This window comes from Bacillus luti (genome assembly GCF_001884105.1).
Taxonomy (GTDB): domain Bacteria; phylum Bacillota; class Bacilli; order Bacillales; family Bacillaceae_G; genus Bacillus_A; species Bacillus_A luti.
Genome location: NZ_MACI01000034.1, coordinates 1 through 115343, shown reverse-complemented (window position 1 = coordinate 115343; position 115343 = coordinate 1). Strand labels below are relative to the sequence as shown.

Here is a 115343-nt window from a genome sequence, read left to right as displayed (position 1 = left end):
ATGAATGAGAATAACAGTGCCACACCAAGCGTAACAAGAATTGCACCGTATCCTACTTTCGTTCCGACCATAATGCTTGCATACATCGCGAGTACAGTTGGAATCCAGTAATAGAATTTCGAGAAAGATGTTGTTTTATGAACTGAGTATAAGACAACGATTGGGAACATAATTGCAAAAATAGAACTTAAATCATTCCCAGCAAAGAACCAACCTCTTGAACCGATCTTTGAGTGAGGGTAGCTTTGGAAATCTGTACCCGTTACCATTGCTGTAATAAGTGAAATACTCAAAATTAATGTTGCATATAAGAAATAGGTAATGATTTTATGAAATACATATTCATTATTTTTTAATTCTTTTAGTGCGATAATATATCCAAACAGTAGTACAATTGGATATACACTTTTCAAAATAAATTTCACTTCTTCTCCAAATGAAACTGGAGATTTGACCATTAAATTATTCACAAGGCCGATTGCGAGTACGATGCCAAGGAGACATAAGTAGAGAATATACTTTTTTGCACCTGGTTGTTTATGATGAAGAAGTAGATAACCTAATGCAAGAAGCATAAAGGCGAAACGGACTACGATTCCGACTGTTGCACTCATGTGTAATACATAGATTGAGAAAGATGTTAGTAAATCTAAAATTGGTTGAAATACAATGAATAGCAGTAGGAAATGCGGGAAGTAGTTATCCGTCTGTTTCAACTTAGTAACCATATGTTCCTCCATTTCTTCATTCTTTTATTTTCAGCACCTCTATATTAATAGGAAGGAGAATGAATTTCTATATTTAATTTTTTATATCAAACTTAAGAATACACCATTTCATTGTAATGGTAAATAGATGAAATAGATGGGTAAACCGACTTTAATTGCTATATTTTTCAACGGAATTGTATGTTTTATACGAGGCTATATACAAATTACACGATTATTAGACAGAAAATTAAGAAAAAAGAAGGGTTTTTCACCTGCTTTCTATAATTATATAAGTATAATCTTTATGTAGAAAAGAGGGGTATATATAATGGAAGTAACAAGTAAAACAGAATCTGTTGTTGTGAAGTATGAAGGGCGCGTTGCAACGGTTATGGTCAATCGCCCAGAGGTGTTAAATGCATTAGATGAGCCAACATTAAAAGAGCTATTACAAAAGCTGAAAGAAGTAGCGGAGAGTTCTGCACACATTGTTGTGCTATGCGGGAATGGCCGTGGTTTTTCTGCGGGTGGGGATATTAAATCGATGCTTTCGAGTAATGATGAAAGCAAGTTTGATGGCATTATGAACACTATTTCTGAAGTCGTTGTGACTTTATATACGATGCCGAAGCTTGTTATTAGTGCCATTCATGGACCAACTGCAGGTCTTGGGTTAAGTATTGCATTAACAGCTGATTATGTGATGGCAGATATATCATCTATTATTGCGATGAACTTTATTGGAATCGCTTTAATTCCAGATGGTGGCGGTCATTTCTTCCTTCAAAAGCGCGTCGGTGAAAATGTGACGAAGCAAATTATTTGGGAAGGAAAGAAATTATCGGCGAGCGAAGCGCTTGATATCGGCTTAATTGATGAAGTAATCGGCGAGGATTTCCAAACGGCTGTGAAGCAAAAAATTAGTGAATGGTCACAAAAACCGATTAAAGCGATGATTCAAACGAAGCAAATTTTATGTGAAGTAAATCGCTCTAATTTAGAACAAACATTGCAGCTTGAAAAACGCGGCCAATATGCGATGAGACAAACAGCGGATCATAAAGAAGGCATTGCTGCATTTTTAGAAAAGCGTTTACCTACATTTAAAGGTGAATAAAGTGGAGAAAGTGCTAACACATTTTAGTATAATTGTGTTAGCACTTTTTTTAAGGAGTAATATATGAAGAAAATTATCGGTGTGATCGGCATGATTGTAATAGCATATTATGCTCTGCATAGTACACCATCTATGGCAGTGCGAACTGCGTTGTTTTTTGAAGGACATCCAAGTGTTGCTTTCTCAGGTGAGGTGACGAAAGAACGGGATGTGAAAAAAGAGGCGATTCCTGATGCGTACCAGACTTTATACGGCGATAAGAAAGAAGAATCAGAGCATTATTTCTTTCCAGCAGTAAGGGCGCACGGATCAGGAATTGATATGTTAAGTGCTTGTGTGAAAAAAGAGTGGTTATTTTATAAAGCAGAGCTTGGGTGTTTCTAAGTATAGGAGGTTGAATGATGTCAGCGTATAACAAGTTAGTAAGAGATCGTGTTCCAGAGAAGATTTTAATGTCTGGAAAAACGTATACAGCACAAAAGTTAACAGGGCAAGCATACATACAAGCGTTAGCGAAAATTGGAACGGAAGAAATTCGTGAATTTGCTTCTATGAAAGAGCGTGAACATGCGCTAGATTCTCTTGCAGATGCACTGGAAGTTATTATTTCATTGGCGCGTGCAGAAGGTGCATCGATTGAAGATGTAGAACGTCTTCGTAAGCAAAAGGAAATAGAGCGCGGTGGATTTGAAAGAGGCATTTATTTATTAGATGTTTCAGAAGAATAGTTTTATAGGAAAAGCATAGCGTTAGTGAGTAATGCTATGCTTTTTTGTTGCGATTAAACTAATGATGAAGAAAATAGCTGTTACTATCCAGCCGATTGTAATAGAAGTAGTAGTATGAACTGCGTAAGAAATTTGTAAGCAAAATAATGATGCTAAAAACCAAATGAGTGCAATGTGTACATGTTTTTTTGATATATTCATATTTCATAACTCCTTTTGTATACTAAAGTGAATTTTACTACAATTTAGAAAATTAAGCTATATGAGTAGAGGTTTTCAAGTAAATTTTGTATACTGAATAGTAGAGAAAATGAGGAGGAAACGACGATGGCACATCATACGAAAGAAACGATGGAACTTATTAAGGAGCTTGTCTCTATTCCGAGTCCATCTGGAAATACAGAGAAAATTATTCGTTTTATTGAAAACTATGTAAGTGATTGGAATGTGGAAACGAAGCGTAACAATAAAGGGGCTCTTATTATTACGGTAAAAGGAAAAAATGATGCACAGCACCGTTTATTAACAGCGCACGTTGATACGTTAGGGGCGATGGTGAAAGAAATTAAGCCTGACGGTCGTCTTCGCCTTTCTATGATTGGTGGATTTCGCTGGAACTCTGTAGAAGGGGAATATTGCGAAATTGAAACATCAAGCGGTAAGACGTATACAGGAACGATTTTAATGCATCAAACATCTGTACACGTATACAAAAATGCAGGTGAAGCGAAACGAGATGAGCAAAATATCGAAGTTCGTATTGATGAGCGTGTTTCTTCGGTAAATGAAGTACGTGAGTTAGGGATTGAAGTAGGAGACTTCGTTTCATTCGATCCGCGCGTTCAAATTACAGAGAGTGGATACATAAAATCACGTCATTTAGATGACAAAGTAAGTGTTGCGATTCTATTAAAATTAATTAAGAGATTACAAGATGAAAACGTAACATTACCATATACAACGCATTTCTTAATTTCTAATAATGAAGAAATCGGATACGGTGGTAATTCTAACATTCCAGAAGAAACGGTTGAATATTTAGCAGTTGATATGGGAGCGTTAGGTGATGGACAAACATCTGACGAATATACAGTATCTATTTGTGCGAAAGATTCTAGCGGTCCGTACCATTATGCATTACGTAAACATTTAGTGGAGCTTGCGAAAACGAACAATATTGAATATAAAGTAGATATTTATCCATTCTACGGATCTGATGCATCCGCTGCGATTCGTGCTGGATTTGATGTGAAACATGCATTAATTGGAGCGGGTATTGATTCTTCTCATGCATTTGAGCGTACGCATGAAAGCTCGATTGCGCATACAGAAGCACTCATATATGCGTATGTGCTGTCTAATTTAATTGAAGGCTAATTTCATAGAGAATAAAGAAAGCTGATTGAAAATAGTATTTTTAGTCAGCTTTTTTGAATTTTATTTATATTTATTGTTCCTTATATACTCATTTTCAATAATACAAGTGGGAAACGTATTTACTACAGTGATAGAATGTTATAAACTATTATAGGAGTTATTTTCCAATTAATATTTTTAATATTAGTTTGATTAAGAGAATTGTATAATGTGAGATTTCGAGAGGGGATTTATTTTTTATGAAGTACAAAGCAATAGCTGCTGGTATGTTAGCGGCAAGTTTACTAGCTTATCCAGTTAGTAGTTTAGCAGAAACGAAGAAGTTTACAGATGTTCCGGATAATGCATGGTCAAAAGATGCAATTTACTATTTAGTAGAGAGAAATGTAATTAGCGGTATGACGGACAGTACCTTTGTACCACAAGGTCTTTTAACACGTGCTGAAGCAGCGACAATTGTAGCGAAAGCAATTGGCTTAAAAGTTAATCCAGCGGCGAAGCCATCTTTTAATGATTCAAAAAATCATTGGGCAGCTCAGTATATTGCAGCAATTGAAAAAGAAAATATTATTGCAGGACGAGGAGCAGGTGTATTTGATCCTGACGGAAAAGTAACGCGTGCTGAGATGGCGTCTATGCTTGTGAAGGCTTATAAATTACAAGGATTCGTAAAAGCCCCAATAACGAATAAATTTACTGATTTAGAAAATCACTTCGGTAAAGAAGCGGCAAATATTTTAGTAGCGTTAGAGATTTCTGCCGGTACAGGAGCGAAAACTTGGAGTCCGGATCTTTCTATCCCACGTGAACAAGCAGCACAAATGACGTATAAAGCGGACAAGCTAAAGGAAAATAATGATAATACTAGCAAACCAGAAGATACAACGAAGAAAATGAATATCGATCGTAAGTTCATTACATATCACCAACCATCTTTATCATCAGGAATTACTGACGTGCAACATGAACCACAAACAGTTGTAGTAAAAGAAGAGCGAGATGGATGGATTAAAATTGTAACGAGTAAAGGCGATAAATGGACACCTTTAAAAGAGAAAACAGAAGTGATTAACGAAGAATTTACAACATATGCAGAAGCATCACATTCTTCTAAAGTGTTAGCGAAACGTGCAGCACAAACAGTAACAGTTATTGAAGAAAAAGATAGCTGGATTCGTATCCGTACAAATAGTGGATTCCAGTGGCTTGATAAAAACCAACTAAACCCAGTGAAACAAGGTAACTTCTTAGAAGGTAAAGCGATTATTATTGATCCAGGTCATGGTGGAATTGACTCAGGAAATACTGGTTATTATGAAAAAGAAAGTCAAATCGTATTAGATGTATCATTACGATTAAAGAAAATATTTGAGAAAAAGACACCGTTTACTGTGATGTTAACTCGTGAGAATAATACACGTCCAGGAAATGATTCTTCAGAGTCTTTAGTGAAAAGGGTAGAATTCGCTAATGCAAATAATGGTGACATTTTCGTAAGTATCCATGGTAACGGTTCTACAGGTAAAGATGGGAAAGGTACAGAAACGTTCTATTATGCAGCGCCGGCAAGATCAACGAATCCAAATACAGAAGAAAGTCGCTTATTAGCAGAAAAAATTCAAAAACGTCTTGTAACAGCACTTGGAACAAAAGATCGTGGTGCGAAACCAGATCAGTGGTACGTAATAAAATATAATACAATGCCAGCTGTATTAACAGAATTAGCATTTGTAGATAATAAAAGTGATGCAGATAAAATCGCTACAGCAGAACAGAAACAACGTGCAGCAGAAGCGATTTATCAAGGTATTTTAGATTACTACGAAGCAATGGGTAATAACGTATCTTCTTTCCGTTAATATTTAAAAAGAGATTGCCAATAGGCAGTCTCTTTTATTTATGAAACAGATTATAAAGGTTTCTCTTTATTTCGGGCATGTGATATCATTTAATTTTATATACAAAAAAACGTTCGAGTAGTTGTGATAATAATAATTTAAACTGATAAAGGATGATCATAGATTGAATAATCATAGTAAAACACCTGCATGTATATATACGTATGCATTTCGTGAGGAGGAGCGCGCTTTATGTTATTTGGAAATGCGTTCGTTCTTTGGAATGGAGTCTCACGTTAATATTTTGAAAAGTGACGTTAAGATTGATCCGAGTAGAAGTGCGTTTATTAAAGAACGCGTTGAAGTTATGTATGAAGGAGACGACTTAGAAAGCATCCTAAAACAAGTGGAACAAATTGACTTGGCGGGAGCGACGTTCAAAGTTATCTTTGTGAAAATAAATGACCTTGGGAAAGAAAATAAGATTGAATATGGAGAGCGCCGTCTTATTGAACGAGATCTCGGCATGCATATTGAAGGAGAAGCGGACGTTCGTAATCCGGAGCGTGTATTTGGGATTGTTCCTCTTGGAGGACGTTGGTATTTCGGACATTATGTAGAAAGTGAACCAGTTTGGTATCATCACATCAAAAAACCGCATAGCTATTCGACATCTCTTAGCACACGTGTTGCGAGATCGGTTGCAAATATTGCTGTGCCAAATCCAGAGGGAGTACGAGCGATTGACCCGTGCTGCGGTATTGGAACGGTAGTAGTAGAAGCTCTTTCTATGGGAATTAACATCGTTGGTAGAGATATTAATCCACTTGTAGTTCTTGGAACGCGAAAAAACATCGCACATTTCGGGTTTGAAGGAACGGTAACAAAAGGTCCAATCGAGGAGATTACTGAGAACTATGATGTTGCCATTATCGATATGCCGTACGACTTATTTACGCACGCAACACCAGAAGATCAGCTTTCTATTCTTTCAAGCGCACGTCGCATTGCTAAAAAAGTAGTCGTTGTTACGATGGAAACAATGGACGATATGATTCATGAAGCAGGATTTGAAATTACAGATCGTTGTATTACAAGAAAAGGATCATTTACTAGACAAATTCTTGTTTGTGAATAAGAAAGGAAGGTCACCCGTTTGGGTGACCTTTTTTGTTTGTATTGATGTGGGGTTGGTTGGGGGTTTAGATGGATGATTTGAAAGTTCTAGCCGGATAGCCGATATATTCCAAGAGTTGTTTTGTTAGTAAATTACTGTTCTTTTAGTTTCTCTTGTTGTGCGATTAATAAATTGCGTAAAACGTGCCCGCGGTAGCTTTCTAGCTTTCGTCCTTCATAGTAACGAACGCCTAATTTTTTCAGTTCGGCTACGTACCAGCCTTTTGTTCCGTAGTACATGAGATCACTTCCTTTTGCTTTTGAACAGTATATGTTGGGGTGATTTGGAAATTTCACCTCAAATTAATATTGAATATTCAGTTTATTTATATTATGATTAACTTATTATCGGATGACAGTGATTAGCCTCCCTGTAAGCCCGGATGTATGTTTGAAATGAATAGAGGAACTTCTTTCCCACTCGAGCTTCCTTAGCAGGAGGACGAGCCATAAGGATAGAGGCAGTAAAATTCAATGCAGCTGTATGCGTTGTTTTTCTGGCTCTTTTTATTTTTTCTTAAAACGTAGGAGGGGATTTTGAGAAAGCGTTATCAATGGATTGTGGCGCACGTTCATGCTAATGGAGGGGTTGGTGAACTGTTTGGCTAAAGAGAAAAAGGAGTTACAAAAAGATTTAAAAACGCGGCATATAACAATGATTTCGATTGGCGGGGTTATCGGGGGCGGTTTGTTTGTAGGGAGTGGGACGATTATTCAGTCGTCAGGGCCGGCTGCAATTTTGTCCTATATTATCGGTGCTTTAATGGTTGTGCTCGTGATGAGGATGCTAGGAGAAATGGCGGCGGAAAATCCTGATAGCGGTTCTTTCGCAACGTATGCGAATAAAGCAATTGGGCCGTGGGCAGGGTATACGATCGGATGGTTGTATTGGTTTAACTGGGTCATTATTATCGCAATCGAAGCGGTGCTTTTAGGCGTCATGATTAACAATTGGTTTCCTTCCATTCCAGCTTGGATTGCGAGTTTATGTATGGTCCTTTTAATGACGATGACGAATGTATATTCAGTGAAATTGTACGGTGAGTTTGAATATTGGTTAGCGTTTATTAAAGTTGTGGCGATTGTTGCGTTTTTAATTTTAGGAGTTTCGATGTTCTTTGGTCTTGTTCCAGGGGTGGATAGACCGAGTCTTTCTATTATTACAGAACACGGTGGTTTCTTCCCGAACGGTATTGTCCCTGTCTTACTGAGCGTTGTGTTTATTTCGTTCTCGTTATCAGGAAGTGAAGTCGCAGCGATTGCGGCCGGGGAATCGGAAAATCCAGAGAAGAATGTTATACGAGCGATTAATAGTGTAGTATGGCGCCTTATGCTTTTCTTCGTCGGATCGGTAACAATTTTAGTTATGTTTATTCCGTGGACGGATAAGGAGTTATTAAAGCTTCCATATGCAAGTTTATTTAATATGGCAGGAGTACCTGCAGCCGCAGAAATCATGAATGGTGTCGTATTTTTATCACTACTTTCCGTTATGAATTCAGGTATATATACGAGTTCGCGTATGTTATTTTCACTGGCGAAAAAAGGTGACGCTCCATCCGCCTTTTCAAAGTTAAATAGTAGAGGAACGCCGGTTATCGCGATCTATGCGAGTATCGTATTTGCCTTTATTTGTGCGATGTTGAAATTTATATCTCCTGACAAACTGTTTGCGTTTTTAGCGAATAGTTCAGGTGGAGTAACGATGCTTATGTATATGTTTGTTGCCGTTTCGCATGTGAAGTTAAGACGAGAAAGGGAACTAGAAGGGGCTGGAAAGCTGAAAGTGAAAATGTGGTTATTCCCTTATCTCACATATGCAACGCTTTTAATGATTGTTACGATCTTTGTTTCGCAGGCGTTCATCGCAGATATGCGCATGCAGTTTTACATGACATTACTAGCTACTACCCTAGTAATCATAAGTTATTTTCTAAGAGTTAGAAAGTTAGATAAGCAAAAGTTGAATGATTTTACGATTATAAAAGATTCGGAAATTAGCCTAGAAAAAGAATAAGAAAAGGGGTATGTTCCATGTTGAAAGATATTGTTACTACAAAATCTAGCATATTACATGAAAGAAGAAAAAATGCGGTGCCAGAAGGGCCATACAATATTACAGAGCTGTATGTGCAATCGGCAAAGGGAGCAATTATTACAGATATAGATGGGAATGAACTGATCGACTTTGCGGGCGGAATTGGTATGCAAAACGTTGGGCATTGTCACCCGAAAGTAGTGAAGGCGATTCAAGAACAAGTGGAATCTTCTATTCATAGTTGTTTCCACGTAGCGCCATATGAAAGTTATATTGCGTTAGCTGAAAGACTGAATGAATTAACGCCAGGTGATTTTAAGAAAAAAACGATGTTTGCTAATAGCGGAGCTGAAGCAGTAGAAAATGCAGTGAAGATAGCTAGAAAGGCAACGGGAAGAAGCGCAATCGTATCGTTTGAACGAGCTTATCACGGACGTACACTTATGACGATGTCACTTACAAGTAAGGTGAAACCGTACAAGCATGGATTTGGGCCGTTCGCATCCGAAGTGTATAAATTACCATATCCGTATTATTACCGTGCTGACGAAAGATTGACGCAAGAAGAAGTAGACGAACAAATTTTATCGTATTTCGAACGTTTTATGTTAGAAGAAGTCGCAAGTGATAATATTGCAGCGATTATTTTGGAACCCCTTCAAGGAGAAGGTGGATTTATCGTTCCGACGACTACGTTTATGCGAGGTGTCCGAACTATTTGTGATAAGTACGGAATTGTAATGATTGCGGATGAAATTCAAACTGGTTTTGCTCGTACGGGTAGCTTATTTGCAATGGATCATTTCGGCGTAGCTCCTGATTTAATGACATTTTCAAAATCAATTGCTGCTGGCATGCCGCTTAGCGCAGTAACAGGGAGAGCGGAACTAATGGATGCGCCTGGACCTGGTCAACTTGGAGGTACATTCTCTGGAAGTCCAGTTGCTTGCGCAGCTGCGTTAGCTGTTTTAGATATTATAGAAGAAGAGAATTTAGTAAATCGCGCCGCTGAAATTGGCGCACGAATGATGACAGTATTTAATAGTTGGAAAGAGAAATACGAACTAGTTGGTGATGTGAGAGGAATCGGTGCGATGACTGCAATCGAGCTTGTAAAAGACAGAGAAACGAAAGAGCCAGCGACGGAAGAAGTGAAAGCGATTATGAAGGAAACGCATAGTAAAGGGGTTATTACGATAAGTGCAGGTATTTATAGTAACGTACTTCGTTTCTTACCACCTCTCGTTATAACAGATGAACAGCTGGAAGAAGGGCTTACTATTTTAGAAGCGGCAATTGCAAAACTATCAAAATAAAAATGGTGGGGGCAGGGGAATGAAGTTTTTCAATTATATAAACGGTGAGTGGAGAGAGCCTTCCACGAATGCATATGTGAAAAATTATAATCCGCATAACGGGGAAGTGCTAGGCGAATTCCCGTTTAGTTCAGTAGAAGATACACTACTAGCAATTGCATCAGCGAAAGAAGCTTTTTATAAATGGCAAAAGTTATCGTTTCAAGAAAGAGCAAGCTATTTATGGAAAGCGGCAGCTATTTTAAAAGAGAAGGTAAAGGAAATTGGCCGAGATGTAACGAATGAAGAAGGAAAGACGATTGCAGAAGGGATAGGCGAGACGAAGCGGGCAATTAGCATTCTTGAATATTATGCGGGGGAAGCGAATCAGCCGATTGGAGAGATCATTCCGTCTGCGAATGAAAGTACGATGCTTTACAGTAAACGTGTAGCAGTAGGACCCGTCGGATTAATTACGCCGTGGAATTTTCCCATTGCGATTCCAGCGTGGAAAATGGCGCCGGCACTTATATACGGAAATACAATTGTCATTAAGCCGGCTGAAGTGACGCCAAAATCGGTGTACCATCTTGTAAGTGCGTTTCATGAGGCTGGTATTCCGGCAGGTGTTATAAACTGTGTGTTCGGCAAAGGATCTGAAGTGGGAGCAGAGTTAACGGGAAATCCGGATATAAAAGCGGTATCCTTTACTGGCTCTAATCACGTTGGCAATATCATTCAGAAAGCAGCCGTTGAAACTAGGAAAAAAGTACAATTAGAAATGGGCGGGAAAAATCCGCTAGTTGTATTAAAGGATGCTGATATTGAAAAAGCGGTAAGCATTACGATAAAAGGTGCGTTTATGTCCACGGGGCAAAAATGTACCGCAACAAGTAGAGTCATTGTAGAAGAGGGTATTTATGAAGCGTTTCGCGATCGACTATTGCAGCGCACGGAAGCTCTTACAGTTGGGGACCCGCTAGATAGTAATACATTTATGGGCCCATGTGTTTCCAAGGGGCAGCAGCAATCTGTTTTATCGATGATTGAAGTAGGAAAAGGAGAGGCTTCTTTACTGTATGGAGGCAGCGTGCCGGACGAAGCAGAATTGCAGGACGGTTGTTACGTGTTACCGACTATTTTTGAAAATGTAGATGTAGATGCACGCATTGCAAAAGAAGAAATTTTCGGCCCAGTTATATGTCTATTTAAAGTGAATAGTTATGAAGAAGCAGTTTCTGTAGCGAACGATACAGAATACGGACTAAGTGCATCGATTTGTACGAATAATTTAAGTTTGTCGCAAAGGTTTATTGATGATATGGAAGTTGGCATGGTTCATGTGAATTCAGAAACTGCAGGAGCAGAACCACAAGTTCCATTTGGCGGAATGAAAAACTCTAGTGCTGGCCCGCGTGAACAAGGAAAAGCGGCGAAAGAATTTTACACGAGAATAAAGACAGTATACGTAGATCAAGTATAAGTGCTAAAAAACATAGTAACGGAGGATGAAATATGCGTAAAGGGACATTTTTCATGGCAGGACACTCGAGACTTCCGAAAGGGATGGCTGTTCGCAGTATGTATGAAACATTAACAATTACAATTGAGGCAGATCATAAATATCATGTCATTATTGAAGCGTCATGTACGCTTGCGACAGAGCACGGTAGAGACTTCGTCGCTCAAATGTTGAGAGGACATAGTTTGCAAGATGGTATTGAAGAAATTGTGCAAGATATTACGGACCATTATCAAGGAAAAGCGCAAAATGCTATCGTCAGTGCGGTAAAAGATTTACATCGCCAATATGTAAGTTATTTAAATGATGAACAGCTCGAGGGAGAGTACGAGGAAACAACACCATAAAAACTGTCTAGTTTGTATAGCTATAAACGAGAGCCAGTTGTATTTCCGTTAACGGGATACGACTGGCTTATTTTTATTGAGGAGGCAAGGAATATGAAAAAGGTAAACGAAGTGCAAGTTGTAAAACAAGAGACGAAAAAAAGAGGATGTGCGGAAAGTAAGGGGATTTGTAAAATGTGTAAAGTTTGTAGAGAAAATAAGAAAAAACGAATTGACAGTTAGAATATTTTGAATTATTATTTAATTAATTAATAAGATCCATTCGAGAAATTAGCCTTCTCTAAATTCGATCTTGTTTTCCTGTTTTACACATATTTTCATATGAACTGTCTATTATTATTGTACTTTAAGAGATTAAAGAACACTCGTAATTATGAGCCAGTTGTATGTATCTGCGATTGTTTTGTCGTGGATATGTATGACTGGCTTTTTCGTTGTTAGGGCAGTAAGACCGGATCTCAGCATAAGAAGATAAGGATAACTGTCTGTAAAAAGCGTCAATACGTTCTTCATATTTCATTTAGGGAGGAATTGAAATGTCGATTATTACAGAACAAAGTGCGAAGAGGAAGTTTGCAAAGAAATATGAGGGATATGAAATTGTTCCTCATCCGGAGCATAAACGTTTATATCATATCGTATTAAATCAGCAATTGCTTAAGCAGTTTTTTGAAGAGGTAAAAGAGCATTCAGAGCAGTCACTCCAATACATTCCGTATTCTCGGTTTAATCTTGCAGATAGTATGAGAAAGATTTTTGGGCAATCGTTTATGGATAACATTCGCGGTATTATTCATGACCGTGAGACGGGCGGATTTACAATTGGCGTACAAGGTGAAACGATAGATCCAGCAGATTACGTGAAATTTGCGACAGCGTTAACACATTTAATCGGATCGCCGAACTTTGATGCGATGACAGGAACGTATTATGCAAGATTTAATGTGAAAGATACGGATAGTAGTGATTCGTATCTCCGTCAAGCGTACCGATTATTTACACTTCATACAGATGGAACATTCGTTGATGAGCCAACTGACTGGCTTCTTATGATGAAAATTGAAGAGCAAAATGCAGTAGGAGGAGAATCTCGTTTACTACATTTAGACGATTGGGAAGATCTTCAAAAATTTAGAGATCATTCGCTTGCATCTGTTAAAATTACGTATAAAGCACCACCAAGTAAAAACTCGCAAGAAATCGTCTATCGTGAAACGTTTTTTGATGTAAATAACGCACCATGTATTTGCTTTATTGATCAGTTTGCGTATCCAGATAATATTGAACAAGCAAACTATCTGAAAGATTTATCGTATTCAGTTGAAAACTCACCGGCAACACATGCATTAAAACTACCAGTTGGTGATTTAGTTCTTTTAAACAATTTATTTTGGATGCACGGAAGAGCGGCATTCGAAAAGAATAAAGACTTATATAGAGAACTCATGCGTCAGCGCGGTTGTTTTTCTAAATAATATGTACGGCGGGTCTTTCAAAGAGACCTGCCTTTTATACTATTAAGGGGGAAGTAGGATGTATGACTTTATAATTATTGGCGGAGGAATCGTTGGTCTTTCAACGGGAATGGCTTTAACGAAAAAATTCCCTTATGCAAAAATCGCAATCATTGAAAAAGAAAAGGAACTAGCACATCATCAAACAGGACATAATAGCGGTGTCATTCACTCGGGTATTTACTATAAACCAGGGAGTTATAAAGCAAAATTCGCCAAAGAAGGAAACGCAGCGATGGTCCAATTTTGTAAAGAAAATGACATCGCTTATGACATGTGCGGCAAAGTCATTGTCGCGACAGAAAAAGAAGAACTTCCTCTTTTAAATAACTTATACGAGAGAGGATTACAAAACGGTTTGCATATTTCTAAAATAGATAAAGAACAATTAGCAGAAGTCGAACCGCATGTAAAAGGACTAGGCGCAATCCGTGTTCCTTCGTGCGGGATCGCTGATTATAAAGGAGTCAGTTATGCATTTGCTCGTTTGATTCAAGAATGCGGCGGTGAAGTACACTTAGGAACAGCCGCAGAGCGTATTACAGAAAAGAAAGATGCCGTAACAATTGAGACGAACAAAGGCACATTTAAAGCGAAATTTCTCATTAACTGCGCCGGCTTACATAGCGATCGCATTGCGAAAAAGACAGGTATATTAACGGATATGAAAATCGTTCCGTTCCGCGGTGAATACTATGAACTCGTCCCAGAAAAACGCCATCTCGTAAAACATTTAATTTACCCAGTTCCAAACCCAGAATTCCCGTTTCTAGGTGTTCATTTCACAAGAATGATAAACGGAGACGTACATGCGGGACCGAACGCAGTATTAAGCTTCAAGCGCGAAGGCTACACGAAGAAAGACTTCGACATAAAAGACTTCATGGAAACAATGACATACACAGGCTTCTGGAAAATGGCAATGCCAAACATGAAAGAAGGCATAAAAGAAATGGTGCGCTCATTCAGTAAACAATCATTCCTAAAAAGCTTACAGCGCCTCATACCAGAACTAACAGAAAAAGATATCGTCCCAACGCATGCAGGTGTAAGGGCACAAGCCATCCTATCGAACGGCAATATGGTTGATGACTTCTGCATTATCCCTGGCATCAATTCGCTGCATATTTGTAATGCACCATCCCCGGCCGCAACGGCAAGTATAAAGATTGGGGAGGAGATTGTAAGGCAAGTGCCGGATGTAGTGGTGGTTAGGGTTTGATTAGATTTTTATGAAAAATTTAATCTGTTAGATAAGAAGCTATTTTGATAACCTTTTGTCAAAATAGCTTCCCTCTTTATTTCGTAACATATGAGTTTGTTGAATGCTTTAATGAAAATTCATTTCGAAAATCAATAGTTTTTTAGTTGTTTCTTTAAAATTATTTCTGAAAATTCTAACTAAAATATCGATAAGTGGCTTTTATATGTTAAAATAAGGAATAAAATGAAATGTTAGGAGGTGCTATTTCCGAAATGATACAATTCATCAGAAAAATGTTTTATGGGGTGGATACTCAGTATTTGGTAAAATCATATATTATTTCAATGGCTGTATCCGGATTTTTACTATATGTAAATGAGGTTTCATTTTCGCTGACAATATATATTGTATTGGCTGGACTTTTATTTCCTTTTGCAACAATTGTTTGGGATGACTTGATAAATACACTTATGGGTGGTCATTTTATTATTTTACCATTGCTATTTATGTTGATGTGGAAGGCATTTAAGATTTTAATGCTTTATATGCTTAGCCCGCTTATTGCCCCTTTTGGAATGTTATATGTATATATTGCAAATGGGTACTATCGTAAAGGGGAATAGTTAAATAGTAGAAAGTAATCAAACTTTTTATCCCGCTTTAATGGGCAGTAAGACCCCCACCTCAAAATTTAGCGAAAGCAAAGAATTTAGGTGGGGGATCAACTGCCCATAAAAGTCCGATTGGTGAAGGCTAATAATCAGTGGGGGATGAAGAAAACCCCCACTGATTAAAGTTTCACTTTATGGAAATTGTATAATATTTCATAAATTGAGAATTTGTTTTAATTAGACTGTTTACTTAAAATATATACCTCCGATGTTTCGGAGGCTTTTTTATTTTGAATTTTGGTGAGTGTTCGGTTGTAGGGGAGTTGGATGATAAGGCGAGGTGTGGAATCGGGTGGTGAATCCGGGGGCATCTATTTTTAGTTGGTGGTTATTAGGAGTGAAAACGAGAACTTTTTGTTAAGCATTAGGGCTACAAAGTTGAAAAAATACGATAGCACTTCTATTTTTAGCTTCTTAAAATAGGATTTATAGTAAGAATTTTTTTAATATAAAGGAGGGATATGCTTTGTTTCCAGGTACTTTATATGAAACACATGTTAAAACAAAAAATTTAGAAGTAGCAAAAGAGTTTTATACTAAACTTGGATTATTTCATGCTCGCACTATTGAAGAACGCCGTGTAGCATTCTTTTGGTTTGATAAAGAAAATAAGAAGGAACAGATGCTAGGCGTTTGGGAGGTATCGGAAGAAGCATTCCATACAAGTCACTTTGCATTCAAGGTTAATTATGAAGAAATCATTCATGCAAGAGAATGGCTTCTGAATAAAGGAATAAACCCAAGGGCCGCTTTTGGTCTTGAACCTTCTGAGCCTATGGTTCAAACTTGGACACCTACTGCAAATCTTTATTTTTATGATCCTGATGGCAATTCTTTAGAATTTCTATGTTTACTTCCTGAAAAGAAAAACGTAAAACAAGATGTCATGTATTTAAGTGAGTGGGAAAGCTTGGAGGATGAAGAATAAATTTGATTTTTAATTTAAATCTCGTCAAATTATTTTAAAAGGAACTATAACTTTGTCAAAGTGGAAAAGCTATAGTTTAAATTATCCTCTGAGTTTTCGGAGGATTTTTTGTTTTGAGTTTTAGTGAGTGCGGGGGACTAATTGGAGATTAATAATCACCGACTATCTACTGTATAAAAAAATAGACAGTAGTGTATGTTTTTTTGAAAAAAGTATACAAATCTCGCCCTTATACGCTGGCATGATACTTGCAATAAAAATAGTATCAACATATAGGGGAGAGATAGAAATGAAGGTTAGTAAAATATACACGACAATTGATGCACACGTAGCTGGGGAACCGCTGCGAATTATTACGGGCGGAGTGCCAGAAATTAAGGGAGAAACGCAGTTAGAAAGACGTGCATACTGTATGGAACATTTGGATCACCTTCGTGAGGTTCTTATGTATGAACCGAGAGGACATCACGGTATGTACGGTTGTATCATTACTCCGCCTGCAAGTGCTCACGCTGATTTTGGCGTATTATTTATGCACAATGAAGGCTGGAGTACGATGTGTGGTCACGGCATTATCGCTGTCGTTACAGTAGGAATTGAAACAGGCATGTTTGAAGTGACAGGTGAAAAACAAAAGTTCATTATTGATAGCCCTGCTGGGGAAGTCATTGCGTATGCGAAATTTAACGGGAGCGAAGTAGAGTCCGTATCATTCGAAAACGTTCCTTCGTTCGTATATAAAAAAGACCTTCCTATTAAAATAGATAACTATGAATTTCAAGTAGATATCGCATTTGGCGGAGCATTTTACGCAGTAGTAGACAGTAAAGAATTTGGGTTGAAGGTTGATTTTAAAGATTTACCTGCCATTCAAGCGTGGGGCGGTAAAATTAAGCACTATATTGAAAGCCAAATGGAAGTAAAACATCCACTTGAAGAAGATTTAAAAGGAATATACGGCGTCATTTTTTCAGACGAACCGAAAGAAAAAGACGCTACTTTACGAAACGTAACGATTTTCGCTGACGGGCAAGTAGACCGCTCTCCTTGCGGCACAGGAACTTCCGCAAGAATCGCAACCCTTTTTGAAAAAGACGCTCTGCAAAAAGGAGAAATCTTCATCCATGAATGCATTACAGACGGTCAATTTGAAGGAGAAGTGTTATCCGTAACAGAGGTAGACCAATATGAAGCAGTCATTCCGAAAGTAACAGGGCAGGCATTTATTACAGGATTTCATCAATTTGTCGTAGATCCGAGAGATGTTTTAAATCGCGGATTTTTGTTAGGGTAGAAGGAGGAGGTGGAAAGATATGCTAGTCATAAGCGCGAACGAACAAAGAAACTTAGTAAATATGAATGAAGTTATTGAATACGCAGCGCTTGCTTTACAAGAATTTTCCGCAAAAAGAACGATTACACCAATTCGTGGCTCATTACCATTTGCAAGCGAACAAAATACGGCATTAATTATGCCTTCAGTAGCGGAAGGACTTGAAGCACTCGGTTTAAAAGTAGTAACAGTAGTCCCGCATAATAAAAAGATAGGAAAGAAAACGATAAACGGGCTTGTTATGCTATCAGACTTTCAAACGGGAGAACCACTCGCACTTTTAGAAGGTTCGTATTTAACGATGATCCGAACAGGCGCCTTATCAGGAGTAGCGACGAAACATTTAGCTCGTCATGATGCAAAAACTTTATGCATTATTGGGACAGGAGAACAGGCGAAGGGAATTGCGGAAGCTGTATTTACGGTTAGAGATATTGAAAAAGTCATTTTATACAATCGAACAGAAGAAAAAGCGTATGCATTTGCGCAATATATACAAGAGAAATTTGGTAAACCAGCATACGTTTACAGAGATCCAAATGAAGCAATAGGCGAAGCAGACATCATCGTCACAACTACGAACGCATCCACACCAGTCTTCTCAGAAAAACTACAAAAAGGCGTCCACATAAACGCCGTCGGCTCATTCAGGCCAAGCATGCAAGAACTACCATCTCACGCCATCACAAGCGCAGACAAAGTAGTAGTCGAATCAAAAGAAGCAGCACTAGAAGAAACAGGAGACCTTCAAGTTCCGATAAAAGAAGGTGTATTCGAAGCGAGCAATCTCCACGCCGAACTCGGTCAAATTATAAGCGGAGAAAAAGCCGGCCGCGAAAACGATGAAGAGATTACTATTTTCAAATCAGTTGGTTTGGCAGTAGTAGATATTATCGTTGCGAAGTATTTATATGAGAAAGCGGTGGAGCGTGGGGTTGGGAGTAGGATTGAGTTTTGAGAGACTGCCTTTTGGTGGTCTTTTTAATTTGGATTAAAAGTTACTTTATTTGGCGATTCATATATTTTTGTGCATGAAGATGCATTGAGATTGTGGTGTTATTTTTGTTTATAATGCGCGTATGCATTTCAATTTATGTGATGTATCATATATTCTGTTAAAATTAAACAAAAATGCAGGTGAGAGACTTTGGATTTAGTTCGAAAATTAACTCGTATTTATGGCTTAGGGCTTTGCTGTGGGTTGTGGAGCAAAGCTGAAGTAATTCAATGGTGTGATAAATTAATTGAAGGAAGTGACAGTCCGCCATATGAATTAATTGAGATATCCTTAATGTCTAAAGCAAAGATAGATGATATGGAAGGGAAGTTATTTGAGTTTAGTAGCACGGTTGACGAAGAATACGCTGTTAAATTAACTCTTTCCATCATTCATGAAAAATTAAAAGAACAGGAACTGACGATTGAAGAATCAATTAAATGCACCACTAGACTTTTAGTCAACAGAGGGGTACATTGGGAGGCTGAATACTTTGAATTATATAGTCTAGATGATAGCTATGACTTAGCTAAAGATGGTGTTCATTTTGATTTAAGCGAAGTTATTCATACATATAATGAAATGTTAAGTATGTACAGTGAGTATTTTAGGGGATTTGAAAAGCTGTATTTTAAAGTAATGGGAAATGAGTGGAGATTTTAATATATATCGGTATTTGATTGGCTTTGTTTGTCCCTTCTTTTCCAATTGGAGAAGAAGGGACAAAGTTTTATGAAGGAGTAAATGTAGACATCAAGTATGCAGCTTGTTTACCATTCTCGCCATTCTTCTGTTATGTCTTCTTCGGATTCTAAGCCAGCTATTTGTGCTGCTGTATCGATAAATTCATAGAGATCTTCTCTTTCCATAGTTTCGATAAATTGGTCATGTTCGATATTTAATTCATTTATTTTAATAACTACTTCTTCAACGATTTGCATGATTGCGGCTTCGGTTGGATTCTCTCCCAATTGCTCTAAATTGTTAATGTAAGAGTCGAGCACTTTATTTGTTGCACTTATCTTTTCTTCAGTGAAAAACTCCCCATCTTCATCACTCTCGATCCATAGGGTTGTTGGTTTGTTTTTTTTCAATTCATCAAATGTCATGATAACCTCCTAAATATTTCTTGTATTTAATCTCATTCTAGAGAAATTTTCTGTAGACTGCTAGTTTTTCAACCCATTTTGCGAGGTCATTTTTTCGTGGTCTTTTTATTTTACGCCCCGCATAAATATAGTTTATCGCAAGAATTCAATTGGTAGATTTCGAACTTTCTACCTTGGCGAAAAAGTTTGACAATACATACAGGTAGTGGTATTTTAAAACCTATAAGAAAACTCGGTATTAATTCCGAGTTTTCTTATAGGTGTAAATAGTCGAGAGGGGTCGAAATATGAAAAAGAAGTTGTTTGCATTACCATTTGTCCTAATATTACTTATTGCATTAGCGGCTTGTTCTGGGGAGAAAGATTCTTCCAAGCAAGCGGGAACTAGTACGTCAGGGACTCCGAAAGATGGAGGAACGTTAACAATTGGCGTTAGTGACAATCCAGATACGATGAATCCGCTTTATGCGAATGATCGTGTGTCATTAACTGTGCAGCAAGCGTTATATGCACCGCTGTACCATATGGAAGACGGTAAGAAAAAGTTTGTTCTTGCTGAGAGCTTTACGCCTTCAGAAGATCAATTAACATGGACTTTAAAATTAAAGGATAATTTGAAATGGCATGATGGTAAGAAAATTACATCAGATGATATTGCATTTACATTCCAATCAATTTTAGATGAGAAGCAAAATAGTTCAAGCCGTGAAAACTTTATCTTTAAAGGAAAGCCACTTGAGGTGAAAAAAGTGGATGAGCTAACGACTCAATTCGTATTACCACAAGTAAGTGCATCTTTCGAAGGGGTTATGAATGATTTCTTCCCAATTCCGAAACATGTATTTGAAGGTGAAGGAGATTTAGTGAAGAGTAAGAAAAACCTACAGCCTGTAGGATCAGGTCCATTTAAATTCAAAGAGTTTAAATCGGATGAATATGTTGCGTTAGAGCGATTCGATGATTATTTTGCTGGTAAAGCGAAATTAGATTCTATCGTGTACCGCGTTGTAAAAGACCGTAATACGGCAAATGTTTCACTACAAAATGGTCAAATCAATATGAAGATGATTGAGCCACAAGACTTTAAGAAATTAGATAGCACAGGGAACTTCTCAATGGTGACATTCCCAGAAGGTAGATTATTCTACTTATCTTATAACAATAATACAGATCTTATGAAGAAGAAAGAAGTGCGCCAAGCAATTGCGCATGCATTAGATAAGAAAGAAATGATTAACTCAGCGTTCGTTTCTAGTCAATTTGCAGAACCGGCAAATTCAATCTTAACACCAGACGCTATGTATTATGCGAAAGATATTAAAGAGTATAAGTATGATCAAAAAGCGGCGAAAGATTTATTAGCAAAAGCTGGTGTGAAAGATAAAGAAAAAGTACGTGTTATGTATGTAACGAATAATAAAATTATGGAAAGCTTAGCACTTTATACACAGCAAAAATTACAAGAAATTGGCTTACAAGTTGAGCTGAATGCATTAGATGCTAGTGCAGCAAGTGAAAAAGGCTTAGATAAAGAAAATAAAGAATATGACATTACATTCGGTGGTTACATAATGGGACCAGAGCCAGATTCATATAAGAGCTTATTCTTAAGTAATGCTGAGTACAATTATGCACGTTATAAAAATGATGACTTCGATAAATTATGGGAAGAAGCTGCAGTTGAAACAGACAAAACGAAACGCGCAGAGCTTTACCATAAAATCCAAGATACAGCGAGAGAAGATCTACCTTATCTTCCAATCGCATATCCGAAAGCAGTTATTGCAGTAGATAAAAAGTTTGATGGATTAAAAGAAGCAAAAGCAATTCCAGTTACAATGTTTGAAGATCTATCGAAGATTTATGAAGTGAAATAAGAAACGATAAAGAAGCTGGTGAAAATCAGCTTCTTTATCCCGCTTTAATGGGCAGTAAGACTCCTACCACAAACTTCGGCGAATGCGAGGAAGTTAGGTGGAAGCGCTGCTGATTAAAGTTTCACTCTATCTTGAGGGGGGAAGTTTGTGTATAAAGTAATTGCAAAGAGGCTTTTAAATGCAATTCCGCTTTTATTTGTTATTTCTATTATTTCTTTTCTATTAATAAAACTAGCGCCGGGCGATCCGGTTCGAAACTTTGTAACGCCGAATATGAGCCCAATTGATGTCGAGCGTATTCGCAAAAGCTTAGGACTAGATCAACCAATTTACGTGCAGTATATTTTATGGTTAAAAAATATTTTAACAGGGAACTTTGGTTACTCACTTCAAAATCATCGTCCTGTTTTAGAACTTATTACAGAAAGATTACCCGCAACAATTGGATTAATGGGGTCATCTTTAGTCGTCTCCTTTGTAATCGCAATCCCGCTTGGACTACTTACAGGGGTGAAAAAGAATTCGTTCTTTGATCGCATTGTGAATTTTATCTCTTATGTAGGAATCTCAATGCCAGTCTTTTGGTTTGCTTTACTATTAATCTACTTATTCTCGTTAAAGTTGAATCTTCTTCCGAGTATGGGTATGCGTACAGTCGGTCAAGATTCTGTTTGGGATATTGTCCAGCACGGCATTTTACCTTGCATGGTGCTTGCGTTCCAAAACGTCTCTGTTTATATGAGATATATTCGTTCAAGCACAATTCAGCAATTAGAAGAAGATTACGTACAAATTCAATATGCGTACGGCGCTTCGAAGAAATCCGTTTTATTTAATCACGTACTTCGAAACGTATTAATACCGATCATTACAATTTTCGGATTATCCATTCCAAGTTTAGTAGGCGGAGCATTTATTACGGAAACAGTATTTTCATGGCCGGGACTTGGTTCGCTCGGGGTGAATGCTATTTTTAGATTTGATTATCCAATTATTATGGCAATCACATTATTATCATCATTCATGTTAATTCTCGGTAATTTAATTGCTGATATTTTATATGGCGTAGTAGATCCGCGCATTCGAATGAGGGGGTGATTTGGAATGAATAATAGGAGATTTCAAACGATAAAAAGTAGTTTTACAAAAAATAAGTTTGTAGTAATGGGAGTTATTATACTTTCGGTCTTAACGATCGCATCAATTTTTGCATTCGTATCGCCATACGATCCTAGCAAAATGTCGATTCCAGATCGTTTACAAGAACCGGGTATGAGTCATCCTTTCGGCACGGATGATTACGGAAGGGATTACTTAACGAGAGCATTATATGGAGGAAGAGTGTCGCTTGCGGTTGGTTTTCTAGCGATGGTTGTTTCTATTACAATCGGGACCGCAGTCGGAACAATTAGTGGATATTTTGGCGGAAAGTTAGACAACTTCTTAATGCGAATTGTTGAAGTTTTAATGTCGATTCCATCATTCTTTTTAATGCTGTTATTAAATGCGTATTTAAAACCAGGAATTACAACGCTTGTTCTTATTATTGGATTACTGACATGGATGGACACCGCACGTATCGTAAGGGCAGAAACGTTATCGGTAAAAGAGCGTGAGTACGTGTTATATGCAAAAGTGTCAGGGCAAAAGTCATTTATGATTATTGTAAGACATATCATTCCAAATATTTTATCGACCATTATAATCGCCGCGACATTAACAATTGCGACATCTATTTTAATGGAATCATCACTTAGCTTCTTAGGATTAGGTATTAGAGAACCAGATTCTTCTTGGGGTAGCATGCTAAATAATGCGCAAGGATATATCGGTGAAGCTTGGTATTTAACACTCTTCCCAGGGTTCCTTATTCTATTAACAGTACTAAGTTTTAACGTGATCGGTGAAGCGTTGAAAAAAGCTTTCGCACCAAAAGGGGCTCATCATGAGAACTAATGCTTTAAGTGAGGGGGAGTGAAAAGCGTGTCTGAAAAACTATTAGAAGTAAAAAACTTAAAGACTTCTTTTTTCATAGAGGGCGGCGAAGTAGAAGCTGTTCGCGGCGTTTCATTTAGTTTGAAAAAAGGGGAAGTCGTCGGGATTGTTGGCGAATCGGGAAGTGGAAAGAGCGTTATGGCAAAATCCGTTATGGCTCTCGTTACGTCTCCGGGGAAAGTGAAAGAAGGAGAGATTCTTTTTCAAAATGAAAACGTACTTTCTAAATCAGAAAAAGAATTACGCTCTATTAGAGGAAATCAAATTTCACTTATCTCCCAAGATCCGATGTCGGCATTAAACCCAGTTGTGAAAATTGGAAAGCAAATGACAGAAGTAATCATAAGGCATCAAAAAGTGAAAAAGAAAGAAGCAGAGCGCATCGCGGTTAACTTGTTAAAACAAGTCGGCCTTTCTTCACCGGAAGAAAGGGTAAAACAATATCCGCATGAGCTAAGCGGCGGAATGAAACAGCGGGTGATGATCGCAATGGCGATGTCTTGTAACCCAGACCTTCTCATTGCGGACGAACCGACGACAGCACTTGATGTAACGATACAAGCGCAAATACTAGACTTAATGAAAAACTTAAAAAACGAAACGAATATGTCGTTATTGCTCATCACGCATGACCTTGGAATCGTCGCGCAAAACTGTACGCGAGTGATTGTAATGTACGGCGGGCTTATTATGGAAGAAGGACCTGTACTTCATATTTTCCAATCGCCGAACCATCCATATACGAAAGGGTTATTAAACTCTTTGCCGAAAATATCGAACGGCGTGAAAGAAAGACTCGCGCCAATTCAAGGTGTAACGCCAAACTTACTACATCCGCCGAAAGGTTGCCCATTCGCAGAGCGTTGTCCGCATAAGATGGACATTTGTGAAAAAGAACGTCCGCCATATTTTGAAATCGGAAACGAAAGACGCTCTATGTGCTGGCTAAACGATGAAAAAGTAGGTGTTTCCCATGCGTGAAGAAAACTTAATTGAAGTACGGAACTTAAAAAAGTATTTTCCTATTAAAAAAGGATTATTCGGCAGAAAAACAGAGCAATTAAAAGCAGTAGACGACTTAAGCTTCACAATAAAAAAGGGTGAAACATTCGGGCTAGTAGGGGAATCTGGCTGCGGAAAATCAACGACAGGAAGAAGCATCATTCGTTTACACGACGTCACTTCAGGGAATATTTTATTCGACGGACAAGACATTGCGAATTTAAAAGAAAGTGAACTAAAAGAATATCGAAAACGAATGCAAATCATTTTCCAAGATCCATACGCATCATTAAACCCGGCAATGAACGTATTCCAAATTATTAGCGAACCGATGAACATTCATGGCTCTTACAAAGCCGAAGAAAGAAAAGAAATCATTCTAGACCTACTCAAAAAAGTAGGCCTAAAAGAAGAACATCTATATCGCTACCCGCACGAATTTAGTGGAGGCCAAAGACAGCGCATCAGCATCGCGCGCGCACTATCTGTAAAACCTGACTTCATCCTATGTGACGAACCAATCTCAGCACTCGATGTCTCAGTCCAAGCGCAAGTCGTAAACATGCTGCAAGACATCCAAGAAGAAACAGGCGTCACATACTTATTCATCGCACATGACCTATCTATGGTAAGACACATATCAGACCGAATCGGAGTCATGTACTTAGGAAACATAGTAGAAATTGCCGATAGCGAAGACCTATACACAAAACCAGCACATCCATACACACAAGCACTACTCTCATCTATGCCAGAACCAGACCCAACAAACGCAGGCAAAGAACGAATCACTCTGCAAGGTGAAGTTCCAAGCCCGCTCAACTCACCATCCGGCTGCAAATTCAGAACGCGCTGCAAATTCGCCACTGAAAAATGCGCACAGGAAGTACCGAAAATGGTGGAGATTGCGAAAGGGCATCAGGTAGCTTGTCATTTGTTTTAGAGGGGGAAGCATCAGGGGGACCTGGTGCTTTTTTCTTTTGTGCGGGGGTGTGGGATTGGTTGTAGACTAATGGTCAGTGATTGTTTATATTTGCATCTCTTGTCATATAATTTTCCTTATTTTTCAACTATAATTGTAATGATATGTTAGATTGTATATTTTATCCTTAATATATTTAAAGGAAGGGGACTCTCTATGAAATTACTTCGCTCATTTCTCATTTTCACTCTTGTTGTATTGTTAAGCGCATGTAATACAGCAACAAAAGTCACAAAGGTTCAAAAAAATGGCGAAACGACTTTAACAATTGGTTCTTTGCAGGGGTATTACGATGTACAAACGCTTAAAGCTGAAAAAGGAAATGTGGAAATTCCTTATGAGGCAGCAGTTGAAGAAGGTACGATTTTATTGCAAGTCACAAAAGATGATAAGGTCATTTATGAAGAAGAAGTCACTTCTCAAAAAGAAGGTTTGCTTTCTTTTGAAGCGCCAAAACCCGGATCATATGATTTAATTGTACGCGTGAAGGGTGAAGAAGAGAAAGCGAAAGGAATTCAAATACATACGAAGCTATGAAAAAACGGCAAGCAGAGTATAATCGCTTGCCGTTTCCATTTCCAGTTGGTTCTGGCATAACAAATGTTCATCAATTTTAAGAAGTAAACGTAAAGTAATTCTAAAATATACAATATTTCACTTTCGGCGGTGTAATCTCTAATAAAAGATTCAATAAATTTCATAATATAAATATTTAATTCTAATCATTAAAAATCCTACTTTTTCTTACTTTAATTGTTTCTAAAATATAAAGAAGAATACCTAAACCAAATATTTTTTCAGCATTAGAAATATTATTACCTAATTTAATAATCGGTACATTTAAGCTAAATCTTTCATTCCATTCTAAAGGCATATATCCCCTCTTGCAGTTTATTAATATACGATCATCCATTGTATGAAAAGACGTTTCGAAAAAATCAAATTCCACTTCTATCTCAGAAATTTTTATCTCTTTTTCATTCATCAAAGAACCACGTACCATTCCAAATCCTTGTATCATATTTTCTTTAAACATACCTACACAATTATAATTTGAATCATAAATAGCCCAATCATAATTTTCAACTTCACTTTGAAAATATGCAAGAATTTCTCCATCACTTGCTTCCAATCCAAAAACTTCTTTATTTTTTAAAATAGGTAATGTTGAAGAAATCATCTTTGTTCCTGCTACATATCTTCCATCAGGAGTATATAAACCTAAATGTTTATTATTGCCGGGTAATTCTAACAAAACATAAGTATCAATATCCCAAAATGTTAAATCATTTTTAACTATATTTTTTTCTAGTAAATTTCCTTTTCTTAATTGCCAAAATCCAATACTAAAAAATACAAGAGAAGCTATAATAATTAAGATTACTGGTCCCCAATTAATATTACCCCAAGTATTATACATACCAATTAATCCATAAAGAAAAAGCCCAGTTCCAATTAAACACTTAAACTTCCCTCTTTTTTTATAATACTCAAATAATTCCACGCAAACACCTCTATCAGTTGGTCTTAATATTTCAATTATCCTTCAAATGGTCACATTACCGAAAATTAAAAATTGTACGCTAAGGGTGTAAAAAACTATTATAGCAGGTTTTATAGAGCATATAAGTCTATGTTGATGCTACCCCAATATAGACTTATATTTACCTTGATAATAAAAGAGGACGTGGAGTAACTTGATTATTCTTAATCATTCGACAAGATGCAACAATTTAATATGGTATTTTTTGCTATGATAAGTAAGGAATTTATATATCGTGTTATTGGGGGATAAAAAGAGATGTTGAAAAAATTTACTACATGTATTTTAGGTGGCGCTTTAGTATTCAATTTATCTGGTTGCGGCAATACATCCGACAAAACTTCTTCAGAATCTAAAGAAACCAATTCTAAACAAGAAGAAAAGAAAGTGCAAACAACTGATGAGGCGAAAACGAAAGAGAATGCAAAGCAGAAAAATACAGAACAAACAAAAGAGAAATCAAAAATAAAAGAAAAAGAGTATGCTGTAAACAAGGATTTTCATACACCTAAATTTGATGTAACTGTAAAAAGAGTTGTAGAAAGAGATAAGGTTGGTAAAGAAAGTATAGGATTCCAAAAACCTGAAGATGGACATGTCTTTATTGTTGTAGAAGCAGAAGGGAAAAATATCACAAACGAACCGATGAAATTAGCCGTTTTACCATCAGTGAATTTAGTGGATGAAAATGATAATGCTTACCAAAGTGATGTGTGGGCAGCTAGTACTTATGCGGTTGAAAAAGGCGAGACCTCTACTCTTACTAAGGGATTAAAACCAGGGGAGGTAATGAGAGAAAGTAAAGTTTACGTGATTAATAAAGAAAAATTTGATACAGGAAAATGGTATGTACTTGTTAACCATGAGTATAAGGAACAAATTAAGTAGTGTTTATTTATTAAGAGGAGATGGCTCCTCTTTTTTTGTTACCGTACTTTCTTTACTATGGAATATAGTTGCTCATAATATTATGGATAAATTTAAAAAAAGGGAGAATAAATAGCTATGAAACTTTTACCGATTGGAACAGTAGCGGGGTGGTTTAATTAACATGAAAAAAAGTATAAATTTTAATAAAAAAGCTTTTGAATATTATATGGCTCTTTATGCTATAAATGATATAAGATCGACTATAATTACTCTTGTTATTGGGATAGCAGATATATTTGTGCTTTTACCTGCTTTTGCGAATCCTGTTCAACCGATATATATATACATAATAGTTCCACCAGTTGCTTTTTTAAATGTATGGGCAATATGGATTGTTATAAATCCTAGGAAGCGGCAATTACAATACACTCTATTTCGTGGGGTATTTGGCATCGTATGTTCAGTAGGATTATTAGTTATAACCCAAAAGTTTGCATATGGGATGTTAGGATTACAAACTCCAATCTATTTTGTTTTTTCAGTGGGTTTGTATATTTTTGCTTTGAATTATTATTATAAAAATCATATAAAAAAACTTCAGGAACCAATCAAAAAATCAAAATCATCGAAAAAAAACTCTGGTTTTGGAGTAGTGGCTTTTGTAGGATTGGGTCAACTCGTTGCTAATATCAGTCTTGGTTTTGCAACACAAAAGATGGTAGCAATTGTATTAATGTGTGTATACTCCATGCTTTCGTTTATGTTGTTTCATTTCATTATGGAACTCCATAGGTATTATTATTTAAGGAAGCATATAGAAGATGGGGGTAGAACACATGAAACCTTTTAAAGAGGTTTATTGAATGTTAAGTATTGTGATTTATGGAAGGAAACAAAAACTTATGGTTAAAGAACCTGTGATGTATGACTATATTGGCTGTTTTTATCCAGAAGGAGGAAAGCTGATATGCAAGCATTTAAAGTTGGAAAATTAGTCACATTCGTTGCAATTATAATACTTCTTGTAGTTGCTGTTTTATCTCCTTACAACTTATTTAAAAAGATTTATTTTATTATTGGCGTTCTTATTATTGGCGCAATTTCACTTGGTGCAAATAAATTCTTTGAACTGATACACAGTAAATTTAATAAGAAATGATATTACTTATGTGATAGGGGAATTCAAAATATGAATAAATCATTAAGGATTTAGAGGGGAATTTCCACAATATGATTTTACCGGATTACGTGGAACTAAATTAGTTCATCACCATATTGGTGGTGGTCAAGCTGTTGGTGTTCCGCTGCCACTACATCCTGGTTTTGAAGGGATTCATAACGCAGAAAAAGCGATTGGAGCATGGGGGAAAAGATGCAGAATATGTAGAAATGCTTCAGAAATTTATTGAACATCATACATTAGGTGGTAAATAAAAAATGAAAAATGAAATGAAAAATTGTTTTGATAAAATAATTAGAGAGTGGCAAGATTGTAATAATTCATTGCCAAAATCTTTATGGATAGAAGAAGCAGAGGCTTTTATCTATGAAGGAGAACCAGATACAGAGGGGTACGTATTCTGGAAACCTTTAGAGAAAAATATAATTCATGATTTTTCTGATATAGAAAAAGATTTGGGGATACAATTACATAATTCAATTAAAGAATATTATAACTCTTATTGGTTTTTAGACTTAGGAGGCAATTATTTAGGTTATGATTTTGAATTAAATCCTGTTATACCAGGAATTGAACTGCATGATTTTTATGTATCTTTACAAGGATACCAAGGCGCACATGATAATCAACTGAATAATATTCCTATTGGTATGGAATTTAATGGTCTCTTGGTAGTTGTAGATAATGAAAATGGACAAGTGAAATTAGAAGATTATGAAAGTAAAAGCTTCGAAGTTATTTGTGATAGTTTAGCAGAATTAATTTTAAATCTTTCATAAGATATATAAAAAAATAAAAAGTAAAAGTTGACTCTTATGAGTCCGCTTTTACTTTTTTTAATATATAGTTAGGATTTATTGTTAAAAATTAGATAAGGAATGTATAAAGGACATTTGAAACGTTGATAGTATTGCAAACATATGAAGCGGAAATTACTAAAATTAAGAGACCTGATTATATACCTGTATTAGGTGATTATGATATAAGTGTCAAAGGTGAGATTATAATAGGTGGGGATGTTTATAGATTCCGCGCAGGTGAAGAATCAGGGTTTTCCGCAACTTCACCTAACGGTTATGGCGGGGGAGTTTCATTTGAATTTGAGAAGGAATCGAGATAATAGAATGCGAAAATTTTCAAAAATAGTTATATGTGTTGGTGCGTTAATAATGATTATACTGGGCATGATTGTACATGATACATGGAAGGATAGGATTTATTTTTCTTTAGCTGTACTTTTTGTTACCGTACTTTCTTTACTATGGAATATAGTTGCTCATAATATTATGGATAAATTTAAAAAAAAGGAGAATAAATAGCTATGAAACTTTTACCGATTGGAACAGTAGCGGGGTGGGTTAATTAACATGAAAAAAAGTCTAGATTTTAATAAGAAAGCTTTTGCACATTATATGGCTCTTTATCCTGTAAATGAAATAAGGGTCCAAGTAATTGTCCTTGTCCTTTTGGGGGCAGATGTGTTTGTTCTTTTGCCTGCTTTTGCGAATCCTTTTCGATTACTCTATGTATATATAGTAACTCCTCCAGTTATTTTTTTAAATTTGTGGGCGATATGGATTGCTATCAATCCTCGGAAACGACAATTACAATACACTCTATTTCGAGGAGTATATGGCACCATATGTTCAGTCGGATTATTGATTATAACTCAAAAATATGCCTATGAAGTGTTACAATTACAAACTCCCATCTATTTTATTCTTTCATTTGGTTTGTATGGTTTTGCTTTGTATCTTTTTTATAAAAATCATATTGAAAAACTTCAGGAACCAAGAAAAAAATCAAAATCATCGAAAGGAACTGGTGGTGTAAAAGTAGCAGCTATTGCAGCGGGATCGGGGCAGTTAATTGCTAATATAATTCTTAGCATTGCAACACAACAGATGGGGGCAATTGTATTTATGTGTGCATGCACAGTGTTTTCGTTTGCTTTGTTTTATATGATTATAGAACTCCATAAGTATTATTATTTACGGAAGCATATAGAAGATGGAGGGAAAATACGTATAGGCTTTTAAATGGAAAAAAAGAGCAGCTTCTCTAATGGTGATGAGCTTTCAACAAAGGCTATAGCTGGGAAATTGGATGTGAATATACCCTATGATTGGAAGAGTTTAAAAGAAGATGTATTTGTTAGTAAAGTTATTGGCGTAAAAGGGGCAGCAGGTATTTGAGATAACTCATATAAATTTAAATCCACAATTCCTTTAATGACACCTTTAGGTATCATACAATTAAAAGATAGAAAGGTTACAGTTACTCAAAAAAATTTTTCAGGAGAAGTTATAGCGGGTATTGACGATTACTCCTTAAAAGCAGGATCGGAAGCTTCTACACTTAAGTATGAAGTAGAAGTAAGTATGCTACATTTTTCAGATTAGTTTCCAATTTTTGGAGGTATAAACCTGGAAATTAAAGGTGATTTGGGATTAGGCGCAATAGGTTTGAAAGGTAGCGTTGGAAAAGAAACTGGTATAACGGTTCCTGCTTTAGAGGGTTTTACTGTGGGAAGTAGTTTAAAATTTGAAAAACCTGAGGAGAAAAAATGATATGAAAACTCCATCGTATAAACCATTATATATTTTAGTTTATGTCGTAATATCTGTATCTATTATAGGATTAATGATTACTCCATCCAACAATTTGTGGGAAAAATTGTTAGGAACTATCGTTCTCATTCTTTTGGGTGTAGGTTTAATATGTTTTTTAAAATTCGGACGGTGGGCGCAAGAGAAATTTTATGATAAATTTACAAAAAAACGGGATTAATATAAGACTGGAGTAATTTAAAACATGAGAGCAACCTTTGATGATATATGGTAGAAAACAGGAAAATTCAAAAACTAAGGAAACTTGGGATTATGTGGCTTGTTATTATCCTATTGGAAATGTTTTAACTGAATATAATATGTTTTTAAACCATGAATACATATCAGAAGTTATTTTTACTGGTTACATAAATGAGGATGAAATTAAGTTGCGTGAAGATTTGAAATGATAATTTGGAATTTATAACTATAATAAAATATATATATCTTAATGGATATAATTTTTTATTATAGTTATTTTTATAAGTTTAATGGTGAAAATTTTATTGGGAATAGAAGGGGTAATGATGGTAAAAATTTTTAAAAATACAATTTTATTTGTTTTGTGTTTAATAATTCTTAGTGGTTGTTTTACAAGAGAGGGAACTATTGTTGGTGGTAAAGTTCATGGTTCTTCAGATAGTGTATCAGGTAGTATATCTGGAGATTATAGAAAATTTACTGGATCTGCAACTCAAGATAGGAAAGTTAAAAAAGGTGAGAATTGGATTTTTTCTTTTGATGATAAAACTAAACAAGGAACTATAACTGCTTATGTTGTGGATTCAAATGATAATACAATACTAGAGTTTAATAGTGGCGAAGGCGAAAAAAATATTAAAGTGCCTAAGGATGATACATATAAGGTTAAAATTAAAACGGAAGAACATGGTGGGGAATTTCGAATATCATGGAAAAAAGAAAAATAGTTTTTTGATTGAAAAAAGCATCTAAAGAATACAATGTATTTTTTAATCATAATTAAATCGATAGTTTATTTTTTAAAGGTTTTGAAACAGTTGAAGAGTTAGAGTTAAGAAATAAACTAGCAAAATTTTAATGAAAAGGTAGATTAATTATATGTTTTCAGGATTTCAATGGTTTCCTAAAAAATGGGGAAAAAGAAAAGTTTCAGAACAGTTTCATCAATCAAAGTTTGCTGATGAAGGTAAAGGTATTTTGATTACTATTTATGCTATAGATTTGTATTTTATATCTATTCCTTTAAAGGTAAAAAAATATAATTAGTTTTAATCATAAATCTATTCTTTATTTGAAGGTTGGGGTAGAACACATGAAACCTTTTAAAGAGTCTGTATTGAATATTAAGTATATAATCGCGGTTCTCCTATAGTCAGTAAAGAATACGGAAAAGAAAAGGGAGAAGCAACATCATGAATATAGAATTACATTTAGATAAAGGAAGGATAGAAAAATAACAAAGGAGAGTAAAAATGAAAATTTGGGAATTAAAGAGTTCATTTGATGACTATGAATCCTTTCAACTATTGAATTTAGAAGAAGATTCTAAAAAGTATTTTGAAGGAAAAATTGACTCAGCAGTAAAAGCATCTGATTCATGGGGAGAAATACGTATTAAATGTGTAGAAGAAGGAAATCAAAGTGATTTTCCTCATTTTTGGGGAGAAGTTGGTACACCAATAGTTAGTGGGAAAGCTAAAAAATTCTTAGAGTCTATGCTTGGTGATAATGTAGAATTTCTTCCCCTAATTCATGATGTGCCGGGAGAAGTGTATTCTATAATTAACGTTCTAAATGCAATAGATGCCATTGACTATGAGAAAGCTATACTAAAGAAACTACGTTCTGGCTTAGTAATAGATTTCAAAAAATACGCATTCTTACCTAATATGGTTAAGAACCAAACAATATTTAAAGTTTACTTAAATGAAATATTACATATTCCTTCTGTTTTTGTATCAGATGAATTTAGAAATACAGTGTTAGAAAGTGATTTAAAAGGCTTTGAATTTGTAGAGGTATGGGATTCAAAAGCGGACATGTAAAAGAAAGTTCTTAAAATAACTGATAGAAGTTGAAGCAATGGTTTACATTAACTAGATACTTACAAGATGGAGATAGTATTGATATAGATTGGCCTATACCAAATATAATACCTATCCTAAAGGGGAATAAATTGAGAAAGAAGGTTTTTATATGTGGAAAGATACGCTTTTAGAAGTTGAAAAAACAATGAAAAGTTTTAATCTCAAACTGAATAAACCAGCAAAAGATACTGAAGTTCAAAGATTAAGAGAACGTGTTAAAGAAAGCTTTAATATTGATTTACCTAATGAGTATGAGGAATTTCTTAGAACTGTAAATGGCTTCGAATTTGATGGTCTGATAATTTATGGAGTTGACCCTTCTTTACTAGAAACAGAAAGAGATGAAACAGTTTATGGACTTTTAGAAAATAATAAGATTTGGTATGAGAATGAGTGGCAACAAGAGTACCTTTTCCTTGGAGATTCAGATATAGCATGGTTCTGTAAAAACATATCTGAAGGTACTTATTTAGAACTTGATAAACCATCTGGTACGGTAATGAACACATATAATGATTTTAATACAATGCTTGAGGAAGCGTTAAAAATAACCCTTCTTTAATAGGATGATAAAATTATAACTATTTATCCAATGTATTAAAGAATGTGAGGTACTCAAAAATGAAAGTAACTACTCAGCCCATAGTTAAAAATGCAAGACAATATAGAGGTAATTGCTAAGAAGCATCCCCCCTAAATTTCAGATGAAATTAAATGATTGAATATTTATATTTAAATAATCGACTATTTATGCTTTAATATTTCTATGTACATAACTGGGATAATTAGGGATTTATATTTAATATGTTTTAAGAAAGGGGAATGTTTTTTTATATGGAAACTCCAGAAAATCAATTTAAACGTGCACTTAATCCTTGGTTCTCCATTTGGACAAAACCACGTGATACAATGAAAGAAATTTTTATATCCAAACCTAAGAATGTGTTTTTGCTCATTTTATTAGGCTCCTTCGTACAGACTTTAGATCGAGCATCTTCTAAAAATGTGGCGGATTCAATAAGTAGTCCATTTTCAATAATCTCAATAGTTATATTCGGTACTTTCGTTGTTTTCTTAACTTATTATTTTTTGCTACCAGCGTTATTTAATTGGGTGGCAAAAAAACTTGGTGGACGAGGTACCTTTGAAAAAACACGTTACTCGGTTGCCTATTCTTATATCCCTTACGTTTATTCTCTTATATTAGTTTGGTTGCCTTCATTTTTCTTGTTTGGGATAGAAAACTTTACGAGTGAGACACCGAAAATGGATAGTAGCATAACTTTAACGATTTTGTTTATTATTTTTGCCATAATTGATGTAGTTATTGGAATTTGGACAATCATTATTTCCTTAAAATGTTTAGGAGAAGCACACCAATTTTCAGCATGGAAAGCATTATTAACAATAATAGTGTCCTTTATGATTATCATTCTTCCTTTGGTAATAATAGTATTTCTTATAGTAGGGGTTACAATCCTTTAATAATTTATTTGCTTCTTATGAACTTAGAAATTTAATTGAGGTTTGGAGACAAGCACAAAATAAGAGGAAAGAAATATATGCTATTAAAAAAAATCCAGAAGATCCGGTTTATCAGTTCTTAGCAGCAACATTTCATCAAGATACATTTTACGAAGAAGCACTCCAAGAGTTACTTGAAGAAGAAAGTACGGAATATTTACAAGACGCTATTATTTTTCTAACTGAATTTATTCAAAGTGATTATAGTGATAAAGAAAAAAATGAGTACATACAGTTTTCTACAGATGGGATATATTTTGAAGGATTAGAAATAACACCATTAGAATGGCTTGAACAAACAGTTAAAACGCTAAAACAAGCATTAAAAAACACTTAATAAAAAAATCGACCGCCCGTAATAGGCGGTCTTTATGTTGGTTCTGGGCAAGTTATCGGAGGGATTGTAGAAGGATTCAATTCACTAAATGATACAGTAACAAAAGAAAATATTAAGTATGCTATAGGCCATCCTAGATTTGTTCTTATTAATGATAAAATTATAACTGTTTATCCAAAGTACTAAAGATGGTGAGGTACCAAAAATGAAATATGATTATAAAATAACAAAATATGAAGATGTAGATTCTTTAAAAATAGAATTACCTAAAGAAATAGAAATTGTAGCCACATTTTTAGAAGATGATATCCAAGGGATTCCCATTAAATGGTGGTTACAACAAATCGATGAAGTATTAAACAATATAAAAGAATATAATGAATTTCAAGGTAATCTATGTGCAGTTCAAGTGAAAAAAGAAGAAACTCTACTAGTCGATTTATATTCTAATCATGATCCTAATATATGTAAAATAGAAACAACTGAACTTAGAGATTTAATTGAGATATGGGGACAAGCGCAAAAAAATGTATAAAAATAACAATTAAAAAATTAATTTTTATAAAAACATTTAAATTAAGACTCTTCTTAAGTGTGGGCTAGATAGCTCATGCTTTTTATTTTGGGTGACTATAACATTTATTTTTAAAATTTATAATCATACTATTTGTTGCGAACAAACTTTCAAAGAATCTATTGGTGCTACAGCGGCTGGTGTTGGTGCTGTTGTACATGGTGGATTGGTTTGGGATAAATCGATTCAAAATGCTAAGGATACTCTTCAAAAATTCGAGTCTTCTCCATCTTCTGGTGAGCGTATTAATAAAGTTAAAGAGAATGGTAAACTTAATAAAGAGGAAAATGCTACTAAAGGGATGGATAATACCAGTAATAAAACCAGCGGAGATAATCCAAAAGTAATTGAGGAATTAGAGGGACCTGTTATTGATGGAAAGCGAGTTGGAAGTGGAGAAAAGATTGATAAAGTAAAACCTATTTGGGGAAGAGATGAAAAAGGAAAGCCCATCATAGTAAAAGAGTTTCCTCATGTCCCTAAGGAACATGGCTTTTCTGATATTGTTGATAATTACTCAAGATTTGCTGATGAATTTCCATTAGTAGGAGGAGATCGTATTAGTAGAAGATTCTTCCAAATAGAAGGAAGCAACGGTGGTAAAAAAGGTGTCTTTGAGTGGATTGTTGAACCAAATGGAAATGTAAGTCATAGAAGATTTATTGAAAATGGTACTGTTACAGGGAAACCAAATCAAGTTCCAAAAAAGTAAAAGGAGAATTATATGGATTTAATAGATTTTAAGAACAAAGGTCTTAAGTATGATTGGAAAACTATTTACACCGGTGTAAATAAAAAATATTTCGAACCGAATGTCATTTCTGATTATGCGGTGGAACTAATGGAAGCCGGTGATGATGAAGCTTTTGTTAATGAACTAGCTTGGGGAATAGATTCTAGTGATTTAGATAAAATTTTGTTTGAAATTAAAGATTTCCACTTTCCTAATCTAGAAGAAAATAGTGAAGAATTACAGAATGAGATAAGTAAACTCAGATTCGTTTACTTATCTAAGTTAAAAGAAAAGATTACTGATGAGGATGAACTATTAAATAGAATTGCAGAGTTTTATGATAGACATGATTATCCTGAAGATATGACAAGTTTTATTACTTATATGCCCCAAGATACCCCAACTACGAAAGAAGATTTATTAAATAGGTTTTATAAATTTTTGGATTCAGAGAAAAAATTTATTGAATAGCTACTTTGCTAGATTCTGAGGGCAAGAAATGAATTTTTTGAAGAACAAGCCTTCTTTAAGATTGAATATTTCAATGAACCATGTTATCTAGCTTGGAGTAAGTGAAGAGAAAGTTACATATGGAGAATGATCAACAAAAGAGACCTAACATTTGCGGTCTCTTTTGTTGATTTAAATTAAAAAGTATCATTTAAGTGGATGCCCTTTTGTACCTCTTACTTTACATACAAATAGGCTTCAATTGCTGATACATAGTATCTTTTACCCTTGCTGTTATGTACTTTGTATTGTGGCGCTCCATTCACAGTTACCTTTACATCAATGGTAAATCCTAATCTTACCTCTAAAGCACCAACAACATCTTTACTCTGCCAAGAAAGAGATTTATCGAGTTCAGATAAACGAAGATTATAGAATACATAGTTTTAACTAGATTTATTATTAACTAATTTATCCCCACCACCAAGTTCCGCCTCAATCTGCGAAGTCTTCGATGACTCATCCATACGCCAATACGTAATAAAGCTTATCGCGATACATCCAGCTACGTAGAAGTAGAATAGTGATTCCATTCCGATACTCTTTAGCCATAATGCGATGAACTCAGCTGTTCCGCCGAATATCGCAACTGTTAGTGCATATGGTAAACCTACGCCAAGTGCGCGAATTTCAGTTGGGAAGAGTTCTGCTTTTACAATTGCGTTAATGGAAGTGTAACCAGTAACGATAATGAGACCGACCATCATGAGTAAAAATGCTACGATTGGTTCTGTCGTTTTTTCCATGAAGAAGAAGATTGGTGCTGTTAGTAACGTTCCAAGAATACCGAATGCCATTAATAGTGGGCGGCGTCCAATTTTATCGGATAATAGCCCCGCAATCGGTTGAAGTACGACGAATATAAGTAGTGCGACAAAGTTAATCCAGCTTACAACTTCTTTCGGAAGGCCGACTGTGTTTACCATGAATTTTTGTAAATATGTTGTGTACGTATAAAATGCGACAGTGCCTCCTAGTGTTAGGCCAACTACTGTTAATACTGCTTTCGGATGTTTCATAAGAGCGCTAATGGTTCCTGCGCTTTCGCGTTTTTGTGATTTTATGTTTGCGAATTGCTCCGACTCATCCATCGTGCGGCGAAGCCATAATACAGCTACTGCACCCATCGCTCCAATAATGAACGGAATACGCCATCCCCAAGCTTTCATATCTGGTTCGCTTAGTAATTGCTGAAGAACAATTTGAACGCCTAACGCAACCATTTGTCCAGCAACGAGCGTTACATATTGGAAACTTGAATAAAAGCCGCGGCGTCCACTACTAGCCATTTCAGATAAATACGTTGCGGAAGTCCCATACTCTCCGCCGAGTGATAATCCTTGTAGTAAACGGGCAAGAACTAAAATAATTGGTGCCATAATCCCGATGCTTTCGTAACTAGGTGTACAGGCGATAATTAAAGAACCACCTGCCATAACCGTAATCGAAAGTGTTAATGCTGCCCGGCGTCCGTGCCGATCCGCATAGCGTCCCATTAATAAACTTCCGATAGGGCGCATTAAAAATCCAACTGCGAAAATAGCTGCTGTGTTCAGTAACTGACTCGTTGGATCTCCTTTAGGAAAGAACTCTGCTGAAAAATAAACAGCGAAAGCAGAGTAAACGTACCAGTCGTACCATTCAATTAAATTGCCGACAGAACCTTTGAAAATATTGCCGGCGACTCGGTTAGATTTTGTTTGAGCCATAATCATTCCTCCTCTTGCTTATAAATAAAAAAATAATATGAAAGCGCGTTCATTGTAGTTGAATTGTACTGTCCTTTAACTAAAATCTCAATATTATGACAATTTTATTCTTTTTGTACTTTATGTACATGGATATTTTTAATAGTTGCTTCATTTTCAGTTTTGTCATAATAATAGAAAAAGGAGATTGATAGTTTTGAATATTTTATCAAAGGATATGAAGTATGAAGAAATCACGCAAAGTGTCATTGCAAACGAAAATAGTAAGCTTAATTATTACGTTAATTTTATTTGTCGTTCTCCTATTAGCAGGAATATTTGTTTACATTCAGTCCGTTGATACGAAGCGTCAAGTGGAGCAGCTAGCACTGCAAACGGCTAAATCTCTTTCTTTTATGCCAGCTATAAAAGATGTTTTTCAATATAACGAGCACAAAAGTACCATTCAATCCATTGCAGAACAAGTTCGTGAGCAAGCTGGTGCGGATTATGTAATTGTGGAAGATCGCTATGGGGTTATGTATTCGCATTCTAATTCGGAGCTGATTGGTACAAAGAGTAACAATCCATATAACTATGAAGCACTCACTTTTGGTGGTTATTATACGCTCGAAGGAAATGGTGCAAGTGGTCCAGCTTTAATGGCGAAAGCACCGATTATTGTTCAGAACGGAGACTACGATCAAGTAGTAGGCGTTGTGACGGTAGAGTTTTTAATAAAAGGTATCGAATCTAACATACTGAGCAGAACGAAAGAAATTATCCTCTTTTCCGTAGCGGTATTACTAGCCGGAATTGTTGGTGGGATTCTTTTAGCACGTAGTATTCGTAAAGATACACTCGGTTTAGAGCCGAATGAAATCGCAGCGTTATACCGGGAACGAAGCGCGATACTACTATCTATAAAAGAAGGGATTATCGCCATTGATCAAAACGGTTTTATTACGATGATGAATACGTCGGCAGAAGAAATGCTACATGTAAATGGTGATTATATGCAGCGGCACATTTCAAAAGTTTTACCGGAATTTCATATGGAGAGAGTACTAGAAAACGATCAAGAAATCGCATTTCAAGATAAAGTGTTTATTTTAAACATGACACCGATACTCGAAAATAACAGTACGGTAGGTGTTGTATGTAGTTTTAGAGATAAAACAGAATTGCAAAACCTTGTGAATACAATATCTGAGGTAAGAAAGTATTCAGAGGACTTGCGTGCTCAAACGCATGAATTTACAAATAAGTTGTTCGTCTTATCTGGCTTATTGCAGTTAGGGCATTACAAAGAAGCGATTGAATTTATCCAGCAAGAATCTAACATTCATCAAAGCCAAAATCATATTTTGTTCCATCAAATTCATGATGCGAAAGTACAAGCTATTTTATTAGGAAAAATCGGAACAGCGTCTGAAAAGAAAATCGATTTTCATATTGAAGGAGATAGTGCGCTTCATCCGTTACCAGACCATATAAAAGTGTCGCACCTTATTACGATCCTTGGAAACATAATTGATAATGCATTTGATGCGGTGAATGAACGAGAGGAAAAGAGAGTTTCTTTCTTTGTTACGGATATTGGGCACGATATTGTGTTTGAAGTGATAGATAGTGGAGTAGGAATACCAGCAGAAAAAATCGCGACCATTTTTCAAAAAGGATTTTCAACGAAAGGAAATGATCGTGGTTACGGACTAGCAAACGTGAAAGAAATGGTAGATGTACTAGAGGGAACAATTGAAATTCAAAACGAGAAAAATGGGGGAGCTATTTTTACAATTTACCTTCCGAAAACATTGAGAGAAAGTACATAACAAACAGGGGGATGGGCATATGTTGAAGGTTGCAATTGCAGAAGATGATTTCCGCGTAGCGCAAATTCAGGAGGAGTTTTTATCGAAAATAAAAGATGTAAAAGTGATTGGAAAAGCATTGAACGCGAAAGAAACGATGGAACTACTACAAAGGGAAGAAATCGACTTACTTCTATTAGATAATTACTTACCAGATGGAATTGGTACAGACTTATTGCCGAAAATCCATGCTGACTTTCCAAACGTTGACGTCATTATGGTTACTGCGGCAAATGAAAACCATATGTTAGAAAAAGCGATTCGAAACGGCGTAAGCAACTATCTTATAAAACCGGTCACATTAGAAAAATTCGTCCGCACAATTGAAGACTATAAAAGAAAGAAGCAACTATTACATAGTAACAATGAAGTGAATCAAACACTCATCGATAACTTTTTTGGTACTTCGCAAATACAAGATATGAAAAACTTACCGACAGGTGTCGATCCGTTAACATTGCAAAAAGTGAAAGGCATTATAAAAGGATTCGAAGAGGGTATTACAATAGAAGAAATGGGAGAACAAATGGGGGCTTCCCGAACAACCGCAAGAAGATATTTAGAATACTTAGTAGCGACAAATGAATGCACAGTAGAGTACACATACGGCATTATCGGACGACCAGAACGAAAATATCGAATAGGACGAGGACTATGAAAAAACGATTATTACTATGTATATGGATCATGACAGGAGTAATAGCTGGTTGTTCCTCAGAAAAATCTCAAACGAATACAGTAAACATAGAAGAAGTAGAAATCGTTGCGCCAAACGTTCCAGGAGCTGGATGGGACTTAACAGCGCGAGCAATGCAAAAAACACTAACAGAAGAAAAAATCTTCACAAAACCAATCACAGTCACAAACAAAGTAGGTGGCAGCGGTGACGTCGGATGGAAATATACGAAACAAAAAGGCGGTCACGTACTGGCGATTAACTCAAGCTTACTCATAACGAACAACCTATTAGGCCACAGTAAATTAACATATAAAGACTTCACACCGCTCGCAACACTCGCATCGGACTGGGAAGTCGTTGTCGTATCAAAAGAATCAAACATAGAAAACGCAAACGAACTAATGGAACAACTAAAACAAGACAAGCAAAACTTCAAAATCGGCGTTGCCCCAGGCCTAGGAAACGACGATCATCTATCCTTCGTACAAGTAAGCAAAGCATTCGGCATAAACCCAGCCGAACTACAATTCTTCGTCTACGAAAACAAAGAAAAAATCATAAATGCCCTAACGAACAAACAAATAGACGCCGCAACCATGACCCTATCCGAAGCCGAAAAACAATACAAAGCCGGCAAAATAAAAATACTAGCCGTATCCGCACCAAAACGACTAGACCGACTACCAGAAATCCCAACATGGAAAGAACAAGGAATCAACGTCATATTCCAGCACTGGAAAGGGATCATGGGCCCGAAAGATATGACGGAGGAAGAGGTTGCTTATTGGGATGGTGTGATTAAGAGGATGGTTGAGAGTGATAGTTGGAAGGGGATTTTGAGGGAGCGGGGTTGGGAGAGTTTTTATAAGGATAGTGGGGAGAGTAGGAGGTTTTTGGAGGAGAGTGTTAAGGACTATGGGGAGATGATTAATTTTAATATTTAATTGTCTCCCTATTAGTTCGATTCAAAGAAGATATAGAACCTTTTAAAGCACAGATTATAGTGCCGGCTAACTTAGGGTTTAAAAGGTTTCCGTAATATAATTATTTGTAATTAAATTAAGTATTGATTGTTCTATGATATAAAACAAACTTTTCGGTTATCAAAGGAAAAATATGTTGTTAAGGCCGTTTCATTATGTATAGAGGGATTTTCGATTTTACATAGATGAAATGTTTCGAAAAAGAGTGTAGCCTATACGAGGAGCATGTATCTCTTGAATAGGGTAGATACTAACTAGGTTGAAGTAGATTTAGTTGTGTTTTTGTGCTTCCCAATCAAATACGTTCCTTATTAAATGCAGTACTAACGCATGGTCTTCAGAAGTCCGAGACAATAATAAGTCCATGATAGTGTTTAGATCGTCTAGTTTATCCATAGGTTGAAGATATCGAAATAGTTCCTCTAAGGTAATACCTAATCCCTTGGTAACTTTAGCCAAGCTTTCTAAAGTTACGTTTTTTTCGCCTCGCTCAATAGCCCCTATGTGATTTGTGTGTATGCCTGATAATTCGCCTAGTCGTTCCTGACTTAAGTTTTTTTCTTTTCTTAAAAAACGAATACGTTCTCCTAATTTTGTAGTTAGTTCCATAAATACCACCTTCTAGAGTTAAACTAAGTAATACAATAATGATACTAATAACTGATAAGTGAATTGTTATATTATTATACCATTTATATGTTTTATGTGGTAAGGATTTCATAGAGAGATGTATTATTTGAAAAGAACAGTATAAAAAGTGAAAAAGAATATTTTTTCCTATTATTAAGTAAGAGGCATCTATCTTCTTCTTTTGTTGACCTACCTATTCTCGATATGTTAATTTAAATGTAACATATCGAGAATAGGTAGGGTAAGGTATGCAATTTGTTCATCCTATAAAAAGTATAGAAGATATTCAAAAGATGGAAAAAGCATTGATGTGCCATTGTTCATATCGAGATTATTTTATGTTTGTTTTTGGTATTCATACGGGATTAAGAATTAGTGATATATTGCCACTGAAAGTAAAAGATGTTAAAGGGAAACGATATTTGCTTTTAATAGGAGATAAGAGTGAAAAAGTAAAAAAGGTAGTATTAGATGACGTTTTAATATCGGTGATTTTAGAGTATATACAAGACAAGCAGGATGGTGAGTGGCTTTTTCCCAGTAGAAACGGTAATGAACATATCTCAAGAGTACAAGCATACCGTGCTTTAAATAAGGCAGCACAAAAAATAGGTATAGATAGAATAGGAACTCATACATTGAGAAAAACATTTGGTTATCATTATTATCGAAAAACTAATGATATTAATACGCTAATGGAATTTTTTAACCATTCCTGCAAGAGTGTAACTAGAAAGTATATAGATGTTTTTGAGGAATTACCATCTAATACAGCTAAATTAAAAAGAGTTATTTCCTAATAATGACTGAAGATTTCTTAATTATTAGGGTGATATAATAAATTTAACAGAGGATTTTTTGAGTTAGAAGGAGAGAACTTTAATGACTGTAAAGTATAAATTAGGGAGTATGTTTGCTGGAGTTGGCGGCACATGCTTGGGATTTCAACAAGCCGGTGCTGAAATTGTTTGGGCTAATGAAGTGGATCGTAATGCTTCCATCACATACAGACATTTTTGGAAAGGTGAATATTTACAAGAGGCTGATGTTACAGAGGTAGATAAAACTACGGTTCCACAGTTAGATATATTAATTGGTGGATTTCCATGTCAAGCGTTCAGTATCGCAGGTTATCGAAAAGGATTTGAAGATGAGAGAGGAAATATGTTTTTCCAAATTCTTGACGTAATTGATGCACAAGAAAAAATGTATGGTACTAAACCAAAAGCAATTATGTTAGAGAATGTTAAAAATTTACAAAATCACGATAAAGGCAATACTTTTAAGGTTATTAAAGAGTGTCTAGAGGACAAAGGATATACAATAAAGGCTAAGGTTTTAAACTCAATGGAGTATGGAAATGTTCCACAAAATAGAGAGCGAATTTATATTGTTGGATTTTTAGAAAATGAGTTGACAGCGAAATTTGATTTTCCAGCGCCAATCCCATTAACTAATACACTTAATACAGTTATTAATCGAAATAGTAGTATTAACGATGAAAAATATAAAGCATTTTATTATCTCCCAGAAAAGGTTAGTTTTTATAATGAACTTCAAGAAGGAATGACTAGCCATGAAACCGTTTATCAGTGGCGTAGAGTATATGTGAGAGAAAATAAAAATAATGTTTGTCCGACACTAACAGCTAATATGGGAACGGGTGGCCATAATGTCCCTCTGATTTTAGATAATGAAAATAATATTAGAAAATTAACACCTAAAGAATGCTTATTACTTCAAGGGTTTCCAGAAGAATTAACTTTGCCACAAGGAATGGCGAATAGTCATTTGTATAAACAAGCTGGTAATTCGGTTACGGTTCCTGTGATTCGTCGTATTGCAAATAACATAATTGAGGTGTTAAGAGGCAATGAATTAATTGATGATGTCATTGTTCAAGAAGGAACTGATGGACAATTAACTTTTGCATAGAAACGCTTTTAAAGATGTGCCTATTAATGTAAAATTACGAATAACCCCCTTTTTTCATGGAGTATTTATGAAAAAAGGGGTTTTTAGGTTTCAATGATTATCATAGGGGAACTGAAATTTTTAAATATGTTTTTGTAGTAATACGTTGTTTTGAGCGCATATTGTTGCTGGAAAAATTCTTTGAGATGCGGTGTATTCCAAAAAAAGATTTTTTTATTGATGCAGTATTTTTGGGGGATAAACGTAATTAACTAAAAGTTTTACATATGTTAAGATATTTATAAAATATAAGAATTGATAGATTATTATATTGGATGTTTAAACATAAAGTCTCTAGTGTATGAAATTAATGAACAGCTTTATATAAAGCGATTATAGTTGTTTTCTCAATCATATAGAAAGAAATAGTAAATTAACTGATTTGAAGAAGATTAGATAGGAAGAGAGAATGGGATTTAAAGTATTACTAGTAGTAATTAAGGTGATAGATTATAGTTTAAATATGGAAGAGTTGGTGGTAAATTGAAAACGGAAGTGGTGCAACCGATTGTATCAAATTTTATTAAGTCTTTGAGGGATATAGGATATACATTTGAAGTAGCTGTTGCAGATGTGCTGGATAATAGCATTACAGCACAAGCAAAAAATATACAAGTTTTTTGCATTCCAAATCCAAATACGGTGTTTACATTATTAGATGACGGTATCGGTATGTCTAATAGCGAACTTATTAATGCAATGCGTTTAGCTAGTAATGATCCTGATTCTCCTAGAGAAGGAACTGATTTGGGGAAATTTGGACTAGGCTTGAAAACAGCATCTTTTTCTCAATGTACTAATTTAACAGTCTTATCAAAAAAAGATGGAATAGTTTCTCTTAAACAATGGGATTTGGATTATATTTCAAGGGAAAATGAATGGTTACTAATAACACCGGACATAAGGGAATATGAAAATATGCCTTTATTTGAAAAATTTATGGAGCAAGAAAGTGGAACGTTAGTAGTGTGGCGTGATGTAGATGTTTTTTCAGAATCGGACATACCTAATAAGTTGGAGACTTTGAGAAGCCATTTATCCTTAGTTTTTCACAATTTTTTAGAAGGGGTTGTTCCTGGAAAAAAAGCGATAGGGATATATGTTAATGGAGAACGGTTAGAACCATTTAATCCGTTTAATCCTAAGCATATAGCAACACAGCAATTAATGCCGGAAAAAATAAAGTATTTAGATTCAGAAATTATTGTTCAACCATACATATTACCTCATCATTCTAAATTATCTCAACAAGAATTTGAAAAATATGCTACAAAAGATGGTTACACGAAATCGCAAGGATTTTATCTATACCGTGCCCATCGCTTGCTTATTTATGGAACATGGTGGGGAATGCATAGAACAAACGATGCGCACAAACTTGTGCGAATTAAAATAGATATTTCGAATAGTCAAGACTTTGCATGGGGCATCGATATTAAGAAATCAGCTGCTAACCCAATAAGTGAGATAAAGAAAGATTTAAGACGTATAATTCAACAAGTAACTGTTAAAGGGTCTAGACCGTTTACAGGAAGAGGGAAGAAAATTGAAGATAAAACAATGACTAGGTTTTGGGAACTGGTTGCGGATAATAATGAAATTCATTTCGTTATTAACCGAAAACACCCGATACTCCAAGATCTGATCAATAAACTAGATGACGCCCAACTTAGTTTATTAAATGTTATTTTAATGGGATTAGAAGGTTACTTGCCATTAGATGCTATTGTTGCTCAGTTGAATGTGAATCCGTTGAAGGTGAAACAAGAAACCTTAATTGATGAAAATGAAATAAAAGCGCTTGTGGAGAATTGGCGTGCTAATGGTATTAGTGAGGTATTCATTAAGGAATTGTTAAAAACGGAAGTATATAAAGATAAGGGGAGTTATTTTGAAAATGCAAACCAATACTGAGAGTAATCATAGTGTCATGTATAAGTGTGTTAAAGAAAAAATTAGTGGGACTCTTGAAGAGCAAAGAATTTTGCAGGCGGAAACTATTCAAAACCTCATAGAAGAATGGAAAGAATTAATTGCAGTAACCCCACAAAAACACTTGAAAATTATTTTAGGAATGATAGATGTTAAAGATATACGTCCTTTGACAGAACAAGAATGGAAGTATATTCAAAATGATTTAGAGCAGTCGTTTAATGTTCGTATCGAAACAGGTATTCTTGTTACTGGGGATGAACAAAAAGCAAGAGACTTGTCTTGGTGGACGAGTAAAAAACAGCTACAATCAGATAATTATTATCTAACTAACTATTTGAATTATATGAAACGGGATCTACCGCCGAAAGTACTTGAAGTTATAAATGAAGACACTGATGCAATTATGAATAATTTAGCGGATCCTGAATTGGATGCGTTTTCAAGATATGGTATGGTTGTTGGTCACGTCCAATCAGGAAAGACATCTAACTATGCAGCATTAATTTGCAAGGCAGCGGATGCAGGGTATCGTTTTATTGTAGTCATTGCAGGTGGACAAAACAATTTGCGAAACCAGACACAATCAAGATTAGATGAAGTATTTGTGGGAACGAATTATAAAGGTGTCGGTCAATTAGCTGGATTTAAAAAAGAAAAAATGCCAGACAGTCTTACCAATGCAGAAAATGATTTTAAAATTGAAACTGCAAGAGCAAGAGGAACAACTAATTTTGAGAACATGCAGTTGCCTATTTTAGTTGTAATAAAAAAGCATACAAAGACCTTATCACATCTTTTAGAATGGTTAGATATCCATTATAAAAATCAAGTAGACAAAGCAATGTTAGTTATTGATGATGAATCTGATTATGCGTCTATTAATACAAATAAAGAAGAAGATCCAACCGTTATTAATGAGAAAATACGAATGCTCCTACAGAAATTTAAAAGGAGTGCATATGTTGCATATACGGCTACACCTTATGCAAATATATTCATTGATCATATGGCTAATAATGATGGAATGGGAAGAGATTTATTTCCAAGTGATTTTATTTATGCTTTAGATGCGCCGTCTAATTATTTTGGTGCGGAAAAGATTTTTAATAAGGATAATGAGAAGCATATAGTAGAAATCCCCAATAATGAAGTGGTTTATGAATTAGATCAGGCTCGTCCTCATATACAAGATGAAATACCTTTTATCATCAAGCATAAAAAGGACTATGATATGGAGTTAAAACAGTTGCCAGATAGCTTATATGATGCAGTTCGTTTATTTATTATTAATATTGCTATTCGTAATCTTCGTAATCAGAATAAACATAATAGCATGTTAATCCACATTTCTAGATTTACAGGTGTTCATATTAAAGTGAAAAACCTTGTAGCAAGTTACTTTGAGGATCTGAAAAGTAAGATTAAAGCATTTGGTAACCTTGATAATCCTTATCAGTATTCTCGAGATTTGAAGGCTATGAAAGATACATTTGACGCAAGATTACAAGATATTGAGTTTAATTTTGAAATCATTTTACAAGAAGTATGTAGGATAATAGACTCTATACAAATTGTAGATGTACATCAAAAAGCAAAAATCCCTTTGGTATACCGAAAAGATGTCCAATCGAATGTTATTGTGATTGGTGGTTTAAGCTTGTCGCGTGGCTTTACATTAGAGGGATTAAGCGTTAGCTACTTCTTAAGAACAACCATTTACTATGACACATTAATGCAAATGGGACGATGGTTTGGCTATCGAATTGGTTATGAAGATATTTGTAGGGTGTACATAACGGACGATATGAATAAAAAATTTGGTTTTATCATTGATGCTACGAATGATTTAATTAATTGTTTGAATGACATGCGTGAGGAAAATTTAACACCAAATGATTTTGGATTGGCCGTACAATTACATCCAGACAGTTTGCTTCAGGTTACGGCTCGGAATAAATCAAAATATACAGAGGACATGTATTTAGAGATGAACCTAGATGGACAGATTAAAGAAACAAGATGGATTAGCGATATAGCAATAGATCTTGAAATAAATGAATCTCTGTTAAAGGAAAGTGTTAAAGCTTTGCAAAATGGTGGCTATGAGCATTTAGAAACTGATAGTCATGTATGGAGAAATGTGGATAAGACTATCGTTCAAGATTTTGTGAATAATTTCCGGTTGTATAGAAATGATCCTTTAGGTTTAAAATCGAGAATGCCAATTGATTTCATTAAAAAGTATATTGAAGAATGTGAATTAGATTGGGATGTGGTTTTATTCAATGGTAATGGAGACGCAAAATTCCAAGTGGATTCAATAAAAGTTCAGCGTCAATCCCGTAAGGTACAAAGAAAGCAAGGATATTGCGAAGTAACCAATAGACAACTTTCGAGAGCGAACCCAGAGAGAATCATTATGCCAGATGAATTTAAAAAATTAAATTCACATGAAATGCGTAAAAGATTGGTTAAACCACTAATATTCTTACATGCTTTAGAACTTGAGTATGAGGAGAATCATAAATTTAATGCTGTAGGCTTTAGTATTAGCTTCCCGATTTCAAAAGATAAAATCACAGATACTTTAAAAGTTAGAATTAATAGTGTGTATAAAAAGCAACTGGAAGAAGCTTATAAAGATGAAGTTGGTGAAGATGTTGTCTATGAAGAAGAATAATCCTTGGTTGCAATTAGAGAGACTCAGTCGAATTAGAGTGAAGGAATCAATAAAATATGATGTTTTTTGGATTAAGGATGCTTTAAATCAATATGGTCTAATGATTCAATGTGATGAAGATTTTGTTCAGCCAAAACAAGAAATTAAGTTAAAAGGGGTTCAGATAAAGGTTGATAATACTTTGAAACCCAATCAACTGATTTTACTCTTAAAAGAAATGAAAGATTGGGAGATTTTCTTAATACTATGCAATGATTTAATCAATACCATGAAGGAACAAGATGAGAATATTATTAAAAAGGTCATGCAGCGACTGGAACGGTGGCAAAAACTACTACAAAAAAGGACGCTGAGAGTGATGTCAAAAGAAGAGCAGATGGGATTATTTAGTGAGTTGAAAATATTGAGTGATTACCTTATTCCTAAATATGGATGTGGTAGTGGTATTCATAGCTGGGTTGGAGCGCTTGGAGATAAGCAAGATTTCCTTTTGGAGAACTTAGCGATTGAAGTAAAATCTTTTAGGATGACTAAGGGGCATTCGGTTTGGATTTCTTCTAAAGAACAATTGAATTCAGAAAAACAGCCTTTATATCTGTTTGGTTGTGCTTTGAACGAGTTGACTAGTGGTGAGACGATTGCAGATTTAGTCCAAGCTATTTCGGAACAAATTGATACGGAAAGTCTTCTAAATGAGTTTATTGATAAAGTTGAGCAGTATGGTTATATTTTAGAAATGCAACAAGACTACTTATCCAAATTTCGTTTAGAGCAAGTTAATAGTTATGAAGTTGGAGAGGGGTTTCCTAAAATACCTTTACATTATATTTCACCGCTAATTAAAAATATGAAATATAGTATTGATTTATCAGGGTGTTCACAGTTTAAAGTGGATATAACCAACATTTTGAAATAAACGGAGATGGTAGTTATGGTAACTTTAGAAGAGTTCCATCAAGACTTTTTACAATCGATACTTTCTGATTCTGAAAGTCGTGGATTATTGAAAGCTCAATCTTTTTTCGAATTAGTATGTGAAGATCTTATGCAAGTGGGTGACTTAACAAATAATTACACAATGGCAGAATTTATCAAAACGGGTTGCGAAGTCTATGGATACGATTATGATGAAAGTCGAAAAGTATTTACATTGATTAATTTTCAATTTTTTCAAGATGATGAAATTGAAACATTGGCAAAACAACATGTAACTATAAAATTTAAGCGCTTAAAAAAATTTGCAGAGTTATGTATAGAAGGATTACATTATGATTTAGAGGAGACTTCTGATGCATATTCACTTGCATTTAATGTGCATCGGCACGTACAAAATAATTTAATAGATAAATTTCGGTTAATTGTATTAACTGATGGTAGACTGACAAAAACTATATCACGTATACCAAATGATTTGATTAAAGGTATTGAATGTGAACATCAAATTATTGATATCAATTATTTATACAGTATCTTTATGTCTGAAAACAGTTCAGGTTCATACAATATTGATCTGAAAATTCCATATCTAGAAGTGCATAGCACTTCTAGTGAATATCAATCCTATTTAGGAATTATGGATGGGATACAATTATTTAAAATATACGATGAATATGGACAAAAACTCCTTGAACAAAATGTTCGAACCTTTTTACAGTTTAGGGGTGGTGTCAATAAAGGAATAAAAAATACTATTCAGTATAAACCAGATATGTTTTTTGCTTATAATAATGGTATTACTGCAACTGCAACACACGTAGAAACAGAAAATGGATATATTACTAAAATAGTAGATTTTCAAATTGTGAATGGTGGTCAAACTACTTCTGCTATTTATGCTGCTAAAAAGAATTCGAAACTAGATATTTCAAAAATATCTGTACAAATGAAATTATCTGTTGTGAAGAACATTGAGAAAAAAGGTCAGTTTGTATCGAGTGTGTCACAGTATGCTAATACCCAAAACAAAGTGAATAAATCGGACTTCTTTTCTAACAGTCCGTTTCATAAAGAAATGAAAGATTATTCTAAACGTATTTGGGTGGCTACTCATGGAGGTTCTCAGAAACGTACCCATTGGTTCTATGAAAGGGTACGTGGAGAATATTTAAATGAGCAGGCTTATTTAACAGTGGCTAAAAAAAGACAATTTCAAATAGAAAATCCCAAAAACCAGCTAGTAGATAAGACGCTCCTAGCGAAAAGTGAAAATTCTTGGGGAAGAAAACCGTATATTGTTTCTAAAGGAGCACAATATAGCTTCGAAGAATTTGCTCATTCAGTAACAGATACGCTAGAGAAAAATCAGTTGTCGATTACAGAGAATTATTTTAGAGATGCTGTTTCAAGAATTATTCTATTTCGTGCCACAGAAAAAATTGTTTCTAAAGCTTCTTGGTATGAAAATGCGTTTAGAGCACAAACAGTTACTTATTCAATAGCGTGGCTTTCGCATGCTATTCATAAAAGAAAACTATTTTTTGATTTTGGTGAAATATGGGATGAACAACGTTTACCTGTTGAGTTAGTGGAATTAATGAAGGTTATCACAAAGAAGGTCTACGAAAGAATTACAGATCCACCACCAGGTTCTGCTAATATTGCTCAATGGTGTAAAAAAGAGCAATGCTGGAATGACGTGCGTAATATCGAAATTGAGTTATTACCAATTAAGAAAATGGTTTTAACTACTGAAGAAACTAAATATGAACAAAAGTTAGAGAGGAAACAAAAGAATTTAGATAATGGTATCGAAATTCAAACTTTCGTTGTTCAAACCAATTTTGAATATTGGATTCAACTATTTGGATACTATATGAGCAGTGATAACCTTAGATCGTTGACTATTACTCAAAGGGATATTTTAAGAAAGTATGTCGAAGGAAAATTGCCTTTACCATCCGAAAAGCAAGCGAGAGTGCTATATTCGCTGTATCAGAAAGCAATTCAAGAGGGATGGGAAGCTTTAAGTAGTTGATAGTCTTTTGTGATTACTTTTCCTGTTTTTTATGAAGAGTAGGTTTGAATTATTCATGTTAACTTATATTTTTCAAAAGAGAGCTTGGAATATAACGTGAAACTGATACAACTTCTATCAATTTTAATAGCTACGTATATTTAATGCTTTAATGAAATGTTTGCTAGTGGAATTTGTTCTAATAAATAAAGCTGGTATAAACCGGCTTTATTTATTAGAACGTTAATTATTGTATTCTCCCACGAATTCATCATACGTTCCGATTTCACAAAAATCTATGGAATAGTCTGTTTCACTATGTTTATATACTATTACTGAATCGATGCCTAATATTTCTAACTTTTCGTATGTAAGCAGTTCTCTTTCTCTTAGATCCATAACTTGCCTTAATAACCACTCACCTAACGCGCTATTGGGATTAGACATAAGGGCTTTGCTATTTTCTTGACAAACCTTGGCTGATAAATTTTTTTTGTCAGGAAGGCATAAATCAAAACTTTCATCACGTGCAGGGAAAAAAGTTGGGAAAACTTTATGAATCCAAATAGGAATTGGAATATATACTTCATTTGGATTACGGAGTCTACCTGCAGCATTCCATTGATTTAAACCGCTTTTTTCCGGTACGTGTCTTTTGGTGCCACGATCCGAAAATAAAGGTAAAATAATATATTCTCGATCTTTGCTGGTATTAATTGGTGAAGCTAAAATGCGATTTTTCATATTTTCAGTGTTAAGGTTAAACAATTGTGCTAGTGCAGTGTAAGGGTTTTCGATGATTTGAACATTAATTTCATCTAATGGGTTTTCCATATAGAAGCGCTTATAAAGTGTACTCTTAGTAATATTAAAACTATATTCGTTTAATCCGTCTTCGAATGTAATAATATTTTTGTTGTTAACATTTATATTTCTAATTCTCTTAATATCTATTAAGCTCATAGGTACTTCAAATAAAGAAATGTTTTTCGGCTTTCTAGTAACGCAATGATAAATCATATCATGTAGTCCATAAGTACGTTTAGTAAACTCAATACGATTGTTTCGAAGTTGAGCAACAATTTCAATCATTTCTCTAGGGGACTTCCCTCTGTATAATTCAGAATCCTTATTGAATTCCGCGACTTTTTGTAACGTACGGCCGTTACCGTGTAAAAAAGTTTTTAATCCAATGCCTACACCATCCAATGCAGCGTCAGCTGAACAATCAGAGCGTCCTAAATTATCAGCTTGAAAAGCTTCACAATAAGTATTTTCTACATTCCTAGAGACTAAATAGGGAGCAGTACTTTCCGAGAATAAATTAGATAGTGCCCCTGTTGATTGAAGCATTTGAATATAAGTTGTTTGGTTTGATTTTGGTTGTCTTTTATACAGCATATGATCTGTCCTCTCTTACTGTGGTTCTTTTTTTAAACCAGCTAAATAATCCATTGATACTTCTAATTTTTGTGCAATTATTCTTAATGTTTCTACAGATGGAGTTCGCTTATTGTTTTCGTACAAAGACCAAGTACTAGGGGATACGCCTATTAATTTTGCAGCTTCTTTTGAGCTTAAGTTTTTCTTTTCACGGGCATCTTGTATGCGGGTTCCTAAAAATCCCTCCATTTCTACACCTCCTGTTAATACAGATATAGTATCATTCAAAAACCAGAAAATAGTCGCGAATTTGCAATTAGCAAATATATTGTTTTGCTAATCGCAAATTCACGACTAAAAATAAGAGGAATCAAAACAATGGAGGCCACCCCATGCCAACCTACAACAAACTAATCAGAAACAAAATCCCACAAATAATAAAAACCAACGGAAAAACCCCCACAACAAGAATCCTACTCCAAGACGAATACATAAAAGAAATCTGCCAAAAAACACAAGAAGAACTAACCGAATATCTAGAAGCAACAACAAAAGAACATAAACTCGAAGAACTATCCGATCTACTAGAACTAATAAACGCCCTAGCCAAACATGAAGGCACAACACTAGAAGAAATCAACAACATCCGCAAAAAGAAAGCAGAAGAAAGAGGCGGCTTCTCAGATCGAGTCTTCCTAATCGAAGTAACCGATAACTAACCCCTCCTAAGCCCCTTACAAGCCCCTACCAAGTAATAAATCACTAAGAAAAAACACAACAAAAACAAAAACAACTACAAACACCGTAGTAGTAGTCAAAAAAAATTTGAAATAACACGCCCAAAACCCGAACCTCCCGCCTATATATATTACAAAGGGGCTTTTACATTTTGAATGGGGACGGGAGGAACTTTGATGGCGGTGTATCGTAATGTGCAGGTGAATTTTTGGCAGGATGATTTTGTTTTGGATTTGACGCCGGAGGAGCGGTATTTTTATGTTTATTTGTTAACTTGTTCGAAGACGACGCAGTGTGGGATTTTTCCTTTTCCGAAGCGGTTAGCTGAGATGGAGACGGGTTATAACAGGGAGACTGTTGATAAGCTTGTGCAGCGTTTTGTTGATTATGGGAAGGTTCTTTATGATGCGGATACTCGGGAGTTGTTTGTTTTGAATTGGCTTCGTTATAATCCGGTGACGAATACGAATGTGGAGAAGTGTGTGCTTCGTGAGCTTAAGGGTGTGAAGAATAAGGAGTTTGTACATATGTTTCTTCAGAAGTGTGCGGAGGAGGAGCTGAATGTTCCGATGCTGTTGGCGCATTTTGGTATGCCTGGTGATTTGGCTATGGATGATGTTGAGCCTATTTGTGAGGAGGAAGAGGAAGAAGAGGTTATAGAGGAGGAAACGGGAAGTCGCGTGTTTTCCTTTTATGAGCAACATTTCGGTAGTTTGTCTCCTCATACTGTAGAGGAATTGAGTGCGTGGATGGATGATTTGTCTGAGGATCTTGTGCTGAAGGCTCTTCAAATTGCGTTTGAGAATAATAAGCGGACGGTTGCTTATGTGAAGGGGATTTTGAAGGGGTGGCATGGGAAAGGGTTTACGAAAGTATCTGAGGTTGAGGTGGATATGGCTCAATTTAGGAAGAAGGGGTCGTCTGTTAGTACGGGGGAGACGGAGCATTTTTTGGCGAAGTGTGAGGAGTGGGAGAAGAGTGTGCCGTCAGAGGAAGAGTTGCAGCGCTTTTTAGCGGAGCGCGGGTGGCGGCCATGAGTATTCAAAATGTGGAGGCGGAGAAGACGGTGTTAGGTTCTCTATTAATTGATGGAGAGCTTATTAAGGAGTGCCGTTTGACGGAGCAGTATTTTTCTATGCCGGTGCATAAGTCTATATTTCAGTTAATGCGAAAGATGGAAGATGAGGGGCAACCGATTGATCTTGTGACGTTCACTTCTAGAGTGGACCCGAAGTTTTTGAAGGGGATCGGGGGACTGGCGTATTTTATAGGGTTAATGGATGGTGTGCCTACTACTGCCAACTTCTCGTATTATGAGGGGCTTGTTCGAGGTGCCTGGAAAATGTATCAGGCTGGTGTTCTCGGGCACAAGATGGGAGAGCGCCTTATTGCGGAGAAGAGTGAGAAAATTATTGGTGAGACGATTACGGCACTTTGTGAGTTAGAGGAGAAAGACTGTGTATGTGAGTTTGATTTGAAGGATGCGTTAGTTGGTTTGTATGAGGAGCTGCATCAAGATGCAAAAGAGATTACGGGGATTGAGACTGGTTATACATCGCTAAATAAAATGACGTGCGGATTGCAGGAAGGTGATTTTGTCGTTCTTGGTGCACGTCCTTCTATGGGGAAGACTGCGTTTGCGCTGAATGTTGGCATGTATGCGGCGAAGTCTGGAGCGGCGGTTGGATTGTTTTCGTTAGAGATGAGTAGTAAGCAATTGCTAAAACGGATGGCGTCTTGTGTAGGTGAAGTGTCAGGAGGTAGGCTGAAAAATCCGAAGCATCGTTTTGCGCTGGAAGATTGGGAAAAGGTGAGTAAGGCGTTTGCGGAGATTGGTGAACTGCCGCTTGAGATTTATGACAATGCAGGGGTTACGGTGCAAGATATTTGGATGCAAACGCGTAAGTTAAAGAGAAAGCACGGGGATAAAAAGATTTTAGTCATTGTAGATTATTTGCAGCTTATTACAGGTGATCAGAAGCATAAAGGCAATCGATTTCAGGAGATTAGTGAGATTTCTCGTAAGCTTAAGTTGTTAGCGCGTGATTTGAATGTTTGTGTAGTGGCGTTGTCGCAATTGTCTCGTTCTGTAGAGTCGCGTCAAGATAAGCGCCCTCTTTTATCTGATTTAAGAGAGACGGGACAAATTGAGCAAGATGCGGATGTGATTATGCTTATGTATCGTGAGGATTATTACGATAAGGAAACGATGCAGAAAGAGATGACGGAGATTCATGTGGCGAAGCATCGGAATGGACCTGTTGGTAGTTTTAAACTACGATTTTTGAAGGAGTTTGGGCAGTTTGTGGAGAAGGGGAGTTAGCTGGAGGGGAAGTTTGTGTCTAGAAAAAAGTTATGGATTATTATACTACTCGTTTTCGTTATTGCATTAGGCGTGATTGGTTATAGATTGTTAGGCCCTTTTATAGAAGGAAGAAGTTATTATTATAGCCATACTGCTTTTACAGATCTTTCAAATGAATCGATTGGAAAGATGAAGCTGCATGACAATATTGATAAAGAGGCATTGAGAAAAGAATATGGTGAACCCATTAAGAAGATAGATAATGTTTATTACGATTATTATGATTGGAAGAACGGAGTAGAAACAGCTTCAATTATAGAAGGAAAAGAAAAAGGGAAGATTGTTCGTTTAATGATCGGAGAAAATAGAGAGCTTAAGACGGTAAAAGGGATAGGACTTGGTAGTACGAAGCAGGATGTTATTAATTCATACGGTTCGAATTATTATGAACGAACGGAGCAGGGTACTACGATTATCGGCTATGTTGATCATAAACGCTATGTAACACTTGAGTTTTGGTTAGGAGAAGGGAAGATAGCACATATTCGTTTGGATGATGCGGATGTTGAATAGATAAGTGTTTAATGGAGCGATGTTCAGCATTGCTCTTTTTTTATGTGGAAAAGTTATTAGGTTACATAAGGAACGGAGGAGTCTCAAAGTGATGAGGAGATAACTAAGTTGAAAAAACTGTAGGATGCTTAATTTCTTCAATATATAAATGTGTATTGATTTTATAACAATTTTAATATAAAAATATTAAGATGGTTAGTATATTGGAAGAAAATGAGGTTCATGTTTATGAAAGACAATATTGTATTTTTACATGGGATAACAGGGGATAGAAATGCATTCAAAATAGAGTATGAATACTTGAAATCTTCATATGATTGTTGGTGGTATGATTTCCCTGGGTATGGTTTGGATACTTTAGGGAAGGATGTGCCTTTTTCCTTAGAGATTTTAGTTGAGCAATTAAATAATGAATACGAGCAGGCAGGTATTGAAGTAGCGCATTTATGTGCCCTTAGTTTTGGGTGTTTACCAGCTTTAGCATTTGCGAATAAGTATCCTGAAAAAGTAGCTAGTTTAACTTTTTCCGGTGGATATTGTAATGTTCCATCAGAATTTCAAGCGAATCTATCGCAACTTTTAACGCGGAAGAGTGAATATACAAATCAAAGTTGGTTAAAGCAATATGCAATGCTTCAAAATCCAAATAGAAAAGAAATACCTGAAGACTCGCAATCTATTTTCTATAAGTATGGACAATTATTACATCCGAATGTATTCGAAAAAGCAGTACGAATCCAAATGGAATTTGATTCGGAAGAAATGTTGATGTCGATTAAGCAACCCGTTTTATGGGTGATGGGTGAGCATGATCATTTATATAAAGAAACGCTATACAATATAAACTATTGGATTCCTCATGTGACATATATAGAATTAAAAAATGCCGGGCACGTTGCTCACATACATGAGCCTAAACAATTTATGGATGTATTCGAGAGTTTTCTCAAGGAAACTGAATGTCGTTCTCCGAAGGTTATGGAGGAATTAGTAATATAACGATTATAGTGAGAATTAACTTATTTCAGCGACAGGAAATAAAGTTCCTGTCGCTGAATAAAAGGTATAGTACGATATGCTGCAGTTAGAATGAGAGGATCATGCAAATGAATCCTCTCATTAACTGCCTACTCCACATTCCTCTTAAAACCAATCCTCAATAACCCCTTAAAATCCACCTCAGCAATTAACACACTTAGTAATATAAGAGTCGCCCCTAAGTATCCTTTTCCTGTAAGTGTTTCACCTGTGAAAACGAAAGCGAATCCTGCGGAAAAGACAGGTTCTAATGAGAAGATAAGTCCTGTATGTGTAGGCGTCGTGTATTGCTGGGCAATCACTTGCACGATGAATGCGACTGCGGTGCAAAATATGCTTAAGATTAATATGATGAGCCATGAGTCGATTGTGCTAGGAAGTTTTGGTGTTTCTATTATGAATGAAAAAATAAGACTAAATAGGCCGACAAAACCGAGCTGCACTACCCCTAGTGCAATGGAGTTCACATGTTTCGTTACGCTTCCGGTAATGATGACGTGGATGGCATAAAATAGGGCGGACAGTATGCAAAATATATCGCCGTTACCGATCTTGAATTCACTCGTTAATGTTAATAAGCCGATTCCGATTATCGTTAAAACAATTCCTATTATCACTTTCTTTTCAGGAATGTGTTTTAAAAAGATAGCTGATAATATCGGAATGAAAATGACTGTGAGACATAGTAAAAACCCTGCATTAGATACGCTCGTATACTTTGTACCAAATGTCGCAAAAATGTACACGATAAATAAAACAGAAGCGAGTATGAATGCATATTTTACAGTTTTAAAATCGATTTTGAATAAATGTTTGTAAAATATTAAACCTGATAAAAGAAAAGCGATAATAAATCGTAATGCGATTAAATTATATTCTTCTATGTCATCAAGTCCAAGCTTTGTAAGTAGGATGGATGCACCCCAAAAAAATGTAACTAGTAGTAGCATGAAATCCGCTTTTAATTGAGTTTTCATTTGTATTCCCTCGTTATGTATAAATTTTATAATCCCATACCCCTATCCCCATTCTATATTTTAATATTAATTCTGAATATTTGTAACTTAAATTTATCGACGTTTTACTGCATAAGAAAGAGGCTGTTTTACAAACCGATTGAACCGGATTGTAAAACAGCCTCTTTTCCTTTAAAAATTCCTATCCAACAACACGCCAAGCTGCTTTGCAACAACCTCCGGCGGATCAGGAAGTCCTTTCATGAAGTATGTTTCCACGACTCCGACGATAGCGGATCCGAAGAATGTGAGTAGCATTTCTTCACTGAATCCTTTATTGATTCCTTCTTTAATATTTACATCGTTTTTTATTTGTTCGATGACGTATTCAAAGAAATGTTTTCGGAAAGCGAAAGCACCTTTTCCTACGAGCATCGTTGAGAAAAAGAAGTAATGTTGTTCCATGTTTTCGAACCAAGCGATACAAGCTTCTGTAAAGCTCAGCTGGGATAGCGGAGCACATAGTACTTTTAGAGCGTTGATATGTTCGATAACGAGTTTGTCGAGTAAATCAAATTTATCGAGGTAATGTAGATAAAACGTTCTGTTTCCGATGTTCGCCTCGGCGCAAATATCCTTTACTGTAATTTTATCAAATCCTTTTTCGGCCATTAGTTCAACGAAAGCGTTTTTTATTGCTTCTTTTGATTTAATGATCCTTCTATCGACCTTTTCCATTGTCTTCACCAAACTTTCTTGAGAGTTAATACACGATTTTGATGGAAGTGTGCATTAATGCGTGAATTCATCAAAATTGACGTTTGAAAACATTCTTTTTTCGTTTTATATTATACACACGGAAGAGATAATACATCAACGTGCATTATTTCTTTCTCGTTTCATTTCTTTATAGAAGGAGGAATGTTGTAAGCAACTTTCTTCAAAAAATAAATAACAGAATAATGGCAATTTCAAATATAAAAAACAAATAGAAAGAGGTTAATTATGAATCCGAAATATAATCACTTATTTGAATCATTTACATTGAAGAGCGGTGTTACTCTGAAAAATAAAGTTGTTATGGCACCGATGACGACTTGGGCAGGTAATGATGATTTTACGATTTCAGATGAAGAAGTAAGTTACTACAAGAAAAGAGTGAACGGAGTAGGGCTTGTGATTACGGGATGTACGCATGTGCAGGCGAATGGTATCGGTTTTACAAATGAATTCGCAGCCTATGATGATACGTTCACTCCAAGTTTACGCAAATTGGCGGATGCGGCTAAGAGCGGCGGGGCTCCTGCTATCCTTCAAATTTTCCATGCTGGGAACAAGGCGTTACCTGATTTCACACCAGGCGGGGATGTAGTAAGTGCAAGTGCTTTAGAAACAGAAGCATCTCCGTTTGCGCCTTCTGTATTACCAAGGGAACTTTCGCATAATGAAATTTTAGAAGTAATTCGCGACTTTGGAGAAACGACGCGAAGAGCAATTGAAGCTGGATTTGATGGCGTTGAAATTCACGGCGCACACGGATTTTTACTACAAAACTTCGTCTCACCTTTCTTTAATAGACGTGAAGATGAGTGGGGCGGTTCTTTAGAAAATCGATTACGTTTCCCGTTAGCGGTCGTTCGTGAAATTCAGTCAGTTATTAAAAAGTATGCAACTAAGCCGTTCGCACTTGGTTACAGATTCTCACCTGATGAACCACAAGAAGGTGCTTTAAGAATGAAAGATACGTACGAATTAATGAATCGTCTTATTGAATTAGATGTTGATTATGTTCACGCTTCGTTAGCGAGTGCGCTTACTTCTAAACCAGTTGATAGCGAGGGCGAGAAAACATACATGGAGTTAATCGTTGAACATGTAAACGGAAGAGTTTCTGTAATGGTAGCTGGTTCTATCGTAACGCCAGCTGATGCAGCGTTAGCTTTAGAAGAAGGAGTATCACTTGCGGCAATTGGTCATGCGTTAATTATGAATCCAGACTGGATCGAAAAAGTTAAGAACGGAAAAGAAGAGGAACTGAAAACAGCGATTCAGAAATCAACAGTAAGTGAGCTAGAGCTTCCAGAAAAACTGTGGCATGTAATTGAAGCTTCAGGCCCATGGTTTACTATCGAAGATTAATATAAAAAATATTGGAGGGTTTTATTATGAGACAAAATGTTACATTCAAAAATAACGAGTTATTATTAGCAGGTCATTTATATGTTCCAGTGGAGTTTGATGAAACGAAAAAGTATCCAGCAATCATCGTTTCTCATCCAGGTGGAGGCGTGAAAGAACAAGCAGCCGGTCTTTATGCGAATAAGCTTTCTGAATTAGGTTTTATTACTTTAGCGTTCGATGCATCAAACCAAGGAGAGAGCGAAGGAACGCCGCGCTATTTTGAAGATCCATATGCTCGTACAGAAGATATGCGTGCAGCGGTAGATTATGTAACGACATTATCATATGTAGACAATGATAAAATCGGTGCGCTAGGTATTTGCGCTGGCGGAGGTTATACAGTAGCAGCTGCGCAAACGGATCGTCGTATGAAAGCAGTCGCAACAGTAAGTATGGTTGATATTGGCTCACTATTTACAGAAGGGCTTGGCCGCGTTATCCCAGCAGAAGATCAAATTAAGCTATTAGAACAAGTATCAGGTCAACGCACGAACGAAGCGAATGGTGCGGATACGTATTATATTTCGTATGTACCAGAAGAGTTAGATGAAAGCATGACTGGGACGATGGCGGAAGGGCATGAGTACTATGTACAAGAACGTGGCCGTCATGAAAATGCACCGAACCGTCTAGTATTCACAAGTTTTGCTAAAATTGCAACATACTCACCTTTTAGCCATATTAATAAGTTTTTAACACAACCGCTTTTAACAATTGCAGGTAGTGATGCGGATACGCGCTATTTCAGTGAGGAAGTAGTGGAAGAAGCTGCGAGTAAAAATAAAGAATTATTCATCGTGGATGGTGCGACACACGTTGCATTATACGATGTGCCGGAATACGTGAATCCAGCGATTGAAAAATTAGATACATTCTTTAAAGAAAATCTTAAATAAAAAATGATGTGAGGCAGTAGAAATACCTTCTACTGCCTTATACAAAATAAGAAAGGGAGTTTTTGAAGATGACGAACGTATTAATTCTTGGAGCGAACGGACAAATTGCGCGTAATGCGATTGAGTTATTTTTAAATGAAACGGATGCAAGGTTAACGTTATATTTACGAAATGCAGATCGAGTACAGCAATATGCTTCTGATCGCGTACGCATTATGGAAGGCGATGTTCTAAATCGTGAAACGTTAAACGAAGCGATGATAAATCAAGATGTTGTGTATGCAAATTTAGCTGGTGATGATTTAGAAGAGCAGGCGAAAACGGTTGTGCGTGCGATGGACGAAACTGGAGTGAAACGTCTTATCTTCATTAGCTCACTTGGCATTTATGATGAAGTTCCAGGAGAATTTGGGGAGTGGAATAACCGTACGATTGGTCAATATTTAGGGCCGTACCGAAAATCTGTTGATGTAATTGAAGCTTCCAACCTTCATTACACCGTGTTGCGACCAGCGTGGTTAACGGATTATGATGAAGTTGAATATGAAATTACGGAAAAAGGTGAGCCGTATAAAGGAACGGAAGTATCACGTAAAAGTGTCGCGGCGTTCGTTGTTAAATTGGCACAATCACCTGATTTACATGTTGGCGGAAACTTAGGTGTAAACAAACCGAATACAGACGGTGATAAACCAGCTTTTCTTTAACATATAAAGGAGGATGCAAATGAAAGTTATAATCTTTGGAGCGACAGGTATGGTCGGTCAGAGTGTATTACGAGAAAGTTTATTAAATGATGAAGTAAAAGAAGTCGTAACGATCGGTAGAAAACGTACGAATGCGATGCATGAAAAACTAAACGAAATTGAGCTTGCAAATGTGGCTGACCTATCGCCTGTTGAAGAGAAAATAACCGGATTTGATGCATGCTTCTTTTGTTTAGGTGTTTCTTCTTCAGGTATGAAAGAAGAGGAATATACAAAAGTTACGTACGACTTAACGATATCTGCCGCGAAAACATTAGCAAAATTAAATCCAGGTATGACATTCATTTACGTATCGGGTAGCGGCACAGATAGTACAGAATCAGGACGTACGATGTGGGCGAGAGTGAAGGGAAGAACGGAAAATGAGCTATTACGTTTACCTTTCAAAGCTGCGTATATGTTTAGACCAGGATTCATTATCCCGGCAAATGGTGTGAAATCAAAAACGAAATTATATCAATTGATGTACGATGTGATGAAGCCTTTTAATCCACTATTGAAGAGATTTGGCAGTGTAATAACTTCAGAACAATTAGGAAGAGCGATGGTGCGAGTTGGGAAAGATGGATATTCCCATTCAATTATTGAAAGTTCGGATTTGAAAAGGATCGGTAAGTAATAGTATGTATAAAAAAACGCCTATTTCATATAGGCGTTTTTTTGACGGGGAAATTATTCCTTCTCAAACTGAAAAATATCCCGATTAATAAGTTGATGGAGATACCTATCCATTTCAGCCGCAGAAACGCTTCTTTCATTTTGAAACCACCATGCGCTTAATGAGGTGATTGCCCCTGAATAAAATTCAATGATTAAATCATTTGGCATCGTATGGTTTTTGCAAAGTTGATTTAACGCTTCTATTTCTTGTTTTCTCGTTTCGTGACTTAAATACTGTGTCCGGCTAATAAATTGTTCATCAGACATTTGCGTCTCTAATATTTTACCGATTTCTTCATGATGTAGAAATTGTTCCATTACTTGAAATGGTTTACTTAATCGATCTGAAACCGGTATTCCTCCAATCATCTTGCTGTATCGTTTAAATCCAAAGGCTAATAAAGCATCTTTATCTTCAAAGTGTTTATAAAAGGTTGTTCGGTGTACCATTGCGCGATCGCAAATTTGGTTAATCGTGATGGTACTATATTTCTGTTTTGATTGCGTCATTAATTCAAATAAGGAATTCCATAATAATTTATGTGTACGTCTAATACGTAAATCAAGTTGTTTTTCATTATCATTCATCTACAATTCTCCTTTTTTGTAGATTAAATATACAATGGCTAAAAATTGATTCTCCCTTTTTAATCTACATATGTATATTATATTACATGTGTTCCGGTTTAAATAAAGCTTTTGGAGTAAAAAAACAGGAGGAGAATCAATATATGAATATAACAACTAAGAGCCCTGCAAATGGCAAAGTTGATACTTCGAATATGAAGCATACCCCCATTTTAATTGCGTTACTTTTAGGGACAATGGTTGCATTATTAAACGAAACGTTACTTGGTAATGCGTTAACTGTATTAATGAAAGAATTTGACGTGACAGCTTCAACAATCCAATGGCTTTCTACAGCCTACATGTTAGTGGTTGGTGTTTTAGTACCGATTACAGCGCTACTTCAGCAATGGATCACAACGAGACAAATGTTTTTGATTGCAATGGTAACGTTTTTAGTCGGTACATTAATTGCTGGATTCGCACCGACATTTGCCGTTTTATTAGTCGGTCGTATTGTCCAAGCGGTAGCGACTGGATTAATTTCACCGTTATTAATGAATACGATTTTAATCATTTGTCCACCTGAAAAACGTGGTGCCACGATGGGGTTAATCGCACTCGTTATGATGTCAGCTCCGGCAATTGGTCCTACATTATCTGGAGTAATCGTTGATTCATTGAATTGGCGCTGGTTATTTTACTTTGTCGTTCCAATCGTAATCATTTCCATTGTAATTGGAATGAAGTACATTCAAAATGTTTCAGAGTTAACAAGGCCAAAAGTAGATTATCCATCTATTCTTTTATCAACGTTAGGCTTCGGCGGGATTGTGTATAGCTTTAGTGCATCAGGTGACTTAGGGTGGTCTGATCCGAAAGTGTATGGCACTTTGATCGTTGGGCTTGTATCACTATGTATTTTTATCGTACGACAATTAAAAATTGATAATCCAATTTTAGAACTACGTGCATTTAAAGTTCCAATGTTTACATTATCAGTTGGATTAATTGTCATTGTGATGATGTCGTTATTTTCAACGATGACTTTATTACCGATGTTTCTGCAAACCGTTTTACTCGTTACAGCCTTTAAATCAGGATTAATTATGCTTCCAGGAAGTATGATTAGTGCCGTAATGGGACCAGTCGCAGGTAAACTATTTGATAAATTTAGTCCGAAAGTTATTATCATTCCCGGCATTGTGTTAGTAGGTATTGCAATGTTCTTATTTAAAGGCATTACGCCTGACACATCAATGGTACAAATTATTGTCATGCACAGCGTATTAATGGTTGGACTCATGTTTGTCATGACAGCACAAACATACGGTTTAAATCAATTAACACCAGATCTATATCCGCACGGAACAGCACTGTTTAATACACTGCAGCAAGTAGCTGGCGCAATTGGTACAGCTATCTTTATTTCAAAAATGTCTTCAGGAACAACTAGCTATATGGAAAGCTCCGCAAATCCAATGGATCCAGTAGAGAAATTAAATGGTTTAACATCAGGATTCCAAGGTGCATTTGCACTTGGATTAATCTTTATTGTGGTTGCTTTTATCGTATCGCTATTCTTAAAAGAAGAGAAAAAGGGAGTAGAAGTAGCCGGGGTTTTACAGAACGAAAATTAAAGTTTATATAAAAAGACATCTTTATGATTAAAGATGTCTTTTTATATTTTTTTCGTAATAATGGTTCAAATAATTAAGGGGGATTTGGTGTATGTATTGTCTGTTTTTTAGTATGAACAACTATTGAGAATAACGATATAAAGCTTTACTAATAACCAAAAGGCCGATAATAAGGGATAGTATTCTCATTATAAATTCTGCAACTAATAAGTTGCCCATAGCTGTCGAGCCATCATACATCAACCCTGTGATGATAATAGGTGCGATCATAATGATAATTCCAATTACTATTTGAAGAAGTAGATTCATGTTTTTATTCAAGATAATCACCTCCAAAAAATATTGCAAAATAATTATATGGAATTTTTTGTATTATATATTTATTATACTGTATCGAATTAAAGTTATGGTAATGTTTCTAAAATAAAAAGGAGGTGTCACATAGTCAAAAAATGACTCGTGGGACAGCTCCTTTTAAGTAGTTGAAATTAAAGATGTTTCAATGACAGTTCGATCTTCTGCGTCTGTTATCCAATGTTTGTTAATCTTACATTTCCTCCGTAACATCATACCTTAGCAATTGCCCTTGATCATAAAATCTCTCAAAAATAATCCCCATTACATAGAAGAATACGAGACCGAAGCCAATGTGAATAAGTGTAAAAGTAGCTCCAAATGAAGAAAACTCATATACGATAATCGGCAATTTCGCAGTTGTCCAAACGCCTAAGAAGAATACGATGTACCGAATGCTTGCACCTTTTTTTAGTAGTAGTGCTGCGATTGGAAAGGCGACGTAAAGAGGACCAGCTGCAATGCCTCCTAATAATAGAGAGAATAAGATACCATATATGCCCGATTTTTCTCCCATATATTTTATTAACGTTTCTTTCTTCACCCATTGATCAAGTAGTCCTACAAATACGAGGACAGGAGGGAGGAGAAATAACATATCTAAAATGCTATTGCCTGTTAGTTGTAATGCAGTCCAGCCTAAAGATTGGTTTATAAAAGTTAGGACAAAGAGCCCCAGTAGTAAAAGGAAAAAGAAGCGATATTTTTTAAATTCTTTCATACCATCACCACCCAAATGATATAGGAGAATAGGAGAGACATGAGTAATGCAGATGCATTACGTGCGTAAGCAAAGCTTCGCCCGAATATTTTTTGTTCCATTGGCAAAGTTGTAAGTCCTACTGACATGAGTGTAGACATAAGTGCCGCAACTTGCGGGAGGCCTGCACCGTGTTGGACTAACGTATTTCCAAGAGGAAACACGACAAAGCTTGGAATGAGTGCAACAGAGCCGAGTATTGCAGAATAAACAATACCTAACAATCCAGATTGTTCTCCAATGATAGAAGAGATGAAAGATGGCGTTAAGATTGAAAGCGATAAGCCAACGAAAAGCATGATGGAAAGCATGGCAGGGAGAAGGTTTCGAAATATTTTCCACGATTTCATGAGAGCGTTTTTCGTTTTAGTACGGTCCTTCATAAAAGAAATCCCGGTAAGAAGAATGGCTAACGTGTAAAGGATCACGCCGTTAATCATGATCGGATTCCTTTAAATCTTTATATTTGCCTAGGAAAAAGGATAAGTTTTTCATTTTTTCTTCGATGTCCATTTGAAAATCTGCTAATTGTTCCTTTCCAGCAGACGTAATTTTGTACATCTTTCTCGGTTTGTCTTGATGGTCTGTACTTACGTAAGATTCAATTGCCCCTTCGTTTTCTAATTTCTTTAGCGTGCGATACAAAATGGCACTATCAATTGGATTGACGGGAAGTTCTTCTTCACATTTCTGAAGTAGCTGACCGCCGTAGTTATCACCTTCTGCTAAAAATAACAAAAGAAATGCACCTGTATGTCTTCCTGTATGTTTCATAAATAGACCTCCTAGAATGGATTATGTTACTGTTAATGACAGTATACTGTTGTTAACAGTATATGGTGCATGAAGTGCTATGTCAATTTTAAAAATTGTGATTTTCGAGAGAGAAACTCACAATAACGCTTTTTCAAATATTCGAGTGAAATCCTGTATTTTGATATATTCAAATGGAACTTCCCTTGGTTCATATTTTATGAAGCCACTGGAAGTTGCTGTAATGTTTATCCCGCTTTAATGGGCAGTAAGCCCCCACTGATTAAAGTTTCACTTTATTACAGCACTTTATGTTTGATAAATAAAAAATCACATATTCATAAAAAGGAGAATTATATATGATATTCTTTATGTAAGATATTTGGATAAATATAGGGAGAAGTGAGTATGGACAAGAAGCTAACGTATTGGCTAGGATCTATTATAGGGATGATAGTACTTGCAGCTGGTATGACTTATGGGATGTTACAGTTTGCGGAAGTACCAATGGGTGGTGAGGAGCATGCTTTTGCAGAGTCTAATAAAGAAGAAACACCATCGAATGAAGCAGAGATTAAAGGTTCAAATGCACAACTTCACATCACTAAAAGTTCTACTGAAGAAGAAGTTATTTCAGCTATGCATAGCATGACTCATCAAAAGGTAAAAGCGAGTGACGGACGGGGCGCAACTCCTATGTCTAAAAAGAATGCAGAGAAAGTAAGAAGCATTTTAAATGAAAATGATTTTAAGAATAAAGAAAAACTATTAGCAATCACTGAAAGATGGGTAAATAGGGATTTTAGTAAAATCGTAGAAGAACATAACTATTTCTGGGAACTTCAAGACGGCAAGATAGGTGAAGCTACAAAAATGGATTCGTTAGACGAGCAAACATTCTCTCTAAATACTTTCGGTGATGAAGTAACAGCCGCATTAATTAAATCCGGAGATCTTCAGCATGTTGGAGAATAATAAACATCTATAGATTATAGTGAGAATCTTACCTTGTTGTATTTACCGTTTCTAAATTTCTTCAATACAATAGATGTGATTCTCAAGCAAGAGGAAGGCACCTTATGGTGTCTTTTCTTTATGGGGTACTGACGCATGCTCATCAACTTAAAAATGAAAACAAAGTGTACTTTCATTTTGTGGAGGTAAAGCATTCCTAAAATAGAAGCATACTCTTAATAATATGCATACCAAATAAACCCTAACAAGTTTCCTTTTTTAAATTATGCAACTTTCTTTTGTTTTTTCAACCCATTATACTCATAAACAACACCCATAATATCAAAAACAGTCTTCTTCTCATATCGATGAGATTTTCCAAAAATGAAGGGGTAAGATGTTCATATAATTCTTCAGCAAATAATTGTAATTCGTCAGAAATTGATAGATACATACAAAAACGCCATCCTTTCCTATGATTCTACAGAAAGAATAGCGTATTTTTTGGTTCTGGTGCAAAGGTAGTGGAAAAGAAAATATAACATATATATTTCTAGCATAATGGTAGGATAATCCTGGTTCCTCATCATTTCTACTAAATCACGAAAAATTAAGTTGTACCGTACCAACGTACAGTTAACAAAATAATATCTTGCTGATAATGCTTCCATTTGAACAAATTTTCATTTTCCATACCGATCACACATCTTTTGTAGAGTAATAGTATCAGCATATCCCAGTTTAAGAGGTTGCTTACAAAATATTTAGAATTTTTTTGCGAGAATCCTCCGAAATGTAATACGGACTTTAAATACTTTCATTTATAATTCTCTATTTGTCTATACTTTTCATATCGCTGTTGTATAAGCTCTTCCGAGGATAATAGTATCAATTTTTTTAGAGATGATTCGATTACAGATTCAATCATTTTTGCCTGTGATTTTATATCATTTTGTGCTCCACCTTTAATTTCAGGAATGATTTCATCAATAATTCCTAAATGTTTTAAATCTTTTGCTGAAATTTTCATATGTTCAGCAGCTTCTGGAGCATACTTAGCGTCCTTCCATAGGATAGATGCTGCTCCTTCTGGCGAAATTACCGAGTACCATGAATACTCTAACATATGGATATGGTTACCGACACTAATGCCAAGAGCTCCACCACTTGATGCCTCTCCAATTACAATACAAACAATTGGCACTTTAAGTGTAGCCATTTCAAATAGATTTCGAGCTATCGCTTCAGAAATTCCACGTTCTTCAGACCCTATCCCTGGATAGGCGCCTATTGTATCAATAAATGTAATAATAGGGCGATTAAATTTATCAGCTTGTTTCATAAGTCTTAGCGCTTTTCTATAACCTTCTGGATGTGCCATTCCAAAATTTCTTTCTATACTTTCCTTTGTATTTCTACCTCTTTGATGACCAATAACCGTAACGGGCATTCCTTTAAATTTTGCAATACCACCTATCATTGCTTTATCATCACCATATAATCGATCACCATGAAGTTCGAGAAAGTTTGTAAACAATAAAGGTATATAGTCCAATGTCGTGGGTCGGTTACGTAGCCTTGCAATTTGAACTCGTTGAAAAGGTGTAAGATTAGAATAAATTTTATCTTGCATTTTATTTAAACGTTTTTCTAATTCATGAATTTCTGACGATAAATCTACATTATTTTCTTTCATAATTTTCTTTAATTCATCAAATTTCTCTTTTAATTCAATAATAGGACGTTCAAAATGCAAACTCATTTTATCCTCCAAATGTTATGACTTACCTCACTCTAATCAAAAGACTTAGAAATAGAATCAATAAATAATTCAAAACCATCCACAACTATTTTTTGTTCTGATTCTGATAAATTATTGAGAATACTTTGATAAAATGTAATAGATTGCTCTCTTAAGCAATTAACAGTTATGTGACCTTTTTCTGTGAGGTGTAGAAAAAGTTCTCTTCTATTTTTTTCATTTACTTCACGATAAATAAGCCCCTTTTTTACTAACTTATCTACCAATCTACTTACAGTTGAAGTCTCTAATCTAAGTTTATTGGATAGTTGCCAAACAGTTAGTTTTTCCACCTCTAGTTCCTCTAACGCCATCATTTGAGAAGTTGGTAAAGGTTTTTCAAATGGTCCATTGGGCAAATTTTGAGATTCAAAAACCCCAGTTAATACAATCATTTTCTTAATATCTGTTCTTAGTTTTAAGGCATCTTCTCTTTTCAAAAAGTTCACCCTCCTACAACTATTGTATCATACATCAATTGTATTATACATGAATATGATCTTTTCACAAGCTTAACGTAAGCCAATATTACAACATGGACGAGATATTTCTTCTTGTTAAAATGGTATAAGTGGATTGTTTTCTACAAATGGCAAAACATCAATCATGTATCAGGGGCCTTTATGAGGTACCGCTCATCGAAATCAAGCTAAGAAAATAAAACTACCCCAAAAACGAAATTTTGTGATAACTTGTAACAAAAAACTCATAATTTTTGGGGGGAATTCTAAATCCTTAAGTTGATGGGCATGGGGTACTGACGCATGCCCATCAAGCTAAGATTTTAAGACACCCCCATAACGAGAATTTTACTTTTTTACAGTTATTTATGAAAATTCCGCTTGTTTTTTTCATTTTTGGGGTGCTAAACCTAAAACTTCAGCAATAAGCACAGACTAAAACATCTAGTTTTCACGATATAATTCTCAGCTAAATTCGCAAAAAAGAGCTTGAATTCCCAAGCTCTTTTAAATATCACTTAATAACTTTATAACCACCATTTTTCCTGTGGAATTAAAACTGTTTCAATATCAAAGTTATTCTCAAACCATTCCTTCATCAATGTTTTATGGACCAGATATTCTGATGCTGAATGGGAAACGCCGATTAAAGACATCGAAGTATTAGAAACATAATCCATCATTTGTTTGTATCTTTGTTTACCATATTCGTTATCAATATGGCAATGGATTTCGCCAGTGATATAGGCTTGAACTCCTCTTTTTTCAGCTTCCTCCATCCAACTTACTTTGTCGCCACAACCTGCAACGATAGCTATTTTCTTTACGTTATTTATGTTCTTACCTTCAAAATCAACATATGGAATATCGAATATTTCTTTTAAGTGAGAAGTTAGTTCACTTGTACTCTTTTCTTCAATGTTACAAATTAGAACTAGGTCTTCATTATTTATAGAACTTGTTAAATACCCATCAATAATTTCTGCATTTAATTGTTTAGCAATAGCTACACTTGTACCTAAATTGGCATGATAATCCATCGGTACATGGCATGTATAGAATGATAATTCCTTTTCTTTTATTTGTTTAATGTATTTTTCTTTTATAGGAACAAAACCTTTGCCCCATACTCCTTTTGGATCTCCACATTCCATCAATAAGGGATGGTGCATAAAAAGTAAGTCTCCGCTATTACTTTCTTCTATAAAACGTTCCAACACTTCATCTGTAGGGAAGACGGCAAGAAAAATTTTCTTTACATTTGCATCTCCTTTTAACATTAGACCATTAAATAATTCCACAAAGTCTTTTTCAAAAACTGATTTCCAGTCAAACTTTAAAGGTTCATAGACCATTGGTATGAATTGACTGAAAGCAGAATCCTTCCCAAATGATTTTATATCAAGTTCAATGTCCAGTTTAGACACTATTTCACTTAGTTTAACCATAAAATTATTCCCCCAAAAATTTTATAATTCAATACAAACGGTTAGAAAAATAAAAATTATTATATTCTTTTAAATATTTTAACATAAAAATCCATTTTTCTTCATGAAAAAATCACTCCTGTTGTTTAAAGTGGTCCCTCCACATTCCCTTCAAGCAAAGTTAAAATCATACCTTCAAAATGAAAAAACGCTATGCTTATTGTAAACAGTTTATAAGAAAGGATGGCGTTTTGATGAATCCTATCATTTCAAATAGATTGAATCTTTTCGCTCAAGAGCTACAATACTTTTTATCTCCAGTGGTCCTACAAGATATTGCCAAACAAGTTGGCTTTGTACAGCGATCTAGTAAGTATCAAGCAAAAGAACTCATTGCCCTTTGCGTATGGCTTAGTCAAGAAATTGCTAGCACATCACTTACACAATTGTGTAGTCAGTTAGAAGTTTCCACTGGGGTACTTATGAGCTCAGAAGGACTGAATCAACGCTTTAATCCAGCAGCTGTCGCATTTCTTCGAGAAGTCTTTACTTCTCTTCTCAAACAAAAACTCTGTTCAAATCACTCACTTTCTGCACACATGATCTCTACTTTCAATCGTATCCGTATTTTAGATGCAACAGTGTTTCAACTGCCTGATCATTTCGCCACTGACTATCAAGGTTCAGGTGGAAGTAGTAATACGGCAGGCGTGAAAATCCAATTGGAATATGATTTACTTAGTGGTCAATTTCTTAACGTGCAGCTTGGTCCAGGAAAGAATAATGATAAAACATACGGTACCATCTGCCTTGAAACCGTAGAGGCGGGCGATTTGTGTTTACGTGATCTTGGTTACTTCGATTTAGGAGACTTACAAACTATTCATGATAAAGAGGCTTACTATATCTCGCGGTTGAAGCTAAATACACGCATTTATATCAAGAATCCTGAGCCAGAATACTTCAACAACGGCACGCTAAAAAAGCAAACAGAATACATACAGCTTGATATGACACAAATGATGTCGAGCCTAATCCCTGGTGAAACAATAGAAATTTCCGAGGCATACATTGGACAAAATCAGAAGCTCCCAGCACGTGTCATTATCCATCGTTTAACCGATGATCAAACGCAAACACGCCTGAAAAACCAAGCGATACGTGAAAAGAAAAAAGGCATTGTCATGAAGGATAAAAGTAAACGTTTAATGGGTATGAATGTATATATCACGAACACGTCTCTAGAAGGAGTACCAACGAACTACGTGCACTCACTGTATTCACTTCGTTGGCAGATTGAAATTTTGTTTAAAACGTGGAAGTCATTTTTGAAATTGATGAATGTAAAAATATTAAAAGAGAACGCCTAGAGTGCCATTTATATGGACAACTCATCGGCATTCTCCTCTGTTCTTCTACGATGTTTCAAATGCGACAGTTTCTGCTTGAAAAAACAAAGCAGGAGCTGAGTGAATACAAAGCGATTTATATGATTAAAGATTACTTTCCGTTACTGTTTCAAGCGATAGCCATTGGCACAGAAGAACTTTTGAAAATTTTGCATCGTCTTTATCTACTGCTCAAAAAGAACGGTCGTAAATGTCATCGGTATAAGAAAATGACTGTCTTTGATATTCTAGGGATTGTGTATAAAACGACGGTGAAGCATAGACAAGCTGCCTAGCGAAAAAATCGTATTTTAATAGGCTTCTTTAGCATGCCTATTTTTTTATCACTTGCTAGTTTTGAAACAAGAATCATTTCGTATCTAGTAATTTACTTGGTTAGCTTGATGGGCATGGGGTACTGACGGCAAAACGCAGATTTTATATGGCTAAGAATATGCAGGATCTCATGCAGACTACAAGAACGGTTTGAGCTTCCAAATACTGTTGTGACAGGAATGTATGAAACCTTGCATACAAAGAAGGGAACGGAAAGCCAGGAAACTATTGATATGAAGGACTTTCTGAGATGTGGTTACTACTGATAATGAGACGTTATGTTAATTAGATGTGTATATAATATACAAGAGGAACTCTTTCCTACTTACACAAATCTATTATAATAGAGAACGTCTTGATAATAAGGGGGCATCACATATTTAAACAATTCTGGGCATAGATACAGGGAGAAATAATAGATCAAAATTTATAAATTGATTGAACATCTAAAAGGAGTATAAAGTATTTTGAGAAAAACTAAAATGAGAAACTGTGTGAAATTATTTGTTCTTTACTTAATTATAATTCTAATATATTTCCTGTTATTTGATTACAGTAAAATATATATTAAAGCAAAAATAAATAACGAATTTTTATATCAATTATATTTATTAATAGGACGTATTAGTATAGGGTTGGGAATATATTTTATTCCAGATAAACTAGGTATTAAGATTAAATTCAGATTTAAATTTCTTATAGCAGTTATCGCAATGATAACTACTATAATTTTTCTTGATATAGTTGGTTTAATTGAATAACTTCCTGTAACGAGAATTATGTAAAGGAGCTGTCCAAATGGATGGCTTATTTTTTTGCTTAGCGTGATTTTTTTCCAAAATGCTGGCGGTACCCCATTGCTATCAAGTTAGTAATTTCAAGTATCCTAAAAACGGAAATTTCATTATTTTACAGTAATTTATGAGTGTAAACTTTGATAAATTTAAGACTGAATATTTTTAATAATTAAACTAATATTTCTATAAATTCTAAATATTTTCTTTTTTGTAAAAAATGATACATTTGAGGTGTAAGTTACAAAACTATTAAAGGGGGATTTTTTATGTTCAAGAAATTAGTAGTCGGAGCATTAGCAACAGGTATTGCATTAACTGGGGGGATTGGTGCAGCATCAGCTGATACAGTAAAACCTATGTCAGATAGAATTGAAAGTATAGTTGAAAATACAAATGAAGTCGAAAGACCATTTGTACCAAATTTTTCTGATAAAAATAATCTTATTGGAGAAAAAGCAGCTGCAGCATTTGATTGGGGATATTCCGGTAGTTATAATTTTTCTACATCAATTCAAGTGAAAAAAACTGTATCTGTAGCAGACAACGAAACTATTGGAGTAGCTATTCAAAATAATAAAAATTTTAATTTTAAAGTTGTAGTAAAAAGTTTATCATCAGGAAACACCGTAACCCATAATGTAACAGGAGGGCCAATGAGTGGTGGTAATTATGTTTATAATTACTTTGGTCCTATGAAAGCAGGAAACTATGTTGTAACTCTAGTAAATACAGATGGTTCATGGCACCAAGGTACTGTTTGGCTTGGATGGTAATTACTTGAATTTATTTCTTTTTAATTCTGCATGTCCCTTTGTTTTCGAGATGCTGATTTAGAGGGCCCGCCACATCGCTATCAAGTTAAGAAATACAAATACCTCCAAAACGAGAAAATTGACATCTTCATGTGAAAATGTCAATTTTTTTTGTTTTGGGGTGTTATAAAGCTCTTAAGTTGATGGGCATGTGGAAATACCCCTAAGTAACCTAAAAAACTCTTTTCCTTCCTCAGTCAATGAAAGGTATTTTGTTTTCCATTCCTGTTCCCGATTAATTAATCCCGAATCTTCCATTTTGGTAACGTATTACAGCATTTATTTTCTGTTCGGAATTAAATTTAGTCATAAAAAACCGCACCCCAATTGTTAGACTGTTTCTAACAATTGGGGTGCGGTTCAAGTTTTGATACTGGTTTTTTGATGCTTTTATTTATGTAGTTGTTAATTTAGCATAGATGATAAAAAATAGGGTTAATTGCCCTATTATCACAATATTTGGTACTACTACAACCAAATTAATAACAAAAAAGACTGCTAAAATCCCTAAAAACAAGCATAAATGATAAATTTTCAAACGGTGTTTTTCAAACCTGTATTGATGGAAAACAATTGTAGTTGATAGGAAATAGAGCAATGCAGAACCAAAAACAAAATATAAGATAAAAGAATAATAGACCTCATTTAAAAATAATAGTCTAATGGATGCCGCAACCATACTCAAAGACATTAAAATAAACAGATGACCGTAAATAATAATTTGACCGGAAGTTTGTCTAGACTTGTCGAGTTTCTTCTCCATGTTATCGAAATATTGCCACCACATCGAAATAATGAGGATAAATGAAATGATCGCGAAGCTTATTGAATCCCAATTTCCTTGTTTAGGTTGAATGACCACAAGAGTACTTATAAGTGCTTCTCCAAAGAGAATAATGGAAAATAGACCAAATCTCTCTAACAAGTGAGCTGTATTTGTAGGAACTTTTTCTAAACACTTTCTTCCAAGCAGTGGGACAATAATATCGATAAAAATTCCTAAATACAACGCAGCATATCGAATCCAAGAATCAAAAAAGACGGAGAATAATGAAATAACGATTCCAATCCAAAAATATCTTCCTAAAAAGAGTGCTGCTTTTTTTCGAGCTCCCTCTTCTATACGCTGGACAATAAGATATTGGATTGCAGTCACTGCCCTTAAGCCAATATAGCCAATTAAAAAAGAAAGATAATAAGGATCAAAATCAGCGGATAAGCTTGATGTCATTATTAGGACAAAAAACATTTGCAGGATCAAAAAGATTCGTTGATGAAATAAATCTTTTCCAAACCGGTTAATAAAGATGGTTTGCCCTACCCAAGCCCACCAGATTGGAATAAAAATTAGGACAAACTTTACTAAATACTCTGCATGGATATGACCATCTTCAACATGGAGTAAAACATGAGTCGCAGCCGTCACCGCTGCCACAAATAACAAATCATAAAAGAGTTCTAACCACGTCACTTTCTTTTCTTCCATTTCTACACTCCCTCCTTATAGTTAATAGTATGTTAAAAACATATAGTAATTGGAAGAGAAAATAATACAGACATAGAGCATTTGTCATAGCTTGAAAAACTCGGACCAATAATAAGAAAACTAATGAGAAATCCTTACATCCTAGGCCTTTTGTAGTAAACACTTCATTAAATTGGTTCTGGTGCAAAGATAAACTAAAAGAGAATATAGCACATATATTTCTAGCGGAATTGTATTTTATGCTGTTAGCCCGAATAATTGATGGATAAATTCTTTCTGTTTTTTGAACAGACCGATCCTGTAAATCAATCTGTTCTTTTTTAATCATATGCATGGCTTCTACTCCTGCAAGAATGGATGTAGCTGTGCTAAAAGACTTGAACGCCAACATAGAACGCACACGTTTTTTAATAAAACGATGATCTTGTTCCACTTGAACAGACTTTGCTTTTCCATACTGATTACGTCCTTTTTTAGAGTACTAGTATCAGTATGTCCAAGTTTTATAGATTTCTTGCACCAGAACCTTTATTAGCGATAACCTTAATAAAAATAGGTAATCTCTATCAATAAAATACTAGAGATTACCTGAAAAAACTTAATTGAGTTATATTTTCAAATCTGGATATGTGATATTAAAAGTCTCTGAAACTTTTACAAGTTTTTGAAGTTCTTCTAAAGAAGGTGGCTTCACTTCAGGAAGAGGTGCATTTTTTGAAACGGGAGTTCCTAATTGTTTTACAAATCGATCAAAGCCTGCCGGAGTTGCAGTAACAATAAATTCAGATTGTTCTGAGCCTGATACGAATCTATGAGGAATACCTCGAGGAGCAAATACATAATCTCCAGCTGATACTTCGATAATCTGGTCCCCCACAAAGAAAGTAAATTGTCCTTTTAAAATATAAAATGCTTCGTCTTCATCTTTATGAATATGAAGTGGTGGTCCTAATTTTGGGGGTTCTATAACATGTGCAATAGCATATTCTCCATTTGTTTGTTCTCCTGATACTAAAACCGTCACTTTTTCACTTAGAAAATGATATGTGTTTTGATTGCTTGGAGTACTATGAAAAGCTTCTTTATTTTTATTGTTAATTAATTCCATATTTTAAACCCTCCTTGATTTTTTGAATGAAAAATAAAAATCTAAACAAATAATTCTACGTAGAGGATTAAAGAACCTTCTTAATACCAAACACGTAAATTTTGTGATTTTAAGCTTTCTCCTTGTTTTTGAATTAATCGGAGATTCCTATAACCTTTAACATTTTTTCAATCTCACAATTTCATTTTCTCTTCCTAAAACGGTTGTCGCTTCGCTCGATTTTAAGTGAAAGTAAACTTTTAAATATTAGTTAACATTCAGATCCCCTGATATCCTCAAAATACAAAATAAAAGTATACATTCAAAACATAATTAAAAATTAAATTACCGCTTATCACCTTTCAGAAAGCAAACAAGCTATAGATTGGGATCATATTTCTCAATGAAAAATATAACTTAACATGATAAAATAATATGTGGATGGGAGTCCAATACATATTATTAAAATTAAAGTGGTTATCAAGTCGGAGGAAGGCACCTTAGGGTGTCTTTTCTTTATGTATATGTTCTGAAAGATGATTACGAGAAGCGACATATTTTTACCACATTCAGCAAACTTTACTTGCCATGTCGCGTAATAGTATAAAATATGAAAGAAAAATACAGTGTTAATCTTGATATTGATAATCTGTTCTATATGGTATAGTGAAAGAAAAAATGTACAGGAGTAACCAAAAATGAAACATAGCGCTCAACATCTTCACAAACGTTTCGCAGCATTTCACACCGAACACAATCAACGCGTAGCAGAGTTTCATAAACGTCACGCTGCTCAAATAGCAAGTGGAAAAAATGGAAATAGTTTGTTAGCAGAATGGGAAAGATATGTTTATAACAAAGGACTTAATATCTTCCAGACAGTTAAAAAGTTATTCAACTAGGGGGCTGTTCCTGAGGGGACAGTTTTTTTACGTACCTCTTAGGGTGTCTTTTCTTTATTACCGTTCGCAAAAATATAACGATATGAAAATAAGTCATTTACTACTATGAGATGAGAAATCTTACATTTTAAAAAGAGCTAATACAGATCGGGGGGGAAAATGAAACAAAAAAAAGACACTCTCAAGAGTGCCTTTACTTAGCAGCCGAATCCGCCGCCCCAACAGCTAGCTCCAACGATGATTAATAAAATAAAGAGTACAACAAGTAAAGCGAATCCGCCGCCGAAACCGCAGCCACCACCACAACTACCGCCATAGCCCATATTAACTCCTCCTTCCATAAAGACCATTTAATAATGGATTTAATTCACTTTATGTTTTTACGGATGAATGGAGCAGGTCCTTTTTAAAAATAAAGGTGTCACGAATTTTAAAAGAATTGACGACCTTATTTTTGTCACCGGTGTTTCCTCGTTTACATATTGTATTTTATTCTGTGTATTGGGGGAAGGAGGATCTTTATGGCTAATTCTGAAATGATTTTACGTTTACTTACAGATTTAAAGATTGAACAACAAGCTTTAAAAGAGCAGTTGGAAAAAATACAAACAGCTGTGAATACTCTTGAAGAAAAATCAGCGATTGTGGAAGAAAAACCAAAGACTATTGAAGAAAAACCAGCTGTTGCTGCGAAGCAAAGAGCTCATTCTGGACGCCCAACATCTTTTCGTGCTTGGAGAGCATCAACTCAAAAAAATTCATAAAAATATAAGAAAAGAAGACATCTAGTAAGATGTCTTCTTTTACTTGTACAATCCAAATGAGTTAAGAAGGTATATCCCTATTGCTTTAAAAATAAGAAGAAAATAACGATTGTCGACTCCTGTTTTAGTATAGCATGTAATAATAAAGAATTTCATGTAATGTTGCATATATATAGATTATATGATGTTATATAGTATATATTGTAGTTGTCTGTTATTTGTTTTAATTCATTTACTTATATTATTTTTTGAGCGCCCCAGTGATGGGGCCTTTTTTTATAATTGGGTTAAAGCAGAAACCCCTCAAGCATAAAGAAGGGTTTCATAACTAGAGAAATGGTTATTGGTGTTTAATGAGATGAAGATATGGATGTTGCGTCTGAATTTCTTCTAAGTAGATTAATATTTATTTTTAAACCGTTCCCCATAAATGATAAACCATGCCAATAACAAAAAATGCTAGTCCTACAAACAAAACAATTAAAGCAAGCATTCCATTTTTATTATGTTCCATAAAGTCAGCTCCCTTTTTTATTTACATACAAAAAAGCCCTTAGTCGTAATTATAGCTAAATGCTTCATTTCTCATACTTTGTAGTTTACAAAGAAAAGACACCCATATAAGAGTGTCTTTTCCGATAGTTTGTTTAGCAGAAGCAAGCAGCTCCAACTATGATTAATAAAATAAACAATACAACTAATAATGCAAAGCCTCCAGCAAAACCGCAGCCTCCGCCGCAACTACCACCAAATCCCATAATAGTTCCTCCTTTAATAAGAGGGGAAAACAAAGGGTCACTCATGTTTTTTAACGGATTCCATTTACTTTATGTTTGACGCATGAATGTGAGCAGGTCCTTTTAAAAATAAAAAAGACACTGTGAGGTGCCTTCTGTCTAATGTAATTTCATTAATATTCGTTAGCATAAAACTCTTTTATTAGCTTTATTTCATTTGTAGCCGGATCAAACTTGAATATTCTAATTTGATTAGATTCGTCTTTATAGGCAAATGTATTATCGCCAACTTGGGTCATGTTGCTGGTATTTAAGATAGGGTCGCTACCGTGATCAGTGATTTCCACAGTTTTCTCACGGTCCCAAAATGCAATGACAATGATTAAGATGATAAGGCACACACGTATGAAACGCAGTTCTTTTGCAACAGGATGTTCCATTTTCTAGTCTCCTTTGTCATGTAATAGATTTTGTGTATAGAAGAGATAGTTCTTATGAGGATATAAATAAAAAAGACACTGTAAAGTGTCTTTTTTATTTAATTTATGCGCATTACTTAATAAGACGCTAGTTCCTCAGTCCGGATATGAGGAACTATGTAGGGTAATGTAATTATAACATTTTAACCAGTAATGGGTCTATATGGAATTTTTATCATTTGTGTTTAATTATTCGGAATAATAAATGTGGTGAAGTATATGCATTTCCTATAGTAATTGTAAACTATAATGATAGGCATAACTAGTCTTGTAATGGCTTGCTACTGTATTTAACATTGAAGTAGAAAAGTATAAAGAAGGAGCTGTGGAATATGGGTGCTTGGGGAACTGGATTATTTGATGATGATACAACTTGTGATGTGAAAGATCAGTTTATTGAATATATAGAAGAAGGTAACAGCGTAGAAGAAGCAATGAAGCTTGTTTTAGAAGAGTATGTAGATGAGTTTGATATAGGTGAAGAGTTAGAAGTAATGTCTTTAGTATACATCGGTCTTGCGGCAATACAACTTGAGAAAGGTTGTCTTCAAGAAGAAGTTCGCAGTAATGCGATTGCATTAATTGAACGTGGCGCTGATCTTGAACTTTGGGAAGAAGCCGGTGAAGAAGAATATGAAGAGAGAAAGAATGTTTTACATACATTTAAGCAAAAGCTGATCAACTGTTAGTATTTTTCTTTGTAAAAAAATATTCAAAAAATTATCATTGCAACCGCTTACTCTTTGTGTATAATAAAGGTAAGATAATAAGTAAAAGGATTGTTACTGTTCGGCAGGCAAAACCTAAATTGACCTAAAGGCTACGGGTGTAGTGTGGCTTTTGGAATCAGTTTAGGTTTTTTTATTACCTTTTGTGACTTTAAGAAGAAGAAGGCGGAACAATATGAGAATCCATAAAATCTTAAATAACAATGTTGTTTGTACGATGAAGGATAATGAGACAGAAGTTGTACTTATGGGCAGAGGTTTGGGGTTTCAGCAAAAAGTAGGCGATGCGATTGATGAGTCTAGGGTAGAAAAGACCTTTGTTCTAGAAACGAGAGAATTATCAGAGAAGCTTGCTAGGTTGCTAACTGAAATTCCTGTAGAGAATTTAGAGATTACAGAGAGAATTATTCAATTTGCTAAGACAGTTTTGCCGGGGACTTTAAGTGATTATATTTATCTTACATTAACGGATCACTTAAGTTTCGCCTTAACTCGGCATAAAGAAGGAATGGATCTCAAAAATACTTTGCTTTGGGAGATTAAGAGATTCTATCAGAAAGAGTTTGAAATTGGTCTACAAGCTTTGAACATCATTGAAGAAGAGACTGGGTTTAGACTTTCTGAAGATGAAGCAGGATCAATTGCCTTGCATTTCGTTAATGCGCAGCAAGGGGAGCCGGCGATGCAGCAAACGGTGGCAATGACGAAAATCGTCCAAGATATTTTAAATGTTGTAAAGTACCACTATAAAATGAACTTAGATGAAAATTCATTTAACTATAGTCGGTTCGTAACGCATTTACGATACTTTGCCCAGCGTTTAATGCAGAAGGAATTGCATTCGGCAGAGGATGATTTTTTATACGAGCAAGTGAAAAGTAAGTATGAAGAGGCATATTGTTGTACAGAAAAAATTGAAGCATACTTACAAAAAGCACATAATAGCCATCTTTCAAAAGATGAAAAAGTGTACGTAACGTTGCACATTCATCGTGTAACGAAACGCAATGAATTATGTAATTGAATAAACGGGATTGTTACTGTTTGGCAGGCAAAACCTAAATTTACTTGTAATGGAGTGATTCGTATGTATCGCGCCGTTATGGTTAGTTTAGGTTTTTTCTTTTATCCCGCATTAACGGGCAGTAAGACTCCCACCTAAAAGTTTGGATAGGGCAAAGAAGTTAGGTGGGAGATCAACTGCCCGTAAAAGCCCGATTGGTTCAACTAATAATCAGTGGGGGACGAACAAACCCCCCACTGATTAAAGTTTCACTTTATAAAAATAATAAATGGGATGATTGTAAGGAGGGGGAACAATTATGAAGTATGAACAGTTGGCAAAAGACATACTGAAACATGTTGGGGGAAGAGAAAACATAAATAGCGTCGTACATTGTATAACGCGTTTACGATTTCAGTTAAAAGATGAAGGGAAAGCCAATACAGAAGTACTGAAAAATATGGAAGATGTTGTGACTGTTATGAAAAGCGGCGGACAATATCAAGTTGTAATTGGTAACCATGTATCCGACGTGTATAAAGCGGTTATTGTTGCCGGAGGGTTTCAAGAAACAGAGGAAGAAGATGTGAGTGAGAAGAAAAAGAGTAGTCTTATAGATATTCTTTCTAGCATTTTCACTCCAATTTTAGGAGTGCTAGCTGCAACAGGGATGATTAAAGGGTTAAATGCACTATTTGTAGCGTTAGGTTGGTTAAGTACACAGTCAGGAACGTATCAAATATTAAATGCAGTTGGCGATTCGTTATTTTATTTCTTCCCGATTTTCTTAGGATATACAGCAAGTAAGAAATTCGGAGGTTCGCCGTTCATTGGTATGGCAATTGGGGGCGCTTTAGTTTATCCAGCTTTAGCCGGTTTAAAAGCAAGTGAGCCATTATATACGTTATTTGCAGGAACGATGTTTGAATCACCCATTCATATTACGTTTTTAGGAATACCAGTTATTTTAATGAATTATGCATCATCAGTTATTCCAATTATTCTCGCTGCTTATTTTGGAGCGAAGGTAGAAAAGTCTTTAAAGAAAGTGATTCCGGATGTTGTGAAAACCTTTGTACTACCATTCTTAACGTTACTAATTGTTGTACCCGTTACATTTCTTGTTATAGGTCCAATTGCGACGTGGGCAGGGCAATTTTTAGGACAGGCGACACTTTGGCTTTATAATGCAAGCCCATTAGTAGCGGGTGCTTTACTCGGTGCTTTCTGGCAAGTACTTGTTATATTCGGCCTTCATTGGGGCGTTGTTCCGATTGGCTATAACAATTTAGCAGTAAGCGGTGTTGATCCGATACTCGCACTTATATTTGCTGCTTCATTTGCTCAAATTGGTGCTGTGCTTGGCGTTTGGATGAAAACGAAAGATCAGAAATTAAAAACGCTTAGTATTCCAGCATTTATTTCAGGTATTTTCGGCGTTACAGAGCCGGCGATTTATGGTATTACACTTCCTCTTAAAAAGCCGTTTATTATGAGCTGTATCGCTGGAGGAGTTGGCGGCGCAATACTTGGCGTATTTGGTACACAAGTTTATATGACAGGCGGACTTGGTATATTTACGCTTCCGACATTTATTAGTCCGAAAGATGGGATTACAGCTGGATTTTGGGGCGCAATTATTGCGATGGTTGTCTCTTTAATAGTAGGTTTTATTCTTACTTATTTATTCGGTTTTACGAAAAAGAAAACATCTACAGAAATAGCTGAGACAAGTGAGAAAATTGCTGCATCAAGTGATGATGAAGTAATCCTTAGTCCTTTCCATGGTGCCGTTATGCCGCTTCAAAACATTGATGATGCAGCATTTGCATCGGGTGCGTTAGGTGAAGGAGTTGCGATTGAACCTTCAGAAGGAAAGTTGTTTTCACCCGTTTCAGGTACAGTTTCGGCACTTTTCCCGACGAATCATGCGATAGGGATTACGGCGGATTCAGGTGCTGAAATTTTAATCCATATTGGAATGGATACTGTGAAATTAAATGGCGAATTTTTCTCTTCTCACATTGAACAAGGAGCGAGAGTAGAAAAAGGTCAGTTACTTATTGAGTTTAATATAGCTGGAATTCAAAAGGCGGGTTATATTGTGACAACACCAGTTGTTGTTACAAATTATGATAAATATAGTATTAAAAAAACAGAAGTAGAAAAGATTCAAGCAGGAGATTCCTTACTAAAGTTAGGAGTTAAATAGTAGTACATTTCATACAGGTTCATACGAAGAAAGGTATTCTGTAAAACTTGCAATACCTTTCCTCGTTCATTCTTATATAAAGGAGTTTTTCTATATGTCTAAAGTTATTTTTCCAAAAGGATTTTTATGGGGTGGAGCGACTGCAGCGAATCAAGTTGAAGGCGCATATTTAGAAGACGGAAAAGGATTAACGACGGTTGATTTATTACCAACTGGTGAAAACCGCTGGGACATTATGAAAGGAAATATTCATTCCTTTACACCGGTAGAAGGGGAGTTTTATCCGTCACACGAAGCGATTGATTTTTATCATCGTTACAAAGAAGATATCGCTCTATTTGCAGAGATGGGATTTAAAGCGTTACGCGTATCTATTGCTTGGACACGTATTTTCCCAAATGGTGATGATGAAAAGCCGAATGAAGCAGGATTACAGTTTTATGATGATTTGTTTGATGAACTGCTGAAGCATGGCATTGAACCAGTCGTTACGATGGCTCACTTCGATGTACCTGTTCATTTAGTAGAAAAGTATGGAAGCTGGAGAAGTAGAGAGCTTGTAAACTTCTTCGAGACGTATGCAAAAACGATTTTTAGTAGATATAAAGATAAAGTGAAATATTGGATGACATTTAACGAAATTAATATGCTTTTACATTTACCTTTCATGGGAGCAGGTCTAGCATTTAAAGAAGGGGATAATAAAAAACAAATTCAGTATCAAGCAGCGCATCACCAGCTTGTCGCAAGTGCGTTAGCTGTAAAAGCATGTCATGAAATTATTCCAGATGCAAAAATCGGTTGTATGCTTGCGGCTGGTGCAACATATCCGTACACATGTAATCCAGACGACATCCAACGCGCGATGGAACAAGACCGTGAATCATTCTTCTTCATTGATGTACAAGCAAGAGGCGCATATCCTGGATACGCAAAACGATTCTTTACAGATAACAATGTAACAATTGAAATGGAAAAAGAAGACGAGGCAATTTTAAAAGAGCATACAGTTGATTATATTGGCTTTAGCTACTATGCAAGCCGAGCGACAAGTACCGATCCAGAAGTGTTAAAAAGTATAACGAGTGGAAATGTATTCGGTTCTGTTGAAAATCCTTATCTGGAAAAATCAGAGTGGGGATGGACGATTGATCCGAAAGGTTTCCGCATTACAGCGAATCAACTTTATGATCGCTATCAAAAACCTTTATTCGTCGTTGAAAACGGCCTTGGTGCAATCGATCAATTAAATGGTGAAGACGAAGTGAACGATGAATACCGTATTGATTACTTACAGAAGCATATGATTGAAATGTCAGAAGCAATCCAAGACGGAGTAGATATTATCGGATACACAAGCTGGGGCCCAATTGACCTTGTAAGTGCTTCTACTGGAGAAATGAAAAAACGTTACGGATATATATACGTTGATAAAGATAATGAAGGAAAAGGTTCATTAAAAAGATCGAAGAAGAAAAGCTTCGATTGGTATAAGGAAGTAATTGCGACGAATGGTAAGAGTTTGGAGTCTTAAGTGTGAAAGGAAGACATCTTAATAGGTGTCTTCTTTTTTGTGTGATGGTAAAAACGTGGGGGAGGTTTCCCTTTACACAAACAAAACAGTATACTATAGTTAAGTTAAGTGAACTTAACTATTAATCGGAACGAAATAACAGCATGGAGGAAGATTGCTATGACTAGAACGTATAAAGAAATAATTAATGAAATGAACCGAGCCTATAATGAATTCTACATTTTACTATTTCAGGAGTTGAAAGATGAGTACGCTCTTACAGGACAGCAAGAGAGTATGCTATTTCATATTAATTTAAATGAAAACACGACAGCGAATCACATTGCGACTACTTTTAATATATCAAAAAGTGCTGTCAGCCAAGTTTTATCGAAATTGGAAAAACAGAAGATGATTTCAAAACAAGTTAATCCTAACAATAAAAGGGAGTATTTCCTTACACTTGGTCCAAACGGTAGTAAGTATATGGAGCAGTTGTCTGAGTTAGATGATGTATTAATTGAGAAGTATTTTTCAAAAATCGATATCGGTGCTTTAGAACAAATGGCGGATACGTTAACGAAAATAAATAAAGTGATATTGGAAGAAAAACAGAAGGATCTTGATTGTAATGAATAAGAACCTAGATGAGGTAATTCGTAGAAAGGAGGAGAAGCGTGTGATGAGTTACATACCAAATATGATGACGATAGCGAATTTTATTTGTGGAATATTGGCCATTTATTCTGTTTTCGCACACGATATGTACGGTGCAGTTATGTTCATTATTACAGGTATGATATTTGATCTGTTTGATGGCATGGTCGCTCGGAAACTCGGTTCTGTTTCAGAAATTGGCGGAGAGTTAGACTCATTTGCGGACTTAGTTACCTTTGGTGTAGCGCCGTCTATTCTTGCATATACTGTCGCGTTAAAAGATTTACAGTCTATCGGGATGATGTGCGCGCTTGCATATAGTGTGTGCGGAATGCTTCGGCTTGCGAGATTTAACACGCAACAAAGTAAACTTCCGACATTCATCGGTATGCCAATTCCATTCGCGGCAATGTGTCTCCTCATTTTATGTTTTTTAAAGAATCCAGTTTCCGTGGCGTTTGGTACATGCATACTCGCGTATTTAATGGTGAGTAAAATCAAATTCCCTCATTTTAAAAAAGATATATCGGAAAGTTTGAAGTCCGAAAGATGGGATTGATGATACGGAAATACAAGGAGAAAGATAAGGAGCACAACATGATTCGTATGGCACTAAGATCATTCAACATACAAATGTATTGTTTGCTAGGGGTGATGTTATTGGGATGGATTGTGACACCTTTTTCAGCCCAGTTCGTAGGGATAAGTATTGGCCTTTTAGTGAGTATGTACTGCGCCTGGATTTTAGGAAGGCGCATTGAAAAGTTCGGAGATAGCATTGTAAAAAAAGAAAAAGCACCGATGCTCGGAATGATGAACCGATTCGCAGCCGCAATTCTCGGTGCAATTATTATGTATGAAATTGAACACCATGAGTTCATGTGGACATTTGCTGCTGGAATTATGGGTGGGTATTTCTTGATTATTATTAATTTGGGGTATTACAGTATGAGGGATGAGAAGGAATAGAGTGAAAACTAAGTTTAAGCATACTGTTGCCTAACAACGAATAGCAGATTAGTAATAATAAAACCCAACATAAAATTTAAGAAAAATTTTATATTTACCCTACTTTTTATTTTAACAGTTTTTCCTATCCTATAAATGAGTTACATCAAGGAGGAGACTAAAAACGACAAGGTCATAGATGAAGATGTAAAGTTAGGGGATTCTACATGCATACAGAAGTTTTGATTAGTTATTTGTATACTTATTTTTTTACTATTATTTTTTGTATTATGTTTCAAATTGGAGTTTATTTTAAAGCGAAAAGAACTATATCTATTTGGCATTTTCTATGGGTGTATGTTTTTCTATTCTACCTTTCGTTAGTGTATAGGGTGACGCAGATCGCGACTGTATGGGATATAAGTAACTACGAAACGTGGATTCGTGTAAGTCAAATCAACTTGACTCTATTTGATACGGCAGGTAGTACGACGTATCTTTTGAACATTGTACTGTTTATGCCGTTAGGTTTTTTACTACCGATGATTTGGCCGCACTTTAGAAAAATGAAAAACACCGTATGTGCAGGATTCCTTTTTTCATTGGCGATTGAGCTAAATCAATTACTAAATAATAGAATTACAGATATTGATGATTTATTTACGAATACCCTCGGAGCGATTATTGGGTATTTATTATATAAAGTATTATATACAGCATTATTTAAAATGATATTGAAAAGAGAGGGGAAAAAGCTTGATACGAACTCTCCTTTAGTCATAAAATACGAGGCTGTTTTTTGTCTAGTATGTTCATTTGTAGGTGCGATGTTCATTTATCATCCAGCTTTATTTGGAAGACCTGTCATCCTTCAGTGAGGTGATTATGCCCTAGTGCGATTTCGTTTGTAAAATGATTCTAGTTCCCCGCACTCAAACACGGTAAAATGTGAATGGCGCATTCTCTTTTTCTAACTTAATAGATACAGTGTATTTCTTCCAATCAGCACAAGATTCTCTCTATACGTTATTAAGCTATTCAGCAGACTGTAAGATTTTCAGTAATCGTACTGGTGAGATTGAAATAAAGACTGACAGTTTCTATCCAAGTTTTTCATTTATGTATGATGCGCAAGAGTTATTTATTATTGGTGGGGAAGAAAAATGGTCAAATATCGATTATATAAAAAGAATTTTCCATCTTGAGCAGATTACAGATGAGCTAACTATTGATTTAAGAATATGAGAGATGAGAAGAAATAGATGAGTAAACCCTCAAGTATAGAACGATATACTTGAGGGTTTTTTATTATATGAATTTTTAGTTTGTAAAATTTATAAATGGAACATCAGTTATTGACGTTTGATAATTCTCTTTCAACTATCCTTCCTTCATAAACAAAGCGTTTAAATATGCTACACTCTCCTGTAAAAAAGCTTGATGCTCTTCAATACCTCTTCTTTTACACCAACCAATTGCATTAAACGCATCGGTAAAGCGATAAAATGGTAAAACTTCTTGTAAATCAATAAGTGGACGAATGGACTCATAGCCCTTTTTATACGCATCCCATGTTCCAGGAGATTTCATGAGAATATCACTATTAATTTTTGTAAAGTCTATTTCGGTTGCACCAATTCGGGCACTTTCAAAATCAATGATGCCGACTACTTGATTTTCATGAACTAAAATATTACCTGGTCGAAAATCCATATGTATAAAACTAGGTCCATCTGGAGCTGGAAGTAATTTCACTTGACGGTCAAAATGCTTCAATGATTGTTCGTATAAACAAGGATCAATCACTTCTTTTACATCTTCTGCAAAGGAATAAAATTGTCGCTTAATAAACTCAGACCATTTCCCATATACATTGGAAACGGAACTTTTGAAATCCTGCTCATTTGGAATGATTGCATGCAGCGTTGCGTGGTGAACCCCAATATCATAAGCTAAAGCCGCATCCACCTTCTCTGTAATCGGAACACCGTTGATTTCGGATAATAATAAAGCACCAGTGACATCGTCATTACCTTCCCAATAGTCTAACATTTCTGGTACAGGTAGCTCATTGCGTAATCGTTTAAGTACAGTATACTCACGTTCAAGTTTTACTTTTGAATAAGGAATTTTTATATATACTGTACGATGATCAATTAGCTTGATTTTATATACAGTCGAACTAAAAGACTCAGGAACGTTCTCGACTGCTAACACATTCAACTTAAATTTATCTATTACTTGTTGCAACATATCCATTAGAAAAACCCCATTTCTGTACTGGTTATCTTTTTCAGTACGTCTAAAAATATAACATATATATCCATTATTTTTGGACATCTCAATCTATTAAATGTCCCTTTTTCGGGATTCGCTTCATTTCGCTAGAAGGCTTTTCTCTTTTTCCCGAGAATGAACAGTAATATATAATCTAATTTCCGTGAATGTAATAGGGGGGCAGTAAAATTTGAACAGGAAAATTTGGTTTGTATTTACTTGTTTTGCTTTTTTAGTAGCTAGTTATATTGTTGTCCAATATTCTATTATGGATGGATTTCAAACAGGGCTTGTAAAAGCGAAGCTTATGTTTGGATCTAAATTAAGTGAGTTCTGGTATATGATGCTCTTTATACATATTACAACTAGTATAGTAGCATTAGTAATTGGTACGTTTACATTATCCACTAAATTTAGAGAAAGGAATATCAACCGTCATCGAATAGTTGGGAGAATCTATATGGTTGGTATATTATTAGGCGGCGTTTCTGGGCTGTACTTATCCTTTTATGCTACGGGGGGATTGGTAGCGAAGCTGGGTTTTGGTTTGTTATCCGTACTTTGGTTAACATCAGCATATCAAGCGTTACATAGAGTTAAGAATAAAAAGATTAAAGACCATCGGAATTGGATGATTAGAAATTATTCTTTAACCTTTGGAGCAGTTACATTAAGAATTTGGCTACCGTTGTTTATCGTTCTATTTGGGATAGAGCGGTTTGAACTTAGTTACGCTATTATTGCTTGGTTAGCGTGGGTACCCAATTTAATTGTTGCAGAATTATTCATAAGAAAAAGGATTAATAAAGGAAAATACCAGGGAAATGAGGATTTACATTTTTGATGTGAATTTGCTGTAATATTGAGGGCAGAATTCTTCAGTAATTGAATTTTTTAATAGCTGAATTTCGTTTGTAGATTCAAAAATTACGTATACGGGTAAGCACACATCGCTATCAAGCTAAAAATTCATAGTCCCCCCAAAAAACGAAATTTTGTGCTGATTTGTAACTGAAAAGCTCATTTATTTGTTTTAATATCTTATTAAAAAATGTTTTAGACTACATGTAAAAGCCCCTTCAGAAGTACTGAAAGAATTTTCAATTCGCATAATCAGCTTTAGTGGTTGTAAATCAAAAAACCACTGGTTTTATTGAATAAATAGAAAATTCTTTCCTTTTTCGTCTATTTAATTTAATATCAATAAGGGCACCAAAAAAGTAGATGGAGGTGCTAGAATGTACGGTATTATTAATTATGAAGTGTTTTTACTAACAGGGATTTTATTAAATTTAATTCCTGGCGCAGACACCATGTATATTGTGGGGAGAAGTATTTCACAAGGTAGAAAAGCAGGTGTGTATTCTGTTTTTGGTATTATTACTGGTTCTTTAGTTCATACGTTATTGGTTGCTTTTGGTTTATCTATTATACTTACAAAATCCATTGTGCTATTTAACACCATTAAGGTTATAGGTGTTATCTATCTTGTATATTTAGGGATTAAAATGCTACTTGATAAGACAAATGTAGCTTTCCAAGCCTCATCCAATAAATTGAACATTAGAAAGATATATGTACAAGGACTTTTAACAAGTCTGACGAATCCAAAAGTCTCTTTATTCTTTATTGCGTTTCTTCCGCAATTTATAGATACAAAGGCTTCAGGTCCTATGCCTTTTATCATTTTAGGACTTACTTTTACAGTAACTGGACTATTATGGTGTTTATTTGTTGCTTATTTCTCTTCATATGTTACAAAAAAATTAAGAGGAAACCAAAAGGTAGGAATGATTTTAAATAAGATAACAGGACTGATTTTTATTGGTATGGGGTTAAAGTTACTTCAAACGAAAGCTCCTCAATAAACCTGAATAACATAAAAATGCCCCCTTTCAAGAGATGTAATCTTAGGTTTAGGCTAATTTCTACATACTAAAAAGTCCCTTTAAATTTGAAGGGACTTTTTGCTTGTTATTTTGAGTTATCTAAAAATTCATTTCAAGAAACAACTTCTACTTTAATTGACGTTGTACGAGCTTAGCTTGATAGCAATGGGGTAAGTGCAGCGGATATTTCAAGGTGAGGAATGATAAAGAGTTTTTCATAGTTAACCGTGATGGTATATGGCAAGTAGAAGAAGTTGCCTTTCAATAATTATACGTACAAAAATAGGAGGGCCAATTGAAGCCATCCTATTTTTATTTGTATTACCAACTAGCAGTTTCCGTACTTTCCTTCAACCACTTCACCCAATCTAAATCCTCTACCTTAAGGAAACTAAGCGAAACACCTTTCATATCTAAAGAAGTTAGAAGAGTACCGACCTTTACGAATGTAATCTGTAAACCTTCCAGCTCACATAAACGGCGAATGTCATTTGCGAAAATGTATTGTTCCATTAATGGTGTAGCACCGAGTCCGTTAATGAGAATGGCGAAGTTGTCGCCTTTTCTCCAGCGATAAATGCTTTTTAGTTTGTTCATTAGTTCGATCGCTAATATTTCAGAAGAGGATAGCGCTTCTTTACGGTAACCTTTTTCGCCGTGGATACCGACCCCATAAAATACTTCATCTTCGTTTAATGTAAATGAAGCTTTTCCTTTCACTGGATCATTGGCAGGTGAAAGAGCGACTCCTAATGTGTGTAAGTTTTCAGTGATAGAACGGCCGAGTGCTGTTAGTTCTTCTAAAGAATGTCCTTCAAGAGCGGCCGCACCAAGTATTTTTTGAACGAAAACAGTACCAGCGACGCCGCGTCTTCTTTTATTAAACGAAGCATTATCTTCAATTGAAATGTCGTCATTTACGATGATGTGGTCAATTTGTCTTCCTTCTTCTTTTGCGATTTGTTCTGCCGCTAGAAAGTTTTCTACGTCATCTTTAAAGTTTTTGATGATGAATAGTATACTTTTTTCTTTTGGCATGAGGCGAGTAGCCGCTACAATTTGTTCTACTGTAGGCGGAGTGAAAATGCTACCGTTTACTGCCGCTGTAAGCATTCCTTTTCCTACATAGCCAATATCAGCAGGTTCATGTCCGCTACCACCGCCGCTTATGATGACAACATTTTGCTTCAGTTTTTCGATATCTTTTACATAAATGATGTGATGTGTTTCGTCGTAATTTACTTTGTCATTATGTTCAAAATAAAAGCCATGCAGCATATCTTGAACGATATTTTGTACATCATTCATAATCTTTTTCATTGCTTTTGCCACCCTTTAATTACTTTGCTGATTGCTCCAGTAATAGTAGTAATTGATTGTTTATCATATTTTTCATGAGAGAAGACATAATGGACGGATTTACTTCGCATTTACTTTCAATCCAATCTTTTATCGTTCCAACGAAGCCGTGACTATAAAAGGAGGCAATCGTATTTTTTGTCTCATCAGAAAGGCTGAATCCGCAGCTCACGGATAGTTCATCAATAATCTTCATATATAAGTTTTTCGTATGCTCAAATAAATAGTGATTAAACGAGTTTTGTTCAATGACTTTAAAAGCATTTCGGTAAAATTTTTGATTTTCATAAAAGTAATCAAATAATAAATCGAAAATGTTTTCCCACGTTTCATAGTCGAGAAAGTCAATAATGTTTTCTTTCGTTTCTTCTCTATAAATCCAGCTTAATAGTTCAAATTTATCTTTAAAATGATAGTAAAAAGTTTGCCTACGCATTTGACAGTGTAACATAATATCGCTCACTGATATTTTATGAAAAGACTCTGTTTCCATTAAATATTTCAATGAGTTCGCGATTATCTTTTTAGAAATTATAGAAGAGGTCATCTGAATCATCCCTAGAATGTTAGTAATATGAAAATCCTACCCATAAATGAGAGCGGTGTCTTTAGACAGATTGTCCATTTTGTCCGTTTACTATAAAACGCTTTCATTTTAACATGAGTAGTAAGAAGAAGATTTCAAATATATCACAATATATTAAAGGAATTGAGGGAGAACTACAATGAAAAAGATTATAAACAAACCAGAAACATTAGTAATGGAAATGTGTAACGGAATGGTTATGGCTCATCCAGAGCTTGAGCTTTTGAAAAAATATAAAGTGATTAAGAAGAAAGAAATGAACGAAAACAAAGTAACGTTAATTAGTGGCGGCGGTAGTGGTCATGAGCCAGCACATGCAGGCCTAGTCGGAAAAGGAATGTTAGATGCGGCAGTGTGCGGAGATGTGTTCGCTTCTCCTTCGCAAATTCAGGTATACCAAGCGATTAAAGAGACAGCTAGTAAAAAAGGTACGTTATTAATTATTAAAAATTATAGCGGCGATATTATGAATTTCAAAAACGGAGCGCATTTAGCGACGGAAGATGGAATTGAAGTCGACTACGTAAAAGTGGACGATGATATTGCGGTAGAAGATAGCCTGTATACAGTAGGACGCCGCGGCGTTGCGGGCGTTATTTTAGTTCATAAAATTGCCGGCGCAGCAGCGGAAGCAGGTATGGATTTAGGAGCGGTGAAAGCTGTAGCGGAAAAAGCAGCGGCTAACGTGCGCACAATCGGTTTAGCGTTAACGTCTTGTACAGTTCCAGCGAGTGGATCACCTACTTTCACACTTGCGGGAGATGAAATGGAATACGGCGTTGGTATTCACGGTGAACCAGGAATTAAACGTGAAAAAACGATGTCAGCGGATGAATTAGCGAACCGTATGACAAATGATTTAATAAAAGATTTAGGAGTAAAAGATGGCGAGGAAATCGCACTTCTAGTTAACGGTTTTGGCGGAACACCACTGCAAGAACTTTACTTATTTAACAACGCAGTTACACGAGAATTAGCTGCTAGAAACATTAAAATCAATAGAGTATTCGTTGGCAACTATATGACGAGTATCGATATGGCTGGTATGTCTTTAACAGTAATGAAATTAGATGATGAGCTAAAAACATTACTATCGAAAGAGTGCAATACACCAGCGTTTAAAGTAGATGGACCAGTTGAAAGTGTAGAGTATGTGAATGTACTTGAAGAAACAGAAGAGAAAGAAGTTTCCTTTGAAATAGAAACAGCGGAAGAGCACGCTGTTATAAAAGATAATGTTATTACATTAAACAATATGATTTATCTCGTTGATAAAATGAGCGACATTATTATTAAAAATGAAGTACCGTTCTGTGAGTTAGATACGCATGCAGGTGACGGCGATTTCGGAATGAGTGTGGCAAAAGGATTTAAGCAATTAAAACGTGAGTGGCATTCGATTGTAGAGCAAGAAAACGTAACGATTGGATCATTCCTTGACGGTTGTTCGATAATTATTATGGAACATTGCGGCGGCGCATCTGGTCCGATTTGGGGCGGTGCATTCCGCGCAGCTAGCAAAGCAGCAGGCGAAAAACGTGAGCTAACAGTGAAAGAGTTCGCTGAAATGTTGCAAGGAGCACTTCAAGGCATACAATCTATCGGTGAAAGATCATTCGGTAGAGGAGCGGTAGTTGGTGACAAAACACTTGTTGACGCACTTGCTCCATGTGTAGACTCTTGGTTAGCTAGCGCTTCAAGCGAAGTAGACATGAAAACTGCCTTTGAAAAAGGAGCAGAAGCAGCTGTTAAAGGCGCAGAGTACACGAAAGAAATCGTAGCTCGCATGGGCCGCGCTGGTACAGTTGGTGAAAGAAGTTTAGGCTATCCAGATGCAGGTGCACATGCACTTGGAGTTATCTTTACGGAGATTGCGGGTAGTTTGAAATAGGAATTAGAAGATCCCCTCTGCCTTGTGGTGGAGGGGATTTTTCTATAAGTTTGAAATGTTTTTATAGACGTATAAATAATTATTTTTAAAGTATGAAGTGATACTTTTTCATCCTGTAATGATAGATTATGTTAATTTCACATGAATACGATATACAGAAATCCGCAAGAACTGTTACCAAGACATGTTTACAAAGTATGTTGGACAAGTATAGATAAACATACAAGCAAAACAGTCTATTTTCACATTGAATATACTATCATGAATACAGGAGGTTATTGATTTTGTCGTCACATTGTGAAAATGAATTTGATTACATCGTGATTGGTGCTGGAACTGCCGGAGGGGTAATCGCAAAAAAGTTAACAGATGATAAATGTACATCCGTGCTAGTGCTTGAAGCGGGAACGAATATGGAGAATAGCAGTCCTTCTATTGCAGTAGCAGAAATTCGAGCGAATGATAATGAACTGTCTTTTAATATTCTTTCGCAAACAGAGGAACATATCGTACGTCAAATTAGATTAAGAGCAGGGAGAGTAATCGGGGGAAGTTCGCAACATAATTTTATGGCTGCAGTTCGCGGGAGCCGTGAACTTTATGATGAGTGGGCAGCTCTTGTTGGTGATCAGTGGAGTTACAACAAGATTTGTTCTTTATTTAAAAGAAATGAAAACTATAAAGGAGCATCACAAAGCCCTAACCAAAGGGGAACGGAAGGGCCTATTTTTGTTAGGCAACAAAACATACCGAGTAATGGGCTCATCCAGACTTTAGTTGAGGCAACATCTGATGTTCTAGGGATTCCAATTGAAGAGGATTATAATACTGGTATAAGAGATGTTGTACCTTTCAAAACACAACTTCTTCAACAAGAAGTAGAAGATAATATATTTATTCGATCGTCTACTGCAACTGGTTATTTAAATGAAAATATTGTAACACAAGGGGATGAGTCCAATCCGGATGAGTTTGGGGTTGGTAGGAGAAATTTGGTTATATTCGCAAAATCAACAGTAAACAAAATTCTTTTTGGGTGTAAAAAGGGTGTTAAGATTGCTGTTGGCGTTGAATATGTGAAAGACGGAGTGACACAACGGTCTTTTGCTCGAAAAGGGATTATTGTCTCAGCGGGTATTTTTTCATCGGTCATTCTACAACGTTCAGGAATCGGTAATTCGATAGATTTGGAGAAAATTGGGGTGCCAACTCTGGTAGAAAGTCCAAATGTTGGTCAAAACTTTCAAACTCAGTATTTTGCTGGAATGGGAATAGAAGTAGAAACAAACCGACTTTTACAGGTAATATCCTCTGACCCTGTACCAATAACGCTAGGTGCTTTTAAAAAAGGAGATGGACCTGGACGCCGCCTTCAATTAGTAGGATTTCCAGTATCCAATTTTGTTCCAATTCAAGACGTATTCGTTAATGGTTGGCAATTTAATCCAGAGAGACCTAGCAATGTCATGAGTATTGCAATTGCTGATCTAAACCCAAAGAGCAGGGGCACGATAACGGTAGCGCATAGTGATCCTGAAGCTTATCCGTCGATTAACTTCAATCCACTCGAAAATCCAGATGACTTAAATTTTTTAGTAGATCAATATATTGAAACTTTTAATATTATGAAGAAAGCTCGTGAATTAGATCCAGATGGTATTTATAAGGTTGTATACCCTCCTGAAAATATTTTTAATTTGCCGAATGAAGAAGAAAAGAGAAATCAGCTTGCTACTTATGTAAAGGCCTCTTATGCTAATTTTGACCATTTTGGAGGGCACTGTAGAATGGGGAGGAATATTCAAGAAGGAGTTGTAGATGGATTCCTGAATGTTTTTGGTACCCAAAATCTTAAAGTAGCTGATCTTTCTATTGCTCCTATTTTACCAGATGGCAACACTTCCATGCCTGCTCAAATGATCGGTTTAAATGCGGTACGATTTATTCGAGAGGGAAGATAAGGGATAGAAGGCATATTTGTGACACTAAGCCCTTTATAAAATAAGTTTATTAGATTGTAAGTGATGTAATTAAATAGAAGAGGCTTTTTAAATAAAAAAGATAAATCCCCTCGTTTTGTAACCACTTTTTTCACGTTTTTCTATCTTTGAAGCAGGTAATTTTCCGGATTTGATATATGTAAAGACAGTAGATGGTGCTACATTAAAAATTTCAGCTTCCTCTTTTGTCTTTACTGTAGGTCTTGTAATATACAATAAATCTTGTGTCATGAAAGGATATCTTCATAACTATTGTTTGCTAGTATTGTAGATATTTATATATCATATCAGAATCTGATTTGTATTTAAAAAAAGAATTTTGAATCATTGGCTTAGTAATAACGAAGGTTATTATGGGTATATTAATCACATAATTTGTCCCTATCAAAATGAACGTTTTTTGCATTTAATATATTGTAAATATATTTTATTTTGAAAGGATGTGATTGTATGGCTCATAAATCTACTGGAGTGTTTCGAGTTCCAGTTTCTGAAAATGGGATTATTCCAACTGCTCTCAACATTATGCTAAACAATGATTCACGCTGCCATACTAGTAATGTAACGGTAACTGTTAAGAGAAGTAGAAACACTTTTTTCCCGGTTCAAAATGAATTAGTTGAAATCTCTCGTACTTTTGTTTCTTTAGAACCAAACAGAACAACTAAGATTGTGTTGTTTACTCCAGAATTCCAAATAGAAGATTTCCTTGATGTCATCATTAGTGGAAATAAAGATGATGTTAAGGATGTTCTTGTATATTCTTTCTTAGCAGATTCAGTAGGTCATAATCTGCCATCTACTGTTTTCAGAAATGCAGAATACACTTTTGTTTGTTGACGCACTTGCTCCATGTGTAGATTCTTGGCTAGAGATCGCTTCAAACGAAGTTTAGGATATCCAGATGCAGGTGCACATGCACTTGGGGTTATCTTTACGGAGATTTCGGGTAGTTTGAAGTAGAAGTTAGAAGATCCCCTCTGCCTTATGGTGGAGGGGATTTTTATTTATAACCATCATGCTTCCAGTGAAAAAATTATTTGTTAGCCAATCTAGAAGCTGCTTCTTCAACTTCTTTATACGCATTTTGTAATACTTCATTTGGATCTAGTACTGCTGTTCCTTGTGCACGGACGATTTGATAATCTTCAATACCAAGGAAATTAAACATTGCTTTTAAATATTTATGAGAGTATTCCACGTCTGTATACCAATCATCATTTGTATAGATTCCTCCACTTGCTTGTATAACAAGCATTCTTCTTCCATCTTTAAGTAGTCCCACTGATCCAGTTTCAGTATATTTAAATGTTTCACGTGCAATCATGATATTGTCCATGTAATCTTTTAACTTTGATGGAATATTAAAATTGTGCAAAGGTAATACGATAACATACGTATTTACACTTTTAAATTGTTGTAAAATCTCGGACATACGCTCTGTTACTTTTTGTTCTTCACCAGTTAACTCTTGTCCGGTTCCTTGTTTTTCCCATGCGCTTAAAACAGTTTTATCTATCATTGGTACTACATCATCGTATAAATTAATCTGTTCAATCGTTTCATTATTAGGAATTAATTCTGTATAAGATTCTAAAAAATGGTTAAGAACTTTAATGCTGACTGATGATGTATCGTCCACTTTCGGATGTGCGTTTATGATAAGTGTTTTGTTCATTTGTATTTCCCCTTTTTAAAAGATTTTACGCTTTGATTGTCGACCAAGTTAATCGTCGATTAACTTGGTCTTTAATATAAACGCTGCAATTATTTTTGTCAAATGAAATACATACTATTCTAAACGAGCCTTTTTTTATTTGACTAAAATTCTAAATGGTCCTAAGATACAATTTGATAACCCTTAAAATAAAAAGCAGGTGATTTGTATATGCAATATAGTGTTGGGGTTGAATATGCCTTGCATTGCCTAGTTTATTTAATTAACACTCCTTCCAAGGAAAGTGTCGGAATAAAAGATTTGGCAGAGTTCCAAGGGCTTTCTGAAACATTCCTTTCAAAAGTTTTCGGTAAATTATCTAAAGCTGGCATTGTAAGTTCTGTCCCAGGTGTAAAGGGCGGGTATAGGTTAGCTAAGTCTCCAGAAGATGTTTCTTTTTGGGATGTAATAGAAGCTGTCGAAGGTCCAAAACCTATTTTTCAATGTAAAAATATTGTACAGAATGGTCTACTATATCGAGACGAGGCCGAGGCTTGCAATTCTTGTGAACCTAGCAATTCTTCTTGTACAATTAACTTAGTAATGCTTGAAGCAGAAGAACACATGCGTGAGTTTCTTCGTAAAAAGACTCTTGCATGGTTAGATAAAGAACTTGATATTGTTTTACCTGAAAAGATAAGGGTAGATACTCGTGAATACTTCAAACAAAAAAACTCTAACTAAATCGCCATGACGAATTAGTTAGAGTTTTTTTGTTTTTTAACAATATCAATCAACTTTTATTTGTTTAGTTTAAAGGGTTCTGGTGCAAAAAATATAAAACTTGTGCAATGAATCTGTAAATATTGGACATACTGATACTATTACTCTACAAAAGGGTGTGTGATCAGTCTGTTCAAAATCAAAACAATTCATTCATCAATTATTTGGATTAACAGCATAAAGAACGATTCCTGTAGAATCCTCATTGTTTTTTGGAATGTATCCTTTATTTGCACCAGAACCTTTAATCCGAATAGTGGTTTTCGTTTGAAGGGGTTGTCCTATGAATTTAAGTTGTTACTGCATTTTTTAAATTTACAAAAGAACTGATAAACCCCTATAAAAAGTATTTAAAGTAGTAACAAATAGGCACAATAATTCCAACTATAGAAAATACAATGCTTCCTAGATTAAATGCAGAAAGTTTTGCACGATGAACTTGGACCTCACCTAAATCTACTCCGCCACTAAAATGCTTATCCATAACTTTAGCAACGTTTTGTTGCTGAGTAACGAAATAAGGTATTAACCATATGCAACAGAACAAAATAATACTGCCGAAAAAGAGGGTATCAATAATAGAAGATCCCCAATTGAATGAAGTAATGACTATGATAGCAAATTCGACCACCATAACAATTATCATAGTTACTGTATACCTAGATTTCTCAGAAACGTTTTTAAATACAGTATCGTCCAGAATTTTTTCTATTTTAGCCCATATTATACTGATTAACACGATTAGGCTAATGAAGAAAATAGTAAATAAGACTTTAATTAAAAGAAATTCAAACATCACCGACACCACCTGATAATTTCTAAATTAGAATATAAAGTTACAACACTACGCGTATTAGTTATATAGGATGAGCGTTGTTGGACTTCGAACAGAATTTTTCTATTTCTGGTAAGTAAGCAGAAGCTTTTATAAAAAGAATATCTTGTCTCTTAGCAATTCATATTGTAATACAATTTGGTAGAAAATAGAATATTCAAATTTTATTAATTTTTAATAAAACAAACTTTAATAAAATTAAATAGTTACTGTATAACTATAAACATGTAACAAAAATAACGGATTAAGCAGAGGGGAATTTCACAAAGAGGAATTTTACCCGCGTTTCATCATTTTGAAAGGGTTAAAGATATGTATGTTTATAAATACGGAGAGAATAGTTCTAAAAAAAGCAACGTGATTTCCTTTAAAGATGGAATTCACGTTGCTTAATTATATTTTTTAATCTTCGTGATCAATTTCTATTGTGCCTGTTCTAGCGCTAACTTTTAAAACATTCAATAGATTGTCAGGTGTCTTGATTTCCACTTCATATTCAAATTGAGATTGTGTTAAGTTGTTATCTTCTAATTCGAATTCTTTTTTCACATTAATAATTTCCCCATTTGTATGAGCTAAAGAAATTTCACGAACTTGTTTTTCTGTGTAGTTGTCATTCTTTTTTGCATAATTGTAACCCATACCAAAGTATCCACCAACAATAGCGATACCGATTACTAAAATAGAAATTACACTTATTATTATTTTCTTTTTATGTTTTAACATTTTCATTCACTCCTTAATGATTAATCATCTATTCCAAATCTTGCTTCAAGTGCATTTTCTGCGTGCTCTAATTGATCTTCCAGTATATCTTGTTCTCTTTCTTGCGTTTGATATTGTTCAACAGTTATCGTTCCAGCGCGATAATCTGCTTCTAGCTGATTATCAGATAGATCTATTTTGTCATCTAATTGGTCAATTTCTTTTTTTGCTGCTAAGTACGTATTTAAGTCATCTTCTTTTGTTCCAACTGGTTTCGCGTTATTTGCCTTTTCTACAATAGATGAGACTTCATTTTTGAAATCTTGTATTTGCTTCGTATCATTCGTAGCAGGCTCTGTTTTAGTTGGTTCTTGTTGTAGTTGAGCAACCTCTTTTTGTAATTTATCATTTTCGACTTTTAATTGTTGTACTTCTGTATTGTTGTCAGATTGAGTAGAACAAGCTGTTAAGAATAAACAAGACATTGCTCCAATTATCATCCAGTTTCTCATTATGTTTTCCTCCCTTTAATTGAGCACCTTATCCTTGTCTTTATATTACTGAACAAACATTAAAGGAAGATTAATGTGCAAAAAAATAAAATGATATAATTAAATAGCTTCTAATCTTTCTTTAATGTTTTGGAATTATAGTGATACATATAAATAAGAAGCAAAGGAGAATGTTAATGCGAGTTCTTATTGTCGAAGATGAACAAGACTTACAAAATATATTAGTAAAACGATTACGTGCAGAACATTATAGTGTCGATGGATGTGGGAGTGGAGAAGATGCCTTAGATTATATAAGCATGGCTACTTACGACTTGATTGTGCTTGATATTATGATTCCGGGAATAGATGGTTTACAAGTATTACAAAGATTACGTGCAGACAATAATACAACTCCTGTCTTGCTTCTTACAGCTAAAGATACAATTGATGATCGCGTAAAAGGGCTCGACTTAGGTGCGGACGATTATTTAGTAAAGCCGTTTGCTTTTGATGAACTATTAGCAAGAATTCGAGTGTTAATGCGAAGAAAAACAGGAAACACATCTAATGTGTTTGAAATCGCTGACCTAGTGGTGGATTGTAATATGCATAAAGTAACAAGGGGAGACCAAGTTATCAATCTTTCCAGCAAGGAATTTGCTATTTTAGAATATATGATTCGGAATAAAGAAGTTGTGTTGACACGAGATAAAATTGAGCAACATGTGTGGAATTACGACTATGAAGGCGGCTCGAATATTATTGATGTTTACGTCCGATACCTTCGTAAAAAAATTGATAGCCAGTTTGAAACGAAGTTAATTCATACAGTACGAGGCACTGGTTACGTATTGCGAGTAGAATCATGAAAAAACTATCAATAAAAATGAAAGTAACCCTTTGGTATACGGGGTTAGTTGTAATTATTATGGCACTCGTGTTAGCTTTTATTTTAACTTCTTCAGATAAAGTTGTACTTTTTAATATGAAAAATCAATTAAAGAGCACAGTAAAAGAAAGCATTGAAGATATCAAATATAAGCATGGACAGCTAAAGATTGACGATGAGTTTGAAACTTTAGAAGATGGAGTAAATCTTCTCATTTATAGTAAGCAAGGTGAGCTACTGGCAGGCAATAGTCCGGCCGGCTTTAATAAAAAGGTATTGCTTAAATCCGATGAAATACGAACTATTAAAAATGGTAATAAAGAATGGATAGTATATGATTTTCTCCATAATGCAGGCGGCGATGAGCAAGTCTGGGTTCGTGGAATAATGACGATGAACCAATTATCATCAACGATGAATACGCTTATTGTGGTAACACTCATCTCTTTCCCATTACTTATTCTCATTGCGGCAGTGGGAGGATATTTTATTACACAAAGAGCGTTTCGACCTGTGAAACAAATGAGTGATTCAGCCAGTGAAATTGGTGATGGTAAAGACCTTTCGAAGAGGATTAATTTACAAGGTTCATCGAAAGACGAAATTTATCATTTAGCACAAACCTTTGACAACATGTTTGAGCGATTGGAGAAGTCATTCGAAAGTGAAAAACAATTTACATCTGACGCATCTCATGAATTAAGAACGCCAACATCTGTTATTATTTCGCAATGCGAATACGCCTTATCGCAGAGGAATAATCCGAAAGAAATGGAAGAATCTTTAGAAGTGATTTTAAGGCAATCAAGTAAAATGTCCTCGTTAATCTCGCAACTTTTATTATTAGCACGAGTTGACCAAGGAAAGCATGATACTTTTCAATTTGAATGTATCGATATGAGTGAATTAACGGAAATCGTTGTAGAAGAGCTTTCATTAATGGTTCAAGAAGCCTCGATTGATATAACAACAAATATAGAGGAAGACCTGTTTATTAAAGCAGATCAAACATTGATGATGCGTTTATTAATGAATTTACTAACGAATGCGATTGCTTATGGCAAAGAGAATGGTAGTGTGAATATACAACTGTACCGTGATGGAACCAACATAATGGGTAAAGTTTCCGATAATGGTATCGGCATCAGCGAGCAACATATTGCGAAAATATGGGAACGCTTCTATCGAGTTGATGCAGCACGAACATCTTCAAACAATGGAAACACAGGTTTAGGATTGTCGATGGTAAAATGGATTGTCGAACTACACGGAGGAGAAATTACCGTTGAAAGTAAATTAGGGGAAGGCAGTACTTTTACATTTAAACTACCGATTGAAAAACGTATTAATAAGTATAAGGGTTAAATTGCGATATAAAAAAACTAAAACAACGTGAATTCCTAATAACTATGGAATTCACGTTGTTTAATTATATGTTTGGAAAGAATTTAATCAATAGAGGGCATTCAAAAGGTGTTTAGTGTTTTAATAGGCTACACGAAACGAGAAAGAAGATCCTTTACAGCAGAATTTGAGGGTCTTGAATGTATTTTATTCTTTAAATTTCTCCGGTTTTTCCACTCTAAATGATTTTACTTCACCGCACTCTAAACAGAATGTGGTTAATAGTTTTGAACTCTTTCCTCCTGAAAAGAACCTACTAGGTTCATCGTCGCAAACATACGCATGATAGGCGTTTCCAACTCGCCCCTCTTTAAAATTAGTAGAACCACAATTGTCACATCTTTTATTTTTCATGTTACTAACACCTCTTTAGGTTCATATTTATTTTGCTGTATTTTTACGGTAGAAGTAAAGCAACTTAGTTATAAATGATGTTTTCGACATGATACAACATACCCCTTTATATATTCGTAAGTAAAACAATATAATACCCCTATAAATCTCTATAATAATATGATTTCCTACATATCATTTAATGTGTATCGGAAAAATAAGTATTAAAAATTGATTTTTATTATTCTGACGATTATAATGAATGAAAATCAAACAATTCTTATGTTGAGAAGTGGAGGGACTGGCCCTATGAAACTTCGGCAACCTCGTGTGAGACGAAAGGTGCCAATTCCTGCAGGTGAAGAAACACCTGAAAGATAAGAGCGGTTCAATTAGTCAAGAAGGCTACTCTTATTTGAATAAGAGTAGCTTTTTTTATGGCTAAGAGATGAAGGGGGAGTATGTAGTGGAGTATGGTTTTTGGTTACCGATTTTTGGGGGATGGCTTCGAAATGTAGATGATGAATCTATGCCGCCTACGTTTGAGTATGCAAAACAAACAGCGCAAGCGGCAGAGCAATTAGGTTTTTCAACAACACTTATTGCAGAATTAAACTTAAATGATATAAAAGGTGTGTCAGCACCAAGTTTAGAAGCGTGGACAACTGCGGCAGCACTTGCTGCAGTAACGGATCGATTAGAAATCATGACAGCTGTAAGACCCGGTTTTCACAATCCAGCAGTTACAGCGAAAATGGCAGCGAATATTGATCAATTAAGTAATGGCCGTTTTACATTGAATGTAGTTTCAGCATGGTGGGAAGAAGAAGCGAGGCAGTATGGCGGAGTATTTACCGCACATGATGAAAGATATGATCGCACAGAGGAATTTGTAACAATTTTGAAGGAACTTTGGAAAGAAGAAGAGTTTTCTTATAAAGGGGACTTTTATGAGCTTCATCATACACATTTAAGTCCAAAACCGGTGCAGAAACAAGGCATTAAGCTTTATGCAGGTGGTGAGAGTGAGAGAGGAAAAGAGGTCATTGTAAATCACGTGGATGCATATGTAATGCACGGGGGAACAGTGGAAGAAGTATCTGTGAAAATAGAAGATATGAAGAATCGTAGAAAGAAAGTCACAGAGGAGCCATTACAGTCATTCGGGCTTGCGGCTTACGTCATTTGTCGTGATACAGAAGAAGAGGCACTAGAAGAATGGAGACGCATAACGGATGTGAAAGACGATGCTTTAGGTTATGCGGGTTACCAAGACTTTATTAGTAAATCGCATTTGGAACAGCAAGTGAAGCTGAATGATTATTCCGTATCTAATCGCGGGTTACGTCCTAATTTAATTGGAACACCAGAGCAAATTGCAGAAAGGATACTCGCTTTTGAAAAAGTGGGTGTTACTTTATTACTTTTACAATTTTCGCCACAGCTTGAAGAGATGAAACGATTTTCTGAAAAAGTGATGCCATTAGTTGAAGCAAAAAGAAAGGAATTGATTACAAATGAGTAAAATTTACATATTACATGAGAATAAGGAATGGACGGATCATTTGGTGAAAAGGTTGGAAGAACTGGAGTTACCGTATGAGGAATGGTTTTTAAATGAAGGAACACTTCCGTTAGAACAAGAGCCTCCCCAAGGTGTTTTTTATAGCCGCATGAGTGCCTCTTCACATACGAGAGGACATCGATATGCACCTGAATTGACTGAAGGTGTTCTTGCTTGGCTAGAGGGATACGGGCGAACAGTATTTAACGGGTCTCGAGCGTTACGCCTTGAAGTAAGTAAATTAAATCAATATGCAGCATTAAGAAAATTTGGGATACAAGTGCCGAAAACAATTGGTGCTGTTGGCCGTGATCATATAGTAAAAGCAGCAAGGGAGTTAGGGGAAGTACCGTTCATTACAAAGCATAACCGCGCAGGTAAAGGCCTTGGTGTTCAACTGTTTCATTCCATTAATGCTTTAGAACAATATTTGGACGGTCCGGCGTTTGAAGAACCGATTGATGGAATTACTTTAATCCAGCAATATATTGAAGCGCCAGAACCATATATTACACGTTGTGAGTTTGTAGGTGGCCAGTTTGTATATGCAGTTAAAGTAGATACATCAGAAGGATTCGAGCTTTGTCCAGCAGATGTATGCTCGATTCAAGATGCTTTTTGCCCAGTAGGAGAAGAGAGTAAGAAAGGGACGTCAACAAAATTTGAAATTATATCGGACTTCCACGAGCCAATCATTGAACAGTACAAAGAATTTTTGAAAGAAAATGAAATTACTGTTGCTGGTATTGAATTTATTCGCAGCTCGGATGGAACAATTTATACGTATGATATTAATACAAACACAAACTATAATTCTGATGCAGAGTCTGTAGCGAGTCAATTTGGCATGCTTGAGCTTGCTAAATTCCTTGGAATAGAATTAGAAAAACAAGTAGAATCAGTTAAATAATAGATAAGGTTCTAGTGAAAATCCTTTTTTAGTTATAGTGGTCGTATGGCCAAGTTCTGATGGTTTTTACACTAGAACGAAAAGTATAAGAAGTAGCCCAAGTTTCAATGAGGAACTTGGGCTGTTTGTATGTTGTATTTCTCTTTTATATATATTCGCAACTAAAGTAGCACAATATCCCTATAACAATTAGAATAAGAAAACGTAACAATCAAATCATTTCTGAACTGTTGATTTTGTTTTGATTGCCGATATACTTACTCTCCATCCAGCCATTTTTGGGTATGTTCGATAAACCGTTTTGCAGCTGGTAATGCGTGTTTAATTGAAGTGAGCGACAGTCCAAGTGATCGTGTAGGTCTGTCTTCCAATTCTACAATCGTAACATTTTCGCTTTGTCCTTGTAATGCAAGTTCAGACATGACACTGATCCCAAGTGCATTCTCCACCATCGCGACAATTACATGATCATCGCCGGTTTCAAATTGAATATTGAGATGAACCCGAGCCGTTTCTAATACTTTCCTAACATCGTAACCGCACGAAGAAGCAGGCATAATAAAAGGCACTTTCTCAAGCTGAGCATACCGAATCGTGGATTGTTTACTTAACGGGTGATCTTTAGGGAGTACACATAGCATTCGATCTTTTCTTAGTGGGATAGATTCTAGATGGCTTGAAGACGGTAGTGACATAAAACCTAAGTCAATCACTCCTTGTTGAATCCACGTTTCAATCGTGCCATAATCTCCTTCCATTAATTTGATTTCAATTCGAGGGTGTTCCAAGTGAAATCGATGTATGATTGCAGGCAGCCAGTGAGTGGACACGCTTGTAAAGGTGCCAATGCGCAAGGTTCCCGCCTCTATGCCATTAATCTCTGCAACAGCTTGCTTCAGTCGCTCATTATGGTTTACTATTTCACGAACATGCGTTAAAACACGGTTCCCATTTTCCGTTAATCGAATACCTGTTTTATTCCGAGAAAGCAGTTGAAACCCATACTCTAATTCAAGACTCTTGATCGCATGGCTGACACCTGACTGAGTTACATTCAGTGCTTCTGCTGCTCTTGATAAATTTCCCATTTCAACCGTCTTCAGAAAAATTTCTAACTTAGTCAGACTCATCGAATCTCCTACTTTCTTATGTATGAATTTTGTTCAAGTATAGCATTAAATATATTCAATTTACTAATACTTCAATCACAATTATACTATGTACATAAATCTGAAAAGGGGAACTAAAAATGAAACCTATAAAAGCTGATTTTATGATCTTAGTTGTTACAATGACCTGGGGTTCTTCCTATCTTTTTATGAAAGTCGGATTGGAAACTGTTCCTTCATTTTCTCTTGTTGCATTACGCTTTGGTATTGCTTTTTTGGTTTGTGTCGCTGTTTTTTGTAAACAATTTCGTTCAATTCATTTTGTTACTCTAAGATATGGTTTTATTCTGGGGTTTTTACTATTTGTGGTATCTTCTTCAGTCATCTTAGGTTTAAAAACAACATCAGCTTCAAATGCCGGTTTTCTAGCCAGTTTGACGGTAATCTTTATTCCTTTATTATCTATCGTTCTGTTCAAAGATCGACTAAGTTATAGACTAATCATTAGTTCCCTTGTTGCAATGACAGGTATTGGTTTACTGACTTTGAATAATCAATTAACACTAAATTCTGGAGATTTACTCTGTATACTCGCCGCTTTCTTTTATGCTTTTCATATTATTGTCACCGGGAGGGCGGCTAAAGTTGCCAATACATTGCAGCTTGGTATTCTTCAATTGGGATTTGCAGGAGGCTTTGGCATACTCTTTACCCTGATTTTCGAAAAGCCGCAACTTCCATCCACTAAAGAAAGTTGGATCGCTGTACTGGTGTTAAGCATTGTCTGCAGTGCTTTTGCCTACATTATTCAGGCGATGGCGCAGAAATACACAACACCGACACATACAGGACTCATCTTTTCATTAGAACCTGTATTTTCTGCAATATTCGCTTACCTGTTCATGAACGAAGTATTGCCACTCAAAGGGTATATTGGAGCATTGCTTATTCTTAGTGGTGTTATACTAGCTGAGATAAAAGTGAAGCGAAAACATTCATTTAAAGTAAAAAAGAGAGACGTGAAATGTACAGAGTAGTACCACTGAGTGAAGTTTCGCTTTATTCCAATGATTTTTGAATGTTATATTCTCTTATTATTTATGTATTTACAAATAAAACAGCATAATATCACCATGAACTCCTATAACAATATGAATTTTTGCATATTTTAAAATTTAATATATCCCCTAAAAACTTTTAATTGTATAATGTGTCTTGTCATAGTCTTTTAGATTTTTCGACAAAAAACCACAAAAATAGAAGACGTATTGGGAGAAGACACTATGTACACAAAACTATTAAAATCAATTACATCATTATCACTTATAGGTGGTGCTTTATTATATACAAATGGCAGTGATGTGAAGGCTGCTGAAGCAGGTGTTTTTTCTGATGTGCCGACATCGCATTGGTCGTATCCAGCGATTAAAGATTTGGCGAGTAAAAATATTATTTCAGGTTATGGAAATGGGATATTTGGTTTTGGAGATGTTGCGACGAGGGAGCAAGTAGCGGCTTTAGTGTATCGTGTTATGCTTCCGAATAAACAAGGTGGAAATTTTAGTAGCAATAATTCTCTTTATATATTAAAAGATGGATCTAAGTTTAATAATCCTTATGGCGATATTAACCAAAACTCTACGATGTTCCCTGAGGAAATTTTAATGTTAACGAATGCAGGGGTATTTAAAGGGGATGAGAAAGGGAACTTTAGACCGAAAGCTCCTGTGAATCGTGCAGAAATGGCGCAAATTCTTACAAATGCTTTCCATCTTTCAGCGACACAAAAACATACATTTAGCGATGTTCCAAACGATTTTTGGGGCGGAAATGCGATTAGCGCCGTGCAGTCAAACGGGATTGCATCTGGTACAGGTGAAGGGAAATTTGAGCCATATGGTGTGGTAAAACGTGAACAATATGCGCAGTTTTTATATAATACTTTGAACTATAAAAAGCCTGCGGTTGCGGTGCAAGATACAGGGGATGCGGCGTTATTAGCAGCATTTAAAGGGGATGTACAAAAGCGTATTAATGCATACGAAACGGACATTACAATTCCATATAAAACGAAAAATAGTAATTCAAAAGAAGTGATGAATACACTTTTTAACGCGTATAAAGAAGTGGCAAGTAAAAATGAGTATACAAATTATAATAGATCGAATGTTTCATACGGCATTTCTGGATCGCCTGGAAATTATACCTTTACGTTAAAGATTACATATCGCGAAACGAAAGAGCAAACGGAATATGTAATGAAACAAGCGAAGGCAATTGTCTCTTCTATTATTCAAGTAGGGATGGATGATCACGAGAAAGTGAAGGCGATTCATGATTATGTCGTAAAACATGTTTCTTATGATACGTCTTATAAAGCTTACACAGCATATGAAGCACTCGTAAATCGTTCTGCGGTTTGCCAAGGTTACGCACTATTAACCTATCAATTATTAAAAGAAGCCGGTATTGAAAATCATTTCGTAACAGGAACTGGTGATGGACAACCTCATGCTTGGAATATAGTGAAAATCGAAAACAAATGGTATCACCTCGATACAACATTTGATGATCCAGTGCCAGATGAACAAGGGCGCGTAACTTATTCATATTTCAACTTATCTGATGAGCAAATTGCAAGAAATCATGAGTGGAACAGAAGTGATTATCCGCAAGCTACAACGAACTATTATGGTACATTAACAAATAAAATTGCGGCAGGTAGCACAAAAACTCCTGTATATCAGCAAATATTAAAAGATACAAAGTTAAACTATTTAGGAAATGAATACATCGCAAATAACTATAATGAATTAAAAAATAAAATGCAGCAGCGTTATAGTGCCAAGCCAGAAAAGATAGAAGTGCTTTATAAGCAATCAATGAACGGTGCACTGCAAGATGTGAAAAAGGCAATTGGAGAAATCGGTTATCCGAAAGGATCCAACCGTGTTTCTTATAAAGCGGAGCCGTATAATGCGAAAGAAGGGTATTCTTTAGTGACGATTACGTTTATGTATTGATAATGAAAAAAGCACCTATTTTAGGTGCTTTTTTATTATTTTAGTTCGACAAAACGTGACAAAAGAACATAACTATATCTGTTATGATGACTTTGATAATTTTACATTTTGGAGGATTAATAATGAACAAAAAGAAGATTTTTGCTGCGCTAATAGGAATTGTAGTTTTACTTGTGATTATTAATGTAGTTGTTACGAAAGGGAAAACGGCATCAACTAGTGAAAAAATGTACACGGAGAAAGAGTACAATAAATTAGTAGATGAGCATTTTGAAGAAACGCAAAAGCTAAAAAGTGATAAGAGTGTATTAGAAACTGAAAATAAATCTCTTGATGCACAAGTTAAGAAGTTAAAAGATGAATTAGCGAAAAAAGAGCAACAAGTAGCACAGCAACCAGTTCAACAAGAACAACCAAAGCAAGAACCACAACAACCAGCCCCACAGCCGGAAAAGAAAGAAGAGCCTAAACCAGAGCAACCTACAGGCGCATTTGCAAATCCTGTGAAAAGTATAAATAAAACAGATGCAATGAACAAAGTGAAAGAAAAAGCGAAGCAAGATTTCCAAAATGATTATATGACGCAAAACTTTGTTGCAGATGAACAATCAAAAGCATTTGATTTCTTAAACGGTATTGAAATTAAATCACAAGAAGAATTGAATGTGATGAAGAATGCATTGAAAGATTTTCCGAATGACTTTATGACAGCGAAGTTTGTTTATGAAGAGCAAATGAAGGCGAAGAATAAGCAAGGGTAATACAAAAACGCTATCTTTTAAAAAGGTAGCGTTTTTTTGTTATGAGTTATAAAGTTATTCCTGCATTTGACATATGCAGTCTAACCTTGAAGCTAAGATTATGGGATAAGCAAGGACTTTTAGGTGTCATCGCTGCTATTGTCCTCTTGTTAATCGCTGCATGGACTACAAAAATACCTCATACAGACGACCAGTATAACTAAACTATTGTATTTCTCAATAAACAAAAACAACTTAACATAGTAAAATAATAGTTGGATGGGAGTCCGATACATATTATTAAAATTAAGATGGTTCAAGTCGGAGGAAGGCACCTTAGGGTGTCTTTTTCTTTTTGCTAAATGAGAGTTTTGCCTTAAAGAAGATATATTTTCAATGGATGATTACCATGAGTATATAGATAAAGTTCATCCATATATTTGTAGAAAGGAGGAATTCAAATGAAGAGAGATGATAATAAGATTGGTCACTTTATATCCGAAAAAGGGAAGGAAGATTTTCAAATTGCCTACGATGAATCAATGGCACTCCTTCCAAAACCTAACGAAACGAAAGATATAAAGACTAAATATGGCACAATTCGTGCTTATTACTTTACTAAAGAAGAAAACAAACATAAGGAACCAATACTCTTACTCCCTGGACGCGGTGCATCTACTCCAATGTGGGTACCCAATTTAGAAGGGTTAAGGGAGAAAAGGCCTGTTTATACGATAGACTTACTCGGTGAACCTGGAATGAGTATGCAAACGAAGGTGATTGAAAACCAAAAACAACAAGCAGAATGGCTAAATGAAGTAATTGAAGGATTAGGTTTAGAAAAAGTGCATATCGTGGGTGTCTCCATTGGAGGTTGGACAACAATGAACTTGGCTAGATATAATCCTGAGCATATTGCTACGGCTAGTTTATTGGACCCAGTCTTTGTATTTGCGCAAATATCCATAAAGATGATTCTAGCATCTATTCCAGCTTCCGTTCCTATTGTACCTAAGTTTATAAGAGAAAAGATGTTAAGCTATGTTTCTGGAGGAGCAGAAATAAATGACGATGAGCCGATCGCTAAGTTAATCGAATCGGGTATGCGTAACTATAAACTGAAAACGCCAGCGCCTGATCTATTTAGTAAAGAAGACTTAAAAAATATCAATATTCCAGTACTTGCATTAATGGCTGAAAAAAGTACAATGCACAATTCGGAAAAAGCAGTTGAAACTGGGAAAAAATATGTGAAAGATATTGATATAGTTAATTGGAAAAATGCATCTCACGCAATCAATGGTGAGTTCTCTAACGAGGTTAATGCTAGAATCCTTGATTTTGTAGAAAAGCATTCTAATGATAACTAAGTTGAAAATGGGAAATAAGTTGTAATGACAATTTTACTTCTTCTATTTTCATGAATATGTATAATTACATAAAATTTCAGAGAAAAAGAGAGTATACTTTCATATTGTGTAATAAAGATAAAGCCCGCCTACGGAAATAGGCGAGCTTTTTTAACATATAAAGAAAAGACAACCTTTAAGGTGCCTTCCTTCGAGTTGAAATATTTTACGTATATTACTTTACTAGGTTAAGTTTTGTGATGATTATCTCTTTTAATTTAACGTATTATCCGAAAGAAGTCTCTCTCCTCAGGCGTGTGAAAGACGATAGTCTAGCGGCAGGTGGGAGATAAATTTCGGTTTGGCGTAGCCAAACAT

Annotated in this window: 119 protein-coding genes, 11 pseudogenes and 1 riboswitch (1 of these 131 running past the window's edge); of the genes and pseudogenes, 93 read left to right on the top strand and 37 right to left on the bottom strand. The window is 35.4% G+C overall.

Translation table 11 applies throughout. The features are described from left to right. Positions 1 to 728, bottom strand: the 5' portion of a protein-coding gene (locus BAQ48_RS08790; RefSeq protein WP_071710778.1) for an O-antigen ligase family protein. It extends 652 nt beyond the left edge of the window; the window shows 728 of its 1380 coding nt (coding positions 1-728); its start codon is at positions 726 to 728; the stop codon falls past the left edge of the window. 310 nt (positions 729 to 1038) lie between these two features. Here BAQ48_RS08790 and BAQ48_RS08785 point away from each other — a divergent pair, with 310 nt between their 5' ends. The 3 genes from BAQ48_RS08785 (at position 1039) to BAQ48_RS08775 (ending at position 2555) form a co-directional block, all read left to right on the top strand. Beyond that, complete coding sequence (locus tag BAQ48_RS08785) at positions 1039 to 1827, top strand: enoyl-CoA hydratase (RefSeq protein ID WP_000454183.1); 789 nt, start codon at positions 1039 to 1041, stop codon at positions 1825 to 1827. 63 nt (positions 1828 to 1890) lie between these two features. Then, complete coding sequence (locus BAQ48_RS08780) at positions 1891 to 2211, top strand: hypothetical protein (protein WP_071710777.1); 321 nt, start codon at positions 1891 to 1893, stop codon at positions 2209 to 2211. A 17-nt stretch (positions 2212 to 2228) separates the two neighbouring features. Then, positions 2229 to 2555 carry a nucleoside triphosphate pyrophosphohydrolase gene (locus BAQ48_RS08775; protein WP_001277350.1) on the top strand — a complete coding sequence of 109 codons (327 nt, stop codon included), beginning with the start codon at positions 2229 to 2231 and terminating at the stop codon, positions 2553 to 2555. A gap of 21 nt (positions 2556 to 2576) precedes the next feature. Here the strand turns inward: BAQ48_RS08775 and BAQ48_RS08770 are convergent, their stop codons facing one another. After that, entirely contained in the window at positions 2577 to 2756 is a 180-nt protein-coding gene (locus BAQ48_RS08770) for a hypothetical protein (RefSeq protein WP_071710776.1), read from the bottom strand. 126 nt (positions 2757 to 2882) lie between these two features. Between BAQ48_RS08770 and BAQ48_RS08765 the strand changes: the two genes are divergently transcribed. The 3 genes from BAQ48_RS08765 (at position 2883) to BAQ48_RS08755 (ending at position 6908) form a co-directional block, all read left to right on the top strand. Next, the gene (locus tag BAQ48_RS08765; RefSeq protein WP_071710775.1) at positions 2883 to 3932 is read left to right on the top strand and encodes a M42 family metallopeptidase; all 1050 of its coding nucleotides are present in this window, start codon (positions 2883 to 2885) and stop codon (positions 3930 to 3932) included. Positions 3933 to 4171: 239 nt separating this feature from the next. Continuing rightward, complete coding sequence (locus BAQ48_RS08760) at positions 4172 to 5791, top strand: N-acetylmuramoyl-L-alanine amidase (protein ID WP_071710774.1); 1620 nt, start codon at positions 4172 to 4174, stop codon at positions 5789 to 5791. A 163-nt stretch (positions 5792 to 5954) separates the two neighbouring features. Next, complete coding sequence (locus BAQ48_RS08755) at positions 5955 to 6908, top strand: TRM11 family SAM-dependent methyltransferase (RefSeq protein ID WP_071710773.1); 954 nt, start codon at positions 5955 to 5957, stop codon at positions 6906 to 6908. 131 nt (positions 6909 to 7039) lie between these two features. Here the strand turns inward: BAQ48_RS08755 and BAQ48_RS08750 are convergent. Next, positions 7040 to 7230: pseudogene (locus BAQ48_RS08750) on the bottom strand (YflJ family protein). A 308-nt stretch (positions 7231 to 7538) separates the two neighbouring features. Between BAQ48_RS08750 and BAQ48_RS08745 the strand changes: the two are divergent. From BAQ48_RS08745 to BAQ48_RS08695, 12 genes are all read left to right on the top strand, one after another. Further along, positions 7539 to 8963, top strand: coding sequence for an amino acid permease (locus BAQ48_RS08745; RefSeq protein ID WP_084064495.1), 1425 nt, complete (start codon positions 7539 to 7541; stop codon positions 8961 to 8963). Between the two features lie 17 nt (positions 8964 to 8980). Continuing rightward, entirely contained in the window at positions 8981 to 10300 is a 1320-nt protein-coding gene (gene gabT, locus BAQ48_RS08740) for a 4-aminobutyrate--2-oxoglutarate transaminase (protein WP_071710771.1), read from the top strand. Positions 10301 to 10319: 19 nt separating this feature from the next. Next, positions 10320 to 11762: an aldehyde dehydrogenase family protein gene (locus BAQ48_RS08735; RefSeq protein ID WP_071710770.1), complete on the top strand. Its 1443-nt coding sequence runs from the start codon at positions 10320 to 10322 to the stop codon at positions 11760 to 11762. 32 nt (positions 11763 to 11794) lie between these two features. Beyond that, positions 11795 to 12148: a DUF3870 domain-containing protein gene (locus tag BAQ48_RS08730; RefSeq protein ID WP_071710769.1), complete on the top strand. Its 354-nt coding sequence runs from the start codon at positions 11795 to 11797 to the stop codon at positions 12146 to 12148. Between the two features lie 93 nt (positions 12149 to 12241). Then, complete coding sequence (locus BAQ48_RS28395) at positions 12242 to 12370, top strand: hypothetical protein (RefSeq protein WP_278248813.1); 129 nt, start codon at positions 12242 to 12244, stop codon at positions 12368 to 12370. Positions 12371 to 12684: 314 nt separating this feature from the next. Then, positions 12685 to 13623, top strand: a complete 939-nt coding sequence (gene glaH / locus BAQ48_RS08725) for a glutarate dioxygenase GlaH (RefSeq protein ID WP_071710768.1) — start codon at positions 12685 to 12687, stop codon at positions 13621 to 13623. A 58-nt stretch (positions 13624 to 13681) separates the two neighbouring features. Further along, positions 13682 to 14884 (top strand): L-2-hydroxyglutarate oxidase, encoded by a 1203-nt coding sequence (gene lhgO / locus BAQ48_RS08720; RefSeq protein ID WP_071710767.1) that lies wholly within the window; start codon positions 13682 to 13684, stop codon positions 14882 to 14884. A 230-nt stretch (positions 14885 to 15114) separates the two neighbouring features. After that, positions 15115 to 15489: a hypothetical protein gene (locus BAQ48_RS08715; RefSeq protein WP_242660452.1), complete on the top strand. Its 375-nt coding sequence runs from the start codon at positions 15115 to 15117 to the stop codon at positions 15487 to 15489. A 514-nt stretch (positions 15490 to 16003) separates the two neighbouring features. Continuing rightward, the gene (locus tag BAQ48_RS08710; RefSeq protein ID WP_071710766.1) at positions 16004 to 16465 is read left to right on the top strand and encodes a VOC family protein; all 462 of its coding nucleotides are present in this window, start codon (positions 16004 to 16006) and stop codon (positions 16463 to 16465) included. 241 nt (positions 16466 to 16706) lie between these two features. Continuing rightward, entirely contained in the window at positions 16707 to 17759 is a 1053-nt protein-coding gene (locus BAQ48_RS08705) for a proline racemase family protein (RefSeq protein WP_116758491.1), read from the top strand. Between the two features lie 19 nt (positions 17760 to 17778). Beyond that, on the top strand, positions 17779 to 18756 hold the full coding sequence (locus BAQ48_RS08700; RefSeq protein ID WP_071710764.1) for an ornithine cyclodeaminase family protein: 978 nt from the start codon (positions 17779 to 17781) through the stop codon (positions 18754 to 18756). 189 nt (positions 18757 to 18945) lie between these two features. Further along, positions 18946 to 19458: a protein kinase gene (locus BAQ48_RS08695; RefSeq protein ID WP_071710763.1), complete on the top strand. Its 513-nt coding sequence runs from the start codon at positions 18946 to 18948 to the stop codon at positions 19456 to 19458. A 107-nt stretch (positions 19459 to 19565) separates the two neighbouring features. On the opposite strand, the gene BAQ48_RS08690 is transcribed toward BAQ48_RS08695, so the two are convergent. After that, on the bottom strand, positions 19566 to 19904 hold the full coding sequence (locus tag BAQ48_RS08690) for a hypothetical protein (RefSeq protein WP_071710762.1): 339 nt from the start codon (positions 19902 to 19904) through the stop codon (positions 19566 to 19568). A gap of 287 nt (positions 19905 to 20191) precedes the next feature. Here BAQ48_RS08690 and BAQ48_RS08685 point away from each other — a divergent pair, with 287 nt between their 5' ends. The 6 genes from BAQ48_RS08685 to BAQ48_RS08660 all read left to right on the top strand — a co-directional run bounded on the left by BAQ48_RS08685 (position 20192) and on the right by BAQ48_RS08660 (position 26297). Further along, complete coding sequence (locus BAQ48_RS08685) at positions 20192 to 21781, top strand: ABC transporter substrate-binding protein (protein WP_071710761.1); 1590 nt, start codon at positions 20192 to 20194, stop codon at positions 21779 to 21781. 147 nt (positions 21782 to 21928) lie between these two features. Then, the gene (locus tag BAQ48_RS08680; protein WP_071710760.1) at positions 21929 to 22879 is read left to right on the top strand and encodes an ABC transporter permease; all 951 of its coding nucleotides are present in this window, start codon (positions 21929 to 21931) and stop codon (positions 22877 to 22879) included. Positions 22880 to 22885: 6 nt separating this feature from the next. Further along, positions 22886 to 23737: an ABC transporter permease gene (locus tag BAQ48_RS08675; protein ID WP_071710759.1), complete on the top strand. Its 852-nt coding sequence runs from the start codon at positions 22886 to 22888 to the stop codon at positions 23735 to 23737. 27 nt (positions 23738 to 23764) lie between these two features. Continuing rightward, on the top strand, positions 23765 to 24757 hold the full coding sequence (locus BAQ48_RS08670; RefSeq protein ID WP_071710758.1) for an ABC transporter ATP-binding protein: 993 nt from the start codon (positions 23765 to 23767) through the stop codon (positions 24755 to 24757). Then, positions 24750 to 25721 (top strand): ABC transporter ATP-binding protein, encoded by a 972-nt coding sequence (locus tag BAQ48_RS08665; protein ID WP_071710757.1) that lies wholly within the window; start codon positions 24750 to 24752, stop codon positions 25719 to 25721. The genes BAQ48_RS08670 and BAQ48_RS08665 overlap by 8 nt, the downstream gene beginning before the upstream one ends. A gap of 195 nt (positions 25722 to 25916) precedes the next feature. Then, positions 25917 to 26297 (top strand): BA_1872 family lipoprotein, encoded by a 381-nt coding sequence (locus BAQ48_RS08660; protein ID WP_000771852.1) that lies wholly within the window; start codon positions 25917 to 25919, stop codon positions 26295 to 26297. Positions 26298 to 26478: 181 nt separating this feature from the next. Here the strand turns inward: BAQ48_RS08660 and BAQ48_RS08655 are convergent, their stop codons facing one another. Next, positions 26479 to 27264, bottom strand: coding sequence for an ABC transporter ATP-binding protein (locus BAQ48_RS08655; protein ID WP_071710756.1), 786 nt, complete (start codon positions 27262 to 27264; stop codon positions 26479 to 26481). Positions 27265 to 27561: 297 nt separating this feature from the next. Here BAQ48_RS08655 and BAQ48_RS08650 point away from each other — a divergent pair, with 297 nt between their 5' ends. The 21 genes and pseudogenes from BAQ48_RS08650 to BAQ48_RS08565 all read left to right on the top strand — a co-directional run bounded on the left by BAQ48_RS08650 (position 27562) and on the right by BAQ48_RS08565 (position 37670). Continuing rightward, positions 27562 to 28191, top strand: a complete 630-nt coding sequence (locus BAQ48_RS08650) for a hypothetical protein (protein ID WP_071710755.1) — start codon at positions 27562 to 27564, stop codon at positions 28189 to 28191. A 163-nt stretch (positions 28192 to 28354) separates the two neighbouring features. Further along, on the top strand, positions 28355 to 29023 hold the full coding sequence (locus BAQ48_RS08645) for a hypothetical protein (RefSeq protein ID WP_071710754.1): 669 nt from the start codon (positions 28355 to 28357) through the stop codon (positions 29021 to 29023). Between the two features lie 22 nt (positions 29024 to 29045). After that, positions 29046 to 29129, top strand: a pseudogene (locus BAQ48_RS27520) (DUF4176 domain-containing protein); the annotation flags it as partial. A gap of 11 nt (positions 29130 to 29140) precedes the next feature. Further along, complete coding sequence (locus BAQ48_RS08635) at positions 29141 to 29332, top strand: hypothetical protein (RefSeq protein WP_071710752.1); 192 nt, start codon at positions 29141 to 29143, stop codon at positions 29330 to 29332. 278 nt (positions 29333 to 29610) lie between these two features. Next, the gene (locus BAQ48_RS08630) at positions 29611 to 30132 is read left to right on the top strand and encodes a SecY-interacting protein Syd (RefSeq protein ID WP_071710751.1); all 522 of its coding nucleotides are present in this window, start codon (positions 29611 to 29613) and stop codon (positions 30130 to 30132) included. A 122-nt stretch (positions 30133 to 30254) separates the two neighbouring features. Beyond that, positions 30255 to 30473 (top strand): hypothetical protein, encoded by a 219-nt coding sequence (locus tag BAQ48_RS08625; protein ID WP_242660451.1) that lies wholly within the window; start codon positions 30255 to 30257, stop codon positions 30471 to 30473. 247 nt (positions 30474 to 30720) lie between these two features. Further along, complete coding sequence (locus tag BAQ48_RS08615; RefSeq protein ID WP_071710750.1) at positions 30721 to 31392, top strand: hypothetical protein; 672 nt, start codon at positions 30721 to 30723, stop codon at positions 31390 to 31392. Next, positions 31393 to 31548, top strand: a complete 156-nt coding sequence (locus BAQ48_RS27910; RefSeq protein ID WP_000412691.1) for a hypothetical protein — start codon at positions 31393 to 31395, stop codon at positions 31546 to 31548. It abuts the gene before it with no gap. Positions 31549 to 31584: 36 nt separating this feature from the next. Further along, the gene (locus BAQ48_RS28230) at positions 31585 to 31755 is read left to right on the top strand and encodes a hypothetical protein (RefSeq protein WP_165613789.1); all 171 of its coding nucleotides are present in this window, start codon (positions 31585 to 31587) and stop codon (positions 31753 to 31755) included. A 169-nt stretch (positions 31756 to 31924) separates the two neighbouring features. After that, positions 31925 to 32143 carry a hypothetical protein gene (locus BAQ48_RS28225; RefSeq protein WP_000856862.1) on the top strand — a complete coding sequence of 73 codons (219 nt, stop codon included), beginning with the start codon at positions 31925 to 31927 and terminating at the stop codon, positions 32141 to 32143. Between the two features lie 28 nt (positions 32144 to 32171). Beyond that, positions 32172 to 32372, top strand: a pseudogene (locus BAQ48_RS08605) (DUF4176 domain-containing protein); the annotation flags it as partial. Positions 32373 to 32489: 117 nt separating this feature from the next. Then, the gene (locus BAQ48_RS08600) at positions 32490 to 32891 is read left to right on the top strand and encodes a hypothetical protein (protein WP_071710749.1); all 402 of its coding nucleotides are present in this window, start codon (positions 32490 to 32492) and stop codon (positions 32889 to 32891) included. 151 nt (positions 32892 to 33042) lie between these two features. Next, on the top strand, positions 33043 to 33210 hold the full coding sequence (locus tag BAQ48_RS27900; RefSeq protein WP_000490950.1) for a hypothetical protein: 168 nt from the start codon (positions 33043 to 33045) through the stop codon (positions 33208 to 33210). Between the two features lie 206 nt (positions 33211 to 33416). Then, a complete protein-coding gene (locus BAQ48_RS08595; protein ID WP_071710748.1) occupies positions 33417 to 33989 on the top strand; it encodes an imm11 family protein in 573 nt (190 codons plus the stop codon). 151 nt (positions 33990 to 34140) lie between these two features. Beyond that, positions 34141 to 34593 (top strand): YrhA family protein, encoded by a 453-nt coding sequence (locus BAQ48_RS08590; protein ID WP_071710747.1) that lies wholly within the window; start codon positions 34141 to 34143, stop codon positions 34591 to 34593. 272 nt (positions 34594 to 34865) lie between these two features. Next, a complete protein-coding gene (locus BAQ48_RS08585) occupies positions 34866 to 35516 on the top strand; it encodes a Yip1 family protein (protein WP_071710746.1) in 651 nt (216 codons plus the stop codon). Positions 35517 to 35598: 82 nt separating this feature from the next. Then, positions 35599 to 35892 carry a contact-dependent growth inhibition system immunity protein gene (locus BAQ48_RS28220; protein ID WP_071710791.1) on the top strand — a complete coding sequence of 98 codons (294 nt, stop codon included), beginning with the start codon at positions 35599 to 35601 and terminating at the stop codon, positions 35890 to 35892. Positions 35893 to 35919: 27 nt separating this feature from the next. Beyond that, a pseudogene (locus BAQ48_RS28215) lies at positions 35920 to 36027 on the top strand (WXG100 family type VII secretion target); the annotation flags it as partial. Between the two features lie 70 nt (positions 36028 to 36097). Beyond that, positions 36098 to 36427: a hypothetical protein gene (locus tag BAQ48_RS08575; RefSeq protein ID WP_000872946.1), complete on the top strand. Its 330-nt coding sequence runs from the start codon at positions 36098 to 36100 to the stop codon at positions 36425 to 36427. 166 nt (positions 36428 to 36593) lie between these two features. Further along, positions 36594 to 37178, top strand: a pseudogene (locus BAQ48_RS27505) (hypothetical protein); the annotation flags it as partial. A gap of 12 nt (positions 37179 to 37190) precedes the next feature. After that, positions 37191 to 37670 carry a DUF2247 family protein gene (locus BAQ48_RS08565; RefSeq protein ID WP_000364132.1) on the top strand — a complete coding sequence of 160 codons (480 nt, stop codon included), beginning with the start codon at positions 37191 to 37193 and terminating at the stop codon, positions 37668 to 37670. A gap of 215 nt (positions 37671 to 37885) precedes the next feature. Here the strand turns inward: BAQ48_RS08565 and BAQ48_RS28210 are convergent. After that, positions 37886 to 38047, bottom strand: a pseudogene (locus BAQ48_RS28210) (N-acetylmuramoyl-L-alanine amidase); the annotation flags it as partial. 48 nt (positions 38048 to 38095) lie between these two features. Continuing rightward, positions 38096 to 39418: an MFS transporter gene (locus BAQ48_RS08560; RefSeq protein WP_071710745.1), complete on the bottom strand. Its 1323-nt coding sequence runs from the start codon at positions 39416 to 39418 to the stop codon at positions 38096 to 38098. 224 nt (positions 39419 to 39642) lie between these two features. On the opposite strand from BAQ48_RS08560, the gene BAQ48_RS08555 reads away from it, so the two are divergent. From BAQ48_RS08555 to BAQ48_RS08545, 3 genes are read left to right on the top strand one after another with little or no spacing between them, the layout of a single operon-like run. Then, positions 39643 to 41232: an ATP-binding protein gene (locus tag BAQ48_RS08555; RefSeq protein WP_071710744.1), complete on the top strand. Its 1590-nt coding sequence runs from the start codon at positions 39643 to 39645 to the stop codon at positions 41230 to 41232. A 19-nt stretch (positions 41233 to 41251) separates the two neighbouring features. Next, complete coding sequence (locus tag BAQ48_RS08550) at positions 41252 to 41929, top strand: response regulator (protein ID WP_071710743.1); 678 nt, start codon at positions 41252 to 41254, stop codon at positions 41927 to 41929. Next, positions 41926 to 42894: a tripartite tricarboxylate transporter substrate binding protein gene (locus BAQ48_RS08545; RefSeq protein ID WP_071710742.1), complete on the top strand. Its 969-nt coding sequence runs from the start codon at positions 41926 to 41928 to the stop codon at positions 42892 to 42894. Before BAQ48_RS08550 ends, BAQ48_RS08545 begins: the two co-directional genes overlap by 4 nt. 309 nt (positions 42895 to 43203) lie before the next feature. On the opposite strand, the gene BAQ48_RS08540 is transcribed toward BAQ48_RS08545, so the two are convergent. Then, complete coding sequence (locus BAQ48_RS08540) at positions 43204 to 43542, bottom strand: helix-turn-helix domain-containing protein (protein WP_071710741.1); 339 nt, start codon at positions 43540 to 43542, stop codon at positions 43204 to 43206. Positions 43543 to 43811: 269 nt separating this feature from the next. Here BAQ48_RS08540 and BAQ48_RS08535 point away from each other — a divergent pair, with 269 nt between their 5' ends. The 6 genes from BAQ48_RS08535 to BAQ48_RS08510 all read left to right on the top strand — a co-directional run bounded on the left by BAQ48_RS08535 (position 43812) and on the right by BAQ48_RS08510 (position 53126). Beyond that, complete coding sequence (locus tag BAQ48_RS08535) at positions 43812 to 44363, top strand: tyrosine-type recombinase/integrase (RefSeq protein WP_071710740.1); 552 nt, start codon at positions 43812 to 43814, stop codon at positions 44361 to 44363. Positions 44364 to 44445: 82 nt separating this feature from the next. Next, a complete protein-coding gene (locus BAQ48_RS08530; protein ID WP_071710739.1) occupies positions 44446 to 45498 on the top strand; it encodes a DNA cytosine methyltransferase in 1053 nt (350 codons plus the stop codon). A gap of 522 nt (positions 45499 to 46020) precedes the next feature. Then, a complete protein-coding gene (locus tag BAQ48_RS08525) occupies positions 46021 to 47451 on the top strand; it encodes an ATP-binding protein (protein WP_071710738.1) in 1431 nt (476 codons plus the stop codon). Beyond that, a complete protein-coding gene (locus BAQ48_RS08520; RefSeq protein WP_071710790.1) occupies positions 47435 to 50152 on the top strand; it encodes a Z1 domain-containing protein in 2718 nt (905 codons plus the stop codon). The genes BAQ48_RS08525 and BAQ48_RS08520 overlap by 17 nt, the downstream gene beginning before the upstream one ends. Continuing rightward, entirely contained in the window at positions 50139 to 51068 is a 930-nt protein-coding gene (locus BAQ48_RS08515) for a PD-(D/E)XK motif protein (RefSeq protein WP_242660450.1), read from the top strand. Before BAQ48_RS08520 ends, BAQ48_RS08515 begins: the two co-directional genes overlap by 14 nt. 15 nt (positions 51069 to 51083) lie before the next feature. Continuing rightward, positions 51084 to 53126: an AIPR family protein gene (locus BAQ48_RS08510; protein ID WP_071710736.1), complete on the top strand. Its 2043-nt coding sequence runs from the start codon at positions 51084 to 51086 to the stop codon at positions 53124 to 53126. 222 nt (positions 53127 to 53348) lie between these two features. Here the strand turns inward: BAQ48_RS08510 and BAQ48_RS08505 are convergent, their stop codons facing one another. Beyond that, the gene (locus BAQ48_RS08505) at positions 53349 to 54506 is read right to left on the bottom strand and encodes a phospholipase D-like domain-containing protein (RefSeq protein ID WP_071710735.1); all 1158 of its coding nucleotides are present in this window, start codon (positions 54504 to 54506) and stop codon (positions 53349 to 53351) included. 15 nt (positions 54507 to 54521) lie between these two features. Next, complete coding sequence (locus BAQ48_RS08500) at positions 54522 to 54737, bottom strand: helix-turn-helix domain-containing protein (RefSeq protein WP_071710734.1); 216 nt, start codon at positions 54735 to 54737, stop codon at positions 54522 to 54524. A gap of 143 nt (positions 54738 to 54880) precedes the next feature. Here BAQ48_RS08500 and BAQ48_RS08495 point away from each other — a divergent pair, with 143 nt between their 5' ends. The 5 genes from BAQ48_RS08495 to BAQ48_RS08475 all read left to right on the top strand — a co-directional run bounded on the left by BAQ48_RS08495 (position 54881) and on the right by BAQ48_RS08475 (position 59103). Next, a complete protein-coding gene (locus BAQ48_RS08495) occupies positions 54881 to 55207 on the top strand; it encodes a nucleoside triphosphate pyrophosphohydrolase (protein WP_071710733.1) in 327 nt (108 codons plus the stop codon). Positions 55208 to 55402: 195 nt separating this feature from the next. Continuing rightward, positions 55403 to 56263: a DnaD domain-containing protein gene (locus BAQ48_RS08490; RefSeq protein ID WP_071710732.1), complete on the top strand. Its 861-nt coding sequence runs from the start codon at positions 55403 to 55405 to the stop codon at positions 56261 to 56263. Further along, positions 56260 to 57549, top strand: coding sequence for a replicative DNA helicase (gene dnaB, locus BAQ48_RS08485; RefSeq protein WP_071710731.1), 1290 nt, complete (start codon positions 56260 to 56262; stop codon positions 57547 to 57549). Before BAQ48_RS08490 ends, dnaB begins: the two co-directional genes overlap by 4 nt. A 15-nt stretch (positions 57550 to 57564) precedes the next feature. Then, a complete protein-coding gene (locus BAQ48_RS08480) occupies positions 57565 to 58104 on the top strand; it encodes a hypothetical protein (RefSeq protein WP_071710730.1) in 540 nt (179 codons plus the stop codon). 228 nt (positions 58105 to 58332) lie between these two features. Continuing rightward, entirely contained in the window at positions 58333 to 59103 is a 771-nt protein-coding gene (locus BAQ48_RS08475; RefSeq protein WP_242660449.1) for an alpha/beta fold hydrolase, read from the top strand. 128 nt (positions 59104 to 59231) lie between these two features. Here BAQ48_RS08475 and BAQ48_RS08470 read toward each other — a convergent pair whose 3' ends face one another. Together BAQ48_RS08470 and BAQ48_RS08465 are read right to left on the bottom strand one after the other, a co-directional pair. Continuing rightward, a complete protein-coding gene (locus tag BAQ48_RS08470) occupies positions 59232 to 60119 on the bottom strand; it encodes a DMT family transporter (protein ID WP_071710728.1) in 888 nt (295 codons plus the stop codon). A gap of 171 nt (positions 60120 to 60290) precedes the next feature. Beyond that, the gene (locus tag BAQ48_RS08465) at positions 60291 to 60836 is read right to left on the bottom strand and encodes a TetR/AcrR family transcriptional regulator (protein ID WP_071710727.1); all 546 of its coding nucleotides are present in this window, start codon (positions 60834 to 60836) and stop codon (positions 60291 to 60293) included. A gap of 267 nt (positions 60837 to 61103) precedes the next feature. Here BAQ48_RS08465 and BAQ48_RS08460 point away from each other — a divergent pair, with 267 nt between their 5' ends. From BAQ48_RS08460 to BAQ48_RS08445, 4 genes are all read left to right on the top strand, one after another. Continuing rightward, complete coding sequence (locus BAQ48_RS08460; protein ID WP_071710726.1) at positions 61104 to 62237, top strand: NADH-dependent flavin oxidoreductase; 1134 nt, start codon at positions 61104 to 61106, stop codon at positions 62235 to 62237. Positions 62238 to 62263: 26 nt separating this feature from the next. After that, a complete protein-coding gene (locus BAQ48_RS08455; protein ID WP_071710725.1) occupies positions 62264 to 63175 on the top strand; it encodes an alpha/beta hydrolase in 912 nt (303 codons plus the stop codon). A 68-nt stretch (positions 63176 to 63243) separates the two neighbouring features. Beyond that, entirely contained in the window at positions 63244 to 63882 is a 639-nt protein-coding gene (locus BAQ48_RS08450; RefSeq protein WP_071710724.1) for an SDR family oxidoreductase, read from the top strand. Between the two features lie 19 nt (positions 63883 to 63901). After that, complete coding sequence (locus BAQ48_RS08445) at positions 63902 to 64561, top strand: NAD-dependent epimerase/dehydratase family protein (RefSeq protein WP_071710723.1); 660 nt, start codon at positions 63902 to 63904, stop codon at positions 64559 to 64561. A 53-nt stretch (positions 64562 to 64614) separates the two neighbouring features. Here the strand turns inward: BAQ48_RS08445 and BAQ48_RS08440 are convergent, their stop codons facing one another. Beyond that, positions 64615 to 65190 (bottom strand): TetR/AcrR family transcriptional regulator, encoded by a 576-nt coding sequence (locus BAQ48_RS08440; protein ID WP_071710722.1) that lies wholly within the window; start codon positions 65188 to 65190, stop codon positions 64615 to 64617. Positions 65191 to 65333: 143 nt separating this feature from the next. Here BAQ48_RS08440 and BAQ48_RS08435 point away from each other — a divergent pair, with 143 nt between their 5' ends. Then, positions 65334 to 66809, top strand: coding sequence for an MDR family MFS transporter (locus BAQ48_RS08435; protein ID WP_071710721.1), 1476 nt, complete (start codon positions 65334 to 65336; stop codon positions 66807 to 66809). A gap of 120 nt (positions 66810 to 66929) precedes the next feature. Here BAQ48_RS08435 and BAQ48_RS08430 read toward each other — a convergent pair whose 3' ends face one another. From BAQ48_RS08430 to BAQ48_RS08415, 4 genes are all read right to left on the bottom strand, one after another. Next, the gene (locus BAQ48_RS08430) at positions 66930 to 67130 is read right to left on the bottom strand and encodes a hypothetical protein (protein WP_071710720.1); all 201 of its coding nucleotides are present in this window, start codon (positions 67128 to 67130) and stop codon (positions 66930 to 66932) included. A gap of 226 nt (positions 67131 to 67356) precedes the next feature. Next, positions 67357 to 67884, bottom strand: a complete 528-nt coding sequence (locus tag BAQ48_RS08425) for a permease (RefSeq protein ID WP_071710719.1) — start codon at positions 67882 to 67884, stop codon at positions 67357 to 67359. After that, positions 67881 to 68363 (bottom strand): hypothetical protein, encoded by a 483-nt coding sequence (locus tag BAQ48_RS08420; protein ID WP_071710718.1) that lies wholly within the window; start codon positions 68361 to 68363, stop codon positions 67881 to 67883. Before BAQ48_RS08420 ends, BAQ48_RS08425 begins: the two co-directional genes overlap by 4 nt. Next, on the bottom strand, positions 68356 to 68697 hold the full coding sequence (locus BAQ48_RS08415) for a PadR family transcriptional regulator (RefSeq protein WP_071710717.1): 342 nt from the start codon (positions 68695 to 68697) through the stop codon (positions 68356 to 68358). Before BAQ48_RS08415 ends, BAQ48_RS08420 begins: the two co-directional genes overlap by 8 nt. 387 nt (positions 68698 to 69084) lie before the next feature. Here BAQ48_RS08415 and BAQ48_RS08410 point away from each other — a divergent pair, with 387 nt between their 5' ends. Then, on the top strand, positions 69085 to 69651 hold the full coding sequence (locus BAQ48_RS08410) for a PRK06770 family protein (RefSeq protein ID WP_071710716.1): 567 nt from the start codon (positions 69085 to 69087) through the stop codon (positions 69649 to 69651). A gap of 554 nt (positions 69652 to 70205) precedes the next feature. On the opposite strand, the pseudogene BAQ48_RS27500 reads toward BAQ48_RS08410, so the two are convergent. The 4 genes and pseudogenes from BAQ48_RS27500 to BAQ48_RS08390 all read right to left on the bottom strand — a co-directional run. After that, positions 70206 to 70324 (bottom strand): annotated as a pseudogene (locus BAQ48_RS27500) (IS6 family transposase); the annotation flags it as partial. 123 nt (positions 70325 to 70447) lie between these two features. Then, positions 70448 to 71392, bottom strand: coding sequence for an acetyl-CoA carboxylase carboxyltransferase subunit alpha (locus tag BAQ48_RS08400; RefSeq protein WP_071710715.1), 945 nt, complete (start codon positions 71390 to 71392; stop codon positions 70448 to 70450). A gap of 32 nt (positions 71393 to 71424) precedes the next feature. Continuing rightward, complete coding sequence (locus BAQ48_RS08395) at positions 71425 to 71871, bottom strand: MarR family winged helix-turn-helix transcriptional regulator (protein ID WP_071710714.1); 447 nt, start codon at positions 71869 to 71871, stop codon at positions 71425 to 71427. Between the two features lie 548 nt (positions 71872 to 72419). Next, positions 72420 to 73340, bottom strand: a complete 921-nt coding sequence (locus BAQ48_RS08390; RefSeq protein ID WP_071710713.1) for a Nif3-like dinuclear metal center hexameric protein — start codon at positions 73338 to 73340, stop codon at positions 72420 to 72422. Between the two features lie 233 nt (positions 73341 to 73573). Between BAQ48_RS08390 and BAQ48_RS08385 the strand changes: the two are divergent. The 3 genes and pseudogenes from BAQ48_RS08385 (at position 73574) to BAQ48_RS08375 (ending at position 76613) form a co-directional block, all read left to right on the top strand. Beyond that, positions 73574 to 75003 (top strand): annotated as a pseudogene (locus BAQ48_RS08385) (IS4 family transposase). A gap of 507 nt (positions 75004 to 75510) precedes the next feature. Beyond that, positions 75511 to 75804 carry a hypothetical protein gene (locus tag BAQ48_RS28470; protein WP_071710712.1) on the top strand — a complete coding sequence of 98 codons (294 nt, stop codon included), beginning with the start codon at positions 75511 to 75513 and terminating at the stop codon, positions 75802 to 75804. A gap of 302 nt (positions 75805 to 76106) precedes the next feature. Further along, complete coding sequence (locus tag BAQ48_RS08375; protein ID WP_071710711.1) at positions 76107 to 76613, top strand: hypothetical protein; 507 nt, start codon at positions 76107 to 76109, stop codon at positions 76611 to 76613. Between the two features lie 433 nt (positions 76614 to 77046). Here the strand turns inward: BAQ48_RS08375 and BAQ48_RS08370 are convergent, their stop codons facing one another. The 3 genes and pseudogenes from BAQ48_RS08370 to BAQ48_RS08360 form a co-directional block, all read right to left on the bottom strand. Then, positions 77047 to 78138 (bottom strand): low temperature requirement protein A, encoded by a 1092-nt coding sequence (locus BAQ48_RS08370; RefSeq protein WP_071710710.1) that lies wholly within the window; start codon positions 78136 to 78138, stop codon positions 77047 to 77049. Positions 78139 to 78375: 237 nt separating this feature from the next. Beyond that, positions 78376 to 78571, bottom strand: a pseudogene (locus tag BAQ48_RS08365) (DDE-type integrase/transposase/recombinase); the annotation flags it as partial. Positions 78572 to 78745: 174 nt separating this feature from the next. After that, complete coding sequence (locus tag BAQ48_RS08360) at positions 78746 to 79246, bottom strand: cupin domain-containing protein (RefSeq protein WP_071710709.1); 501 nt, start codon at positions 79244 to 79246, stop codon at positions 78746 to 78748. Positions 79247 to 79923: 677 nt separating this feature from the next. Between BAQ48_RS08360 and BAQ48_RS08355 the strand changes: the two genes are divergently transcribed. Then, positions 79924 to 80127, top strand: a complete 204-nt coding sequence (locus BAQ48_RS08355; protein WP_000682751.1) for a hypothetical protein — start codon at positions 79924 to 79926, stop codon at positions 80125 to 80127. Positions 80128 to 80324: 197 nt separating this feature from the next. Here BAQ48_RS08355 and BAQ48_RS08350 read toward each other — a convergent pair whose 3' ends face one another. Then, a complete protein-coding gene (locus tag BAQ48_RS08350) occupies positions 80325 to 80450 on the bottom strand; it encodes a YjcZ family sporulation protein (RefSeq protein ID WP_000540377.1) in 126 nt (41 codons plus the stop codon). A gap of 198 nt (positions 80451 to 80648) precedes the next feature. Between BAQ48_RS08350 and BAQ48_RS08345 the strand changes: the two genes are divergently transcribed. Next, the gene (locus tag BAQ48_RS08345; protein WP_071710708.1) at positions 80649 to 80891 is read left to right on the top strand and encodes a hypothetical protein; all 243 of its coding nucleotides are present in this window, start codon (positions 80649 to 80651) and stop codon (positions 80889 to 80891) included. A 647-nt stretch (positions 80892 to 81538) separates the two neighbouring features. Here the strand turns inward: BAQ48_RS08345 and BAQ48_RS08340 are convergent. Together BAQ48_RS08340 and BAQ48_RS08335 are read right to left on the bottom strand one after the other, a co-directional pair. Continuing rightward, a complete protein-coding gene (locus tag BAQ48_RS08340; RefSeq protein WP_000505679.1) occupies positions 81539 to 81649 on the bottom strand; it encodes a YjcZ family sporulation protein in 111 nt (36 codons plus the stop codon). Between the two features lie 152 nt (positions 81650 to 81801). Continuing rightward, positions 81802 to 82068 (bottom strand): YmzC family protein, encoded by a 267-nt coding sequence (locus BAQ48_RS08335; protein WP_071710707.1) that lies wholly within the window; start codon positions 82066 to 82068, stop codon positions 81802 to 81804. A gap of 371 nt (positions 82069 to 82439) precedes the next feature. On the opposite strand from BAQ48_RS08335, the gene BAQ48_RS08330 reads away from it, so the two are divergent. The 9 genes and pseudogenes from BAQ48_RS08330 to BAQ48_RS08290 form a co-directional block, all read left to right on the top strand. Continuing rightward, positions 82440 to 82796 carry a DUF4259 domain-containing protein gene (locus tag BAQ48_RS08330; protein WP_071710706.1) on the top strand — a complete coding sequence of 119 codons (357 nt, stop codon included), beginning with the start codon at positions 82440 to 82442 and terminating at the stop codon, positions 82794 to 82796. Between the two features lie 214 nt (positions 82797 to 83010). Next, entirely contained in the window at positions 83011 to 83859 is an 849-nt protein-coding gene (gene licT, locus BAQ48_RS08325; protein ID WP_071710705.1) for a BglG family transcription antiterminator LicT, read from the top strand. A gap of 298 nt (positions 83860 to 84157) precedes the next feature. Next, a complete protein-coding gene (locus BAQ48_RS08320) occupies positions 84158 to 86050 on the top strand; it encodes a beta-glucoside-specific PTS transporter subunit IIABC (protein WP_071710704.1) in 1893 nt (630 codons plus the stop codon). A gap of 94 nt (positions 86051 to 86144) precedes the next feature. Next, positions 86145 to 87584: a 6-phospho-beta-glucosidase gene (locus tag BAQ48_RS08315; protein ID WP_071710703.1), complete on the top strand. Its 1440-nt coding sequence runs from the start codon at positions 86145 to 86147 to the stop codon at positions 87582 to 87584. Positions 87585 to 87743: 159 nt separating this feature from the next. Then, on the top strand, positions 87744 to 88202 hold the full coding sequence (locus BAQ48_RS08310) for a MarR family winged helix-turn-helix transcriptional regulator (RefSeq protein ID WP_071710702.1): 459 nt from the start codon (positions 87744 to 87746) through the stop codon (positions 88200 to 88202). Beyond that, positions 88195 to 88779: a CDP-diacylglycerol--serine O-phosphatidyltransferase gene (pssA, locus tag BAQ48_RS08305; RefSeq protein ID WP_116758489.1), complete on the top strand. Its 585-nt coding sequence runs from the start codon at positions 88195 to 88197 to the stop codon at positions 88777 to 88779. The genes BAQ48_RS08310 and pssA overlap by 8 nt, the downstream gene beginning before the upstream one ends. Before the next feature lie 38 nt (positions 88780 to 88817). Then, positions 88818 to 89189 (top strand): ATP synthase subunit I, encoded by a 372-nt coding sequence (locus BAQ48_RS08300; RefSeq protein ID WP_071710701.1) that lies wholly within the window; start codon positions 88818 to 88820, stop codon positions 89187 to 89189. 206 nt (positions 89190 to 89395) lie between these two features. Then, positions 89396 to 90046 carry a VanZ family protein gene (locus BAQ48_RS08295; protein ID WP_071710700.1) on the top strand — a complete coding sequence of 217 codons (651 nt, stop codon included), beginning with the start codon at positions 89396 to 89398 and terminating at the stop codon, positions 90044 to 90046. Positions 90047 to 90158: 112 nt separating this feature from the next. Beyond that, a pseudogene (locus BAQ48_RS08290) lies at positions 90159 to 90413 on the top strand (hypothetical protein); the annotation flags it as partial. Between the two features lie 135 nt (positions 90414 to 90548). Here BAQ48_RS08290 and BAQ48_RS08285 read toward each other — a convergent pair. Next, positions 90549 to 91427 carry a phosphotransferase family protein gene (locus BAQ48_RS08285; RefSeq protein ID WP_071710699.1) on the bottom strand — a complete coding sequence of 293 codons (879 nt, stop codon included), beginning with the start codon at positions 91425 to 91427 and terminating at the stop codon, positions 90549 to 90551. 208 nt (positions 91428 to 91635) lie between these two features. Between BAQ48_RS08285 and BAQ48_RS08280 the strand changes: the two genes are divergently transcribed. Then, positions 91636 to 92289: a DUF2306 domain-containing protein gene (locus tag BAQ48_RS08280; RefSeq protein WP_071710698.1), complete on the top strand. Its 654-nt coding sequence runs from the start codon at positions 91636 to 91638 to the stop codon at positions 92287 to 92289. Between the two features lie 394 nt (positions 92290 to 92683). Beyond that, positions 92684 to 93313 carry a LysE family translocator gene (locus BAQ48_RS08275; RefSeq protein WP_000274251.1) on the top strand — a complete coding sequence of 210 codons (630 nt, stop codon included), beginning with the start codon at positions 92684 to 92686 and terminating at the stop codon, positions 93311 to 93313. A 342-nt stretch (positions 93314 to 93655) separates the two neighbouring features. Here the strand turns inward: BAQ48_RS08275 and dhaQ are convergent, their stop codons facing one another. Together dhaQ and dhaS are read right to left on the bottom strand one after the other, a co-directional pair. Next, on the bottom strand, positions 93656 to 94654 hold the full coding sequence (gene dhaQ, locus BAQ48_RS08270) for a DhaKLM operon coactivator DhaQ (protein ID WP_071710697.1): 999 nt from the start codon (positions 94652 to 94654) through the stop codon (positions 93656 to 93658). Between the two features lie 19 nt (positions 94655 to 94673). Further along, complete coding sequence (dhaS, locus tag BAQ48_RS08265; RefSeq protein ID WP_000204221.1) at positions 94674 to 95240, bottom strand: dihydroxyacetone kinase transcriptional activator DhaS; 567 nt, start codon at positions 95238 to 95240, stop codon at positions 94674 to 94676. A 178-nt stretch (positions 95241 to 95418) separates the two neighbouring features. Between dhaS and dhaK the strand changes: the two genes are divergently transcribed. Continuing rightward, positions 95419 to 97170, top strand: coding sequence for a dihydroxyacetone kinase subunit DhaK (dhaK, locus tag BAQ48_RS08260; protein ID WP_071710696.1), 1752 nt, complete (start codon positions 95419 to 95421; stop codon positions 97168 to 97170). A 284-nt stretch (positions 97171 to 97454) separates the two neighbouring features. Further along, positions 97455 to 99131, top strand: a complete 1677-nt coding sequence (locus BAQ48_RS08255; protein ID WP_071710695.1) for a GMC family oxidoreductase — start codon at positions 97455 to 97457, stop codon at positions 99129 to 99131. Between the two features lie 11 nt (positions 99132 to 99142). Here the strand turns inward: BAQ48_RS08255 and BAQ48_RS08250 are convergent. Beyond that, a pseudogene (locus tag BAQ48_RS08250) lies at positions 99143 to 99359 on the bottom strand (helix-turn-helix domain-containing protein); the annotation flags it as partial. 261 nt (positions 99360 to 99620) lie between these two features. On the opposite strand from BAQ48_RS08250, the gene BAQ48_RS08245 reads away from it, so the two are divergent. Continuing rightward, positions 99621 to 100010, top strand: a complete 390-nt coding sequence (locus BAQ48_RS08245) for a hypothetical protein (protein WP_071710693.1) — start codon at positions 99621 to 99623, stop codon at positions 100008 to 100010. Between the two features lie 196 nt (positions 100011 to 100206). Here the strand turns inward: BAQ48_RS08245 and BAQ48_RS08240 are convergent, their stop codons facing one another. After that, positions 100207 to 100848, bottom strand: coding sequence for an FMN-dependent NADH-azoreductase (locus tag BAQ48_RS08240; RefSeq protein WP_071710692.1), 642 nt, complete (start codon positions 100846 to 100848; stop codon positions 100207 to 100209). 210 nt (positions 100849 to 101058) lie between these two features. Between BAQ48_RS08240 and BAQ48_RS08235 the strand changes: the two genes are divergently transcribed. Next, entirely contained in the window at positions 101059 to 101571 is a 513-nt protein-coding gene (locus BAQ48_RS08235) for an RrF2 family transcriptional regulator (RefSeq protein ID WP_071710691.1), read from the top strand. Between the two features lie 376 nt (positions 101572 to 101947). On the opposite strand, the gene BAQ48_RS08230 is transcribed toward BAQ48_RS08235, so the two are convergent. The 3 genes from BAQ48_RS08230 to BAQ48_RS08220 form a co-directional block, all read right to left on the bottom strand. Continuing rightward, on the bottom strand, positions 101948 to 102406 hold the full coding sequence (locus tag BAQ48_RS08230) for a hypothetical protein (protein WP_000461403.1): 459 nt from the start codon (positions 102404 to 102406) through the stop codon (positions 101948 to 101950). A 441-nt stretch (positions 102407 to 102847) separates the two neighbouring features. Beyond that, positions 102848 to 103171 (bottom strand): PepSY domain-containing protein, encoded by a 324-nt coding sequence (locus tag BAQ48_RS08225; RefSeq protein WP_071710690.1) that lies wholly within the window; start codon positions 103169 to 103171, stop codon positions 102848 to 102850. 20 nt (positions 103172 to 103191) lie between these two features. Further along, positions 103192 to 103662, bottom strand: a complete 471-nt coding sequence (locus BAQ48_RS08220) for a SadB/YajI family lipoprotein (RefSeq protein ID WP_071710689.1) — start codon at positions 103660 to 103662, stop codon at positions 103192 to 103194. A 176-nt stretch (positions 103663 to 103838) separates the two neighbouring features. On the opposite strand from BAQ48_RS08220, the gene BAQ48_RS08215 reads away from it, so the two are divergent. Beyond that, on the top strand, positions 103839 to 104513 hold the full coding sequence (locus BAQ48_RS08215) for a response regulator transcription factor (RefSeq protein ID WP_071710688.1): 675 nt from the start codon (positions 103839 to 103841) through the stop codon (positions 104511 to 104513). After that, entirely contained in the window at positions 104510 to 105898 is a 1389-nt protein-coding gene (locus BAQ48_RS08210) for a sensor histidine kinase (protein ID WP_071710687.1), read from the top strand. The genes BAQ48_RS08215 and BAQ48_RS08210 overlap by 4 nt, the downstream gene beginning before the upstream one ends. Before the next feature lie 186 nt (positions 105899 to 106084). Here BAQ48_RS08210 and BAQ48_RS08205 read toward each other — a convergent pair whose 3' ends face one another. After that, the gene (locus BAQ48_RS08205; protein WP_071710686.1) at positions 106085 to 106291 is read right to left on the bottom strand and encodes a hypothetical protein; all 207 of its coding nucleotides are present in this window, start codon (positions 106289 to 106291) and stop codon (positions 106085 to 106087) included. 256 nt (positions 106292 to 106547) lie between these two features. After that, positions 106548 to 106654, top strand: a riboswitch (SAM riboswitch). An 82-nt stretch (positions 106655 to 106736) separates the two neighbouring features. Here BAQ48_RS08205 and BAQ48_RS08200 point away from each other — a divergent pair. Beyond that, entirely contained in the window at positions 106737 to 107795 is a 1059-nt protein-coding gene (locus tag BAQ48_RS08200) for an LLM class flavin-dependent oxidoreductase (RefSeq protein ID WP_071710685.1), read from the top strand. Continuing rightward, the gene (locus BAQ48_RS08195; protein ID WP_071710684.1) at positions 107788 to 108744 is read left to right on the top strand and encodes an ATP-grasp domain-containing protein; all 957 of its coding nucleotides are present in this window, start codon (positions 107788 to 107790) and stop codon (positions 108742 to 108744) included. The genes BAQ48_RS08200 and BAQ48_RS08195 overlap by 8 nt, the downstream gene beginning before the upstream one ends. A 257-nt stretch (positions 108745 to 109001) precedes the next feature. Here the strand turns inward: BAQ48_RS08195 and BAQ48_RS08190 are convergent, their stop codons facing one another. Then, positions 109002 to 109874, bottom strand: coding sequence for a LysR family transcriptional regulator (locus BAQ48_RS08190; RefSeq protein WP_071710683.1), 873 nt, complete (start codon positions 109872 to 109874; stop codon positions 109002 to 109004). A gap of 119 nt (positions 109875 to 109993) precedes the next feature. Between BAQ48_RS08190 and BAQ48_RS08185 the strand changes: the two genes are divergently transcribed. The 4 genes from BAQ48_RS08185 to BAQ48_RS08170 all read left to right on the top strand — a co-directional run bounded on the left by BAQ48_RS08185 (position 109994) and on the right by BAQ48_RS08170 (position 114986). Further along, on the top strand, positions 109994 to 110890 hold the full coding sequence (locus BAQ48_RS08185) for a DMT family transporter (RefSeq protein ID WP_071710682.1): 897 nt from the start codon (positions 109994 to 109996) through the stop codon (positions 110888 to 110890). Positions 110891 to 111136: 246 nt separating this feature from the next. Then, positions 111137 to 112876, top strand: coding sequence for an S-layer homology domain-containing protein (locus tag BAQ48_RS08180; RefSeq protein ID WP_071710681.1), 1740 nt, complete (start codon positions 111137 to 111139; stop codon positions 112874 to 112876). A 122-nt stretch (positions 112877 to 112998) separates the two neighbouring features. Beyond that, positions 112999 to 113637: a hypothetical protein gene (locus BAQ48_RS08175; RefSeq protein ID WP_071710680.1), complete on the top strand. Its 639-nt coding sequence runs from the start codon at positions 112999 to 113001 to the stop codon at positions 113635 to 113637. A gap of 440 nt (positions 113638 to 114077) precedes the next feature. Beyond that, positions 114078 to 114986 carry an alpha/beta fold hydrolase gene (locus tag BAQ48_RS08170; protein ID WP_071710679.1) on the top strand — a complete coding sequence of 303 codons (909 nt, stop codon included), beginning with the start codon at positions 114078 to 114080 and terminating at the stop codon, positions 114984 to 114986. Positions 114987 to 115343: the final 357 nt, after the last annotated feature.

Excerpts from the sequence above, each read along its gene's own strand:
- BAQ48_RS08785 (WP_000454183.1), top strand. The coding sequence starts at position 1,039 with ATGGAAGTAACAAGTAAAACAGAATCTGTTGTTGTGAAGTATGAAGGG.
- BAQ48_RS08780 (WP_071710777.1), top strand. The coding sequence starts at position 1,891 with ATGAAGAAAATTATCGGTGTGATCGGCATGATTGTAATAGCATATTAT.
- BAQ48_RS08775 (WP_001277350.1), top strand. The coding sequence starts at position 2,229 with ATGTCAGCGTATAACAAGTTAGTAAGAGATCGTGTTCCAGAGAAGATT.
- BAQ48_RS08770 (WP_071710776.1), bottom strand. The coding sequence starts at position 2,756 with ATGAATATATCAAAAAAACATGTACACATTGCACTCATTTGGTTTTTA.
- BAQ48_RS08765 (WP_071710775.1), top strand. The coding sequence starts at position 2,883 with ATGGCACATCATACGAAAGAAACGATGGAACTTATTAAGGAGCTTGTC.
- BAQ48_RS08760 (WP_071710774.1), top strand. The coding sequence starts at position 4,172 with ATGAAGTACAAAGCAATAGCTGCTGGTATGTTAGCGGCAAGTTTACTA.
- gabT (WP_071710771.1), top strand. The coding sequence starts at position 8,981 with ATGTTGAAAGATATTGTTACTACAAAATCTAGCATATTACATGAAAGA.
- BAQ48_RS08735 (WP_071710770.1), top strand. The coding sequence starts at position 10,320 with ATGAAGTTTTTCAATTATATAAACGGTGAGTGGAGAGAGCCTTCCACG.
- BAQ48_RS08730 (WP_071710769.1), top strand. The coding sequence starts at position 11,795 with ATGCGTAAAGGGACATTTTTCATGGCAGGACACTCGAGACTTCCGAAA.
- BAQ48_RS28395 (WP_278248813.1), top strand. The coding sequence starts at position 12,242 with ATGAAAAAGGTAAACGAAGTGCAAGTTGTAAAACAAGAGACGAAAAAA.
- glaH (WP_071710768.1), top strand. The coding sequence starts at position 12,685 with ATGTCGATTATTACAGAACAAAGTGCGAAGAGGAAGTTTGCAAAGAAA.
- lhgO (WP_071710767.1), top strand. The coding sequence starts at position 13,682 with ATGTATGACTTTATAATTATTGGCGGAGGAATCGTTGGTCTTTCAACG.
- BAQ48_RS08715 (WP_242660452.1), top strand. The coding sequence starts at position 15,115 with ATGTTAGGAGGTGCTATTTCCGAAATGATACAATTCATCAGAAAAATG.
- BAQ48_RS08705 (WP_116758491.1), top strand. The coding sequence starts at position 16,707 with ATGATACTTGCAATAAAAATAGTATCAACATATAGGGGAGAGATAGAA.
- BAQ48_RS08700 (WP_071710764.1), top strand. The coding sequence starts at position 17,779 with ATGCTAGTCATAAGCGCGAACGAACAAAGAAACTTAGTAAATATGAAT.
- BAQ48_RS08690 (WP_071710762.1), bottom strand. The coding sequence starts at position 19,904 with ATGACATTTGATGAATTGAAAAAAAACAAACCAACAACCCTATGGATC.
- BAQ48_RS08685 (WP_071710761.1), top strand. The coding sequence starts at position 20,192 with ATGAAAAAGAAGTTGTTTGCATTACCATTTGTCCTAATATTACTTATT.
- BAQ48_RS08675 (WP_071710759.1), top strand. The coding sequence starts at position 22,886 with ATGAATAATAGGAGATTTCAAACGATAAAAAGTAGTTTTACAAAAAAT.
- BAQ48_RS08665 (WP_071710757.1), top strand. The coding sequence starts at position 24,750 with ATGCGTGAAGAAAACTTAATTGAAGTACGGAACTTAAAAAAGTATTTT.
- BAQ48_RS08660 (WP_000771852.1), top strand. The coding sequence starts at position 25,917 with ATGAAATTACTTCGCTCATTTCTCATTTTCACTCTTGTTGTATTGTTA.
- BAQ48_RS08650 (WP_071710755.1), top strand. The coding sequence starts at position 27,562 with ATGTTGAAAAAATTTACTACATGTATTTTAGGTGGCGCTTTAGTATTC.
- BAQ48_RS08645 (WP_071710754.1), top strand. The coding sequence starts at position 28,355 with ATGAAAAAAAGTATAAATTTTAATAAAAAAGCTTTTGAATATTATATG.
- BAQ48_RS08635 (WP_071710752.1), top strand. The coding sequence starts at position 29,141 with ATGCAAGCATTTAAAGTTGGAAAATTAGTCACATTCGTTGCAATTATA.
- BAQ48_RS08630 (WP_071710751.1), top strand. The coding sequence starts at position 29,611 with ATGAAAAATGAAATGAAAAATTGTTTTGATAAAATAATTAGAGAGTGG.
- BAQ48_RS08615 (WP_071710750.1), top strand. The coding sequence starts at position 30,721 with ATGAAAAAAAGTCTAGATTTTAATAAGAAAGCTTTTGCACATTATATG.
- BAQ48_RS27910 (WP_000412691.1), top strand. The coding sequence starts at position 31,393 with ATGGAAAAAAAGAGCAGCTTCTCTAATGGTGATGAGCTTTCAACAAAG.
- BAQ48_RS28230 (WP_165613789.1), top strand. The coding sequence starts at position 31,585 with ATGACACCTTTAGGTATCATACAATTAAAAGATAGAAAGGTTACAGTT.
- BAQ48_RS28225 (WP_000856862.1), top strand. The coding sequence starts at position 31,925 with ATGAAAACTCCATCGTATAAACCATTATATATTTTAGTTTATGTCGTA.
- BAQ48_RS08600 (WP_071710749.1), top strand. The coding sequence starts at position 32,490 with ATGGTAAAAATTTTTAAAAATACAATTTTATTTGTTTTGTGTTTAATA.
- BAQ48_RS27900 (WP_000490950.1), top strand. The coding sequence starts at position 33,043 with ATGTTTTCAGGATTTCAATGGTTTCCTAAAAAATGGGGAAAAAGAAAA.
- BAQ48_RS08595 (WP_071710748.1), top strand. The coding sequence starts at position 33,417 with ATGAAAATTTGGGAATTAAAGAGTTCATTTGATGACTATGAATCCTTT.
- BAQ48_RS08590 (WP_071710747.1), top strand. The coding sequence starts at position 34,141 with ATGTGGAAAGATACGCTTTTAGAAGTTGAAAAAACAATGAAAAGTTTT.
- BAQ48_RS08585 (WP_071710746.1), top strand. The coding sequence starts at position 34,866 with ATGGAAACTCCAGAAAATCAATTTAAACGTGCACTTAATCCTTGGTTC.
- BAQ48_RS08575 (WP_000872946.1), top strand. The coding sequence starts at position 36,098 with ATGAAATATGATTATAAAATAACAAAATATGAAGATGTAGATTCTTTA.
- BAQ48_RS08565 (WP_000364132.1), top strand. The coding sequence starts at position 37,191 with ATGGATTTAATAGATTTTAAGAACAAAGGTCTTAAGTATGATTGGAAA.
- BAQ48_RS08560 (WP_071710745.1), bottom strand. The coding sequence starts at position 39,418 with ATGGCTCAAACAAAATCTAACCGAGTCGCCGGCAATATTTTCAAAGGT.
- BAQ48_RS08555 (WP_071710744.1), top strand. The coding sequence starts at position 39,643 with ATGAAGAAATCACGCAAAGTGTCATTGCAAACGAAAATAGTAAGCTTA.
- BAQ48_RS08550 (WP_071710743.1), top strand. The coding sequence starts at position 41,252 with ATGTTGAAGGTTGCAATTGCAGAAGATGATTTCCGCGTAGCGCAAATT.
- BAQ48_RS08545 (WP_071710742.1), top strand. The coding sequence starts at position 41,926 with ATGAAAAAACGATTATTACTATGTATATGGATCATGACAGGAGTAATA.
- BAQ48_RS08540 (WP_071710741.1), bottom strand. The coding sequence starts at position 43,542 with ATGGAACTAACTACAAAATTAGGAGAACGTATTCGTTTTTTAAGAAAA.
- BAQ48_RS08535 (WP_071710740.1), top strand. The coding sequence starts at position 43,812 with ATGCAATTTGTTCATCCTATAAAAAGTATAGAAGATATTCAAAAGATG.
- BAQ48_RS08530 (WP_071710739.1), top strand. The coding sequence starts at position 44,446 with ATGACTGTAAAGTATAAATTAGGGAGTATGTTTGCTGGAGTTGGCGGC.
- BAQ48_RS08520 (WP_071710790.1), top strand. The coding sequence starts at position 47,435 with ATGCAAACCAATACTGAGAGTAATCATAGTGTCATGTATAAGTGTGTT.
- BAQ48_RS08515 (WP_242660450.1), top strand. The coding sequence starts at position 50,139 with ATGAAGAAGAATAATCCTTGGTTGCAATTAGAGAGACTCAGTCGAATT.
- BAQ48_RS08510 (WP_071710736.1), top strand. The coding sequence starts at position 51,084 with ATGGTAACTTTAGAAGAGTTCCATCAAGACTTTTTACAATCGATACTT.
- BAQ48_RS08505 (WP_071710735.1), bottom strand. The coding sequence starts at position 54,506 with ATGCTGTATAAAAGACAACCAAAATCAAACCAAACAACTTATATTCAA.
- BAQ48_RS08500 (WP_071710734.1), bottom strand. The coding sequence starts at position 54,737 with ATGGAGGGATTTTTAGGAACCCGCATACAAGATGCCCGTGAAAAGAAA.
- BAQ48_RS08495 (WP_071710733.1), top strand. The coding sequence starts at position 54,881 with ATGCCAACCTACAACAAACTAATCAGAAACAAAATCCCACAAATAATA.
- BAQ48_RS08490 (WP_071710732.1), top strand. The coding sequence starts at position 55,403 with ATGGCGGTGTATCGTAATGTGCAGGTGAATTTTTGGCAGGATGATTTT.
- dnaB (WP_071710731.1), top strand. The coding sequence starts at position 56,260 with ATGAGTATTCAAAATGTGGAGGCGGAGAAGACGGTGTTAGGTTCTCTA.
- BAQ48_RS08475 (WP_242660449.1), top strand. The coding sequence starts at position 58,333 with ATGAAAGACAATATTGTATTTTTACATGGGATAACAGGGGATAGAAAT.
- BAQ48_RS08470 (WP_071710728.1), bottom strand. The coding sequence starts at position 60,119 with ATGAAAACTCAATTAAAAGCGGATTTCATGCTACTACTAGTTACATTT.
- BAQ48_RS08465 (WP_071710727.1), bottom strand. The coding sequence starts at position 60,836 with ATGGAAAAGGTCGATAGAAGGATCATTAAATCAAAAGAAGCAATAAAA.
- BAQ48_RS08460 (WP_071710726.1), top strand. The coding sequence starts at position 61,104 with ATGAATCCGAAATATAATCACTTATTTGAATCATTTACATTGAAGAGC.
- BAQ48_RS08455 (WP_071710725.1), top strand. The coding sequence starts at position 62,264 with ATGAGACAAAATGTTACATTCAAAAATAACGAGTTATTATTAGCAGGT.
- BAQ48_RS08450 (WP_071710724.1), top strand. The coding sequence starts at position 63,244 with ATGACGAACGTATTAATTCTTGGAGCGAACGGACAAATTGCGCGTAAT.
- BAQ48_RS08445 (WP_071710723.1), top strand. The coding sequence starts at position 63,902 with ATGAAAGTTATAATCTTTGGAGCGACAGGTATGGTCGGTCAGAGTGTA.
- BAQ48_RS08440 (WP_071710722.1), bottom strand. The coding sequence starts at position 65,190 with ATGAATGATAATGAAAAACAACTTGATTTACGTATTAGACGTACACAT.
- BAQ48_RS08435 (WP_071710721.1), top strand. The coding sequence starts at position 65,334 with ATGAATATAACAACTAAGAGCCCTGCAAATGGCAAAGTTGATACTTCG.
- BAQ48_RS08425 (WP_071710719.1), bottom strand. The coding sequence starts at position 67,884 with ATGAAAGAATTTAAAAAATATCGCTTCTTTTTCCTTTTACTACTGGGG.
- BAQ48_RS08420 (WP_071710718.1), bottom strand. The coding sequence starts at position 68,363 with ATGATTAACGGCGTGATCCTTTACACGTTAGCCATTCTTCTTACCGGG.
- BAQ48_RS08415 (WP_071710717.1), bottom strand. The coding sequence starts at position 68,697 with ATGAAACATACAGGAAGACATACAGGTGCATTTCTTTTGTTATTTTTA.
- BAQ48_RS08410 (WP_071710716.1), top strand. The coding sequence starts at position 69,085 with ATGGACAAGAAGCTAACGTATTGGCTAGGATCTATTATAGGGATGATA.
- BAQ48_RS08400 (WP_071710715.1), bottom strand. The coding sequence starts at position 71,392 with ATGAGTTTGCATTTTGAACGTCCTATTATTGAATTAAAAGAGAAATTT.
- BAQ48_RS08390 (WP_071710713.1), bottom strand. The coding sequence starts at position 73,340 with ATGGTTAAACTAAGTGAAATAGTGTCTAAACTGGACATTGAACTTGAT.
- BAQ48_RS08375 (WP_071710711.1), top strand. The coding sequence starts at position 76,107 with ATGTTCAAGAAATTAGTAGTCGGAGCATTAGCAACAGGTATTGCATTA.
- BAQ48_RS08370 (WP_071710710.1), bottom strand. The coding sequence starts at position 78,138 with ATGGAAGAAAAGAAAGTGACGTGGTTAGAACTCTTTTATGATTTGTTA.
- BAQ48_RS08360 (WP_071710709.1), bottom strand. The coding sequence starts at position 79,246 with ATGGAATTAATTAACAATAAAAATAAAGAAGCTTTTCATAGTACTCCA.
- BAQ48_RS08355 (WP_000682751.1), top strand. The coding sequence starts at position 79,924 with ATGAAACATAGCGCTCAACATCTTCACAAACGTTTCGCAGCATTTCAC.
- BAQ48_RS08350 (WP_000540377.1), bottom strand. The coding sequence starts at position 80,450 with ATGGGCTATGGCGGTAGTTGTGGTGGTGGCTGCGGTTTCGGCGGCGGA.
- BAQ48_RS08345 (WP_071710708.1), top strand. The coding sequence starts at position 80,649 with ATGGCTAATTCTGAAATGATTTTACGTTTACTTACAGATTTAAAGATT.
- BAQ48_RS08340 (WP_000505679.1), bottom strand. The coding sequence starts at position 81,649 with ATGGGATTTGGTGGTAGTTGCGGCGGAGGCTGCGGTTTTGCTGGAGGC.
- BAQ48_RS08335 (WP_071710707.1), bottom strand. The coding sequence starts at position 82,068 with ATGGAACATCCTGTTGCAAAAGAACTGCGTTTCATACGTGTGTGCCTT.
- BAQ48_RS08330 (WP_071710706.1), top strand. The coding sequence starts at position 82,440 with ATGGGTGCTTGGGGAACTGGATTATTTGATGATGATACAACTTGTGAT.
- licT (WP_071710705.1), top strand. The coding sequence starts at position 83,011 with ATGAGAATCCATAAAATCTTAAATAACAATGTTGTTTGTACGATGAAG.
- BAQ48_RS08320 (WP_071710704.1), top strand. The coding sequence starts at position 84,158 with ATGAAGTATGAACAGTTGGCAAAAGACATACTGAAACATGTTGGGGGA.
- BAQ48_RS08315 (WP_071710703.1), top strand. The coding sequence starts at position 86,145 with ATGTCTAAAGTTATTTTTCCAAAAGGATTTTTATGGGGTGGAGCGACT.
- BAQ48_RS08310 (WP_071710702.1), top strand. The coding sequence starts at position 87,744 with ATGACTAGAACGTATAAAGAAATAATTAATGAAATGAACCGAGCCTAT.
- pssA (WP_116758489.1), top strand. The coding sequence starts at position 88,195 with ATGAATAAGAACCTAGATGAGGTAATTCGTAGAAAGGAGGAGAAGCGT.
- BAQ48_RS08300 (WP_071710701.1), top strand. The coding sequence starts at position 88,818 with ATGATTCGTATGGCACTAAGATCATTCAACATACAAATGTATTGTTTG.
- BAQ48_RS08295 (WP_071710700.1), top strand. The coding sequence starts at position 89,396 with ATGCATACAGAAGTTTTGATTAGTTATTTGTATACTTATTTTTTTACT.
- BAQ48_RS08285 (WP_071710699.1), bottom strand. The coding sequence starts at position 91,427 with ATGGATATGTTGCAACAAGTAATAGATAAATTTAAGTTGAATGTGTTA.
- BAQ48_RS08275 (WP_000274251.1), top strand. The coding sequence starts at position 92,684 with ATGTACGGTATTATTAATTATGAAGTGTTTTTACTAACAGGGATTTTA.
- dhaQ (WP_071710697.1), bottom strand. The coding sequence starts at position 94,654 with ATGAAAAAGATTATGAATGATGTACAAAATATCGTTCAAGATATGCTG.
- dhaS (WP_000204221.1), bottom strand. The coding sequence starts at position 95,240 with ATGACCTCTTCTATAATTTCTAAAAAGATAATCGCGAACTCATTGAAA.
- dhaK (WP_071710696.1), top strand. The coding sequence starts at position 95,419 with ATGAAAAAGATTATAAACAAACCAGAAACATTAGTAATGGAAATGTGT.
- BAQ48_RS08245 (WP_071710693.1), top strand. The coding sequence starts at position 99,621 with ATGGCTCATAAATCTACTGGAGTGTTTCGAGTTCCAGTTTCTGAAAAT.
- BAQ48_RS08240 (WP_071710692.1), bottom strand. The coding sequence starts at position 100,848 with ATGAACAAAACACTTATCATAAACGCACATCCGAAAGTGGACGATACA.
- BAQ48_RS08235 (WP_071710691.1), top strand. The coding sequence starts at position 101,059 with ATGCAATATAGTGTTGGGGTTGAATATGCCTTGCATTGCCTAGTTTAT.
- BAQ48_RS08230 (WP_000461403.1), bottom strand. The coding sequence starts at position 102,406 with ATGTTTGAATTTCTTTTAATTAAAGTCTTATTTACTATTTTCTTCATT.
- BAQ48_RS08225 (WP_071710690.1), bottom strand. The coding sequence starts at position 103,171 with ATGTTAAAACATAAAAAGAAAATAATAATAAGTGTAATTTCTATTTTA.
- BAQ48_RS08220 (WP_071710689.1), bottom strand. The coding sequence starts at position 103,662 with ATGAGAAACTGGATGATAATTGGAGCAATGTCTTGTTTATTCTTAACA.
- BAQ48_RS08215 (WP_071710688.1), top strand. The coding sequence starts at position 103,839 with ATGCGAGTTCTTATTGTCGAAGATGAACAAGACTTACAAAATATATTA.
- BAQ48_RS08210 (WP_071710687.1), top strand. The coding sequence starts at position 104,510 with ATGAAAAAACTATCAATAAAAATGAAAGTAACCCTTTGGTATACGGGG.
- BAQ48_RS08205 (WP_071710686.1), bottom strand. The coding sequence starts at position 106,291 with ATGAAAAATAAAAGATGTGACAATTGTGGTTCTACTAATTTTAAAGAG.
- BAQ48_RS08195 (WP_071710684.1), top strand. The coding sequence starts at position 107,788 with ATGAGTAAAATTTACATATTACATGAGAATAAGGAATGGACGGATCAT.
- BAQ48_RS08190 (WP_071710683.1), bottom strand. The coding sequence starts at position 109,874 with ATGAGTCTGACTAAGTTAGAAATTTTTCTGAAGACGGTTGAAATGGGA.
- BAQ48_RS08185 (WP_071710682.1), top strand. The coding sequence starts at position 109,994 with ATGAAACCTATAAAAGCTGATTTTATGATCTTAGTTGTTACAATGACC.
- BAQ48_RS08180 (WP_071710681.1), top strand. The coding sequence starts at position 111,137 with ATGTACACAAAACTATTAAAATCAATTACATCATTATCACTTATAGGT.
- BAQ48_RS08175 (WP_071710680.1), top strand. The coding sequence starts at position 112,999 with ATGAACAAAAAGAAGATTTTTGCTGCGCTAATAGGAATTGTAGTTTTA.
- BAQ48_RS08170 (WP_071710679.1), top strand. The coding sequence starts at position 114,078 with ATGAAGAGAGATGATAATAAGATTGGTCACTTTATATCCGAAAAAGGG.